This is a genomic window from Bradyrhizobium betae, assembly GCF_004123905.1.
Lineage (GTDB): Bacteria > Pseudomonadota > Alphaproteobacteria > Rhizobiales > Xanthobacteraceae > Bradyrhizobium > Bradyrhizobium betae_A.
The window spans coordinates 171138-286480 of record NZ_MZXW01000004.1 but is presented as its reverse complement, the minus strand read 5'-3'; the positions used below and the strand labels follow the sequence as shown (position 1 = coordinate 286480).

Here is a 115343-nt window from a genome sequence, read left to right as displayed (position 1 = left end):
AGATCACACAACTGCCGGAGAGACCTGTCGACGTCCCGACGGCGCCGCCCATCGAACTGGTGGCCTTCGTGGTGCGATGGAACCGCGGACTGCGGCAATGGAAGACGACGACGCTCGCCGACTTCGCGCGTGTCTCGGTCTCGACCGTGGAGCGCATCGAACGCGGCGAGCGCGTGAGCGACGATGCGCTGGACAGGATTGCTCAGGCGTTCGGCTATGAGGCGGGATATTTCACGGCGCCTCGCCTGCCATTGAGTGCCGGCGAAGCGGCTGCCAGCCTGGTGGACACCTATTCCCATCTTGAAATCGTCCCGGTCGCGCCGATGACAACGCATCGCGCGGTTCGCGACGCCGCGCGATGTGAGGCCGTCCTGATTCATCGTCCCGAGGTGCCCGAAGCCTACGACGATGATATCGCGGGTTTGCAGGAATGGCTCGATCTCGCGTCATTTATCTTGTCGGATATCGCCGAGCCGCCACCGTCCGAGCGGGGACGCCGCGATCTCTATAACGACATCCTCACCTGTGTCGGCAACCTGGAACGACGGGGTCTGACCGTTCTGTCCGGGGTGATGCCGGCTCCGCAAGATCGTTTGCCGGACTGGAAGGTCGCGGTCGTCTCGATCACGCCGCGCCTCACCGACCCCGGCGCGGCGAAGCGGCGGCACCTGATGGTCGATCGCCGCGTCGTGGCGTTACCCTCCGGGCCGACGACTACGTGATGCGCCTGCCTCGCCGGCCGGCGATGATAGCCAGCATGTTCACGACCGACCAGGTGCCCTCGGCGCACAGCGCGGCGGTTCTAAAATCAGCGAACCGCTTGTGCTGCAGCGCGAGCGCCAGACGTACCGCCGCCTTGGCGTGAGCGCGGGCCTCTTCGTTGCTTGAACCTTTCAGCTCCACTTCGAAGATCGCCTCCAGCATCCGCTTGGCGTCGGTATCGCTGGGGGTCTTGTCGTCGATGAGCGGATGCCGGGCGGGATCGTAAACCTCCTGCGCCACGGAGATCAGCACCTCGCGACAGAGAAGGCCGACGGCTTGATATTGCTCCTCGGTCTCGGCGCTATCGAGCCGCAGCCGCATCTCCTGAAGCTGGCGGTCAACTTTCCGCCAACCGGTCGGCTCCTCGAAGACGACCGCGCGGCGGGCCGATTGTGCGACAAAGATCGGTCTGCCGGAAATGGTCTTCCCCGCGACGACCTGATAGCCATCAGGCGCCAGCGCCTCGTTATAGACGCGCACAAGGGTTGATGCTTCATCTTCCTCGGGCCGCACGACCGGGTGCACGGTCTCGCAGAGAAAACGGAGAAATTCCGCATCAGGTCCGTACATCAGATTAAACCGGCGATCGTAGAAGACCCAGTCGCTCTCCCAGTCGCTATTGCGCACGCAATGCTGATAGATGTCGCCAGCGGCGTCCTGGTAGCGATGGTCGAACGACGGCAGCTTCGATAAATCATAGAGCCTTGCCAGAAATTCGTCGTCCTGCAGCCGGCCGGCCCAGCCCACCTTCGCAACGCTAAAATGATCGATAATGGCACGGCGTGTAACCTCCGAGATCTCCTTCGGCGCTTCATCCCCATCGGAGGTCATCGGTGTCTTGTCCATGGTGACTAAGCTGGCGTGAGCACGGCCAGGCGCTCGCAGATGAATTGCGCGATCTGCGCCGGGCTGAACCTGCGCGCGTCGACGTAGCCGTCGGTCTTGAAAACGCCGTCGACGGCGCCGTCATCGGTTCGCACGAACATGATGCGGGCATTGTCGCGCTCCATGATGATCTCCCTGATCGCCCGAAACTCGATGCCGCACCAGTCCTTCCTTTGGTAATCGGACCCCAGGAACACGACGATCAGCTTCGAACGATGCCGGTAGATCTCCTGCAGCAATGTGTCGAGCGACGGCCGTGCCAATTGCGATACGTAGTTGCTGTCGTAAAAATAGGAGTTCGGCCCGATCCTTCCCTCCAACTCGCGCGCCACCTGTTCGACAATCGCCCTCACCTCTCCCGGAAAAGAAAGAGCCACGTCGAAATGATGCTTGGTGATATCGACGGTCTTGGTCGCCTGCCCCGTCCAAGACGGCAGCGTGATGCGCCGCGCGGCGTGTAATTCCTTCGCAAGATTGACGTCCTTGACCGCCCAATGCGTCCGGTTCATTTCCCATTTGCCGATGTCGAGCTCGAAGGTGAGCTGTTCGAGATCGTCGGCGGACAGAAACGGATCGATGGCCTGCAGCTCGTATTCGATCCGAACCTGCCCCTGCCGTTTGGCGATGTCGCGGATCAGGCCGAATTTCGGTGCGAGCTGGTTGAACGCCTCGTAGGCGAAGATGCACGGCAGCCGTTTGAGTTCCGAGACCGCGGCCTCGTCCAGCGTTCCGAACCGCTCGGTGATCGCATTTTCGGTATACTCGCGAACGCAGCGCGAGAACTCGATCTGCCAGGGCTCGCCGTTCCAGGCCTCGGCATTGGAGGAAACAAGAAGATTGTACATCGAGGCGACCGCTGTTGTCGGTTTGGGGATTAGGCGTGGTGCTTAGAAGTGTTGCCGGCGGTTTTATCGGAATTTCTACGCCGGCGCACTGATCCGATCGTCCCAGGTCCGACGAAGATGAGCGGAAATCTCCGCTGAGGCCGTCAGCCAAGGACAAGCGCAGATGGCCAGTGGCCCATTAGGGGTCAAATAACCCATCGAGCCCCGGCCATTCGTTCAGAACCCGCCCGGCTCGTGTCCTGATGACCACCGGAGCGGCCGGCGCTGCCAGCAGCACGACGCCATAGGGCACAAAGAGCATGGAGACCGATCTCCAGCCCTGAGTTTGAAGCATGGCAATGGCGCGCCCATGATCGGTGGGCTCAAGCGGCCAAAGGTGCCGATTGTGAAGGTCGATATAGACCAAGGCATCCAAGCTCGCGCAAGCGGCGGCGCCATACCGCGCGGCTTTCGCCGACAGACGATCGACGACGAGCTGGGCCGCGTCGTCGAACGACATCGGCTGTGACGGCGTGTACGGCTCCAGCACGTCTGCGATATGTTGTGCATTGCGATATCTGTCCTGGCGCCGACGCCACGCCAAGCCGCGCTTGTTATCGCCGACGATGTCCATGATTTGGAAATCGGTAGCTCGAAATCGGACGTCGATCGGCTCGTCCCTGCTCGCGAAGATCTCACCGTCCTCGAAGGTTTCACCGATACAACGAAGGAATGCGCGCACGACCATGCGCTCCCGTTCCGGCTTTTGCGGATTTGAGAAAAGGCGCCGGGCGCGATCGGCGTGTTCGCGCAGTTTGGCGAGGAATGCGTTGTCGGAAAAGGCCATTGTCCCCAGAGATAGCAGTTGGTCACGGAGCCTGCGTGACTTCTTCTTCAAATGGTACGGCGGTCGCGGCAATCGCGTCCCGCAACACTGCAAGATCCCGGTGAATCCCAGCGCAGCGCCTGGTCGCATCACGCACCTGCTGGACGTCAAAGACGTTCGGACCGTGTTCGGCGCGCTCGAATTCGTCGAGATATTCAAGATTCTTTTTCACGAGTCCGACCCTATAGGGCTGGCGCGGTTTGCCCTTGAAGGCGCCTTCCCATGTCTCGCCATGGACCAGAAAATTGCGCACCGGCCGGAGGTCATCCAGCTCCTTGTAAAGGCGTTGTAGCGTCGCCTTGTGTTCATCGGGCACGCCTCCGAAGTCACACCACTTCTTGAAGATCTTGATCTTGTCCGCGCATGTCCGTCCGGAATACTCGTCGAACAGCGCTTCGAGCGGCGCCTCATTGATGAGGTCCATCAACAGGAGCACCCTGAACTCGACGCGGCCCATCTCGGTCAAAAACTCCCCGAGCGCTTGATGCATCGCATCGGACGGCGTTCGTCCCCCAGACCTTAACCGGCGCCGCCATTTCCGTCGCCGTTGAGCTTTTCTTGACTTCCTCGACATGAATATCCCCTAAGCAGGACCGAGGCCCTCTGGTAGGAGCGTGTTCTTTCGCATATCGCTGCCCGTGGCTGGCTCCGGGCCGGCGACGCCATTCAATAGCAGGATGGCGCTGGCCCGTGTAGGGCCAGGCGCGCCGTGGCGAAGGTTGATCACAATGGCTTGGCAAAAGACTCCAGACGGTTCGTTCCTGGATCATAGCGGTAAGGTTCTGTTTTTCAGCAAGGATCGGTTTGTGAACGATATCTGTCTCGGCCGCTGCTGCTTTATCTGCGGCGCACAGCCCGGGTCAAAAGTGTTCAACGACGAGCATGTTATTCCTGAATGGGTGCTGCGGAAATTCAACCTGTTTAACAGGACGATCACATTGCCAAATGGCGGGGCCGTTAAGTACGGACGGTTCAAAGTCCCCTGCTGTCAGGACTGTAACTCTTTGATGGGACGCCAGATCGAAGAGCGGATCAGCAAGGTCGTCAATGCCGGCCCGGAGGCCGTGCAGAAGCACATCGCCGACGGCAACGGATTGGAGTTCTTCGTCTGGTTGGGCCTGATCTTTCTCAAGGTCCATCTCAAGGACAGGGAGTTTCGAATACACCAAGACCTTCGCGAGCCGGATGACAAGATCGGAGACCTGCACGACTGGCAGGCGCTGCATCATATGCACTGCCTTGTGCGGTGCTTTGTAAACGGGGCCACCCTTGAGAAGGAGGTGTTTGGATCGCTAGGGGCATTTGCGGCGAAGACGGAAGGATGGCGTGAGGAATTCGACTATGGCGACATAGTCGACGCGCAGACCATGCTGTTGAGGCTCGGGAATGTTGTGCTGATCACGACGTTCGATGACGCCTGTGGGGCAATAAATGGCGCGATGCCGAGACTCGAAAAGATAGAGGGACCATTGTCGGAGATCCAAGCGCGCGAGGTCATGGTCGACTTCGCCTTTATGAACCTGAGCTTGAAGGAGCGCCCACGTTTTTATACCGAGTGCGACATGGGGAACGAGACGATTACTGAGAAGGCTGTGATGCCCGAACAGTTCGAGCTGGGTGAGCTTGACTTCGCGCTGCGAGGGCGCATGTTGCGCGACTCGCTCGGCGACGGCGTGAAGCAGATACGGGTCGCAGGGAAAACACAGCAAGAGATCGAACAGGCTATCGACGGTGGACGCTTCACTGTTTTGTTCGATGACACTGGCGCGTTCGTCAAGCAGAGCTTTACGTCTGATACACCGTGAATGCCGTGGTGTGACTATCCTCACTAGCTTCTCGTGACGATCTGACTGAACAGCACGGTACGGCGAGAATCCTGCATGAGCCAATCAGACGCCAGGGTATAGAAGGCAAGCCTACCGAAAATCCCGCGTCTTCACCCTGATCTGGTCGAGGCGACGATAAGGATCTTCGATGTCACGCGGCTTCGGCCCTTTGGGCAGGCTGCGGTGATCGAGGCCCGGACTTCCGTGATGGAATTCGTCACCCCGGCCATGCGGCACCGGAAACGCCATGTTCGCGGACACCGACGCTGGCCAGTTCCGGCGACAGATCGGTGAACTGCCGCGCCACGAGATGCGCCACCTAGCCTTCTCGCTGGATTGGGACATTTGCGTCAGGGCCTGGCGTTGTTTCGGCACGGAGCCACGATTCTCCTTACGGTGAGTCGGTCGAACGGCACAAGCAGCAGCCGTCAAGAATGAGCGCGAGAGCCAGACGACGCCCGCTTGATCAGCGGTGTTTCGTCGACGCGCAAGCTCCGGTTAATCTAGGGTTTTGTTGCCGAACCGCGCGAAGGTCGAGTACGGGAAGATCTATCACTTCATAACGCGACATTTACGGAATTAGAGCCCGCACATTTTCGATATCGACATCGATGCTGCCTCATTCGGCCTGTGACAGAATCGATTTCAGGTTGCTCATGACCGCCGCCTCAATCCAGCCGCGGTCCTTTCCAAAGAGATCCGCCATCCCGTCAAGAGTTATCGGGATGTCGCTCGGTCGACTCGGCCTACCGCCGGTTTGGGTAAAAGGCCCGTCGGTTTCCGTGAGGAGGCGATCGAGTGGCACCCCCCTTACGACGGCGCGATGCTTCTCATTGTTGAGCATTTGTGCATTGATCGAAAAATAGCAGCCCAGATCGACGGCGCGGCGGGCTTCCGCCGCCGTTCCCGTGAACCAATGCAATACCACACGTCCACGTGGCGGTGGCATATGCTGCTCGATCATGTCGAGGACGACCTTGGCCGCCCTGACGCTATGCACAGTGAGGATCTTGTTTCGCGCCGCGGCGCAGGCGGTTAGTACGCGGTTAAAGACCTCCTTCTGTTTATCGAAGCTTTTGTAGAAGCGCGGCCCGGCGTCGAGCCCGACCTCTCCCACGTAACGTGTATGTGACAACAATTCTTCCCACAGGACGATTTCTTGCGCACGATCAGCAACCAACTGGGGATGGAGACCGAGTGCGGCCCGCACATGACGTGTGAGCTTCGCGAGTTCGTGATTTCTTGACCACGCCTTCGGCGTAGTGGTCACCGCCAATGTGAAGACGCCATCGCGCTCACAGCGCTCGACCGCTGCAGCGTGATCGGGGTAAAGATCCAGGTGACAGTGAAAATCGACAAGGCCGGAGGAACCCATAGACACCTCTTAAGATGGCGCGGTGCGCACGCCTTGCAACAATCGGCCGACTTCCTGCAATCCGCGGCGATAGACGTCAGCGAGCGCGTCGTGGCGATCGGGATCGTCATAGAGCGGCCCGGGCTTATGAATGAGCGCCTTGGCCAAGTCCGGGCGGTTGGCGAGACGCTCGATGGCGATCTGGAAGGAACGGACCTGTTGTCCTTCAGCTTGCTTCGTATCCAATGTGCCAGCACTCAGATCCGGGAGGCTATAGGTCGTCGAATCGCTACGCCGCAGCGAAGCACGCCGGATGAGGCAAGGCAGGCAATATCCGCAGTGTCCCTGCGGCTTCTTGGTCCATCGTCCCTTCGACGGAGAGGAACATGAAAGCGACAAAGGCGCTAATGTCTTCAGCAGCGCAGGGTTAGCACAAGCGAGCACCATCTCACCCTTCGTCTTGTTCCAATATGGGTTCTCCACCCGGCCCGCGATGCCGAGCGATCGGAGCAGTTCGTTCCACCTCGCTATATAGAAAGGATGCGTTGTCCGTGTGCTCAGCGCACCTAGCCGCAAGCGGTCGAGCGGCACATTGAGCGCGATCAATCCGTTCTCGGGGACCTTGAGGACGAAATCACGCCCGACGGCGGTGCCTGCCGCGATACCCAAAGAGAAAAACAGGAAGGACCGACCGCGTGTCGTCTCCTCCGATGCCACATTTTCCACCAGGCCGCTGTCGAAACTCATCCAGACGCGGAGCCGATTAAATGAGGAGGTTTTATATGCAGCCTTCAATCCGTCGAAACACTGCTCCTGCGATTTGCTGACCAACCCTTCTCCCGCGTGGCTTACCAGGAGCGGCGTTCCGCCAGCCTCGAGCGTGTCGATCGCGCCAATCAAGCTGTCCAATCCGCCCGAGAACAGACTCACGCCGTCGAAGGGCGCGGGAATCAACTGGGGCGCTGCGACCGAAACCAAGGTCGCGAAGCCCTTGGGGCGTTTTCGGAAACCGACAGTCCATTTGTCGCCGGTCAGGAAGTTGAGTGCACGGGTGAGGATGGGTGTGGCCGCGATCCAGCGTACGGGATCGCTGACGGGAATGACCAAACGGATTTCGCGGGTCCAAGCATCCTGCGATTCCGTTGCGCGCGACAGCCGGGTATCCGCGGCGTGGACGTGGGCGGCGACCACGAGCATGTCAGCTCCGATCTCGCTCGGCGTAAGCCCCAAGGCTTTGAGATCGCCCAACGCACGGCCGATGCCGTGATCAATCCGCTTCCCTGCGACAAGTTGCAACGTCGAGAGAACCTCGTCGCGTGCTTTGGGCACGCGGGCCCTATCGCCCGGCCCGAAGCGCCCGATGATGACATGCCGTCTCATCTCGCCGCCTCCCCCTCGCCCATCGTCTGCAAGACTTCGAAAGCCGATTGATAGACTGTAGTCACGAAACCTATGACCGCATTGGGCGTCAGCGACTGAATATTGACGCCGGCGGCATTGATGGCGTCGCTCACGCCGCGCTGAATGAAGTCTCGCAATTGAGCTTGGACGCGCTCTGCCGCGCGTGGGTCCGCCGGTAAGGTGATGAGCTTGGCGCCGACATCGTTGCAGATGCGCGCCTCTATCGCGTGTGTGGCGTAAAGCTCGAACACCGTCTGGATCTGTCCCGGCGTGAGAGCGTCGATGTCCGTGATTCCTGCGCCAGCGAGATCGGCGATGGTTTCGACGAAGGCGTCGCGAGCGATGCCTTCGTCAATCGAGCCGCCTTCGGGACAGATATAGTCGGCGAGACCGGCGAAGACTTCCTCGACCGGGCGCCCCGCCAAACTGTCGAGATTGAGGGTCCGTAACGCCTCGCGCACGCCATTGGTGCCGGCGTCGTTGAGGAAACGGATGAGGCCCGCGGCAGCGCCACGCGATGATCCCATACGCTGCGCCGCTTGACGCGATCCCCCCGCAGACTGGGATACATATTGTGAGACTGCACGGCCGAGGCTCCGACGATCACTTCCGCCGGAACTTGTGAAGCGCGAGAAATTATTACGCGCCGACGTAAAGCGATCCGAAGCGCCCGGCCTCGGTGTCGCCTGGAGCGGAGCTGGCGCAGCGGGAGCCGTCGGCACCCTACCGTCAGCGGGTGCAGGTTGAGCACCAGCGCCTCCATCGGTGCCTGCATTATCACCCTCTCCTCGGAGCCAACTCGGAACGAGCGGTGTCGTACCGCCGGCTCCGCCATAAGCACTTGACGTCCCCATTAGCGCCCGGCTTTCTGGCGGGTGCGGAGCGCCGCGGTTGCCGTCGTCTTGAGGAACGACGACTTAGACGTGGACCAGCCCTCCAACAACTTCTCAAAACGCGCCACGGCATCAGCTTCCTTGATGACGCCTTCCCAGCCACTCGCCGGCCACGGGCCGCATCGATCACGCGGCAAAGCTTCGAGGAGATCGAGAAGATTGGCCTGCAATGTCGGGTGGGCGCGAACCAACACGGCGAGACCGTTCACGCCGGGTGGCGCGGTATCGAAAGCGTCCCCGCCCATGATGCGGCCGCGCAACTCCTCGAACACCTGAGCGGCCTCGGCTGGCACGAGTTGCTTGAGCTCGCCTTCGAAGGCTTGGACCGATAGTTTGGGACCGAGCAGCTTTTCTACCACTGCCGCGAGACGTCCGAGCACCGAGGCGGCGCCGAAATAGTCTTTCCGATCCTTGGTCACGAACAGATACGGCCGCAGATCGACATCGGCCAAGCTCGGAGAAAGCCTCGCCCAGGCGCGTATGGCGTCGGCTGCCTTCCACTCGATCAGGATCGGGCTTTCGTTCGACGCGGAGACGACGACGGGTGGCGTGTCGTCGTCCCGGCCGGTGTTTTTCGATCCATTCCGCTTGCGCTTCGGCGTCTCCTTCTCTTCGGAGACGGCCTCCAGCGCCGCGAGGTCTTCGCATTGGCCATCCGGATGTCGCGCGGCAGCGCTGGCGATCTGATCGAAAAGCCGCGACAGGAAACGCTCCGCCAACATGAGCTTGGCGAGCACGGGCAGTTTGACCTCATCGCCGAAGCCGCGAGCGATTGCGGTCTGATGGCGGAGCAACAAGGTGTTGAGAAAACGTTTGATCTGACGCGGATTGCCCTGCGTTCCGCTGGCGAGGATCGGCCCGATCTGGTCGCTCAACGTCAGGGCATTCTGGACTTGCGGCGCTTTATCGCCGAGTGTGGTCTTGACGGTTTGAGCGTCGAGACCGGCAGCCTTCCACGGACGCTTGAGCAGCTCCCGCGCGACCCCGATCAGTGACGCGTAGGCCGGATCGTCGTCGGCCAACTCGGCGCCGACTAGCAGTAACGTGACATAAATCCGGGTCTCCGTCTCGCCCAGTGCCGGAATGCGAAACGGCACCTGGATGAGTTTTTCGAGATAGTTGCGAGCGTAGTCGCGAGGCCCGGTTGTATCCGGCAGCTCCGGGAAATGCTTACGCACGGCATATTCGATCATTGCCTCGTCAGCTGCCACAATGAAGGCAGTGCGATCCGTGAACACGAACAAGCGTACTGCTTCAAGTGTCTCAATCGCCGTATCAGGAAGGCAGCGGTCCAGGTCGTCGATCAGGACGATGAGTTGCTGGATCCCTGCTTGTTTAAGGAGGTTGTCGAACGCCTTACGGAATGCGTCGATTTCCTTGGGCACATTCTTGGATTCGCCGGGCTTAAGTAAACCTTGAACACCATCGATGGCCTTGTCGTAATTGTCTTGCGTCGCAAGCTTGGCCGGATCGGCGAAGATTCCCTTTAGCGTTTCCACGACGTCGCTGACCTGATCGGGTGTGGGGATCCCGGTGAACGCTGTGAATGCGAGACCACCGCCCTTCCGCGCGACCTTCAGCCAATCAATTCTTGCGAAGATGTCCTTGACCGCGTCTCCCGCTTTGGTGAGCAGCGGCCGATTCTCGACGAGGCCGGTGACGATGCCTTCGATAAGCGCGATTTTTGCGTCTTCGAATCCCTGAAATCGCCAACCGTTGAATTTGATGCAGAGGACGTTCGCGTCGGTCGCGAGGTTGGCCTCGATCATTTCCAGGACGCTGGATTTGCCAGCTCCCCAGTCGCCATGCACGCCGACGGTGACTGGGCGCTCGGGCTTCTCGCGCAGCAATTCGATGATTGTTTTGGCGATCGCCTCATTGTTGAGGAGGTCGATCTTCGTCTCATTGTCGGTAAGTATCACGGCACGCATCCCCCCCGAATGCTTCGAATCGGCCTGCTGTTTTGATTGCCTCAGCGTCGCATGGCGCGGCATACTGCCGGAACGGGTAAAGTTCCGCCACATATTCCCGCATAGGATGAAGCCATTTTCCATCGGGATGCCCGATAATTCCGCTTTCAGGGAGCGGGCTGGCAGGTTCACACCCTAATTTCCTTAGCAGAAAGATGGTGGGGCGACGCCGTCGTTACGATCTCCAAGAGCATCGTGGTGCAAAAGTGTCGGATCTGCTGCGACAGCCGTGACCGGTCCTCACGAAGGATCCAGAATGGATGCCATTGCATCGATATGCCCATCGATATGCTCAAGGACCGATGCCGGGACGACGTCTCTCTCTGACAAGTCAAACCATTTGTCGTGTATCGATGTAGCGGTCTCAGCGACAGCCGTCGCTACGGCGCCTTCCGGAAGGCGGCTGCGGTTAGCAAAATTACGCCACCTGTCGGGAGTGAGGCTCTTGAATGATTTTGCGCCAGCCAAGCTGAGCGCCATCTCGTCCTTCGGAAGGTAGGGTACCGTCGAAAGGACATCGTAGACCGGCGCCAACGCGGGGCTCCGTCCGTCGCCGGGATATAAAAGCGACCAGTTTTTGAGATGCATATCGCCGTTGCCTGTCATCGCGGTGAACGCCAGTCGTCGAACGAACTCGATGGCAGCGTCGTATGACAGGGCAGTGTTCAGCACGATAGCGATGTTGTGATATCCGGCGCCAGTATACTTTTCCGCCGGATATCGTCCGAAGACCTGTGCAAAGTCTTCCATATGAATGCGGGCGCCATCTGGACCGCGGTCAAATCGTCGAACCAGCAGCACCTTGCCGGTCGATAGCGTATTGAACTCTTCGGGAATGCCGTCGAAGTCCGTCTTTTCCACCAGCTCGCGCGCGGGCACTTCCATGCCCAATGCTTCCGCCAGCGCTAGGATAGCGAATTCATTCTCCGAGAGCCCGATGTGCGTGAGCGAAGGAAATTTCGCGATGTATTGCCCTTGTCCGTCATCGACGGCGAGCGTGACGCCCCCCTCTTTCCCAGCATTCTTCATCACCGAGAGCTTCATTTGCACGCCAGCCAACGAAAAGCGCGCTTTGCCTTTACCCGGCAGCGCCGCCCCAGCAGGAGCCGCGCTTCCGTCGCTCGGTAGCGCACGTACCGCCCCCGGCAGATTGGTACCTAAGGCGGCAAGCAGATCGAAATCATTGCCTGGCCTCACAAATCCTGCATGATGCTTTTCCATGGCTTCGCGCAGTTTGTCCTCGGGCAGCAAGTTGGCGAAGAACGGCGGAAGCGCGCCGCGTACTGGTTTGGGATCCTTACGGAGTCCACCGCCCTCCGCGCGAAGCGACAGGCTGAAGACAGGCGGATCTTTCATGGCCCGGTAGCTGGCCGAAAGATTGAAAGCGTTGTAGTCGCCGGGTGTCCGGACCAAGGTCCCGACCGCTAAACCGTTCAGCGATATGTCGAGCGACTGGACGCGCTCAGCGGCCGCTTTAGGATTCATGGCGTTCGTCCTCTTCGACGTCTGAAGTGAAGGCGGGCCGATCTTCCACATCGTCCGTTGGGCGCAACATGGATTGCACGGCGGGCACCATCGCTTGCGGGATCAACATCATCTCCATCCCGAGCGCGCGGGCGATGTTGACAAGCGTGGTTGTGCGCGCCGCCGCGGCCCCGGTCTCAATATCCCGGTAGCGAGGTCGGCTGATATTGGCCCGATCGGCCGTTTGCTCCTGAGTCAGACCAGCGGCCTCCCGGGCCCTGCGAAATTGCAGCCCGAGCTCCTTGAGAAACTCGCTTTCGGCCATTTTGAGATACCTTTACGTATCATATCGATCCATAAAGATATGTATACGTATCAAGCAGAAGTCAAGGCTATGAATCTTAAACATATCATCCTACGATAAATGATCTCTAAACATATCTTCCTAAGGGGGGATCTCTGAAGGGATCGCGCAAGAACAGTGGCGTCCATAGCGTGTGCCTCAAATAAGCTTCAATTTTCAATAGAAAGAGGCCAAATTGGGAAAAAAATAAGGCGCAGTTGAATCTGTTCTTCTTATGTTCTATGGTGGATGGATGTCATTTCTCAGCGATACTGACCTGGAAAGCCTGCGGATCGAGCAGAGCGTTTTCCACATTGTTGGCCCCGGCGAAGAGTATTTTCAGCTTCTGACGGCCTTCGATGCGGGGCGGCACGCGCCTTTCTTTCTGGGTCGCGTCAAGTCCGTGAACGGCGGCAACCGGTACGAGTTCCTGCAAGACGCACCGGTTCGGAAGCAACTCGCGCGCATCAGCCGCGACAAGACAACCTTCCAGGAAGAGAGCGAGAAACTGGCCACCGCTTTCAACGGGGCTCACGGAGGCAGTACGGCAGTCGGAGCCTTCCTGATCTTTGTGCTCTCCTGCACGAGCGGCCGGTTGTTCGCGCTGCTAAAATTCGAGGACGAGAAAGTCCTGAGCTACGACTACGAGGTCGGCGGCCGCTCGGGAAAGCCCAAACCGACCTTCGGCGAGATCGAACGGACCTTCGTGCAGAATCGCAACGCCCTGCAGAAGGCTGCACTTATCCGTCTTGGCAAGGAGCGCGACGAAATCTGCGTTGTCGATCGCCAAAACCCCCAGCGGCCAGCCGCCTATTTCGAGCAGTTCCTGCTGGCCAGGCGGCAGCGAACGGAAGAAGAGCTGACAAAAACGATTATCGATGTCACGCGCAACGTCGCGCAGAAGCACAAGGCGATGTTGCCGCCGGAAGCGATGAAGAACCTTGCGCAACGGCTATATGACGCCAGCCAGTCTGGCGGATCAGTCGATGGTGAGAACGCGGAGAACTGGCTGAAAAGCATTTTCGGACCGTTGCCGGATGACAGCCCGGTGGTGAAAGATTTCAAAGCCGGTTTGAAGCGTGAGGGAATGACCGGGGAATCGTTCGTTCTCCAGAAGAACGCCATCCAGGCGCCGAAAAATCGGCGCGTCGAGACCGCCAGCGGGATCAAACTGACTATCCCCGTAGGTCTCACATCTTCAGTCGTTTTGGTGAATCGCGACAAGGGCGAGATTATCATCAAGGACCAGATCACACTCGATGACTACGAACTCAACACATCTGGTCGATCGCGTTCGTGAACTCATTGCGACCGGCACCCAGGTAGACGAACGCATCGATACGCTGGTGCTGCGCGGAGCGTTGCCGTCTGCCGAGGCGCAGGCGGATTGGATTGCGTTCGTCGATAACGTCCCTGCGCCCTTCACCTCGTTGCAGGTTTACAATGCCGCCTTCGGCGGCGATTTAGTCATCGGTGAGACGTTCGATTCCGAGCGTGAGATTATCATTACGCTCGGAAAGCCGGCGATCGACGGCTATGCTTTTTTCATGTTCCAATCGGCTGTCGCGCCCTATCTGGCGCAACGTAGCGTGCTTGCCCGGCTTGCAATTGCCGATCTCAGTCCCGCGCATGCGTTTCGTGCGCGCGGATTGGACGTCGTCCCCTGGAATCTCGCACAATCCGCTGTACCGCCCGAGCCGCCCTTAAGCCCTATCGATCCCACCCGCTATGTCCGCGACTTTGTCCCGGACCGCGAAGTTGTCACCGATCTTGGACCATGGATTTTATTGACGCCCCCGGCCGCGTCTTCGCTGGCCTTTCAGGCCTGGGAAGCGATTGCCGCCCGGCGGCTCCTGGGCGGTCTGGTCTCCCGCGCCTGGCTGGAAGACGGTCAGGTCTGGTTGCAGGCGGCAGGTCCGCCGATATACCGCGTTGAAGCCGACAATGCCGCTTTGCCCGGCGCCCTCCCCCGACTGACCGAAGTCACGAATTGGGTCTTTCTTTCAGGGATGGATATCGAAGCCCGTCATTTGCTGTTTTCGGGTGAATTGGCCAGAGCCAGCCGTCCGCAGCAAGATCTCGTCACCACCCTTGATCGGGCACTGGAGGCCGCCAAGGCGGCGTATGAGGCTCACGTCCAGTCGTCGAGCCGTGAGACGCTGAAGACTCTCGCCGATCTCCGCAAGACCGTCATCGACGAGACCCAGAAGGTTGCTCAACGGGCGCAAGATCTCGCCGCCACGCTTTGGCGCGACCTCGCCGTCTCAGCCGCGCCTTTCGTGCTCAAGATTCTGGGCGATGCCGGCAAGCCACCCAGCCCGCTGATTTCGTCCGTCTTCTACTTCACGGCGGCGGTGTTCGTCGGTCTCTCGTTTGCTCTGCAGTGGCGCATTAACGGGTCATTTTTCAAGAGCCAGCAGTCTTCCCGGCAGAGCTGGATGCAAACCTTGTACAGTTATATCTCGGCGCGCGAGCGCGAAGAGATCGCCGAAGCGCCGATCGAGCAAGCCATGAAGAACTACCGCGAAACCCGCCTCATTCTCACGGTGGTGTACGCATTCCTGGTCGCGGCTCTGATTGCGGCTGGTGTGCACACGCTGAACCATGCGCCTGCCGACCAGACCACAAACCATCCGGCGGCTATGGAAAAGCCGCAACTTCCACAATCAAAATCAACTCCTTCTGACAAGCATTGACCCCGGCTCGACGCAGGCAGCAAGGGACGGCGCCGAGCGGCGACGATCAGAACGTCTCGCTGGCCCATCGTCGGCGAGCCAGCTCCGGTTGCTCAACAGATTTTCAGTTGGAAAGCGGCGGTCGCCCGCGACCGTCTACTACGCTTTTGTCTACGCTAGGATCGCCTGCCGCCGTACTCACCTGAAAAAACAGTTTCGCAAGTTTGGCTTTGCGGCTTTGATGCTCGTGGTTTGACATGCCGATGCAGCATACCGTGCTTGGATGCCTGATGAACACGTTTTTTCTCTTGATGGCGCAATACGGCGGCAAGCCCATCATCCCCGTCGAGGATGTATGTCGCGATTACTTTTTTCATCTCAACGCAACGAAGTTCGTCCAGAAGATATCGACCGGCGAAATAGCAATTCCACTGGTCCGAATTGAAGCAAGCCAAAAAAGTGCCAAGGGTGTTCACCTGGCCGACCTGGCTAAATATCTTGATGCTCGCGTAGAGGCGGCACGAAGGGAAATGATCAGTCTTACAACCTAAACTCGCGCGCAAAGGCTTGCACACGGCTTCCTTTTGCAGGAAGCAGTTTATTGGCCCGCTGCCCGCGCGCTTCAACGAGTGCCGCCAAAGCCGCGCATATTGTCCGGTAGACAGCGAATCCCGTTCGAAATGATCATCTTCTGACAAAATAGTGTGGACGCCACAACGAACGCGATGAGCCTTCGCGAGGTCAACTACCGCATCCTCCTCAGCCTGCGGGTTGCTCCCGACCACTCTTTGCTATGTCTAATCCGGCAATGGTCGCCTGTGCAAACCGCCGGACTTGGTTTTTAGCCGAACAGGTGATCAATCGCAGCGACGCTGCGGGTTACATTGGAAGTAGATCTGAGGCTGTGCACCTTCGATCGTCATCGCGATAAACCGGATGGGGGTCGCTTTGCCGTACGCCACGCAAAGCTTTCCCCCGAATGTTGATGTCCGTCAGTATCACGCGTCCGTTTTCCAGGCAGATCAACGTCGTGTCGCCATTGTCGACCCGGAAATGTAAAGTCTTAGCAGGCACTCCCATCCGCCTGATTCTACAGTCGAAAGCTTGATAATCCTTGGACGTCGCTTGAAGGTCAGATGCTCGCGCTTAATGAGGTATGGAGGCAATTTAGCCACGCAAGATGTGCCACTTACTTGTTTGCAAACCCCTACATATATGAAATCGTTCAAATTCTCAGCATCCGGAACAGCCGTCTGTTCTTGCACTGTTCTATGACGTTCCTTGACGTTGAGCGCCACTATCGCGACGCTGCGGGCCCGGTCCGGATCAAATTCCGGAAGCAGTTCCGCACTGCTCCATTCGCCTGACGCGAGGGAATCATGCCGAAGAATATCGTCGTCTTCTCGGACGGGACCGGCCAGGACGGTGGGGCGCGTCCCGAGCAGCGCATCAGCAACATCTACAAAATGTACCGGGTTTCGCGGGACCACGCCGACACCGCAATCGAACCGGCGCAACAGGTGGTCTTCTACGATGCGGGGCTCGGCACGGATATCGGAACTACCGCCCTCACCGCGCCCGTCCGCTCTGTCCAGAAACTCCTCGGATCGGTAACGGGTGCCGGCATCAAGCGTAACATCGCCGACTGCTACGAATTCATCATCAACCACTACCAGCCCGGCGACAGGGTCTACCTGTTCGGATTCAGCCGGGGCGCCTACACTGTCCGCAGCCTCGCCAACCTGATGATGCTCTGCGGCATCCCAACGAAGACGTCCGCCGGTCCCGTGACGCGGTTCCGCAAGGCTGTACGCGACATCGCCTGGGAGGCCGTCGATACCGTACTTGAGCATGGCGCCGGCCACCCGCGCGCGGAGTTCGAGGACGAGCGCTTGGAACTCGCCCGCCGCTTCCAAGTGAAATACGGGTCCGGCGACGGATCGGACTCCAATGCCGCTCCCTATTTCATCGGGGTGTTCGACACCGTGGCAGCACTCGGCGCCAGCGGTATGCGATATCTCCTCATCCAGGCAGGATTGTCCGCCGGCGTCTCGCTTGCGGCATTCGTCGGCGGCTTCATTCCCGCGGTTGCGATCGCAGCGTTAAGCAGCTGGCTCTTCGGAACGGGATTCATGGTCGTGGGCTTCGTGCTCCAGATCCTCATCCTGGCCGCTGCAAACGCCGTCTTTTGGTATTGGCAGAACAAGGCGACCACCAAGACCATCACGGATTACCCCGAACCGGGTCAATCGCGGTCCCACAAGGCGATGTGGAAAGGCGAGAACTTCGATCGCCTATTAAGCAGACACGTCGCCTTCGCACGAGCCGCCAACGCGATCGACGAGACCCGAAAGGATTTCGATCGAGTGGGCTGGGGTGGCGGCGAGGAAGGAGCGCCGCACTTTCCCGGTCACGCTAGGCTCGTGCAACGTTGGTTTGCTGGCAACCATTCTGACGTCGGTGGATCGTATCCCGAGCCGGAGTCGCGCCTATCCGACATTGCGCTGCGCTGGATGTGCGAACAGGCGATCTCGGTTCCCGACGGATTGAAGACAGGGCCGATATTCGTGGACGGCGTGAAAATGCCAGATACGGGAGATGCAGGCCCTGCCCTCAACATTTCTCCCGCCGCCAACGGTGTGCAGCACTGCGAAGTCGCCGGCATGCGCGATACGCTAGAGGCACTCTCGGAGAAACTGCCCAAATGGCATTGGCTCCAGAGCCGTGTCGCAGGAATGAACTGGGAAACGAAGGTGCGCGACATCACGCATGACGCGCCGGTCGATCCGACTGTCACAACTCGGTTTTCTCTGCCCGATGTCACGCAGTGCGCGAATGTCGGCGCTTACAGACCCGAGGCGTTACGCAAACACGACGATTTCAAACATCTCTATCCAGAAGATCTGACGTCGCCAGCGTCGGCTCCCGCTCCAGAAACCCATTTGATTTCGATTCACCCTCGACAGCCTGAAAACACGATCGCCCCTTCCTGAGCGGAAGCCAACGGTCCCATCAGGTGCCGATCTTCGGGTAGTGTTCGGTTCCGCGGGCACTAATGCTGGCGGCCTCACGGATCCGGCGTCGAAAGATGAATTGATATCGACCGCGATACTTTGGAAATTTACCCGCAAGAACTATGGGGAGAATCACTCTCCGGGACGATGGGGAAGGCAAATGGAAATTAGGAATCAGGGGCGTGGTGTTCATGCCCGCGAGATTCCGGGCCTCGCAAAACTAAGGGGGCTTCCCCACGAATGGTACGCTTTCACCAATTTAGAGCTGTCAATCGGTCCCGGACAGTATCGCGAGATCGACATCGTGATGGTGATCGAGGACCGCGTCCTGCTGGTCGATCTAAAGGACTGGAACGGCCGCATCACCAGTGGCGACGGCCGTTGGTACCTTGGCGATCGAGACATGGGCATCTCTCCGGTCGAGAAAATCCGTGGCAACGCCCGCAAAGTTGCCGAAATATTCAAGACGCATTTACGCAATTCCAAAGAGAGGCACAGTTCCACGCAGCCCAAGCTGCTGCCTCCGCTGTTCCAGGGGATCGTCGTTCAATCCGGGAAAGCGCCGCTCGACGAAATCGCGGGAAACGAGACGAATGGCGCATTCATGCTCGACGAGTTCGTTTCCTTCGTTCGGGATGCGAACCTAAGGAGCAAGCGGCTCAATGTACCGCAATTCATCGACAAAGAGATCCCTCTGACGGGAAACAACAGTCTCTGGCGAACCGTCTTCGAGCGCTTCTTCAATGCTGCAGGCGGACAGTTCAAGCCGGGAAAGCGCCGCTACGGTTCCTATCGCGCGGTCTCGGATCAACCGACGTTCAAGCATTCGTCCGATGCTTACGCGGAATTCGAAGTCGAGGACGAAAATGCCGGAAATGCCAAAGGGCTTCTGCGTCGATGGGATTTCTCAAAGCTGGAAGGACGCTTCCAGACAGAGACCGGCCGAAACGAGATAGCCGGCCGGGAACGCAAGGTCATCGCGTACCTGAACGACCGAAATCCGAACATCGGCACGATGGTCCTTCAGCCGAAAGTGGACGATGTCGAACGAAGCGTGGGATATTGGGAGATATTCGAAACACGAAGGCGACTGAAACGCCTTCCGGATTTCGTCGCGAGCGAAGCCCTCCATTTGTCGAAAACAAACCGCATCGAGCTGGTGCGTCAGTTTCTCGCACGCGTCAAGGCGATCCACGAACAAAGTGCCGCGCACCTCGATCTCGGCCCTCATAGCGTGTGGCTAGAGGCCCCATCGATGGTGAGAATCTCCCACCTGTTGGCGGCGCGCTTCCCCGACGTTGAATCTCTTGGCGAGCATCGCTACAAATTCCTCTCCGCGGCCCGGACTCCCGAAGATGTTGCTGGCCAGACGTCCGATCCCAGATCCAAGGATTGCTTTCTAGCCGGCATCGTCGCGCATCAGCTTTTATTCAACGTTACACCGGCAACTGAGAACGCCGACCATCCTCCGGCATGGGACAGCTCAGTCGACGAGAGCAACACCTTCCCCGCACTTCATGGCTGGTTCGGAAAATCTCTGTCGTGGAATTCTGGCGAGCGTTTCGTCGATGCCGGCGTGATGCTGGACGCGTTCAATTTGGCCTGCACTGAATCTCCATCATCCGGTGAGGTGCTTGCCAGACTCGAGAGCTTTCGTAGTTGGAAGACGCAGCGTCAGGTCTTTTCGGACTTGCCGTGCGAGCGAGAAATTTCGGTCGACGACAATCGCGAGATCTGGCTGAGCAAGCATGAGGGCCGACCGGTTCTGGTCAAGATGTGGAAGCGCGCCGCGTGGGGTGATCAGCAGACAGAATTGCCGCGGCTGCTGGATTTTTTGGATAAGGCCGAGACGCTCAGATTGAGCCCTCCTCCCGGGTGCGTCCCAATACGCAAAGTTTGCTGGATGCCCGACGCCATTGTCTTGTTGCGCGACTGGATCGACGTTTCGACGCTCGCGGAAGTCATTGAGGCGAAGACGGGAGCACTCGCGTCTGAAACCGGAAGCGTCCGGCTGCTAAAGCAACTCTCCGAGCTCGTCGTTACTCTGCACAAAAGCGGTATTGCACACGGCGACCTAAAGCCGTCCAACGTACTGGTGTCGACCGATGGCGAAGCCGCTCCGCTGCTGATAGACTACATCGACTTTTCCGCTGGACCCGACGGAGATATTGTCTCGAACGCATACGCCCCAATTGCTGGTGGCGATCGCTTTTGTCGCGACCGGTTCGCCGTTACCAAAATTGCGGAAGAGGTATTCGGCGCATGCGGCATTAAGGGCATGCGCGCCATCGATATCGAGAAGGCAATTCGAAGTTGCCGGATCGGTCCACCGGAAAATGCGACCCTACTTCCCCTCATAGATAGCTTTGAGACAATTCTGGCGCCATCAGCCAATGTCGCAAGGCCGAAGCTGACCCTGTCGATCAAGAATGCGGAGGTCGGACCGCTGCTCTCGGACGAAGGGGTCTTCGGTCTCAGGTTCGCGAAAGGATCCCCTATCTTGTTCATACGGGGAGCGTCCGAAGAGATCGGCATTCGCCTGAATGACCAAGGCCGTCCTACCGTCGCATGGCGAAAATCGCTGGAGCAGAAGCAGATTTCCTCCATCTCGCGTCACGAGTTCGCCCGGATCGAGCTTGACGTGGAAGTCCGTTCATCGACCCACATCGACCTTTCCGAGGCAAACCTAGTACTCGACGACGCCAGGTTTCGCGAGGCTTGGCACGCACGAACCAAGGGCGACGACGCGACGACGGGCGTGGCGGAGGAAGGTGCCGAAGCAGTCGACGCATCGGGAGACTTCGCGGAAGACGCGCTCGCGGAAGCCGTCGAAGGAGAGCATCCGGTGGATGAGGTCGCCGTTCCGGTGCTTTGGCGAGCCCTAATTACGGCGGAAGAGGAATTGACAATAGAAGGGACCACCGCTGGCGACAGCGCCTTCCGTCGCGATCGCGCGCGGCATTTAGCCAGATTTGAACTCGAACAAGGCACGCTGGATTTCAACCGCGAAGACATGGTTTTCGTCGAACGCCTCGGTCGTAAAGGAACGTGGCGGGAGCTTGGATTACTCGACATCGAGCGTTCCACCCCCTCCTTGATTAGTATCGACGCCAGCCGTCGCAATCCCGATGCGCGCGACGGGTTGATCGCGGACGAGACCAGACTTCGCTTTAAGAGTCACTTCGAGACGACGAGCCGCACGCGCCGGGAAGCGGCCACGACCAGGATCCTCTCTCGTCAAAGTGCCGTGCCGGATTTGATCGATCACTTCGATCCGCAGTGCCTGTCTTCGCCGTCAGTGCATCCGAAGATCGTCGAAGCCGATGAGATAAAGTCGCTCTACGGCCTCAATGACACTCAAGCCGAAGCCTTCGAACATCTAACGCGGGTTCAACCCGTCGGGCTCCTTCAGGGGCCGCCCGGAACGGGGAAAACCCGATTCATAGGCGCGCTCGTTCATTTTGCCTTGACCCGGAAGCTGGCCAGGAACGTCCTGGTCGCCAGTCAATCCAATGACGCCGTGAATAATGCTGCGGAAGCCATTCTCGCCCTCTTCGATCCGAATGACGGCCAGCCGTCGATTGTGCGCGTAGGCCAGGAAGGTTCGGTCTCCGAACGCCTCCTGCCGCACCACTCTGGCCGGGTCGAGGCATCATTCAAGCACCGGCTCGAAGCCGATTTGAAGAGCAGAATGAGACTCATCGGCTCGACCCTCGGAATCTCATCCGCTGCATCCGATCAACTAACCTTCGTAAATCATACGGTTCGGCCCGTCGTCGAACGATACCAGGAGCTCTTGCGATCCGGTCTAGGTAGCGAAGATAATCGGCTACGCGGGCTGCGGCAAACGATGGTGCGCATGGGAGCAAAGATCGGGCTTGCCGATCGCGACGTGGAATCCGGTCTTGGAGAAAACCATCTGCTCGAGTCGATGGTCCGACATGTGGCCTTGGAACACTCAATCACCAATTATGACGCGCTTGGACGTTTCGGGTCGGTCACGAAATTGGCGAGGGACTTCTGCGGATCAGTCTCGACACGGGAGCGGAGCTTCGAGACCTTTCTGGCGGGAACACGGCAAATTGTTGCTGGCACATGCGTGGGGTTGGGACGCTCTTCCTTGGGTCTCACGAAGACCCCATTCGATTTGGTTGTCGTTGACGAAGCCGCCCGCTGTACCGCAAGCGAACTAGCCGTGCCGCTACAGTCAGGCCGCTGGATCGTTCTAGTAGGCGACCAGGCGCAACTGGAGCCACAGCACAAGCCGGAAGTCGTTAGGGAGGTAGCTGCGACGACCAACCTTTCCAAGCGCGATATCATGCGCAGCGATTTCGAACGGATGTTTCTATCGGGCTACGGTCGGAAGGCCGGCAGGCAACTAACGCAGCAGTACCGGATGCTCGCCCCTATTGGGCGGATGGTCTCGGCATCCTTCTATTCCCAAGCCCTGACGCACGAACGCTCCAAGCCAATCATCGATCCGTCGGCATATCCTGAGAGCTTGGGCAAGGTCGTCACATGGGTCGCGACTGACAGCGGCCGCGCGCGTTCTTATCAAAAGCCAGATCCGGACGGCGGCTCGAGCCTAATAAACCCGGTCGAGGCCGACGCCATACTCGCCCTTCTGAAACTCTGGGACGCGCACCGCCCGTTCCGAGCCTACCTCGATCGCCAGGACCCCCGCGCACATACTATTGGGATTGTCTGCATGTATGCGGCGCAACGCGATCTGATACGGCATAGGTTGCGAATTGCCGGTCTTAGCGAGCCAATGAGGTCGAACATCGTTGTGGGGACGGTCGACAGTTATCAGGGCAAGCAGAATCCTATCGTTATCCTCTCGCTTGTTCGAAATAACGACGATGGTCAGGTCGAGTTCGGGCGTGCCACCATAAAGCAGGGCTTCATGGCTCGCCCCAATCGAATCAACGTGGCAATAAGCCGAGCCATGGACCGGCTGATCGTGGTCGGCGCCCGCTCAAGATGGCCCACCGGTGGCCCAATGCATCGCGTGGCGGATGCATTCGCACGCGAACTGCAGACGAACCATGCACGTCTCCTCGACGCAGCGAGATTGGGCGGCGATATTTCGTCCCGGCGCGAACATCAACGGAAGCCGGGCCACTCTAAAAAGCGAAAAATGGCAAAACATGACCGCAAGTAGGCCAAAGCTTTCGCTGCCAAAGTACCGGGGGGAAGATGAAACACACGACGCCCTCTTCGACGTCGCGGTATACGATGTGTTGTTGCCATGCAGGCAGTTCGTTGTGCGTCATAAAGTGACCGAAGCCGGTCGTGTCTCAATGACTGCTGAATTTCTGCTTCGGTTGCTACACTCCGCTGACGGCATCGACGAAAAGGATTTTGGCACGTTCTTTGGGTTCGATCTGGGGGAGAGAAGCTACGTCATTCGCGAAGCTGAAGAAGCTGGTTACATAACGAGGCGAAACGGCAGGCTTTGGCTAACGACGATCGGAAGGGGATTGTTCCGGATTGGGACGGACGAACCGCAGATTTACGAAGTCGAGCAGAAAACGGTCACCGCTGGCTTCGATCTATTATCGCTTGCCCCGGCGATATGGGATTCGCTCGGGATATTTGAACTCAACCTCCCAGAGCTAAAGATAGCGGATACCCAGCGGGTTGCCGGCGCCCGTAAGTTGGTGCCAGAATCGTTTCGGAAGTTTTACTTGGAGTTCGCGCCGAAATTCCATAGCGCTCAGTCAAAGCCGCGCTTCCTGTATTCCGTGGACCACGTAGATCCAGGCAATCGCTTTTCTTCTGTGGTGCGTGTCGTAGTAAAATCGCGCATTCGACAGCCCGGATTTCCCGAACCCGATCTTTCAGAATGGAGGACCGGCTATGACCTGGACGACCGCAATGAGGTCGTTGAGCGTTGCGCGGCATTTCTGTCAGGTCTGAACACTCCGCGCCGCCCCACCGACAAGGACGGCTACCGCCTCCTCCGGGAAATTGCGCCAGCATTCACAGCCAACTACGTGCGCGGCACCGAATTAGATCCGGTTATGCTCCTAAAGAGCGCTGTAAAAGCGACCGAAGACATGCATGCGGATACTCCTCCGTCCCCAGTCTATACTGCCGCGATCGCCGGCTCGCTCTTCACCCACGCGAACGCCCACAAGTTGTTCGAGACGCTTAGACATTCGATAGAGCGTCGCAAGGAGCGCCCGCCGGTGTCTATTTGGGTGGTGCCGCAAATTACTGCATGGGGCGCGACGCGCATTCTACCGATGATACTCGAACAGCTTGAGGAGCTATTAGGACCTACGAACGATGAAGGCGCCCTAAACCCATCGCCACGTTCGATCGCGCTTGTCGCCGGAGATCCGCAGCGCTACCTTCGCGAAGCGTTCGACCTGGTTGCTTCCGGGCCGGCCAACGGGGTGGTGCCGCCTACGGTCGAGATATTTATTGTTCCCGGTCACGTTGTCGCGATTACGGTTCACGCCCCGCTCGGTACGACGCAGAGTTTCCCGGTCCCAGTTGGGCTGTTGAGTTTCGACGCGCCCGTCGTTCAACGAGCACAGGAAATACTGTCTGACTATATCAAGTTCTTCTCGCTCGCCACGGGTAAATCAGTTCTGCACGACCACCACGCATTTATTGAACATGCCTTGAGATAGAACCTTTAGCGTTCAGGGATAATCTCCGGCCGTCATCGTAACAATATGCGGGGAGCGATTCTCCTTCATCAATTGTCGACTGAAACTCAGCGCGATCAGCAGGACATCCGTCGCCGAATGGCGCGTTTGAGTGAGCCCCTGGAACGTTGCGTTCACTCTCACGAGCGCAATCTCGCAGATTGGCGCAGTACGCTGCGCTACGCGCGAGTGACCCAATGCACACCAACTTGCGACATCAATCGCCTGCGTACGCCTCAAACCAGACCGGTACTGCATTTGGTACTGCACAGCCGATCGGGACCGCGCTTAAGAGCTGATTGTACTTCGCTTTTCGAGATGTCCCGGTCCAATCCATCATGGGCGCGACACTAAATTTACATTTATTTTCAACCACTTAAATCTCTGTCGGTCCAGTCCTGGGAACACACGGCAACGTATCTATACTGATTTCGCTGGGTTTTTTAGGGATGGTTCGATTATTTAGCCAGTTCTGACCAGCACGTTGCTACAAAATTTGCTTTTGCCGGGGCATCACCGACCGTAATCGGGTCGTCTTCCGGATTCATGGGATGCCCGTCCTTCAGATTGTGAAACGACTTGTATGGCGCTGAAGAGCAAAGACGCAACTGATGCCGAGCTGACGACGGCATTTCAAAAGACCGGCGGGCCATTGTTTCTTAAACGGGCAGGCGCTTGGATACGACATTTAGAACTATCTTCATCTCGATCGTGCACGCAAACCATCGAGGCATCCTCGACCTTCGTTCAACCGGTGGAACCGAAAAAAGCTCGGAAGATGTGAGGCGGCTCACATGATCGGGATGAATTAGAGCCTACTCCATCGTGGCGGATGCCACTCCGGATGGAGATGTCGGATGAAGCGCCTTATGCTTTCGCTCGTCACAGCCCTGGTCGTCATCGGTGCGGCCACCAGCGTGCTCAAATCGCATGCACTTTTTCGCTCTGCACAGAGCGGCATGCCAAACATTCAAGAGCTGCAGACCGGCCGGGCGAGCGCGCTGCCGGAGCAGGAGATCGAGGACCGGTCCGTTCTGTTTGCCAGAGACCGGACGCAATAGAGCAGCATACCGGACCGCCCCTCTTTCAGCTGCGCCCCTTCATTCGGCCGCAGCAGTTGCTGGTTGCGGCCGTTGATCGTTCGGTCCGGTTCGCCCACTCTGCTCGTCGAGCCAGAGGCTGTGATGTTCGCGCGCCCAGTTGAGGTCGACCTCACCTGAGCCCATGGCCTCGAAAGCTCCCTCCATGCCGATCGTGCCGATATAAATATGCGCAATCATTGCGGCCACGAATAGTACGGCCACCACGGAGTGGATGATCTGGGCCATCTGCATACCTTCGATGCCGCTGATGTAGAACGGGAACATCAGCACGTATCCCGTCGCTGCAACGAGGCCACCCCCGATCACGACGATCCAGTAGATCATCTTCTGGCCGGCATTGAAGCGATAGGCCGGCGGATGATCATGGCCGACGATGCCCCCTCCCCGCTTGATCCAGGCAACATCGACCTTGTTAGGGATATTTCCCGCGATCCACATCAGGAAGATCAGGATGACGCCGATGGTGAACGGGAAGCTCAGATAGTTGTGGGCATACTTCGCCCATTGCGACCACTCCGAGAAGGCTTCAAAGCCGATCAGTGGCAATAGCAGCGGCCGCCCGAAGGTAATGTTCAGTCCCGAGATGGCGAGGATGATGAAGCAGGTAGCTGTCATCCAATGCACGAAGCGCTCAAACACGGTGAAGCGCACGATGGTGCGACCGGATCGTCCGCTTTCCAGGCGGACCATGCCGCGCGTCAAATAGAAGACCAGGAGAACCGCCAGCATGCCGAGGATGGCGCCGCCGCCAATCCAGCGTAGCGCGACGTTGCGGAATTCACGCCACTCGCGGCCGGCCGGTTGCAAGAGCACGCTGGAGCGCTGGTCGGGAATGCTGACACGCCCCTGGATCCGGTCCATCTCCTGGAGCAACTGTCGCTCGTTGACCGAGCTCGCTGTCGGATTGATCTGCTGGGCCAATGACGGTGACGGTGCCGCCATGATCAGCAGAAGCAATACCCACGCGCGGATGGTTACTCGAATGAACCTTCCAAGTGACGGCATCACTTTCTCCTCGGCATCTATGCAGCGTGGCCCTGACCTGCATCAGGACTCGATCGTCTCGCGATAGGCGGTCTTCCAGCCCCATGCGCCTGAGCCGTAGCCGCGCTTCAACACACGTTCCTTGTAGATCTGGGCGATGATCTCGCCGTCGCCGGCAAGCAGCGACTTGGTCGAGCACATTTCGGCGCACAAGGGCAGCTTGCCTTCGGCGAGGCGGTTTGCACCGTACTTCTCGTATTCCTCCTTGCTGCCATCGGCCTCGGGACCGCCGGCGCAGTAGGTGCATTTGTCCATCTTGCCGCGCGAACCGAAGTTTCCGACCTTGGGATATTGCGGCGCGCCGAAGGGGCAGGCGTAGAAGCAGTAGCCGCAGCCGATGCAGAGATCCTTGGAGTGCAGAACCACGCCGTCGGCGGTGGTGTAGAAGCAGTTCACCGGGCACACCGCCGCGCAGGGCGCTTCCGTGCAGTGCATGCAGGCCATCGAGACGGAGCGTTCGCCCGGCTTGCCGTCATTGATGGTGACGACGCGGCGCCGGTTGATGCCCCAAGGGACCTCGTGCTCATTCTTGCAGGCCGTCACGCAGGCGTTGCACTCGATGCAACGGTCGGCGTCGCAGAGAAATTTCATACGTGCCATCGTCGTTGCTCCTTACGCCGCCGCGATCTGGCAGAGAGTGACCTTAGTCTCCTGCATGTTCGTCGCCGGATCGTATCCGTAGGTGGTGATCGTGTTCGCGCTTTCGCCGAGGACGATCGGATCGGTGCCCTTCGGGTAGTTGCTGCGAAGATCCTTGCCTGCGAGCCAACCACCGAAGTGGAATGGCATCCAGGCAACACCCTTGCCGACACGCTCGGTGACAAGCGCCTTCATCCTCGCCCTGGAATTGTTCTCGGCACCCGTGACCCAGACCCAGCCGCCGTCCCTGACACCACGCTCGGCGGCATCGGCAGGATTGATCTCGATGAACATATCCTGCTGCAATTCGGCGAGCCAGGGATTGGTCCGCGTCTCCTCGCCGCCGCCCTCATATTCGACCAGACGGCCGGATGACAGGATGAGCGGAAATTGCTTGGCGATCCCCTTCTCCACCGCCGCCTTTTGAACCGAGAAGCCGATATTGGGCACGCGGAACTGCTTGGCGTCAGGCAGCGTCGGATATTTGGCCACCAGATCGACGCGTGGCGTGTAGATCGGCTCGCGGTGAACCGGAATGGGATCGGGTAGACCGAACGCATGCATGCGCGCCTTGCCGTTGCCATAGGGCACACAACCATGCATCAGCGCGACGCGCTGGATACCGCCCGAAAGGTCGAGCGACCACGACACGGTGTCAGGATTGGCGGGATTGATCTTGTTGATGACAGTCATTTCGGCTTCGGTGAGCTCCGTGTCCCAACCGAGCTTCTTCAGGCTCGCCAGCGTGAATTCCGGATAGCCGTCCTCGATCGCCGACCCCTTGGAGTACGAGCCGTCCGCGAGCAGGCTGACCTTGCGCGTAGTGCCGTCCGGCAGCTTCTCCTCGCGCTCCAAACCAAAACGCGGCCGGAACGTGCCGCCACCATCCATCACGTGCAGATTGGTGTTATAGAGGAGCGGCGTTCCCGGATGCTTGACCTCCGGTGTCCCCCAGCACGGCCAGGGCAGACCGTAATAGTCGCCACCGACCTCCGGATCGTCCTTGGGCGCCCGCATCGTCAACATATCGAATTTCGCCTGGTTCTTCATGTGCGCCTTCAGGCGCTCGGGCGATTGCCCGCAATAGCCAGTCGACCAGCTGCCGCGGTTCATCTCGCGCAACACATCCTCCGCTTCGGGCAGATTGCTCTCGACCTTGATTTTCTTGAACATCTGGTCGGCGAAGCCGAGCTTCCTGGCCATCAGATAGATGACCTCGAGATCGTCCTTCGATTCGAAGATCGGTTTGACGATCTGCTCGCCCCATTGCAGCGAGCGGTTCGAGGCGACGCGCGATCCCTTGCACTCGAATTGCGTGGCCACCGGAAGAATGTAGACACCATCCTTGCGCCCGGCCTCGACCGCAAGCGATGCCCAGGTCGTTGGATGGGGATCGGCTATGACGAGCAGGTCCAGCGCCTTCAGGCCTTTGAGAGACTCCGGAATGCGCGTGATGCTGTTGCTGGCGTGTCCCTGAACGAACACTGCTCGCACATTGTCCTTCTGAGCGACCTGATCCTTCGGCAGCGTCACCGCCTCGAACCAGCGGGTGAGCGGAATGCCGGGCGTTTCCATGATCTGCTTGGAATCGAAGCGCGACTTCAAGAACTCGTAGTCGACGTCCCAGACCCGCGACCAATGCTTCCACGCTCCCTCGGCGAGACCGTAGTAGAATGGCAGTGTCACAATATCGAGCCCGACATCGGTCGCGCCCTGCACATTGTCGTGGCCGCGGAAGATGTTGGCGCCCATGCCCGGTCCGCCGACGTTGCCCGTCAGGAGCAGCAGGATGCAGCTCGCCCGCACGTTCGCGGTGCCGACGGTCTTCTGGGTCTGGCCCATGGCCCAGATCAATGTCGACGGCTTCTCGGTGGCGAACACCTTGGCGACCCGCTTGAGCTGTTCGGTGGGAATGCCGGTGACGCGCTCGACCTCTTCCGGATTCCATTTCTCCACTTCCTTGCGGAGATCGTCGAAGCCGTAGACGCGCTGCCTGATGAATTCCTTGTCCTCCCAGCCGTTTTGGAGGATGTGCCACATGATGCCGTAGAGCACCGGAATGTCGGTGCCCGGACGCATCCGCACGTATTCCGTCGCGTGCGCCGCTGTGCGCGTCATGCGCGGGTCGATGACGATGAAGTTGGCCTTTTGCAGTTCCTTACCCTCAAGCAGATGCTGCAACGAAACCGGATGCGCCTCAGCCGGATTGCCGCCCATGATCATCTGGGTCTTGGCATTGCGAATATCGTTGTAGCTGTTGGTCATCGCGCCGTAGCCCCAGGTATTGGCGACGCCGGTGACGGTGGTCGAATGGCAGATGCGTGCCTGATGGTCGGTGTTGTTGGTGCCCCAAAACGCCCCGAGCTTGCGGAACAGATAAGCGCCTTCATTGGTCATCTTGGCCGAGCCGAGCCAATAAACGGAATCGGGTCCCGATTTTTCGCGAACCTCGAGGATCTTGTCGCCGATCTCGTTGATCGCCGTGTCCCAGGAGACCCGCGTCCATTGGCCGTTCACGAGTTTCATCGGATAGCGCAAGCGCCGCTCGCTGTGCACGAGCTCGCGTACGGAAGCCCCCTTCGCGCAATGAGATCCGCGATTGATGGGGGAATCCCAGCTCGGCTCCTGGCCGATCCAGACCCCATTCAACACTTCCGCAGTCACCGTGCATCCGACCGAACAATGCGTACAGATGCTTTTCTTGACGGTCGCGCCTGCAGCCAGCGGACCGGCCATAGCCGCTTCCGCCTTACGCACGCCGTAAACCGGCATGGTGCCGAGTGCCGCGAGCGCGCCACCCGCAAGGCCGGACCGGCGCAGGAAAGTGCGGCGATCGAGACCGCTGGTCTGGCTTGCCAGGGCGTCCGCGACTGAACCGCGGCGGTCGGATCCTGAATGCTGATCTGTTCGCTTGATAAGCACGGTAGCCTCCCTCAGGCGGGATAGCGGTTGACGCGGTAATAGGCCTTCACGTGATCGGATTCCTTGTAGCGCGCCTTGCGCTTCTCATCGTTGTTCTCGCTATCGGCTTGCGCGGAACCGACGAGTGGCGTCGCCAGTGTGGCACCGGCAGCCACCGTGCCGATGCCAACCTTGTGGAGGAAGTCGCGCCGTCCGACTGTCGCCTTCTTTTCATCGCTCATCGCATCTCTCCCAGACCAGCCTGTGCTGGTCACTTAGCAGCGAGTCACTTGGCGGCAAGTCACTTGGCGGCAAGTCACTTGGCGAACGAGAATCCCTGTCTCTCGATCTCGATAAACAAGCGGCCGAGCGCGCCAACCGCACGATAGAACTTTGCGCTTGCCGCCTGCTCCATGTCGGCGAACAGACGACCCATCCAGGACAGGACATGTTTTTCGAATAGAGCGCGCTGCGCGACGGACGGCACTTCCAAGCGGCCGTCAGCCATTCCTGACATGATCTCGCAAAGGACGGCGGCATGATCCTCGGGCTCGGAATTGTTCTCGGCGCGCTCAATGCCGAGTACCGCGAGATCGGCCCGCAGGCGTGACAGCGGGCGTTCGTTGAGGAAGCCGGTCAGATAGTAGGAGGCGTAGGGCAGCAACTCACCGCGGCCGAGACCAACGAACAGGTCAAAATATTCGCGCTCGAGCTGACCTGCGTTCGCACGCGAAGCAGCGTCCGCCAAGGCTGCGTGGGCCTGACCGAGCGGGGTCCCATCTCCGCTCAAACCCGCGAGGCGATCGAGCAACCTCTTGGACGGCGCAGCAGCGAGCAAGGAGGCGAGAAGGGCGTATTCCTGCGCTCGCGCGACATCGACCGGATCGATGCTGTCTCGCGATATCGTACGCTCGTGCTGGAGATTGGGATAGAGATCAGGCCGCAGCTCCGCGCGGGGAACACCGGTTGCCGCCTCCACCGCAACCACACGCTGAGCGGGTATCTTGCTCCAGTTCGAAATCGAGGGCTGGCTGATGCCGATTTTGCGCGCAAGCAGGGCTACGCCGCCTGCGGCGTCAATGGCACGATCTAGCCCGGCGTCACGCACATGGACCTCCGTTGCCTGAGACCCGAGTGACTGATCTTGCTTACGTAACAAAGCGCTAGCAAGCGTAGACCTGGTTCCGCAGAGGGTCAATCGCCGTCGCATAGGTCGAGGCTATAGCCTTTGGTCGAAAGACTACCGAGGCAGGGCACCGCCATGTGTGCGCCGCCGAACGGTATCGGCTTCCGTGGCCGGTTGCGATGCGATGGGAGCTGCGATCTCCGCGGGGACCGCTTCATCCGGCTCCTCTTTGAGCACAGCAGAGTGCAGAACGACCGCATCCGGAACATTCGAGCGCGCTTGCGGCTGCATCGACGTGTCAGTCGTTGCATCTGCGGCGTTACGCAGGCCTCCGACGATCCGGTCGACCCAGGCGGCCACCTCGGCCTGCGAGCAATCGAGCGGTCCGAACCCCGGCATGGCGTTCGGATCGTTAAAGTCCCAGGCGTTCTCGGCAAGCCCCACGAAATCGCGGATTGCCGGATCGGCCGACCAGGCATGGCGCAGAGCCGCGCGCATCAATTCCTGCGGAACACCTTTGCGCAGGAACGCGGTGATGTCGGTCCCAGCTGTGATCGAATCGATCGACGGCAAACTGCCGAGATCCACTTCCAGTTCGGCCTCGGCCGCCCGGGATGGCACCGGAGCCGCACCGGCAGGCCTGGCTGTTTCCGCCAGCGGAGCATTCGGTTTTGACTCGCGCTTCCGGCGCGACCAACGTGCGAGGAACTCTTCCTCGGTCATTCTTGCCCGCCCTCATGCTGCCGACGCGACAAGGCCTCGGGATCGGCGCGCCGTCGCTCGCGTTTGACGAACTCCCTCTCGACGTGGTGTTCGGCGACGAAGCTTTCAATCACCTCGCGCATCACCGCGGGCATCGGTACGGCTTCAACCAGATTGTCCGCTGCCTCGGTAAACCCCTCTCCTTCCGCAGGATCAGCGGTCGCGGCGGCGATCGCATAGGGCCAGGGGCCCTCGGATGGGCTCAAGACCACCCAGATGCTCGGCGTGCCGGAAGCAACATTGTCGCGGTAACGCGCGGTTTCCGACACGTACAGATCAACATTTGCGCTGCCGGCATAAAACAAGGTGTTGCGCTCCCGCTCCCGCAAGATTGTCCAGGGCTTCGTATCCGGTTCGTCCGGCAACACGGCGGCGGTCCGCCAGATAAAATCTGCCCAGGGCGACTCCGCCTTGCGCCGTTCGACGACGATGCCGACGGGGATACGCAGGAGTGGCAGGACCGCGCTCATGAGATGGCTTCCAGGCGCCTGATCGGGAGTCCCGTCAACAGATTCTGTGGTTTCATGCGCAGCTTCTGATCGGCTGTCGTCGCCAGGATCAGATAGACCGGCTCGCCCCGCAAGGTCTCCATGGCGAGGCCAGGATCCGCAAAGGTCAGGCGAAACAGCGAAAGGACTTGCCCTGCGCTGTGCTCGTCAGGCTCATCGCCTTGCCAAAGCCGATCGCCGATTTTGGTGGCTTCAGCGTCCAACCCGATATACCAGGTCAGGCTCACCTCGCGTGGTTCCGTGAGAGGTTCAATGGCAACATCGATCCCGAGCAGATGGCAAACCCAACGTGTCATCGCCTTGGCCAGCGCGCGAGACCCTCGCCCGCCCGCGCTGAGATCGAGGGCCATATCGAACCGGTCGCTGCGCTTCCAATAGCTCTCGGCGTTTTCCGCGCTCAACACATCGAGCTGGGCGTCCGTCTTGGTCCCCAGCATCGAGATCAGCGACAAGATAGGCGTCGGGCTGCGACCGCCGACGACTTCATCATCGCCAAGCAGCAAGGCCTGTTCATGCGGAAGGATCCGCTGCGGCCGGAAGAACAGCTCGGCAGCACGCAGCACGAACGGATCGTCGTCGCCATCAAGAGCGTTGCGCAGGATCACATGCACAAGCTGATTGATGAACAGCGGCGGCAGATCGTTTGACCGCGAGCGCAGGGCTGAGAGATACGCAGCCTCGAGCGTTGAGTGCCGCAACATGAGATCGCGAAACCCCAGCACGAAGCGCCAGTTCTCGCGCGCATCCTCATCGGCGATCGCGGTGACGTCGTCCGCTCCGACCGCCCGGCGCGGATCGGCGAGCATATCGCGATGCAGTCTTCGTTCGACCGGGCACGCGTCCCTCGGCGGCATCAGCTCGGGACGGGCAAAATAAGCCTTCAAGAATTCGTCAGTGACACAAAGTCCGCCGCTCTCGTCGCGATCGAGCAGATGATGGCCGCATGCGATCCAAAAATCATTCATCCTCAACTTCCATGAACGAGAATGCCTTGCCATGCCCCTGCCCTTCCCGCAGTTGCAGCTTGCGGAAGGCCTCGTGGACTTCGCCGTCGCGCGCCGAACGGTGGACCGCAATGAGCGAGCTGATCGGATGCGTGCAGAGCGACTGCGCAAAGGCGACTTCCTCTTCCGCGGCGGTCCTCGCAATGGCGATGTCCGGTGCGCCGAACCGATCAACGAGTTGCCTGGCGAGGAGTTCTATCAGCGCCTGGCAATCGTCCTCGGTCGCCGGAACAATCTGCGCCAGCGTCGACCATCCCCAGGATCGCACGCCGAGAAAGCCGCTGCGGAAGGCGGCGCGCGCCTTTCCGCTCAGCTTCGCCGGATCCTGATCGCAGAAGCGGAAGGCGCCGGAGACGACCCATTCGCCTGATACTGCCGGCAGGTCAAACACGAAGGTGTCAGAGGCATCGAGCGCGATGGTGCGTAGAAGTTTCACCGCCTTTTTCACGACCCTGGCCCTCCGAGATCAGGATCGAGCCAGGATGGCGTGGCGAGCGCCTTAACAAGGTCGGCCCGCTCGGTCGTGTCACTGCCGATGCGGCGTGTGAGCAGATCGCCGCGATTATCGATTTGACGGACCGTTTGCCGCTCGTGGGAGATGCGACCGAGATATTCGCACGCGACGCTGTCAAATCCATCGACCTTCCAGCAGTCGATCGCCCGCATCAGGTGCCGCGCAAAGCTCTCCGTCACCTGCACCGCGCCGGCCTCGCCAAACCCTTCCTCGTCTAGGGCGGAGGCGAGCGGGTGAACACCGGGATCATGATCGTTCATCATGACTGTCCGGACCATGGCCCCGAATACGAGCCAGCCCGGCGGCTCATCCTCGTCCGCGGATGCGGGCCAGCCCAGTCGTCCCCCTCCGATCAGCCCTCCATCAACCCTCACCGCGTCGGGCCAACCGATCGCAACTTCCTTGGCCGGCGGTGCATAGGCGCGCAGGGCGTCCGTCAGGGCAACCATGCCGGCGTAAAAGGCGCGGCGTGCGGTGGTCAGCGGCTCGGCCGGCTCCAGCACCACCGCGAACTCGGCGAGGTCGAACCGTCCGACATAGACCAGCGTGCCGGCGCCGCTTTCGGGTGCAATGCGGCATGCATGGGCAAATGCGTCTCCGCGCTCGCGCAACCGGACCAAGCTAAAGGGTGGCGGCAATTGGATGGGTTCCGCCCTGGAAGCGTGGCTGGTTGGAATCGACCGCAGGCCGTCCTCCGCTTTCTCCTTTTTCCCGATTGACAATATCTATACGAGGCAAAGGATCGGCGCGAGCCCGTTCTTCGTCGCCATCTCGGGAGGGATGAACCTGGAGCAGCCAGCGAGGACCATCCTGATTTGCTCGTGTGAAGACACGATGCGGCTTGATGCGGCCGCGATCAGGCGCGGATGCGGCAACAGCGAAATCAAGTGCTTTCGTCACCTGTGCGGCGCGGAGCTCGACCACTTTCGTGCGGCCGCAACGGCTGAGGGCCCGCTGACCGTCGCCTGCACGTATCAGCAATCCTTGTTTGCGGAGGAAGCGAGCGAGCGTTCCGCGCCCGTCGCTTTCGTAAACGTTCGCGAGACGGCAGGCTGGTCGACCGAAGGCGCGCAAGCGGGCCCCAAAATGGCGGCGCTGCTCGCAGCGAGCGCCGTGCAGGCGCCCGATTATCCGCTGGTCACGCTTGCGAGCGACGGGGTCATCCTGATCTATGGCCGGGACGAGGCAACGATCGAAGCCGGGCGGCTGCTTTCGGATCACCTCGATGTGACGGTAATGCTGAGGGAGCCCGGCGAGACCATATCGCCTTTGGCAACGCCCTTCCCGGTCGTGAAGGGAACCATTCGTAACGCCAGAGGACACTTTGGTGGTTTCGAGCTCACGATCGACGACTACGCTCGCCCCCATCCCTCCTCGCGCGATCACTACGCCTTTGAACCTCCACGCAACGGCGCCACCTCCCGTTGCGACATCGTCCTTGACCTATCAGGAGACAGACCGCTGTTTTCAGCGCATGATCTGCGCGACGGTTACCTGCGGGCCGACCCAAAGGACCCGGGCGCCATGCTCCGCGCCGTCCTTAGTGCGCGCGATCTCGTCGGACACTTCGATAAGCCAAAATACATCGAGTTCACGCCCGACCTTTGCGCCCATTCGCGCTCCAATCTGACCGGCTGCCGGCGCTGTCTCGATCTATGTCCCACGAGCGCGATCACTCCGGCCGGCAATCACGTCGCCATCGATGCCGAGATTTGCGCCGGCTGCGGCCAATGCGCCGCCGCCTGTCCGACGGGCGCGGCGTCCTACGCGTTGCCGCCCGCGGACACCCAGCTTCAGACCATCCGCGCCATGCTGCTCGCCTATCATCAGGCCGGCGGATCGAACCCGGTCCTGTTGCTGCACGAGGGCCAGCATGGCACGCCTTTGATCGACGCGCTTGCGCGGCACGGCGATGGCCTGCCTGCGCAAGTCATCCCTCTTGCCGTCAACGAGGTGACGCAGGTCGGGCTCGAGGCCGTCATCGGCGCCTTTGCCTATGGGGCATCCGCGTTCCGGTTTTTGCTCCGCGGCAAGCCGCGGCATGATGTGACCGGTCTCACGCAGACGATCAACATGGCAGAGGCCATCCTCGCGGGCCTCGGATTTGAAGGGCGCCGGGTCGCGGCGATCGAAACGGATGATCCCGATGCACTGCTGGAGCGACTGAGGGGCGTCGGGCACTTTGCTGCGGTGAAGACGCCTGCGACATTCAGGACCGTCGGCAAGCGGCGCGACCTGCTTCGCTTTGCCCTGAGCGAACTGCATCGCCTCGCGCCGAAGCCGGTCGATGTCATTGTGCTACCCCGGGGGGCGCCGATCGGTGCGGTGAGCGTCAATACCGACGGATGTACGCTGTGTCTCTCCTGCGTTTCTGCCTGCCCGACCGGCGCGCTTCGCGACGATCCCGAACGCCCGGTGCTCAAACTCGTCGAAGATGCCTGCGTGCAATGCGGCCTCTGCCAGAGCACCTGTCCCGAGAAGGTCATCACGCTCAAGCCCCAGATCGATTTCCGCGCCGGCCGCGCGTCCGCTGTTGTGATCAAGGAGGAAGAGCCTGCGCTGTGCATCCGCTGCGGCACGGCGTTCGGCGTGAAAAGCACGATTGATCGGATCGCAACGAAGCTGGAGGGCCGGCATTGGATGTATCCGGCCGGCAACAAGCGTCTCGACGCCATCAGGATGTGCGCGGATTGTCGCGTGATCGTGATGAGCGAGCAGCAGTTCGATCCGTTCGAGGGCGTGCCGGAGCGCGCGCCGCCCCGAACCACCGAGGATTATTTGCGCCGGCCGGACAGCAAGAGCTAGGCGCGACCATTCCCCATCCGCATGGCCTCACCTATTGCGAGGTCGCTCGGGCCAGGAAGTCGGTCAATGCGCGGCGGTCTTCGGCCGATCCGATGCGCTGCTCCGGCATCTTCGTTCCCGGCGTGTAGGCGTTGGGTCCCACTTCAAACAGCTTTGCGACGGTCTCGGGGGTCCAGACGATATCCATCGTCTTGAGGGCCTCGGAAAACCGATAGCCGGGGAGCGAGGCGATTTTCCGGCCGAACAATCCGGCAAGCGTCGGCCCCGCACGTTGCGGCTCCTTCGCCGACAGCGTGTGGCAGGCAACGCAGGCGCGAAAGACATCGGCGCCATGATCGCCCGCATAGGCGGCCAGCGGATCCGCTGATGACCCAAACAGATTCGAACCGATAGGCTCACCGCTCTGCACATCCCAGCGCCGGATCTTTCCATCGGCACCTCCGGTCACGAGCGTCGCTGCATCATGCAGGAACACGACCGACCAGACGGGGAAACCGGGCCCCACCAGCGTCCGCAACACCCTCCGCGACTTGCGCTCGACAATGGCAACAGTGCCGCCGATGCCTGCGGCGGCGATCAGTGCCCCGTCGTCGGAAAGCGCCAACGCGACAATCGGTGACGCGCCTGCGGCCATCTCGCCCGCCGGCTTTCCGTCAGTGGTCAGCATGCGCAGCTTGCCATCCGCCCCTGCCGCGACGATCTCCCCATCGGGGGCGATGGCGACGGCGTTCAATGGCGCCGGCAATGCCACCGTTTCAGGCCCGCCCTCCGGCAAGCGCCAGATGCGCAGTGCAAGGTCGTAGCCGACGCTCACGAGCGACATCCCGTCCGGAGCGAAGGCGACGCCATTCGCATTCTGGGCGTGACCTTCGAACGCACGGGACGCGCCGTCGGCCAGGGACCAGAGCCGCACGGTGTGGTCCCATGAGGCAGAGGCGAGCTTCGATCCGTCCGGCGAGACGGCAAGTGCGACGACAGGACCGGTATGGGCCTCCAGGACCTGGTCGGGCCGCTGCCGGCCCGCCGTCCACACTGCAATGCGGGCGTCGGCACCGGCGGTGATCATGCGGCCGTCTTTCAGGAAAGCGACCGCGTTCACAGCATCCGCATGATACCGCAACACCTCATGCGCCGCGTCGGTCTTCAGCGACCAGCGGATGGCGACCGCGTCGAAGCTGCCTGACAACAGACTGTCACCGTCAGGTGAAACGGCGAGCGCCCGGACGGGGCCGCCGTGACCTGCCATCTGCGCGTGCACGGCTGACGCAGCGACAAGGGTCACGAGCGCTGCCGCGGCCCGGGCGCGGGAAACCCACCCCATCAGTCTTTGCCGGCCATGGTCACGTTCCACGCCTTCAACAGTGCTCGACCCGACAGATGTCCGTGACGACACCACACCTACTTCTTCGGCGCCACCACCGTCTTGGACGACCCCTCGGGCGCCGCCTGCATCCCGGGCGGGCTCTGTCCCTGCGGACTTTCGGCAGGCGCGCCGCCCGAACCCGTATTGATCGGACCCGTCCAGCCCTGTGGCTGCAGCTGGCCCTTATCTTCGGGACGGGTCTGTGCGGCAGGTGACCCCGTCTGTCCGGATTGGGCGAGTGCACTATCGAACGCTGCGAGCACTACCAGGCATAGGATGGATATCAGAGCCTTCACGTGAGATCCTCCTTTGGAGCCCAACCTTCAACGATGAAGGATCGATATCCGTTCCTCGACCCGCACTGCGTCAGTTCGCCCGTCATCGGCATTCTTCCCTTGAATGGCGGCGGCGCGAGTCCTAGCTTTGGTTCGTCATATCTTTGCTCGTCATGTCAAGGAAGAAGGCATGCAGGGGCAATCGAGACCGTTGCTGCGGGTGATCTCATGGCTCCGCGCCGTGCGCGTGCTCTTGATTGCCCCAGATCCAGCGCCACGAGAGGCCTCGCCTCTCCTCATCCTCATGGTCGTCGTGCTCGCGCTGCTCCTCGCAATATTGGAAGTGGAATTGCACAGCGCCGACCTTCAATCGTTGGGGTTGATGGGCGATGCATTTTCGATCGACCCGGTTTTTAAGAGCCCTTAGAGCCGGCAGGAACGGCGGGCGACCTTTAGATCGTCCGTCACAGTTGCTCACAGCAAGCGGCGTCGTAGGATACGTACGGCTTACAAGTGATGGAGTTTGCGCATGAAGGCTTTTCTGCTCGGCTGCGCTGCGGCGATTGTCATCGCATTTGCCGCAATGGCAATCCTGGATCAGGTGCAGGAGCCCGTGGCCCAGGCGTTTGCGACAACCGGTGTGCGCCTGTAAGACGCCGGCCGCAAGAGGCGCCGGAGCGGCCCCCTCGATGCTCGGCTGCTATCTCTACAGGAGGGGCGCGTGCTCGGGTGACCGCGCGACAACGCATCCATTTCGACGTCAGGCCAATTGCGGCACTGCATTCGCATCTACGTCAGCATTGGAGATGATCATGCGCAGCATAGCACTGGTTATTGCATTCGTGATCTCGTCGACCGTCCCGGCTTTGGCTCAGAAGGCCGAAATTGAAGCGACAAACGCCAAATGGATTGAAATGTTCAACAAGGGCGACTTCTCCGGGATCGGATCACTCTACAGCACGGATGCGACCGCATTCCCGCCCGGCTCCGCGATGGTACAGGGCCGGGCAGCCATCGAGACAATGTGGAAAGGCATGGCCGAGCAAGTTGGCGATCCGAAGCTTACCACCGTTGACGTCAAGTCGCTTGGCCCTTCCGCGGCACGCGAGATCGGCACGTTCGTGCTGAAGACCAAGGGAGCGACACCGCAGGAAGTAACTGGAAAATATGTGGTGATTTGGGAGAAGGTCGGAAATGACTGGAAACTCGCCACCGACATCTGGAACGAGGGCAAGTAGCATCATCCGCAGGCCCCTCTTCGCGTCAAAAACCGTCGATCCTCAAGCCTGCTTCATGGGCATGAAAGCGGATCATCGTGGGCCCACGTCTTTCGCAAAGTGAACGACCGCGTCTGATACTTGGCGGCCCCATGATGACGCTAGTCCTCATAGTGGCGCTTGTCGCGGCGCTGAGTACAACTCGCGTATGCGCCGCTGACATTGGTTATCTGACCTCTCCAGGAATCCCTGCCAAGGATTTTCTCCCAACTCGGCGCCCGGTTGCGCCGATCGCCAGCCCAAGCCGCGCCGCCGAGGAGCACCGCGACTTCCTGAATGAGGTCGGCGAGGTCGCACGTCTTCTTGAGCTGAAACCAGGAATGACGGTCGGCGATATTGGTGCAAGCAGCGGCTACTACACGGTCCGCCTCTCAAACATCGTCGGTCCAAAAGGTTTCGTCATCGCCCAGGACATCATGCGGGACTATCTCATCGAACTCGACCGGCGAACAGAACGGCTGGGACTGACAAACATCATATTCGCGTTGGGCGAACCACACGACCCACGCCTGCCCGCTTCCTCGCTGGATGTCGCCATCCTCGCCCGCATGTATCATGAGATAACCCAACCCTATGCATTCCTCTATAATCTCGCACCGGCCTTGAAGCCGGGCGCGCGGATCGGAGTTGTCGACTTCGAGCGCCCGACCTCAAGGCATGGCACGCCGATTGATCTGTTGCGTTGCGAACTGACCGCCGTTGACTACGGCGAGATCGCCACGTATCGGCTCGCAGGTGATGGCGGGTACTTGGCGGTGTTCGCTCCACCGCAGGCCGCAGGTCGAAAATCTCCTCGCGACATCGTTGCATGTATGGATCGCACCGGCTCTCGCTGATCATAATTATTGGAGGCAGGCGCACATCCCAGGCGATGTCGTGAATCAGCGATGGCGCGGTTTGAGACTCGTCTAACTTGCCGCTAATGGATTTTTCTGGATCTCCCGGTGCACACCTCGTGCACACGCCGCCACCTAACCATTTGAAAACCTTTAACTCTCGTTCCAATCCATCATGAGCAAGCTTGAGCTTGCTTCATCCAAACAGCTGCAATCCCAGCAAACTTCGGGAAACCACCGAATGATCCGCCGCTCATAACGGTCCGGTTGCAGGTTCGAGTCCTGCCACGCTCCGAGGAAGCATCGGCATCGCGGCAAGCAGTCGCTTCGTATATTCATTCTGTGGCCTGGCATAAATGGCTTCCGCCGCACCTTGCTCCACGATCCGTCCACGGCGCATGATCACGACACGGTCACAGAGATGCCGGACAACCGACAGGTCGTGGCTGATGAAGATAAGCGACAGATCGAGCTCGGATCGCAGCCGGATCAGCAGATTGATAATCTGCGCCTGGATGGAGACATCGAGCGAGGCAACCGGTTCGTCGCAGACGACGACGTCCGGCTGCATCGCGAGCGCCCGCGCAATAGCGATACGCTGCCGTTGGCCACCGGAGAATTGGTGAGGAAAGCGGTTGGCATAACCCGGATCGAGGCCCACGGCCGCGAGCCATTGCCTGACGTAATTTGGGGCCTCGCCGCGGCTGATCAGGCGATGCGCCAGCGGACCTTCGGACAGGATCTCCCCGATGCGCATGCGGCCATTCAGCGAGGCGAAGGGATCCTGAAAAATCGTCTGTATGCGTGTGGTGACCTTGCGCGGCATGGTGCCGGAGCTCATCACCGGCTGGCCGGCGAGCCGCACGCTACCTGACGTCGGCGCGATGATGCCCGCTGCCATCCGTCCGAGGGTGGATTTTCCCGATCCCGATTCACCCACGACACCGAGAACTTCGCCCCTGTTCAGGACGATATCGACTCCATCGACGGCGTTGGATGCCGACGGTGGCTTCGCGCCGGCGAGCCCAAACTGCAGTCTTGCAAACAGACCGGCCGGCTTTGCGAATGTCTTGACGACATTGTTTATGACAAGATAGGGGCTGCCGAGCGCAACAACGTCATCGGGGACCTCCTTCCGCGCCGGCGGCGCCGCATCGGGAACGCCGGCACTGCGCAGCAGCAGCTCACCGGGGCTGGCGCGCGAGGGCAGAGCATTCAGCAGGGTCTTGGTATAGTCGTGCTGTGGCCTGGTCAGGACGGCAAGGGCGGGTCCGCTTTCGACGACATGACCCGACCGCATCACGGCGACGCGGTCGGCGATGGAGGCGACGGTTGCGAGATCGTGGCTGATCCAGATCAGCGCCGTGCCCAGATCGGAGACCAGCGCCTTCATCTCGCTCAGGATTTCAGCCTGAATCGAAACGTCGAGCGCCGTCGTGGGTTCGTCGCAGATGACGAGCTTCGGCCGATGCAGAAGCGCGATCGCGATGGCGACCCGCTGCCGCATGCCGCCGGAAAACTGATGCGGAAAGAAATCGATTTTTCGTTCGGGTTCACTGATGCGCACCTGGGCCAGAGCGGCGATCGCCCTTTCGCGGACTTCCTTTGGGCCAATCCGTTCATGGGCTTCCAGTGCGAGCCTGATCTGCGTGCCGATGCTCAGCACCGGATTGAGGGCGGCCATGGGGTCTTGGAAGACCATGGAGATGATCCTGCCCCGGATTTTCCGCAACTCTTCCTGCGGCAAGCCGATCAATTCGCGGCCTTCGAGCTTGATCGCCCCTTCCACGATGCGGCCAGGTTCATCGATCAGCCCAATGATCGAAAAGCCGGTGACCGACTTGCCGGAACCGGACTCTCCGACGATGCCGAGCACTTCGCCCGGCGAGACCGAGAAGGACACGCCGTCCACCGCCCTCACCTCGCCCCGGTCACCCGGAAACCAGGTCTTCAGATTACTGACGTCCAGCAGCGCGGATCTTGTTTCGCTGAATGGCGGGGCGGTCACCGATGGAGCCTCGGATTGAGCTGGTCGCGGATCTGGTCGCCGACCAGATTGAGCGACACGATGAACAGGATCAGCGCCAGGCCGGGATAGATCGAGATCCAGTAGCGCCCCGACAGCAGATACTGGAAACCGTTGGCGATCAGCATACCGAGCGACGGCTCCGACGGCGGAAGACCGACACCGAGGAAGGAGAGCGTTGCTTCGAGAGAGATGGCGCTGGCAATCTGCACCGTCGCCACGACGATCAGCGGCGGAAGCGAGTTCGGCAACATGTGTTTGAAAACGACGCGCCAGGGCGAGAGCGGAATCGAAAGCGCAGCCTCGACGTAATCCTTCTGCCGTTCCGCGGCCGCCGCACCATGGGCGGTGCGGGCGAAATAGGCATATTGCGCAAAGATCAGCGCCAGGATCAGCTGGGAGCGCCCCTGGCCGAATAGTGCAGCCATCACGAAAGCAAGCAGGATCGCCGGAAAGGAAAGCTGCAAATCGACGAGCCGCATCGCGAGGCTCTCCACTCGTCCGCCGACGTAAGCCGCCGCACAGCCGACCAGCGCACCGAGGGCAAAGGCGACGGCGCCGGCGATCACACCCATTTGCAGCGAAATGCGAAGGCCGTAGATGATGGCCGACAGGAGATCGCGACCTTGCGAATCCGTACCGAGCCAATGCGTATAGCCGGCGCTTCCGACATAGCCCGGCGGCCGCCGCGCATCGCGAAGCACCAGATGGGCGAGATCATAGGGGTTCTGCGGCGTCACCAAGGGGGCAATGACGGCCAGGACGACGATCAAGGCAACGACGATCGCCGCGCCGGTGGCGACCTTGTTCTTCCTGAAGTCGCCGAGGAAGCGGGAAAAGGGAGTGTCGCTCATCACGCCCGCCCTTTCCGAAGACGCGGATCGAGCAAGGCATAAGTGAGATCGACCACGAGATTGATGAGGGTGAACAGCAGGGCGATCAACATGAGATAGGCGACCATGACAGGCCGGTCGAGCGAGGTGATACTGTCGATGATGAGCTTGCCGAGCCCGGGCCATGAGAAGATCGTTTCGGTCACCACGGCAAAGGCAAGAGTGGAGCCGAACTCGAGACCGAAGACCGTGACGAGTGGAATGGAGATCAGCCTCAGGACGTGGCGGCGCAGGATGGTGAATTCCGATATGCCGGCGGCGCGCGCAAATTTCACGGTGTCGCTCAGCATCAGTTCGCGCGTGCCTGCGCGGGCGAGACGGATCATCAGCGAGAACTTGAACAGCGCCAGATTGAGAGCGGGCAGGACGAGATGCGAAAGACCGTCGGCGGTGAGGAAACTGAATTCCGTGCCGAACAGGCTGACGGTCTCGCCGCGGCCACCGGCCGGCATGCAGCCACACTGGACCGCGAAGATCATGATCAACATCAGACCGAACCAGAATGTCGGAACGGAGAAGCCGAGGATCGACAAGGCCATAATGGCGCGCGATACAAAACTATGCGGCCGATAGCCGGCATACATGCCGATCGGCACCCCGACGAGGCTGGCAAACAGCACAGCGGCCAAAGTCAGTTCCAGGGTCGCTGGCAGGCGCGAGAGGATGAGCTCGCTGACCGGCATGTTGTAAACGAAGGACCGACCGAAATCGCTATGGATCAGGCGGCCGACGAAACCAAGATACTGCCGCCACAACGGCTGATCGAAACCGTATTGGGCGATGACGGAAGCGCGAATGTCCTGCGTCGCATCAGGCGAGATCAACACGTCCACCGGATTGCCGACGGCATGGACACCGCAGAAGACCAGCACCGACATGGCGACGACCACGATGCAGGCCTGCCAGGCTCTTTGTAGGAGGAAGCCAAACATATCACGTCCGCTCTTTGGCTTTCGCCTGCACGTTCAGTGCCAATCGCTTTCCAGCAAACCTCTCGTCTCGTCGACCGCAACTGCCCAGATGGCATGCATATCGTCATCCGCTCGCTGATAGAGGCCGTGGAAATTGCCGTCGCCCAACAATTCGCGCTTTTTTGCCGCACCGACGCGCGCAAGAGCGGCAAAATCGATCTGCGTCTTGGCGGATTGCGGCTGAGCGGGATCGTTGGTGCGCGTCCAGGGAAAGTTTTCCATCCAAGAGGCATGCGATGCCGCGGGATCGAGCTCCATCACCTTGGCCCAGGTGCGCGGCGCGCGCCACCAGTCATGGAATTTGACCGAAGCGTCGGGATGGAGGTTCAACCATTCGGAGATGATCGTCGTGGCCGGCGCGTTGCCGCCGTGGCCGTTGACCACAAGGATGCGGCGAAAGCCGGACCGGTAAAGACTGTCCATGAGATCGCGGATGACGCCGAGATAAGTCGAAAGCGAGAGACTGAGCGTGCCGGGATAGGCTTCGAAGGAAGACGCCAGACCATAAGCCAGCACCGGAAAGACCGGGATGCCGAGACCGGCGGCTGCATCGATCGCGACCTTTTCGGCAAGAACCATGTCGGTGGCGAGACTGAGATAGGCATGCTGCTCGACGCTGCCGATCGGAAGGATGCAGCGATCGTCTTTTTTCACCTGCTGCTCGAGCTGCAGCCAATTCATGTCCTGAATCTTCAAACAGTCCTCCTGTTCTAAAGCTGCTTCAATCGGCGCATCGATTTTGCGCGATGTCGCCGAGGCAGCGTTCCCATGCTCAAACCGACCAATTCCTCCCTGCCGAACGTTCCAAACGGAACAGAAAAAAGAAGTTGACTGCCAAATATTCCATAGTCAAGTTCCATACGGAACTAATTCTACCTGAGATGAAAGACCGCCGGCGTGACCTCGGTGTCCGATTTTGCTTTGGAAGAGCTACTGCGTGAAGGGGGAAAGCGCGCCGCCGGCGATCAGCCGGTGGACGGTCTGGTGGCGATCAAGCTGTGGCAAAATCCATGCTGGCTGTCGTTTCGCATCAATTTCCTGGCCCTCCAGTTCAATGAGCCGATCTACCGGCTCCTGGAGAAGGAACATGGCGTGAGCCGCCCGGAAGTAGTGGTCATCTATGCGCTCGGCCTCTCCGACGGTTTGACGGCAAGCGCGATTTGCAGCTCTTCGGGCTTTCCCAAGAATACGATCAGCCGCGCCATCCAGCGCCTAATTGATAAGAACATCATTCGCCGCGAAGTCGATCCGGCGGACTTGAGAAGCTTCGTCCTCTACATCACCAACGAAGGCAAAAGCATCGTCGATCAAGCCATGCTGCCCATGATCGAACGGGAGAGAGTCATGACGTCAGGACTGACCCCGGCGGAACGGCTGATGCTTTCCGAACTGCTGGCGAAGGTCGTCGTGGATTCCCCCAATTGGCCCCCAATCGCTGCCGAGGAGCATGAAGAATGAGATGGTTTCGAAGTGCGCGCATCGTTGCGCTTGCGCCCATATTGTTGAGCGGCGTCTCCGGTGTTGCCACGGCAGCCGATCTGACGATCGGCGTGCGCGCCGGGCCGCTGTCCATCGACCCCAACTTCACTTCGGCCGGAACCCATGCCGAGGCGATGAAACACATCTACGACACGCTGATAAAATCGGGCAGCGATCTCGAACTGCAGCCGGGACTTGCGACGAACTGGTCGCCGATCGACGCGACGACCTGGGAGTTCAAGCTCCGTGAGGGCGTCAAGTTTCACGACGGCTCCGATTTCTCCGCGGACGACGTCAAATTCTCGATCGAACGTATTCCGCGTGTCACGGGTCCCAATCCGACGACGATCTATGTCCGCCGCGTCAAGAGCGTGGAGGTCGTCGATGCCCATACGGTCCGTGTCAAGACCGATGGCCCGGCGCCGACCCTGCCGAATGATTTCGTTCGCCTGTTCGTCGTCTCGCATGTCGCTGCCAGGGATTATTCCGACACGCCGGAAAAGGCGGCGGAGGGGTTCAATTCCGGCAAGGCGGCAATCGGCACCGGGCCTTACAAATTCGTATCCTGGACTCCCAAGGAGCAATTGGTGCTGCAACGCTTCGACGGCTATTGGGGCGGAAAGGAACCCTGGGACAAGGTCGTTCGCAAGGAGATTCCCAACGATGCCGCGCGCGTCGCGCAGCTCAAGGCCGGCCAGGTCGATTTGATCGCCCGCATTCCGGCCTCCGACGTGCCAACCCTGGAAGCCGATTCCAAGCTGAGAATCGTGCGGCAAAACAGCGTCTACTCCTTCAACGTCTCGTTCGATTTCCGTGAGAAGCCGCCGCAGATCAAGGCGAAGGACGGCTCCCCGCTGCCGAAAAACCCCTTCCAGGATCCGCGCGTCCGCGAAGCCTTCGATCTGGCGATCGATCGCAAGGTAATCACCGACATTGCGATGGAAGGCATGGGTGCGCCGCAGTCGCAATTGGTGACGCCGAATATTTTTGGCTACAATACCAATCTCAAGATCACGGTCGCCGACCCCGGACGGGCCAAGAAGCTTCTCGCCGAAGCTGGTTATCCCGATGGCTTCAAGGTCGTTTTCACCTTCACCAACGACCGCCTGCCGGGCGACAAGGAGGCAGGCACCGCGATCGCCCAGATGCTGACCGCCATCGGTATCGACGTGCAGGTGAATGCACAGCCGGGCGCGGTGTTCTTCCCGGCGAACACCCGCGGCGACTATTCGCTGACGATGTCGGGCTGGGGAACGCTGACAGGCGAATCCAACTATACCCTCTCCTCACTCGTCCATTCGAATGCACCGGACAAGAAACTCGGCGCATACAACGTCCGCAACTATGCCAATCCTCAGCTCGATGCACTGATTCAAAGCGCCGGCATCGAAATGGACGACGACAAGCGCAGGAACGATCTAGAGGAAGCGAATGCGCTGGTCGCGAGCGATCGGCCGAATCTTGCGATAGCCTCGATCGTTTCGGCCTGGGGCATGAGGAAAGGATTGAACATCAAGCCACGCTCGGACGAAGATACGCTCGCTACCGATATTCGGCCTGCCAAGTGAGCATCGATAGGCAGACCGGAGGGTGGACGGGCCGCAGATTGTATCAGAAGGAGCCGCGCCAGCTCGATCGCGCTAGGTCGGCTCTTGCCGCTTTGCACGCCCGCTACCAGCTCTCGCCGAAGGGTCGAATTTCAACATTGAACGACCATGCGCTGCGGTCCTGGTGGGCGAGGTGCCAGATCTCGCTGGCGATCGCCTGCGGCTTGATGAAGAAGTCGTCCGGCCGCTCCGGCCACCGCTTTCGCGTCCATTCGAGATCGATGACGGCATCGATCACGACATAGGCAACGTGGACTCCCTGCGGCCCCAGATCCCGGGCCATGGACTCCGCCAAAATCCGCTGGGCCGCCTTGGTCGGCGCAAAGCCGGCGAAGCCGGCTTTGCCGCGTAGCGCCGAGGTGTTGCCGGTCGCAATGATAGCTCCCGTACCGGCTGCGATCATCGCTGGGGTAAATCGCCGGGCCAGGTACAAAAGTCCCATCGTGTTGACCTGAAAATTGCGATTGAGGATAGCCGGGTCAATCTCCCGGAAGGTGCCGAAGGCACCGCCGACGGCGTTGTGGATGACGACGGCGGGATGCCCGAGATCACGCTCCACAGCGGATGCCACTGCATCCACCTGCGCTGGATCCGATACGTCACAGCGAAATCCCTTCGCGCCAGGCAATTGCGCTTCGAGCGTCGCAAGACGCTCCTCGTTCCGCGCGAGCAGTGCTACCCTATAGCCCCCCTCTGCAAACTTCCTGGCAAGGGCCGAGCCCGTACCGGGGCCGACACCTGAGATCAGGCAAACTGGCGCGGTCATGTGGGCAGACCTCCTTCGTACAGCCGGCGGCCTTCACGCCGCAGCCCTGGACAACAGCTTCTCGACATATGGCCCTAGATCAGGACGGAAGTGCTCATGCGCGACGAGCCGGTCAAAATGAGCGAACGCCAGAGGGTACTCACTCCGAACACCGGCGTGCATGATCTTGCCGAGGCTCAGTCTGTTCAACTGTTCAACCCGCGCGTGCTCGTTCATGAACAGCGCAAGTTCGGCGGCAAAGCAGATGTCAGCCAACGTGATCCCGTGCCCTACCAGCGCATCCCGCCGCGGCGACAAGGCCTGTTCGATCCCCGACGCATAGATCGCGAACGCCTCCTTCGCGCGGGCGTGAATGGTCGCATCGACCGTGCCGGCCGACAGCGCAAGAAGATAGATCTGCGCATCCCTCGCAAAGACCAGGCTCACATCGAGAAAGCCGTCTATCCTGGACGCTTCATAGGCGTCCCTTCCGTAGAGCTGGTACGTCGCTTCGCCAAGGCGCGCCACAGCACGCATAATGCTGTTGGATTCGAAGATTCCGACCTTGCCGGCGGGCCCGAAGGCGGCTGGCACGTTGCCGAACGGCTGCGCCGCCAAGAAAGCATCGGTCTTGAACAGCTGCGCGCCGGTCAGCCCGACCCGCCCCGTTCGTGCGAGAGATGACAGCGACTGGCGTTCCTCTTCAACCAGAGGACGCGCATCAAAATCCCACAGCCAGCCTTTGAGCTCCCTGGCGGGCGCCCCTCTGACCTCGACATCCACACCGCAGAACCGTGCGGCAATGGTCGCCTTCCAGACACGCGGGTTCGGCAGATAGGAGAATATGCGCAAGTCGGCCATCGTGGATTTCTCCTGATGAACTTCGTCCTCACGGCCTAAGCGTCGGAGCAGCCGGATGCTCTACTCCGAGCTTGCGTCGAGAATGTCGCCGAACGTCTCCCAGCGGGAACCGGTCCAGCGCTGAAGCTGAAGCTGTGTCCAGATCATGTTGTTGCTCGCGCTGGTATTGATCCTGACGCCGGGCAAGGCGGTCGGCAAAACAAAGTCCTTCAGCGACTTTGCCTGCTTGATGATGTTGTCGCGCGAAAGATCGTCGCCGCATTGCCTGAGGATCTGCTCGAGCACCATGCCTTGCTGGTACCCGGTCAGATAGCTGGTGTTGGTGATGTCGGAGCCAGCCAGGTATCGCTCGAAGAAGGTGCGATAGGCCTTGACCGCCTCATCGTCAGACCATTTCTGGTCGTTCGGATCCTTGTTCGGGGTCCCGACAATGACACCGATCGAATTTTCCAGCCCTGCGGGCCTCAGCGTGCCCGCGACCGAAGACGAAGGGAAGTTGATCAGGATCGTCGCCTTCCACCCGGTCTCGGCTACGCGACGAATCGCCTGTGCCGCGAATTTCGGCGTCCCGGCCACGAACAGTGCCTGCGCGCCGGAACTCTTGAGTGCGACGACCTGCGAGTCGACCGTCGGCTCCGTGACCTCGTAGCTGGCGGTGACCACGCGCTTGTCGAAATCCGCGCCCAGCACCGCCTTGAAGGCGTTGACGTAGTCGCGACCGAGATCATCATTCTGGTAGAGGATTGCGTATTTCGCCCCGGGCAGCGCCCGCGTCAGATATTTTGCGTAGATCTTGCCTTCGGTGTCATAGCTGACGAGGCCTGTGGTCGTCAGCGGATAGCCCTCGACGTTGGTGAACTTGCTCGCACCGGTGACGATCGCGATGGTCGGCACTCTCTTCGCGGCGAGATATTTGGCCACCGCCGAGTTGCCCGCCGTACCGAGCTGGCTGAACATGAACGCGACCTCGTCGCTCTCCACCAGCCTTCGCGCGTGCTCGAAGGCCTTGGGTGGGCTGTACGCGTCATCCATCATGACGTAGTCGATCTTGCGGCCGTTGATGCCGCCGCGATCGTTGATCGATTGCACATAGGCCTGCACGCCCTGTCCGACCTGACCGATCGAGGATGCCGGTCCGCTCAAGGGAAATATACCGCCGATCTTGATCTTTGTCGTTGTGACACCCGGCGCATCCTCCGCCCAGCAAGGCGTGGACATCGCAATCACGAGTGCGCAGGCCAGTCGCATGCCCCAGGACATCGCAGATTCCCTCCACTGTTGATTTACGCACGTGGTGCTTGCCGCAAAGGCGTGACAGACATTCAGCGGCCGCGTCAGGCCGCCAGCTTGAGTATCTTGACGATGTCGCCGGGCTCACGGATCGGCTGCGGATTGGCCGCCGTGAAGATCGACAACATTGCGTTCTTGCCAATGAGCTCGAAACGGTCCTCGGCTACGCCGACGTCGGCGAGCCGCCGCGGCAGACCGAGCTCTGCGATGAAGGCTGCAAAGGCTTCGCCTGCATCGCGACCGGGCGCGCCGAATACGGCGGCGACCGATCTCTGCGCCGTTTGCGTGGCCGGCAGGTTGTACCGCAGCACGCTCGGCATCATCACCGCCGTACAGAAATAATGCGGAACATCGCAGGTCCCGCCGAGGACATGGCCGATGGCATGGCTGGCGCCCATCGGAACGCGCGACTGCAAGCCGAAGGCTGACATCCAGGACCCCAACTGACAGCTCAGCCGCGCCGCCTCGTCGTTTGGATTGTCCTTGGTGCGCCGAAGCCCGTCGTACAGATAGCGCAATCCCTGCTGGCATACGGCATCGACGAGCACATTGGGACGGCTGGAGCAGATCGCCTCGATGCCATGGTCCATCGCGCGTGTGCCGGAACCCAACCAGAGCTTCTCCGGCGTATATTTGGTAATCGCCGGATCAAGGATGATGCTTCGCGGCATCATCATCGGATGATTGAATATTTGCTTCAGCTTGCGGCTGGTGTCGGTGACCAGCGCCCCCGAATTGTATTCGCCGCCGGAGAGCGTGCTCGGGATCGCGATCATCCGCACCTTCGGGGTTCGGAATGGCCCGAAGCGGCGGTCCGGCGTGGTCTCGAACCCATCGAGTCCCATCGGCTCAAAAATCTCGTGCTCCATGCACATCAGCACGATCTTTGCCGCATCGACCACGGAGCCGCCGCCGACAGCGACGACCAGGTCGGCCCGGACATCCTTGGCCTGCCGGGCAATCTGCGTCACCACGCCCCGGGTCGTATGCTGCGGCACGCCGTCAAAGGTTGCCGCATGGCGTTCACCGAGCGCCGTCCGGATATTCTCGATTTCGTCGGTCGTGGTGTTGAGCGTGCGGCTCGCGATCAGATAGACGCGCTTGGCGCCCAGCCGTTCGGCCTCCTCCCGCAGCGCCTCGGCCGCCGGCTTGCCGTAGATCACGGATTCCATGGTGGGATATTGATGGCTACCAACGACGGGCATGCTCTTCCTCCCTGGTTTACCTCTCTCCGCTCCGCCGCGGCGTCAGCAGCCCCACGCCGCCAGCTATCCCCGGTCTTGGCGTGCTCTTCGCCGCTCGTCAGGCGACCGCGCGCGCCCGCTGTGTCTCGATCTCGCCGTCAAGGAAGCCGGTCAACCGCTGGCGGATGATCCCTTCGGCCTCCGCCATGATGCGATCGATCAGCTCCTTGACCGTCGGAATGTCATGGATCAGCCCGACCACCATGCCGCAGCTCCACGCACCCGCGTCCATCTGGCCGTCGACCATCACCTTGGGATAGACGCCGGCCACCTGGTCGAGGATGTCGTCGATCTTCAGGCTTGCGCCTTTCTCACGTTCGATCTCAAGCAGCTCGTTGACGCCCTTGTTCCTGAGCACGCGCTCGGTGTTGCGCAGGGCGCGCATCACCAGCACGGTGTCGAGCTCGGTCGCTTTTACCAGCGCCTGCTTCACATTGTCATGGACCGGGGCTTCCTTGGTGGCGACGAAGCGGGTGCCCATGTTCATGCCGGAGGCGCCCATCGCGAGCGCCCCGACGAGGCTTCGTCCATCCGCCATGCCGCCGGAAGCCACGAAGGGGATCTTCAGCTCATCCGCCGCCCGCGGCAGCAGGATCATGTTCGGGATGTCGTCCTCACCGGGATGGCCGCCGCACTCGAAACCGTCGACGCTGACGGCGTCGCAACCGATCTTCTCTGCTTTGAGCGAATGCCGCACCGAGGTGCATTTGTGGATCACCTTGATGCCGGCCGCCTTCAGCGCCGGCATGTACGCCTCCGGGCTGCGACCCGCGGTCTCGACTGCCTTGATCCCGCCCTCGCGAATGGCTGCGATGTATTCCGGATAGGGCGGCGCCGACAGTGTCGGCAGGAAGGTCAGGTTCACGCCGAACGGCCGGTCCGTCATGTCGCGGCAGCGCGCGATCTCCTTGGCGAGAAGCTCCGGCGTTTTCTGCGTCAGGCCGGTGATGATGCCGAGGCCGCCGGCATTGGACACCGCCGCCGCCATCTCGGCGAAGCCGACATAATGCATGCCGCCCTGGATGATCGGATGCTGGATGCCGAACAGTTCAGTGATTGCTGTTTTCACGCCAAAACTCCGTTTCCGATCAGTGGACGATTTCAAACAGGCCCGCGGCACCCATGCCGCCGCCGATGCACATGGTCACCACGCCGTATTTCGCCTTGCGCCGCCGGCCCTCGATCAGGAGGTGGCCGGTCAGCCGCGAACCCGTCATGCCATAGGGATGGCCGATCGCGATCGAGCCACCGTTGACGTTGAGCTTGTTGGGGTCGATGCCGAGCTTGTCGCGGCAGTAGATCACCTGCACCGCATAGGCTTCGTTGAGCTCCCAGAGATCGATGTCGTCGATCTTGAGATTGTGGCGCTTGAGGAGCCTCGGGATCGCCGCGACCGGGCCGACACCCATCTCGTCGGGCTCGACGCCAGCAGCGACGAAGCCGCGGAAGATGCCCAGCGGGTTCAAGCCCTTCTGCGCCGCGATCTTGTCGCTCATGATCACGCAGGCCGAAGCGCCATCCGAAAGCTGGCTGGCGTTGCCGGCGCTGATGGTTTTGCCCTCGAACACCGGCTTGATCTTGGCAAGTCCCTCCGCCGTGGTATCCGGCCGCGGGCCTTCATCCCGGCTCAGCGTCACCTGCTGATAGCTGACCTGCTTGGTGTCCTTGTCGACCACCGCCATCCTGGTCGTGATCGGCACGATCTCATCGTTGAAGCGGCCACCCTGCAGGGCCGCTCCGACCCGGCGCTGGCATTCGAGGCTGTATTCGTCCTGCTGGTCGCGGCCGATCTTGTAACGCCCGGCGACCACTTCGGCAGTCTCCAGCATCGACATATACATCTCCGGCTTCATCGCCATCAACTCATTGTCGACGGCGTGGAAGCGGTTCATGTGGTCGTTCTGCACGAGGCTGATCGACTCGATGCCGCCACCGATCGCGATCTCGACGCCGTCGAGCATGACCGAGCGGGCGGCCACCGCGATTGCCTGGAGGCCGGACGCACACTGCCGGTCGATTGTGGTGCCGGCCACCGTGACCGGCAGGCCGGCCCGGACCGCGCCCTTGCGGGCGACGTTCATCACCATGGTACCCTGCTGCATCGCGCAGCCCATCACCACGTCCTCGACCTCGCCGGGCGCGATGCCGGCGCGCTTCACGGCCTCGGCCATCACATGGCCGGCCAGCGTCGGACCATCGGTGTCGTTGAGCGCGCCTCGATAGGCCTTGCCGACCCCGGTGCGCGCGGTGGAAACGATCACTGCTTCAGTCGTCATGTCTGCCTCTCTGCTAGGCGGCCGCGTCGAGCTGCGCGTAGCGCAACACGTGAAAGGCGGGATCGCCGAACTGGATGTTGATGGAGGAAATCCGCTTGAAATAATGTCCGACGTTCAATTCGTCGGTCATGCCCATGCCGCCATGCAGCTGCACCGCCTGATCCGCGATGAACTTGCCGGCATAGCCGATCTTCGACTTGGCCCCGGACGCAAGACGCGAAACGCCTGCTTCGTCGTTGCTTAGGCTAAGATTGAGATGCTGCATCAGGGACAGTGCTTCCTGATGAGCGATGAACATGTCGACCATCCGATGCTGCAGCACCTGGAAGCTGCCGATCGTGACACCGAACTGCTTGCGCGTTTTGGAGTACTCCAAGGTCGCTGCGTTGAGCTCCGCCATCCCGCCAACCGCCTCGGCACAGAGCGCACCGATAGCACGATCGCGGCAGGCTTCCAGCGCGGTGACGCCCTCGCCTCCCTTGCCGAGCAACTCGCCTTTGACATCACGAAGATTGATCTCGGCGGCGCGGCGGCCGTCGATGGTCTTGAAGCTACGCAGCTCGATACCGGCGGCGCGGCGATCGACCACAAACAGGCTGACGCCGCCACGATCGCGGCGTTGCCCCGAAGTCCGGGCCGAGACGATCAGATAGTCCGCCCAGGGCGCGGCGATCACGGCGGTCTTCTCGCCGGTCAGGATGTAATCCTGGCCGTCGCGCCGTGCAATGGTCGCGACATTGGCAAGATCAAAGCGCGAGGCCTTTTCGGTCCAGGCCAGCGCCCAAATCGTCTTGCCGGCGATGATATCGGGAATGAAGCATTGCTTCTGCTCCTCGGAGCCTGCCCGCTCGAGCAGGCCGCCGGCGAGCATCACCGTCTCGACGAACGGTTCGACGACGAGATGACGACCGAACTCCTGCATGATGATCATGGTCGACAGAAGCCCACCACCGAGACCACCCGCCTCCTCGGAGATTGGCGCAGCCAGCAGACCGAGCTCCGCGAACGATTCCCATTGCTTGCGGCTGAAGCCCTCTTCGCTCGCAACGATCTTGCGGCGTGCATCGAAATCGTATTGGTCGCGCAGCAGGCGTTGGACGCTGGACCGGAGCAGCTCCTGCTCTTCTGTGAACTGGATATCCATCCGATTCCTCCCGTGCTGCCGTTCGCTAGAGACCGAGCACGGCCTTGGCGATGATGTTGCGCTGGATCTCGTTTGACCCGCCGTAGATGGAGAGCTTGCGCGAGTTCAGGTATTTCTCCGATGCGGTGTGGCCGTAATCCGGCCCCGGCATGAAGCGATTGGCGCTGGCCGGGTGCTCGCGGATGGCCAATCCGTAATTGCCGATCGCGCGATGGATCAGCTCCGTGATGTCCTGGAAAATCTCGGTACCGCGGATTTTGAACAAGGATGCCGCCGGTCCCGGATCGATACCGCGGGCCAACTGGCCGACGACCCGAAGCTCAGTTGCTTCGAGCGCCAGCACGTCGAGCTCGACGCGGGCGATGTCCCGGATAAACTCCAGATGTGCCGGATCGTCCTCGGGGAGCTCGGCCTTCACGATCTTCTTCAGCTTCTCGATGTAGCGCGTCGAGCGGCCGATGCCGGCCATGCTGGTGCGCTCATTGCCGAGCAGGAATTTGGCGTAGGTCCAGCCCTTGTTCTCCTCGCCGATCAGGTTTTCGACGGGCACGCGGACGTTTTCGAGGAAGACGTCATTGACCTCGTGGGAGCCGTCGATGGTGATGATCGGGCGCACGGTGACGCCCGGCGATTTCATGTCGATCAGCAGGAACGAAATGCCGGATTGCGGCTTCGCGGCCGGATCGGTCCGCACCAGGCAGAAGATCCAGTCGGCGTGCTGCGCCAACGTAGTCCAGGTCTTGTGACCGTTGACGATGTAATGGTCACCGTCGCGCACCGCCTTGGTGCGAACGGTGGCAAGGTCCGAGCCCGAGCCGGGCTCGGAATAGCCCTGGCACCACCAGTCCTCGCCCGACAAGATGCGCGGCAGAAACTTCTGCCTCTGCGTCTCGTTGCCAAACGTGTAGATCACCGGACCTACCATGGTGACACTGAACGCCAGGGGCGGCATCGTGCCGGCGCGCGTGGTCTCCCGCTCGAATATGAAGCGCCGGGTAATTGACCAGCCGGGCCCGCCGTGCTCCTTGGGCCAGAGCGGCGCGATCCAGCCCTTCTCGTGAAGGATACGATGCCACAGCAGCATCTGCTCCTTGGAAAGGTCGGTCTCCGGATTGGGGACGCGCATTTCGGCCGGATAATTGTCCTTGATGAATGCGCGGACATCGTCGCGAAACGCGGCGTCTTCCGGGGATAGCGCGAGCTCCATCGTATGCGCTCCCTACCATTTCTCGCCGAAGGGACGGATCTCGAGCTCAAACGTCCAGGCGCTCTTCGGCTGCTGGTAGAGCTGCCAATAGGACGTCGCCACCGATTCAGGCGGCATCAACAGATCGGGATCGTCGAGCGCGTTGGGACCCAATGCTTCGAGCCGGCGCTGCCGCACCCATTCGGTATCGACTCCGGAATCGATGATGAGATGCGCGACATGGATGTTCTTCGGCCCGAGTTCGCGCGCCATCGCCTGCGCCACCGCCCGCAGACCGAACTTGGCGCTGGCGAAGGCGGCATAGCCGGAGCCACCGCGCAAGCTCGCGGTCGCGCCGGTGAAGAAGATGTTGCCGCCTCCGCGCGGCAGCATCAGCCGGGCGGCCTCGCGGCCGGCGAGAAAGCCGGAGTAGCAGGCCATCTCCCAGACCTTTCGGAACACCCGCTCGGTGGTCTCTAGGATCGGAAAGTTGACGTTGGCGCCGATGTTGAAGATGCAGACCTCGAGCGGCGCGAGCTTGTCGGCGTCGTTCAGGAAGGAGATGATCTCCTCCTCCTTGCGCGCATCGAGCGAGCGGGCGTGGATCTCGCCACCGGCGGCCTCGATATCCTTGACCAGGGGCGCGAGCTTGTCGCCATTGCGGCGACCAGCAAAGATCGTGAAGCCCTCGGAGGCGAATTTCTTGGCGATCTCGCCGCCGATGAAGTCACCGGCGCCGATCACCGCAACCGTCTTGTTTCTCTTCTGCATGGGACTTCTCCAGCCTTGTAAGATGTTGAGGCGATATCACCCGCTTCAGCTGCGCAGCGATTCCGCCAGCTTGTGCTTCAGGAGCTTACCGGTCGACGTCGCCGGCAGCGCGTCCATGAGGATGATCTCGGACGGCCGCTTGTAGGAGGTGAGCTCCGGCGCGACATGCGCCATCACATCCTGCGCGGTGGCCGAGGAGCCTTTGAGGAGCTGGACGAAGGCCACGATCTCTTCATTGCCCGGGACCTGCCGCCCGACCACAGCGCATTGCACCACGTCCGGATGAGTGCTGAGCACCGCTTCGATCTCGGCCGGATAGACGTTGAAGCCAGAACGAATGATCATCTCCTTGGTACGGCCAACGATGAACAGCGCATCGCCCTCGAAGCGCGCAAGGTCGCCGGTGTTGAACCACCCGTCCGGGTCGACGGCTTTGGCCGTGAGGTCGGGCGCGCGATAGTAGCCGCGCATCACGTTCGGTCCGCGGACATGCAGTTCGCCGATGTCGCCGTTGGTCACGATAGTACCGTCGCGAGCCACGATCCGGGCCTCGATACCCGGCACGAGGATGCCGACCGAATTGTCGCTGCGCGGCGCCTCGGGCCGCACGCCGGAAATTCCGGGCGAGCATTCGGTGATGCCAAAGGCGTTGCCGAGCGGAAGACCGAGCTCCTTCTCGACCCGAGCCTTGAGCTCAAGATCGAGTGGGGCTCCGGCGACGCTCATCAGGCGCAGCGCACCGCGTTCCAGCTTCGGCAAGCCCGCCATCTGCTTGTATTCCAGAAGCCGTTGATAGGTGGCGGGCACGCCGTTCAGAAGCGTGATGCCTTCCTCGGCCAGCGCCTTGGCCAATGCCGCGGGATTGTATTTCGTGACCAGCCGGGTGAGGCCACCGACCATCAGCGTCATCGTCAGCAGCGAGATGCCGACGATATGCGAGATCGGCAGCACACAATACTGCACATCGTCCGCCGTCATGCTGCGCAAATTCGCCGTGGTCCTGGCCGAGAACAGCAGGTTCCGATGCGTGAGCATGACGCCCTTCGGCGTTCCCGTCGTACCGGAGGTGTAGATGAGGACCGCCACCTGCCGCGCGCCGTTCGCCTCAACCGGCTCGGCCTGCGTATCCCGATTCAAGGCCGACACGCCAATGCCGTGGAGCGGCCCGACATCCTGCACCGCAGCGTCGCAACGCGTCGCGTGCGCGGCCGCCTCTTCGGAGACCTTTGCCGTGAAGAACGTGCGCCGGGCGCCGCTGTGATCCCTGATCTGATCCAGCTCACGCGGCGACAGCCGCGGGTTGGCGACGATCGCCCAGGCATCGAGGCGGCTTGCGGCGAACAGGAGGCAGGCGAGCGCGATCGCATTCTCGCTGACAATCATCATGCGATCGCCGGCGCGGATGCCAAGCGCGCGGAGCGCATCGGCCGTCGCACCGACCGCCCGGTCGAGCTCGCGATAGGTCAGGCTGGCATTGTCTTCGATCAGCGCCGTCCGGTCGGGTGTGGCGGCAACATAGGGGTCCATCACCTCATGGATGCGCTGCGGCAACGCATTCGTGATTTCGGCTGCATCCTGCTGCCAGTTCTCCAATGACACCTCCCGTTGAAAGGCCCTTAGCGGGCTCGGTTCTTCTGGATGGCTCCGCGCAGTCAGGCGCTCTTGCGCCGCGCTGCGGCCGATTGCGCAAGGATTTCGTCCTCGACATCGCGCAGGCTATCTTTGCCAAAGTAGATCTCGCTGCCGACGAAGAACGTTGGCGAGCCGAACGTGCCGCGCGCCACGGCGCTGCCTGTGTTCTCGATCAGCTTCTTCTTGACGTCGTCCTGCTGGGCGCGGGCGATGATGCGATCGATGTCCAGCCCGGATGAGAGGAACGCATCGCGAAAAACCTGCGCATCGTCCATCTTCTTGGGCTCCACCCACATGTGGTGATAGGCCGCGCGGAAATAGGGTTCGAACATCCCCTCGAACTCCGCCGCAACGGCGCCGCGCATCAAGGCGAGCGTGTTAACTGGGAAGAACGGGTTCATCCTGAACTTCGTGATATTGTGACGGCGCAGGAAGCGCTCGGTCTCGAGCGCATTGTATTCCGGCTTGTTCTTGATCCCGCGCAGTGACTCCGCGGGCGACATGTTGCCGGTCGCCTTGTAGACGCCGCCGAGCAGCACCGGCACGTAGTCGAACTTGACTCCGGTTCGCTGCTCGATGGCGGGCAGCGCAAGCTCGGCGAGGTAGGCGTTGGGACTGCCGAAATCGAAGTGAAATTCGACCTTGAGCGGAGCTGCCACGGAACGCCCTTCCCTTGGATGGCGACGGTCATTCGCCACCTGATTGATCGTTGCCGGAATCCTAAAGTTCTATTTTAGAACTGTCAATATGATCATCATCATTCAATGCCCGCAAATATGGCGGAAAATGCGGCATCCTATTGAAATGTAGCGAGTTCTGATTTAGAATTTATTTTTGTAGATGCCGCAGATCGACTGGAGATGTTGATGAAATGGGATGCTCTCGAAGAGGAGCCGTGCTCGCTGGCCCGCACCGTGGCGGTCATCGGTGACCGCTGGAGCCTGCTCATCCTGCGCGAATGTTTTCTCCGAATCCGCAGATTCGACGATTTTCAATCGTCGCTTGGCGTGACCCGGCACCTGCTAGCCGACCGGCTGAAGAAACTCGTCCGCTTCGGGGTGCTTCGCAAAATTCCCTATCAGGATGCACCCAAGCGCTACGAATATATCCTGACGCAGAAGGGTCTCGACCTCTATCCGATCATCATGTCGATCGTGCACTGGGGCAACATCCACATGGTCGATTCGCGCGGACGACCGCTTCTGCACGAACACAAGAATTGCCACAAGATGTTTGACCCCGTCATGGTCTGCTCCGAATGCGGCGAGCCGCTGACGGCAAAGGCAGTCCACGTTCATCCGGGCCCCGGCGCGCGCAGAACGATCGCCTGATGCCCAACCGAGATCAGCGAACACCTTGAGTGTTCCCATACGCCTCGGCGGCAAGGTTCTTGCCCACCTTGGAGTCAGTTATTTCATGTCGGCAATGCCGAAAACGAAGGCGATAGCATCTGAGCCGTTCCAAACAGGCGCCGGGCCATCAACATACTCTTCGACCATCAGCCAGCTCAGGGCGCGACCAATTTCTTGCGGATAGCATAGCGAACAAGCTCTGCGGTCGACGACATCCCAAGCTTGCGCATGGCTGCGGCACGATGGGTCTCAACAGTTTTTACGCTCAGCTTCAAGATGGCGCTGATCATTCTGTTTGTATGTCCCTCGGCGATGAGCTGAACCACGCTCTGTTCGCGAGAGGTGAGCAGAACGTCCGACCTGTTCTGCTTATTGATTTGATAGTCATGCAACAGCTTCTCCAGCAGTACACTGGTGAAGTAAGGCCTACCGTCGAGCAAGGCCTCGATTGCGGAAATCAAATGCTTCCTGGCATCCGACTTGAAGAGGAAGCCGCGGATGCCGGCCAGAACGGCCTCGGTCAGGAGCTCCTCGCTTTCGTGCATCGTGAGGATTAGCACTTCAGTACGCAGATGCAGCAATCTGAGGCGGCGACCAACTTCGATTCCGTTCATGAGCGGCATCGAATAGTCGACGATTACGATGTCTGGACGCGTTTCCAACGCCAAAGCCACAGCCTGCTCACCGTTGGTTGCCTCTCCACTGACGATCCAATCGGAGCGCGTGTCGACGATCGCGCGAAGCCCAGAACGCACAACTTCATGATCATCGGCAATCACGATGCGCTTCACGGCGTCGTTCCCGCATGTCGGCCCAGAACTTATCGGGCAATCGACGGAGATGACCGGCAGCCAAGTGACGCCGATCCTAACAGCCATCCTCAAGAGAGTTATTCTACAAAACCCTGATGTTCAGCGGCAAATGTACCGACATTTGCACTCTCCATCACGCATCAATCAGTCTTGCTCGCACGGCGTACCGGACCAGACCGGCGGTCGAGTTCACGTCGAGCTTTCGCATCGCGGCCGCGCGGTGAGCCTCCGTCGTCTTCACACTGAGGTTCAGGATGGCGCTAATGCCCTTGTTGCTATAGCCCTCAGCGACCAGCTTGACGACAAGCCGCTCGCGTGGCGTAAGACCCTGGTGCACGTTCGCGGCGTCAGCCAGTTCGCGACCGAACTCGTTCGACCCGTTCTTGACACAGAATGGCCTGTGAATCAGCAGAGACTCGACAGCCGCCAGCAGCAGCTTGTTCGCGTCGGACTTCACCAGGAACGCCCGCGCGCCGGCCTGATAGGCCTGCTGGGCCAACAGACTAGAGTTGTGAACGGTAAAGATCAGAACCTCGGTCAATAGCGGGTACTGCTTGATCCGACGGGCAACCTCCACCCCTGTCATGCGCGGCATCGAAAAATCGACGATCGCGACATGCGGCTGGCTCTCGATCGCGGCGGCGACCGCCTTGCTGCCGTCGCTCGCCTCCGCGACCACCTCCCAGTCGGCACGTTGCGCGAGCACCGCGCGGAGGCCCGAACGGACGGCTTCGTGATCGTCGGCGATAAGGATTCGCTTCATGGCAGGGACTCCCGATCATCAACTCCGTGCTCAGCTTTCGAGTGCCGGAGGCCGGCGGCGGAAGCCGCCTGCAACCGGCGACCCGTGATCATCTTTACCGGGTGCCCGCGCTGGCACTCATGATTGCAACGGCGATCGCCGCTTTCGCCGCTTCGCTTCGACGCGATGCGGGAAAATCGCGCACAACGTTGTGCCGGAGTGCGGCGGCTCCGGATTGGACCGGATCTCAAGCGTGCCGCCAAGCTGCTTAAGTCTCGCCCTCATGGCCGGAATACCGACCCCCATCGACATCGCGCTGTTTCCGTCGGTCGCCCGGCGGACTGGAAAGCCGCGCCCATTGTCGCAGATCGTCAACCGCAACTGCCCGTTAGTCGCGTCGACTACAATTTTGACGTCCGTCGCCTTCGCATGGCGGAATATGTTGGTGAGCCCTTCCTGGACGACGCGTAGCAACGAACGCTGGCTCTCGTAAGAGAGCTGATCGACAGAGGCGTCGATGTCGATGCCGACGCGCAACGACGTACGTGCGGCAAAGCCGTAAGCGTAGCACTCGATCGTCGCCTTCAGTCCCTGCGCCATCAGGTTCTGCGGATGTAGCAGATAGGTGAGAGCGCGGATCTCCCTCACGGCCTGGTCAATCGATTCATCGACATCGTCGCAAATGCGATCGAGCCCATCGGCCGTGCCAAGGCAGGTGCGGATACGCATCATACCGAGGCTCGCGGCAATCAGGTGCTGGCAGGTCGAATCATGAAGCTCGGACGCTATCCGTTGCTGGATATCTTCCTGAATGGAAGCCAAGCCGACGCTGCTGCGAGGGTTGAGGGCCTCGTCGGCTCCGCCTTCGGGAAACTCCTTAGAGAGAATCCGGTGACGACCGATGAATCGGACAACGACACCCGCCATAGGATCGAGGATCGGAACAACGATTGTTTCGACGTCCCGCCGGAAACCACCGAGAGTCAGGCTGTGGTGGATTCGAACCTCAGTTCGCTCTGCAAGACATGCCTCGAGGCCCTCACAGACAGACTCAGAATCGTCGCTTCCCATACAATCGAAGATGTCCAGGCCCGACACTTCGCGCGATGACATTCCAAGGACTACTTCGAAAGCGTGATTGATCCCCTCATATGCGAAACCGCCACGCAGCGGGTACACCGCAAAAAGAAGGTCTTCACAGTCGGTCCCGTCTAACCGACCGCCGATCGCTTCCGAGACAATCAGCTGCTCCGTGATGCTGGGCCGCGTCAGCGAGTTGGCATTGCACGGTTTCACGGTACGCACCCGACTTCCCAGACCATTCCCGAAAACGACTCTCAACGGCGATTTCAAGAACTATCCGCCTAGTGGCCTCGGCAGCGGCGACTCGAGCTGCACGCGCCACCCCTAAGGGAATGACGCAGAGCATACACCCATGTTTTGCGCACAACCACTGGGTAGTATTTCCTATGGACTGAAACCTCGCATGGCTGACATGTATTTCCGCATATTACTGTGCAGTTTGTGCCAGTTCATCGCGGCCCGTGGGCGCTCAAGCGCAACAATAGTGACTAAAACTTTCGTTAATCAGCGATCCAGACCCGGCGACTGTGACCACGTTTACCGGGTCCAACCGATGTCACGCCAGGTCTCGGGAAATGGACGATGTATGTTGACGCCGCGCGTCCCCCGCACGTCAGACCGAGCGAAGATCCGCTATCGATTGCTGCCGTTGCTTGCGCTCGACTTCTTTCGCTTGGGGATCGGAGCGGGCTGTGGTGCAGGTGCAATCACCAGGGGATGAGACGGCCCCCGGAGACGATTTTGCGCAACGTCGTCCCTCAGCGCATTGGTATCCAGGCGCTGGCTTCGTTCGACGGAATCACGCGGATCCGCCGCTGCGGCGGTCGCGGCCGTCATTCCGAGAACCGTCCACAGCAATACAAACAGGCGTCTCACAAGCATTTAAGGCACTCTCTCAAAAGGCGAAGTCGAGCCGCGGACCGATCCGAAGATCCCTGTAATGGCGAAGCGGAACGTTCGACGTACGGGCCTCGTACAGCACGGTGGTCGTCAGCGACAGGTTACTGGCAAAATTATACTTCAGACCGATATCAGCGGAATAGAGCTGGTCCTCCCGGCCGGAATTCAATCCGCCGGTAAACCAATAGGCTTCGAATAGCGGCGCGCTCACGATCGACCATTTTGAATCGAGTTTGACCTCAATGCCGAGAACGGCGTCAAAGCGCCAACGGCGAGCTTCCGCCAGATCAGAAAACCGATAGGTCAACAGCAACAACGGCGACAGCGTGACATTGTTGACCTGGAAGTCACGAGCCACGGAACCCATCACGTCGTGCGAGATAAATGCGAGATCACGGTAGACGCCATCGAAATCGTAGCGGTTCTCGTAGATGGCGGAGAACCGCCAGCCGTTCCAGTTCTCGGTCAGGCGCCCACCCAAGCGCGCGATCGCGGCATTTCCGTCCTTCTCCGTCGCAAACGCCTCATACTGCGCGCGGGCATAGAGTCGATAGGACAGGTCGTTTGTCAAATAACCGTCCAACCTGACGCTCACGTCAGGCTCGTAGTAGGCGTCCGACTTGCGGCCGTCACGGCTGAACAGCGCATTGTCGGTAAAAGTCGGCGAGACCGAGCCGACGACGCTCCAGGATGGCACCGGAACGGTGCTCGTCCTCATCTCCGCGCGGTCAAGTTCTGCCGCCCAGGCGCTGCCTGCGCTGAACACTGCGAGCACCGGCAATACGGAAAATGAGCGTCGCATGGCCATCCCATCGCTCTGCGAACACCACGAATTGTCCCAGGGTGAGCGATAATTGTGGCGTGTTAATGTTGTTGGTTTACATCTTTGGTTGCGCTCGCCAGGGGGAGCCGTACTGGACCTGCCACACGCGGCGGTTACTGGCAATCTGGTCGATCCACCTAGGAATCCACGGCGTCTCTGATGATCGGGCACGTCATGCAATGACCGCCGCCGCGGCCACGCCCGAGCTCCGCCCCAACAATCGTGATCACTTCGATGCCTTCCTTCCGCAGCAAGGTGTTGGTGTAGGTGTTGCGATCATAGGCGAACACGACGCCCGGAGAGACACAAACAAGGTTGGCACCGCTGTCCCATTGAGTGCGTTCGCGCATATAGGCGTTGCCGCCAGTCTCGACGACGCGCAGCTTCTTCAGGCCAAGGGCTTCGGCCACGACATCCACAAATGCCTTCTCATCCTTGCGCAGCTCGACCCCGGCGGAATTATTCGCAGGGCGGTAGGAAAACGCCGTGATGCTGTTGACAATATCGGGATAAAGCAGCACGCAATCACGGTCGGCGAAGGTGAACACGGTATCCAAATGCATCGCCGCGCGCAGCTTCGGCATGGCCGCCACGATCACGCGTTCGGCCACCTTCTTCTCGAACAGGGCCGCGGCAACCTGGCTGATGGCCTGCCGCGAGGTACGTTCGCTCAAGCCAACGAGGACATTGCCCTTGCCGATCGGCATCACGTCGCCGCCTTCGAAGGTGGCAAGGCCGTGGTCCTTGGTTGGATCGCCCCACCAGACGTTGACCTTGCCGGCGAAATCCGGATGGAACTTGTAAATGGCAGCAGCAAGGATTGGCTCTTCATGCCGCGCCGGCCAAAAGAGCGAGTTCAAGGTGACGCCGCCATAAATCCAACAGGTCGTGTCCCGCGTGTACAGCGTATTGGGAAGTGGCGGCAGCAGGTATTCGGTCATGCCCGCCGCTTCGCGGACCAGCTTGAGCGCTTCCCCGCCATGGGCGTCCGGGAAGTCATAGGTCGACACGCCACCGATCAGGGTTTCCGCCAGATCGCTCGGTTTGAGGCTCTCGAGAAAGGAACGCAGTTCGTCGATGAGACCGAGACCGACCTGGTCGGGAACCACCTGATGGTCGAGGATCCACTTCCTCGCCTCGGGAATGGCGACGGTTTCGGCAAGCAGATTGTGCATTTCGACGACATCAACGCCGCGGTCGCGCATTTTCTGCACGAAATCGAAATGATCGCGCTTGGCGTTGTCCACCCACAGCACGTCGTCGAACAACAGCGTATCGCAGTTGGACGGCGTGAGCCGTTGATGGGCGCGGCCAGGGGAGCAGACCATCACCTTCCTCAACTGGCCGACCTCTGAATGGACCCCAAAAGGAACCGAGGTGTCCGATGTCTGCTTCGCCATGGGAGTTCTCCCGGGAGTTGCCCTGCCTAGATCGTGATGTAGCCGGTAGCCAATCCGTGGATCCCGACAGCCGCGGCGGCGACGACTGCGATGAAGATACCCCACTCAACCGCAGTAAAGACCTTCGCCTTCTGTTCGAAGCGAGCCCAGAAATACAGCACCGTGCCGGGCGCGTAGAGAATGGCCGCCAAGAGCAGGTATTTCATTCCGGCCGCATTGATCAGAAACAGCGTGTAGATGACAGCGATGCCCGTAAAGATCAGGTCGCGTCTGCGCTGGTCCGGACGCTTCTCATAAGTCTCGCCCCGCTTGACCAGCAAGAGCCCGTAGGCGGCAACCAGGAAAAACGGAATGAGATTCATGACACTCGTCAGATTTAGCATCAGGGCAAAAGCGTCCCGGGACCAATAGGTGCTGATGACGAAGAGCTGAACGATGACATTCGTCAGCCACAGCGCCGCAGCGGGGACCTTGTTCGCATTCTCGGTGCCGAATAGGGCCGGCATGTCCCTGGTCCGGCCGGCCGCCGAGAGCACCTCGGCGCAGATCAGGGACCAGGCAAGATAAGCCCCGAGCACTGAGACCAGAAGCCCGATGCTGACGAAGACGGCGCCCCAATGGCCGACCACCGCTTCAAGCACCGTCGCCATGGACGGCTGCCGCATGTCGGCGATTTCCGCGCGGGGAAGCACCGCATAGGGCAGCATGGTGACGAGCACCATGAGACTGGTGACGATCACAAAACCCAAAATCGTCGCAGCGCCAACGTGGGATCGCTCCTTTGCGTAGCGTGAATAGACGCTAGCGCCCTCGATCCCGAGAAACACGAACACCGTGACCAGCATGGTGGCGCGGATCTGGTCGAAAAGACCCTTCTCCGGCATGCCCTCGCCGCCCCAGAAATTGGCGCGGAACACGTCGGCTCTGAACGCAAAGATGAGAATGGCGATGAAGATCAAAATCGGCACGATCTTGGCGATGGTGACGATAGTGTTGATCGCCGCAGCCTGCTGCACACCGCGCAGGATCATGAAGTGAAATAGCCAGATCCCGACGGACGCGACGATGATCGCGATGATCGTATTGCCGTCACCAAACACGGGAAAGAACGCGCCCAGCGTCGACTTGATCAGGACCCAATAGGATACGTTGCCTATGCAGCTTCCCGTCCAATAGCCAAGCGCAGACAGGAAACCGGGATAGTCGCCAAATCCGTCCTTCGCATAGGCATAGACACCTGCGTCGAGATCAGGCCTCCGTTCGGCCAACGTCTGGAAAACGCGGGCCATTGTGTACATGCCACCACCGGCGATACACCAAGCGAAGATGGCGCCGAACGGGCCGGTGGCGATGCCGAAGGTCCGGGGCAGCGAGAAGATGCCCGAGCCCACCATCGAGCCGACCACCATCGCGGTCAGGGCGAACAGCGAGAGCTTCTGGACTGATGGCGTCCCAGTCATATGAGGACCTCAAGCCGCAGGCGATGCGCAATATCCTCGCCGGGTGGCACTCTTTGAGCCGACACCATGCGCCTCGGATAGGAGGCGCCCCATCGGGTGGACTACCGAGGCGGTCGCGAGGAATCCCCCGCGAACAGCAACTAAGAGGGGCGCGATTCCGCTGAACGCTGCCCTTTTCCATCGCGACCAAACCAGGCCACATACAATGTCGGGAGGAAGACCAGGGTCAGAACCGTCGCAACCAGCAGGCCGCCCATGATCGCAAACGCCATCGGCCCCCAAAACACCGTTGGCGCGATCGGGATCATCCCAAGGACGGTCGATACGGCCGTCAACATGATTGGCCGGAACCGGGAGCTGCTGGCGTCGACCGCGGCGTCCCAAGGCGTCTTACCCAGGGCGCGTTCCGCGTCGATCTGACCGATCAGGATGACCGCGTTCTTGCTGATCATACCGAGGAGCGCGAGGACCCCCAGAATGGCGACGAAGCCAAGCGGTCTCCCGGACAGCATCAAGGCTGCGACCACCCCGATCAGCCCGAGCGGCGCCACGCTCAAGACCATGAACAGTCGAGGGAAACTTTGGAGCTGCACCATCAGGACCGTGAACATGACGAAAAGCATCACCGGCACAACGGCCAGCACCGATGCCTGCGCCTTCTGGCTCTCCTCCACCGTCCCGCCCACGACCACGCTGTACGACGGCGGAAGCGTCTTTCTGAACGTCTCGATCGCCGGCAACAGCGAGGCGACCACGCTTTCCGGCAATTTGTCGCCGACGATCGCAGCCTGGACCGTCAAGGTCGGAACGCGGTCGCGCCTCCAGATGAGTGGAAACTCCTGGTCATACTCGAAGGACGCAAACTGGCCGAGAGGAACGGTCTGTCCGCCCGGCAGCCCCACTTGCAGATTGCGCAAACTGTCCAGCGAGACCCTCTGCTCGTCGGTCGCGCGCGCCACCACGTTGACCAGATAGATATCGTCGCGGACCTGCGTGATGGGCGTGCCCGTGATGACAGCGTTCAGGACGGTCGCGATCGCCTGCGAACTGAGGCCGAGTTGGCGTGCCTCGTTCTGGTCGACGCGGATGCGCACCTGCCGGTCGGGCTCCATCCAGTCGAAATTGACCTGCTTGGTGTCCCGACTTGACGCGACGATCTGTCCGACCCTGAGCGCGATCTCTCGTACCCGTTCCACGTCAGTCCCATCGACCCGATACTGGATCGGCCATCCGACCGGCGGCCCGAGTTCGAGCGGCGAAACGAATGCGGTGGCCTTGGGGAATTCTTCGGCCAGCAGTTTTTCGAGCCTGGCATGCAGGCGATCACGCGCTGCGACATCTTTTGCGATGACCACCGTCTGCGTGAAGAAGTCGTTCGGGAGCTGGACATTGAGAGGCAAGTAAAAGCGGATGGCGCCGCGTCCGACATAGGTGCTCCATCGCGCCACATCGGGGTCCGCCGCGAGCGCCGCATCCAGGCGCTTCGCCGCAGCTTCGCTCGCGTAGATCGAAGCGTTTTGGGGCAGGCTGACATCGACCAGCAGTTCCGGACGATCCGACGACGGAAAGAACTGCCGGGGGATCAACGGTATCGCAAGGACCGAGCCGACAAAGAGCGCCACCGAGATCGCAATGGTCAGCCATTTCGCGCGCATCGCCGATGTCAGGAAGCTCCGGTACATCCGGAAAATCCTGCCCGGATCGGCCGAGTTGCCTTGCCTGGGCGGAACGAGGATCGCGGCGCCAAGCAGCGGCGTGAAAATGACGGCGACCATCCATGAGACCAGCAGTGCGATCGTGACCACGGCGAACAGCGAAAACGTGTACTCGCCCGCCGAGCTCGCCGCAAAGCCCACCGGAATGAAGCCGGCGATCGTCACAAGCGTGCCGGCGAGCATCGCCATCGCGTGGGTCCGGTAGGCGAAAGTTGCCGCCTCGACCTTGCTGGCCCCCTCCGCCAGTTTGGTGAGCGTCGCGTCGGTCGTCGTCATCGCATCGTCGACCAGCAAGGCGAGCGCGATAATCAGCGCGCCCAGCGATATTCGCTGCATGTCGATGCTCAGCAGACCCATGATCGGCAAGACGATCGCCAGCGTGAACGGTATGGCAAGCGCGATGATCAGGCCGGGTCGCACGCCGAGGCTGATGAAACTCACCACCATGATGATGGCGATCGCCTGCAGCAGCGAGACCATGAACTCCCGAATGGCGTGATCGACCACGACGGGCTGGTCCGCGACCAGGCTCGGCTCGATCCCGATCGGGAGCTCCGCGGTAATCTGCGTCATCGCTTTTGTGATGTTGGCCCCCAGCGCAAGAATATCCCCGCCATCCCGCATGGCGATTGCGAGTCCTATGGCTGGCTTTCCGTTGACCCGAAACATCGGATGGGGCGGGTCGGTGTAACCGCGCCGCACCCGTGCGATGTCGCTCAAGCGAAGCATGCGCCCGCCCGCCGAAAAATTGATGTTGGCGATGTCCTGTTCGGACTGGAAGCCGCCTGACACACGAATCGAAATGCTTTCGGAGCTGGTCTGTATCGTTCCCGCCGGCCGTACGATGTTCTGCGACTGGAGCGCTGCAATAAGGGCGGACCGATCAACTCCGAGCGCCGCAAGCTCCTTCGTGGAAAACTCGACGAAGATCACCTCGTCCTGCTCGCCCAAAAGCTCGATCTTCGACACGTCAGGCACGAGCAGCAGTTTCGAGCGGATATCCTCGACTCGGTCGCGCAGCTCACGCTGGCTGAAGCCATCGCTGGTGAAGCCGTAGATGATCCCGAACGTATCCCCGAATTCGTCATTAAACCCGGGCCCGACCACACCGGCGGGCAGCGTATGGCGCATGTCGCCAATCGACTTGCGCACATGGTACCAGGTGTCGGCGACCTCCTTCGCGCTGGCGCTCCCCTTCAGGTTCACGAAGACGGTCGAAACCCCTGCTCTCGTGAAACTGCGCAGGAAGTCGAGATGCGGCGTTTCCTGCAGGCGGCGTTCGAGGCGCTCCGTCACCTGTTTCATCGTCTCCTCCACGGATGCGCCAGGCCAGGCTGCCTGAACGACCATGGTCTTGATGATGAAGGCAGGATCTTCGTTGCGACCCAAGCGAAAATAGAACAGCCCACCCGCAACCACCGCAATGATCATCATATAGACGACCAGCGAGCGATGTTTCAGCGCCCAATCGGAAAGATTGATTCCGCTCATTGCCCTGATCCGAGAACCCGGACCTTCTGACCCGGATGAAGCGCCTGGACGCCGGCGGTAACGACGACCTCGCCGGTGTCCAGTCCCTGCGAAATCACCGCCTGGGCTTCATCGAACCGAAGGACGTCCACATTGCGCACCGAGACTGTACCGGCGGTCGGATCGACGACCCACACGGCGGGGCGCTGGTTCATCCTGGTCAGGGCGGAGGACGGAATATCGATCATCGGCCCCGCGCTCGTGCTCACCCGTCCGACGACCGTCGCGCCAAGGCGCATCGCCGGCGGAGGATCGGTCAGACCGACCCTCACCTCGAACGTCCTGGTCACGGCACTCGCCTGCGCGGCAACTTCGCGAATGCGCCCTTTGGCCATGATAGTAGGATCATCGGCCAGGCTGACCTCGACCTCCGGATCGGCCGAAGCAGATCTGACCATTTGAGAGGGGACGTCGAAGACCGCATCGCGGCCGTCTTGCCGAGCGATCCTCGCGATCATCTGCCCGGCCTGGACCACCTCGCCGGCTCCTGGACCGGTGGCGGTGATCACTCCAGGAGCATCGGCCTTCAGTTCAGTGAAACCGACGAGGTCATGCGCGGCGCTCAGTGCCGCTTCGGCTGCATCAACCTGCGATCGCGCCGTTTGCTGCGCCTGGGTCGCAGCATCGTAATTGACGCGCGTGGTCCAGCCTTGCGCCAAAAGCGTCTCCTGACGGTCGAAGTGATTGCGGGCCTGCGTCAACTGCCCCTGGGCCGCGGCGAGAGATGCCTGGGCCTGCCGCAGTGCGTTCAGCTCGTTCTGGGACTCCAATCGTGCCAGCACCTGGCCGGCCTTGACCCGATCGCCGATCTTGGTGTCGTTGTTCGACAGCCGCCCGGATATCCGGAATGCCACATTCACTTCGTCTTCAGCTTCGACCCGGCCGGAAAATGTCAGGGGCGTGGTGATTTTGCGTTTTTCAACGGTCGCCGTACGTACGATCCGCGGCACGGGCGTGTCATTCGTTGCCGCTTCTCTGCCGCAGCCTGCGACAATCGGCGAGAACGCAGCGAGGAAAGTCAGTGTGACGATGCGTCGAGGCGTAGATCGGCAGCCGCGCGTGAACATGAGCTCTTCCGTTCCGGAGTGAAATGTTGCCGGGCAGATCGGCCTTTCCGAGGTTGAGTTGGTTCGGTGTCGTGGTTGGCATGTTTGCTGATGGGGCCCGCTGCCGACATCGGTAAATCTACTCGACGCAACCGGATGTAATCGTGGTTCACCGTGGCTTGTGCCTTGGGAGATTCCCGAGCCCCGATCAGGCAATCACCCAATACCGCCAGCTTCGCTGACACGACATGATGCAACGGTCAGGTGAAGCAAACGCTTGAAGAACGACGCTTGAACGTAGCTCCCACCGAACCGACGGATCAGGAGGATTTCAAATGCGAAAATTTATCTTGGTTGCCATCGCCATCCTGGGGACACTGGCGATCACGCCCGTCGCATCACAGGCGCAAGCTCAGCAGAATCAATGGTGCTCCAAGTTCAAGGGAATGACCCATTGCAGGTATTCCACCGAGGAGCAGTGCCGCGCGTCCAGGAGCGGAAGGGGCGGCACCTGCTTCGCTAGGCAGGCGTCGCGCTAGTTGCGCGGCAGGGTCGCGAGATCCTATCCAAGACGATGGCGCCGTACGATCCGCTCGTGGGCGCCATCGGAGCCGTTCTGGATGATTATGTATCGCTACGCCGGCTTGCGGCTCAGTGCATTAAATGATCTGCCGAGGAAGGCGCCGCCAGCGAACCCGCCTCCTGAAGGTGCTGTCGAATCTGGCGACGCAAATCCGAAGCAACCGAGGAAGCCGACATGACAGGGTCCTCCCGTGATCGAGACGGGCGCGCGGCCATCAGGGGTGGACAATTGTGGCGGATCGCGATGTTCAGGGCAGCATCGTTCCTCTGCCTCTGGCTCGTTCTCGCCGGAGCCAATCCAGGAGATTTTCCTGCCGCTGCGGTTGCGATCGCCACGGCAACCTGGACCAGCCTGCACCTGCTCGAACCCAGCAGCTCGCGGCGTTCGCTCGTGGCCATCGCCCGATTGGCGCTGCTTTTCCTCTATCACTCCATCGTCGCCGGCATAGACGTCGCGGGACGCGCACTGCATCCCCGATTGCCGCTGCATCCGGGATTCGTCGCCTATCCGTCCCGGCTATCACGCGGCGTACGGCAGAACGTGTTCACGACACTCACCAGCCTGCTGCCCGGGACGGTGCCGGCCGGCGAGGAGAACGGGCACATCGTCTATCATTGCCTCGACGTCACACAACCAGTCCTCGACGATCTCGCCGCCGAGGAAGCGGCGCTGGTCCGGGCCCTCTACAATGACTGAATTCCTGACCGCTGCCGTCGGCTTGATCCTCGCGCTTCTGGCCCTCGGCCTGGTGTCGATCTTGCGCGGTCCGGGCGACGCCGACCGGATGATGGCTGCGCAGCTGATCGGTACCGCGGGCATCGCGGTGCTGCTGTTGCTCGGCACCGTGACAGGCGTCCCGGCAGCAGTCGACGTGGCCTTGATCCTGGCGCTGCTCGCCACCTTCGCATCCATCGCGTTCGTCAAGAAGGGGCTGTCCCGCCTCGAAAGCGACGGGGTCGGTTCGGCGGAGGACAAATGAACTTCGCGCGGGACATCATGACTCTCGCGTGCGTCTCGACGGGCGCGTTCTTCTTCCTGGCCGGCACAGTCGGCCTCCTTCGCTTCCCCGACACCCTGACCCGCCTCCACGCGCTGACCAAGGCCGACAATCTCGGCCTCGGATTCGTCGTGCTCGGGTTGCTTCCCCAGGCAGGAGACCTGCGCGACGGGCTGAAGCTGATGAGCATCTGGATGTTCGCACTTCTTGCCGGCGCCACGGTCTCGCAATTGATCGCGCGCACGGTGCGCCGAAGCGGGGCCAGATGAGCATCGCAACGGTCTTCGAGGTCGCACTCGCCGCCGTGGTGCTGGGCCTCGCCATCTGGACCATCGCCGTCCCCGAGACGTATTCGGCAACGGTGGGCTTCGTCGCCTACGGTCTCCTGGTCGCGCTGATCTGGGTCCGTCTCGACGCGGTCGATGTCGCACTGACGGAGGCGGCCATTGGCGGAGGACTGGGTGGCGTCGTGCTGTTGGGAGCCGCTGCCCGGTTGCGCGATGCCGAGGCCACGGCAGCCGAACGACCCGACCGCTTTACGCATTTGATCGCAGCCATCCTGTCGGCATCGGTCGCGGCGGCGCTAGGTGTCGCGATCCTGCTACTGCCAGATCCGGCACCAACGCTGGCACCGGCCGTCGCCGCGAATGCCGGGGCGACCGGAATGGCCAATCCGGTCACCAATGTCCTCATGGCATTTCGCGGGATGGACACCATGCTCGAGAAGGTCGTGCTCCTCCTGGCCATCGTCGGTGTCTGGTCGCTCGCGCCGGACCGCGCCTGGGGCGGTCGTCCGGGACCACGCCACGAAGCCGATCCAAATGGCGTTCTCGCCTTTCTCGCGCGCCTCTTACCGCCCGCGGGCATTGTTGTCGGCATTTACATGCTGTGGACAGGCGCCGATCACCCCGGCGGAGCCTTTCAGGGCGGCGCAGTTCTGGCATCCATGTGGCTGCTCGTCACCATGGCCGGATTGGCGGATACGCCACCCGTGAGCAGCCGACGGCTACGGCTTATCCTGGTTGCCGGGCCGGGCCTGTTTCTGGTCGTTGGCCTCGGTGGGCTTTGTTTCGGAGCGGCCTTCCTCGCCTATCCGGTTGCGTTCGCCAAACCGCTCATTCTCGGCATCGAGGTCGCGATGATCCTGACAATCGCTGCGACGCTCGCCCTCCTCCTCGCTGGCGCGCCTGAAAGGAATGCATCGCGATGAGCAGCGTATCGGTGTTCGGATTGTGTGCCGCCGCCGCGGTCGGACTTGGGCTTTACGGCCTGATCACCAACCCGCAACCGTTACGCAAGATCGTCGCATTCAATCTGCTCGGCAGCGGAGTGTTTCTCCTGTTCGGGATCGTCGGGCGACGGGGAGCTGCGGCGGGTGTTGGCAACGATCCGGTGCCCCAGGCGCTGGTGATCACGGGAGTCGTGGTCGCGTTTTCCGCGACGGCCTTGGCAATTGCCTTGTTGCTTCGGTTGTTCCACGCCTCCGGCTCTACGTCGCTCAGCAGTCGCGCGCCGACGAACCCGCGCTCCGATCCGTCTGGTGGCTGATGCTGGCCCCTGCCTCTCCCCTGACGACGACCGCGGCCGGCGTCCTGCTGGTGCTGTCGATCGCCGTACCGGTCGTAGGCGTCCTGCTGGCGTTCGCTCTCGGCGACCGCTACGTTCGGCGGGTTGCCTTCATGGTCATGCCGGTCGGGTTGACGATTGCCGCGGCTGTTCTCCTGGCCTTGCCGGGGAACGACGGCCTCCTCGTCTACCTGCTCGGTGCCTGGCCGCCACCATTGGGGGTGGCCCTTCGCGCGGACGGCTTGTCGGCAGTCATGCTCGCGACCACGGCGATCGTGATCTGCGCGGTCGCCGTTTTTGCCGCAACAGATTTTCGCCCTAGAGCAGCGAACGCGCGCGCACCATTCGCATTCTGGGTTCTGCTGCTGGCAATCTGGGCGGCGCTAAACACAGTCTTCGTCGGCGGAGACCTCTTCACCCTTTATGTTGCCCTGGAATTGCTGACGTTCGCCGCGGTGCCGCTGGTCTCCCTCGAGGGCCGAGCGGATACCCTTCAGGCAGCGTTGCGCTATCTTCTTTTCGCGTTGCTCGGCTCGGTTCTCTACCTGCTGGGCACGGCCCTTCTCTATGGGCTCTACGGTACGCTCGATATCGTGCTGCTGTCGCATCGCGTCGCCGTCGAGCCCGGAGCCCTTATTGCGGCGACATTGATGACGACCGGCCTCCTCGCCAAGACTGCGCTCTTTCCGTTGCACCTCTGGCTGCCGCCCGCCCACGCCGGCGCACCGGCGGCCGCGAGCGCGATTCTATCCGGCCTGGTCGTGAAGGGATCCTTCTTCATCCTCCTGCGACTCTGGTTCAACGTCCTTCCCGGCCTGCCCGGCTTTGCTGCAGCACAATTTCTGGGAGCGCTAGGAGCCAGCGCGATCATGGTCGGAAGCATCGTCGCTCTGCGGCAGGAGCGCCTCAAGCTGCTCATCGCATATTCGACATTGGCTCAGATCGGGTACCTGTTCCTGATGTTCCCGCTCGCCTTCAGTGCCTCGAGTCAACTCGAGAATGGGCCAGCCCTTGCGGGCGGATTGCTTCAGGCGGTCTCCCACGCCACCGCGAAGGCGGCGATGTTCCTGGCAGTCGGATCGATCTACGCCGGGCTGGGCCATGACCGCATCACCGGGCTGCAGGGCGTTGCACACGTCCTGCCCTTGAGCGTCTTGGCATTCGCAATAGGCGGCTTCGCGCTGATGGGCGTTCAACCGGGCGGAGCGGCGCTTGCGAAGGAGTTGTTGCTCCAGGAGACGACGAAAACGGGACAATGGTGGTGGGCCGTCGTGCTCCAGGCCGGCGGAATGTTCACGAGCGCCTATGTCGTGCTGGTTCTGGCTCATGCGCTCGGGCCTACGGATCGGCCGATCGTCCTCACCGGTTCGACGCGGCGCAGCTGCGAGGTGGCGGCGCTTGTCCTGGCGCTCTGTTCCTTATTGCTTGGCCTGCTGCCATGGGAGCCGTATTTGCCGATCCCGTATGCCGCGGCATTGAAACTGTTCGGCGTCGAAGCACTCGTCAAATTGCTCGTAACCGTGCTCGGAGGTGCGGCACTCGCGATCCTGCTCAGTCCCTGGCCGCATCCTATGGCTTTTTCGGCACCCTGGAAGACGCTGATGGGCCTGATAGGCCCCTTCCGGCGCGCCTGTATCGGATTCGGCAGCCTCGTTGAAAGGAGTGACGACGTTCTTCGCCAATGGTCGGCGGCCGGCATATCCCTCCTGCTCGTCGCATTGATGCTCACCGCGTTGATGTTCGCCGGCAACTAAATGCCCAGGGCACTGGGGCGGAACGAGATGATCGAAGGTTTCGCTCCCTGACAGGTCCGGAACATTCTTCGCGCGCCTGAGGGTTTCCTCGGATGCCAGGCCAGCGGCCCACCGTCTAGTCTTGGTCCCGCACCGCGCAGTCGGGATCCGTCCTCCTGAGTGGTGGCGCCCCAACAGAAAGCCTCAGGAGGTCTCCATGTCTGATCTGATCGCGATCGTGTACCCGAATGAGGCGAAGGCCGAGGACGTCCGCCAACGGCTGCTCAAGTTGCAAAAGGAGTATCTGATCGCCATCGGCGATGCCGTCATCGCTGTGAAGACCGAGACCGGCAGCGTCAAGCTCAACCAGCTCGTCAACACCACGGCGACGGGCGCGATCACCGGGAGCTTCTGGGGGCTTCTGATCGGCGTACTCTTCCTCAACCCGATCATCGGTGTGGCGCTCGGGGCCGCGTCCGGGGCGCTGGGAGGCGCCTTGTCCGATTTCGGCATCAACGACTCGTTCGTGAAGGAGCTTTCGGCATCGCTCCACCCCGGCAACGCAGCGCTTTTCGTCCTGATCAAGCACATGACAGCCGACAAGGTCCTCAAGGAGATCAAGGACGCCGGCGGGGTCGTGCTGAAAACGTCCCTGGACGAGACCAAGGAGAAGATCTTGCGCGACGCGCTCGCCAGCACAGCGGAGCAACCGGCGGCTGAGCCGCCTAACGTCGACCGCCCAACAGGCGCAGCAGCATCAAGAACAGATTGAGGAAATTGAGGTAGAGCGACAGCGCCGCGATCACGGACTTGCGACCTGCCGTGGTCTCGTCGTCCCTGCCGTCATACATCGCCTTGATGCGCTGCGTGTCGTAGGCCGTGAGTCCTGCAAAGACACCCACCCCGATAATCGAGATCAACCAATCGAGTCCCGTCGACCTCAAGAAGAGGTTGACCAGGCTTGCAACGATGATGCCGATCAGGCCCATGAACAGGAATCTGCCGACCCCGGACAGATCGCGCCCGGTGGAGTAGCCGAAGACGCTGAGTGCCCCGAACATTGCCGACGCGATAAAGAAGACGCGCGTGATCGAGGCACTGGTGTAGATGTGCAGCAGCGTCGAGAGCGAGACGCCGACCAACGCGGCATAGACAAAGAACAACAGCCGCGCCGTTTCCGCTGACAAAGTATTGATGCGCGCCCCAATGAAAAACACCAGCCCGAGCGGTGCCAGAATGAATACCCACATCAGTGGGCTCTGAAGCAACGCGGGACCCATCAGCTGATAGGTCAGCCAGGCAACAACGGCCGTCAGGCCGACGCCCGCAGCCATATAGTTGTAAATGCGCAGCATGTATGTGCGCAATCCCGCGTCTATCGCCAGCGAGTTGCCAACGGTTTCTGGGACGGTCGCGTTCGGATCATAGTTCGACATTGCCTGCCTCCTCGCGTTCGTTCGCAGGAAGAAGGCAAGCTAGTGATCCGGCTCTGGCGGGAACATCGGATGATCACCCGAGTGCAGGAGGATACGTTACCCTATCTCGCGCGACGCGGACCCTCGGCTTGCTGAAACCCGATGCGGGAGTCGACCGGCGCTCCTTATCCCTTTTGCTTAGATTCTTACACGCTTGTCACTGGAAGCCGGCAGCGCACCGGCCTACTCCGTCCGCATGCGCTACTTCTTTCATATCGTCGACAAATACGGCCTCTGTCGGGACGGGATGGGATATGATTACGCGAACCAGGAAGCTGCCGTCCTGCACGCCAAGCGTATCGCGGTGGAACTCGCAAAGGCCGGCGAGCTCTGCCGAACAAGCTTCGTATTGATCGCGTACGCCGCGGCGCCCGAACCGGCAAATCGCCATAAGGACGCGCAGCCTCCGTCCCACTGACGTCAGGCAGGCGCCGTAGACGCCGGTCGGCCGATTTCCTGCCTTGCCCTCTACAGAGAAACCCTGATGTCCCGAGGGGAAAGCCGCCTCTAGTGTCGCGCGAGGGGTGGCCGTCCTATCCCGCTCAAATTCAACCGCCGCGGCCGCCTCATCTCCGGTTGGAAAGCCATTCTCGTCATGGCTCCTTCGTCGAACGAGGTCGACCAGAAGCTTTCGCGCAGCGCGCTCGTCTCGCTCGTGGTCGGATCGATGGTTGGTTCCGGCATCTTCGCGTTGCCTGCATCGTTCGGACGCGTCACCGGGGTGCTCGGAACGTTGATCGCTTGGATTATCGCGGGCACCGGCATGCTTATGCTTGCCTTCGTTTTCCAGACGCTGTCTCATCGTAGGCCGGACCTGGATACGGGCATCTACGCCTACGCCAAGGCAGGGTTCGGAGACTATATCGGCTTTGCTTCGGCGGCCGGCTATTGGATCGGATGTTGCCTCGCCGATGTAGCCTGCCTCATTCTGATCAAGGCGACAATCGGACAGTTCTTTCCCGTCTTCGGCGACGGCACGACGCCGGCGGCCATCGCATCGGCATCCCTCCTGCTCTGGGGCGTTCATTTCCTGGTGCTGCGAGGCATCAAGGGAGCCGCCACCCTCAATACGATTGCGACCTACGCCAAGATCATCCCGATTCTGCTTTTCATCGGCGTGGCATTCGTCGTCCTCGATCCCGACCTGATCTCCCGGAATTTCTGGGGAACGGAGCAGCCGAGCGCGGCAGCGATATCCGGGCAGGTCCGGAGCACCATGCTGCTCACCGTCTTCGTCTTCGTCGGAATTGAGGGGGCGAGCGTGTACTCGCGCGACGCCAGGGACCGCTCCCATATCGGGTTCGCGACCGTTGCCGGCTTCCTGTCGGTTCTCTGCCTTCTTGTTCTGGTGACGCTGTTGTCCTACGGCGTCCTTACGCGACAGGAGCTCTCGGGCCTCCCAACACCGTCGATGGCCGGTGTCATGGAAGCGATGGTCGGGCGTTGGGGTGGCATCTTCATCAGCGTGGCGCTGCTGATCTCGATTCTTGGCAACTACCTGTCATGGTCGCTGCTGGCGGCCGAGGTTCTACACTCCGCCGCGGTCAACCGCACGATGCCATCCTTTCTCGCGCGGGTTAACGCCCACCAGGTTCCCGTCGGCGCGCTCTGGCTCACCAACTGGGTTATCCAGGCGTTCCTTCTCGTCACCTGGTTCGCCGAGTATGCATTCACGCTCGCCTTGAAGATGACAAGCGCGATGACGCTGATTCCGTACTTCCTGGTCGCAGCCTACGGCCTCAAGCTGGCTTATCTCGGCAACTCATATCACGCCGGCGAACGCGCCCGTAGCGTCGACGGGATCCGCTCGGCGATCGCAACGTTCTACGCCTTGGCCATGATCTACGCGGGGGGCCCCACGTTCCTTCTGCTGTCGTCGATCCTTTACGCACCGGGAACGTTTCTGTTTTTCCTCGCCAAGCGCGAACGCAAGGAGACCGTCTTCAAGCCGTTCGAGGCGATCATCTTCACCGTGATCGCGCTCGCAGCTTGTACCGGCGTCTATGCGCTGGCCGTCGGTGCTATCTCGATTTGAATCCTTATTGGTCGAATGGAGGCGAACATGAATATCCGTATCGTTTGCGGCGCTCTGGTTCTAGCCGCGTCGATCGCGACTGCGCAACCAACCTCCTCCCAAACGCAGTCGACCGATCCGGCCACATCCGCGCCAAAACCTGCCGCTGCAACACCTGCGACCGATGCCGCTAAACCAAATACCAATACGAACCCGACCAAGCATCGCTACTGGCGCCATCGCGGCGGCTCGCATCCTCACTTTGGCAGCCGCCGCGTTCGTACCTAGGCCCGGACTCGACGGCTTCTTGCAATTCCCGAGTTAACCGATGAGCGAAGTGAGCACAGGACAACAGCAAATTCGCGAGAACGCGATCAGCGAAGCTCCAGCCGTGGCCTACGGGCCTCGCGGCTTTCTCGCAACGGGCCTTGCCTTGCTCGTCATATGCGTTGCCCTCTTTCTGGTGTGGCAAACGATATCGAGCCTCCTGATCATCTTCGCGGGCGTGCTGTTTGCGGCTTTTCTGGATGCCGCGGCGAGGGCGATGGCGCCCGTCGTTCGCCTCAATCGCGTGTGGCGGCTGACATTCGTGCTGCTGCTGCTCACTGCCGCGGTCGGACTTGGTCTCGTCTGGGGAGCCGGCAAGCTTCCGGAGCAAACGCGCCTCTTGCTGAAAGTCATGGACGCCCAGTTCGATATCCTGCAGCAGCATCTTCTGAGTTACGGCGTCGATCTGCTCGGTCCAGAATGGGGCCGGGATTTTGCACAATGGCTGGTCTCTGACCAAGGCCGCTTCTTCAGCCACGCTCAGCTCGTCCTTGGCGGAGCGTCCAGCTTTCTGGCCGGCATGCTGGTGATCGTATTCCTCGGTATCCTCTTTGCCTTTGATCCCTCGAGCCACCGAGACAGCCTCGTCATGCTCGCCAGACCAACATATCGCGCTCGGACACGCGGGGTGATGGACGAGATGGGGGGCGTGCTGCGGCTGTGGTTCGTGGGACAACTGATCCGCATCATCCTGATGACGCTGTGCGTCTGGGTCGCGCTCTATTTAATCGGGCTACCTGGTCCCTTCGTGCTTGGTTTGCAGGCGGGTCTGTCGAACTTCGTCCCGTATCTTGGGCCGATCCTTGCCGCAATCCCGATCGCACTCGTCGCGATGCCACTGGGCGGATCGCTGCTGATCTGGGCCGTCGTCGTCTACACGATCATTCAATCGATCGAGGGCTATGTGATCGGTCCGCTGATCCAGCGCCAGGCGGTCGAAATTCCTCCCGCATGGACGTTGGTCGCGATCGTGCTCTTGGGCGCGATGTTCGGCGTGATGGGCATCGCGCTCGCTATGCCACTGGTCGCCGTCGGCCGGGTCGCCATCATCAGATTCTACGTCGAGGATTATCTCGGCGATGACCGCGGGCGGGTGTTCAACAAGGAACCGTCGCAAATGGGTGTGCCATGAGCGAGATTGGAGCCGAACGGAACGATGGAATGGAGCCATCCCCTGCGCATTCGGGGATGACACATTTTCTGTGGCAGCAACTTCCCTACATCATTGCACTGGTGCTTGCTGTCGCGGGCGTCGCCTATACCAACGCCTCGCACCAGCCTCTCGTTGGCTATTGGGAGTTTCTCGCGCTCGCCATTGGCGTCGTCTGCGTCATCAACAAGTGGCCGGAACTCGATGGCAGAGAGGCCCGGTGGCGACTGATCTGGACCCAGGCGCTGCACTGGGTTGCCGTCCTTGTCGCGATGAACATCATGCTGGTGTCAGGCGTTCAGCAATTGTTGCCGACGCCGGCAACCAGCCTTGTTCTTCTCACATTGCTTGCGCTCGGCACCGTCCTCGCAGGCGTCAGTCTTCTGTCGCCGCAAATTGCGTTCCTCGGCCTTGCGATGGGCGTCACGGTTCCGGCGATATCCTGGTTGCAGCAATCCATCATCTTCTTCCTGTTGGGCGCCGTCCTGCTGATCGGCCTCTGCATCACGTTCTGGCTCCGCCAGGACCGCAGTCCAAAGAGTTCGCCCGCCAACACCGGAAGCCAAACGGAGGTCTGAATGCGCAACCTGCTTCTCGCGATCATCTGCGGATCTGCTTTGATATGCGCCGACACCCTGCCCGCACGTGCCGAGGCGTTCAGAGTCGGCCGACTGATATGCGCCAGTACGCCACGCGTTGGGCTGGTGCTTGGCTCCGCACAGGAGCTTCGTTGCGTATTCACGACGACGCGCCCGACCCGGCGGTACGTCTACGAGGGGCGGATCAGACGCGTTGGTCTCGATATCGGCGTGACCAGTGCAGGAAGCCTCTCATGGGCCGTCTTCGCCAGGAACTCGCGCGTCGGCCCCGGCACGCTGCGCGGAAGCTACGTGGGCGCAAGCGGTAACGTCGCGTTCGGGCCCGGGCTCGGCGCGAATGTGCTGATCGGAGGCTCTCGCCGGACGATTGCGCTCCAGCCCCTGTCGATTGAGCGATCGATCGGATTGAACCTTGCAGCAGGGATTACGAACCTGACACTCGGCGCGCGCGGACGGAGATAACGGCTTGTCCCGAGCCCTGGAGCAAGGAGCGGACGATGAACCTTGCGGAATTCTCGATCAGGATTCTGGCGGCGGGTGTGATGACACTCATCGCGGGCGGTACGAGCTGGACACAGCCAGCCGCCGGTCCGCCTGCGGTCGGTATCGTCGAAGCGATCAAGCGGCCGATCACCGAGAGCAGCGAATTTCTTGGGCGGATCGAGGCGGTCAATCGCGTCAACGTCGTGGCTCGCGTCACCGCGTTTCTGGAAGAGAGGTTGTTCGTCGACGGTGCCGAGCTCACAAAAGGCGCCCCGCTTTACCGGCTCGAGCGCGGTCCGTTCGAGGCCGATCTCGCGTCGAAGCGGGCGCAGGTGGCCCAGCTCCAGGCGACGCTCGAGAACGCCAAGCTGACGGCCGAGCGCGCACGTACGCTGCTCGGTGGGCCAGCCGGTCAGCAATCGACCTATGACGCGGCGATCGCCAACCAACGCAGCCTTGAAGCCCAGGTTCAGGCCGCCCAGGCACAAGTCGAGGCGTCCCAGATCAACCTCGACTACACCATGATCAGCGCGCCGATCGACGGCAAGATCGGCCGCACGGCCGTGACTGAAGGCAACGTCGTCGGTCCAGGCTCGGGCGTACTGACCACGATCGTGAGCCAGGATCCGATGTACGTCACCTTCCCGGTGCCGCTGCGCCAGGCGCTCGAACTGCGCGAACGTTATGGACCCCAAGGGGGTCTGGAAGCCGTGGTGATCCGGCTGCGGCTGCCCAATGGCCGCATGTATGGCAAGTCCGGCAAGCTGAACTTTGTCGACAACACGATCGCCCAGAACACCGATACGATCACCGTGCGCGGCGAGATCGCTAACCCAATCCTGCGCGCGCCGTCCACCGCAGGCGTGACCGTCCACGAGCTGACCGACGGCGAATTCGTCACGGTCGTGCTGGAAGGTATCCAGCCCATCGAGGTGTTGGCCATCCCGCGTTCGGCGGTGCTGTCCGACCAGCAGGGCGACTACGTCCTCACCGTTGGTGCCGACGACAAGGCCGAACAACGCCGCATCCAGCTCGGGCAATCGAAGCCCACTATCGCCTCCGTCATCAGTGGCCTCGCCGCCGGCGACAAGGTCATTGTCGAAGGCCTGCAAAGGGTCCGTCCGGGGCAGTCGGTTTCACCTGGTCCGGCCAGTGCGTTGATTCTGTCGAGCATGAAGGCCGGGGCAAGTGATGCACCCTCACAGCCGGACCACAGCGGCACGACTGATACGCGGCTGGAGGACAAAAGACCATGATGTCCGCCGTATTCATCGATCGCCCGCGACTTGCAATGGTCGTCGCCTTCATCATCACCATTGCAGGTGCGCTCGCGCTGACACGGATCCCGGTGGCGCAATTTCCGGACATCGTGCCACCGCAGGTCACGGTTGCCGGAACCTTTCCGGGCGCATCTGCCGAGGTCGTGGAGACCAGCGTCGCTCAGCCGCTCGAAGCGCAAGTGATCGGGGTCGATCGTGCGCTCTACATGAAATCGACCAGCGCCAACGACGGGAGCTACAGCCTGACGGTGTCGTTTGCGCTCGGCACAGATCCCGATATCAACACCGTCAATGTCAACAATCGGGTGCAGAGCGCGCTGTCGCAACTACCAACCGAAGTGCAGCAACAGGGCGTGACGGTGCAAAAGAAATCGTCGGCGATCCTGCAATTCCTGGTGCTCTACAGTGCCGACGGCCTGCAAGACCCGCTGTTCATCACCAATTATGCGATCATCAACGTGCTCGACGCGATCTCCAGCACACCCGGCGTCGGCCAGGCTCACCTGTTCGCCAAGATGAATTACTCGATGCGGATCTGGTTCGATACGCAGCGGCTGACCAGCCTCAATCTCACGCCCTCGGACGTGATCGCGGCAATTCGAACGCAGAGCGTCCAGGCGCCGGTCGGCCGCATCGGCGCGCGTCCCATCAGCGACGACCAGCAATTCCAGTTCAACGTGCAGACCCTGGGGAGGCTCGCGACGGTCGATCAGTTCGCCAGTATCGTGCTGCGCGCCAACCCGGATGGGTCGACGTTGCTCGTCAAGGACGTCGCCCGGGTCGAGATGGGCGCGCAGAACCTCGACAGCGAAGCGAGGATCGACGGGCGCGCCGCGGTGCCTCTCGCAATCTATCTGGCGCCGGGTGCCAATGCCGTAACGACCGCGCAGGCGGTCGCGGCCACGATGCAGCGGCTGTCCAAGCGATTCCCGACAGGATTGAGCTATCTCGTGCAGTACGATTCCACGAGCTTCGTACGAGATACGATCTCGGAAGTTCTGCGGACGCTGGGTGAGGCCTTTGTCCTTGTCGTGATCGTGGTTTATCTGTTCCTCGGCAACCTTCGCGCCACGGTGATACCCGCGGTTGCCGTGCCCGTCAGCCTGATCGGCACCTTCGCCATGCTGCTGATGCTCGGCTATTCCGCGAATACGGTGTCGCTGCTCGCAATGGTGCTAGCCATCGGTATCGTCGTGGATGACGCCATCGTCGTCGTGGAGAACGTCGAGCGCGTGATGGAGGAACAACCGGAGCTTTCGCCGGCCGAGGCGAGCAAGAAGGCGATGACGCAGATCACCGCGCCGATCATCGCGATCACGCTGGTGCTGCTCTCCGTCTTCGTTCCGATCGCCTTCATTCCCGGCATTTCCGGCACGTTGTTCCGGCAGTTTGCGGTGACGATCAGCGGCGCAATGATGATCTCCGCGTTGAATGCGCTGACCTTGTCGCCCGCTCTGTGCGCGCTGTTCCTGCGGCATACCGGACCCAGGCGCGGAATGATCGGGCGCGTTCTTGACAGCATCGACTGGATCCGCGATCGCTATAGCGGCGGCGTACGACGGCTGCTGCGCGTGGCCAGTCTCTCGCTCATACTCGTCGCCGTGTTCGCGGTCGGCATTTTCGGGATGTCGCACCTGACGCCGACAGGGTTCCTTCCCGAGGAGGACCAGGGCGCTTTCTTCACCTCCGTACAGTTGCCGGACGGTGCGTCCGTCGCGCGGACCAGCGAGGTGACCGGACAGATCGAGGCCATCCTGAAGCAGATGCCGGCGGTCGACCACGTCCTGGCCATTATCGGTTTCTCCCTGCTCGACGGGGCGTCCGAGCCAAACAGTGCGCTGGTGGTGACGCGCCTCAAACCGTTTGCCGATCGCAAGGCGGCCGCGGATTCAGCGCAGGCGTTGATCCGGCAGACCTACGCGGCCGGCGCGCAAATCCGGCAAGCCAACGTGCTTCCGTTCAACATGCCGCCGATCATCGGACTCTCGACTTCAGGCGGCTTCGAATACCAGCTCCAGGCGCTGGAAGGACAGAGCCCCGCCGCGATCTCCAGTGTCACGGGCGCGTTGATCGGAGCGGCCAATGCCGATCCGCGGCTGACGCGCGTGTTCTCGACCTTCACCGCGACCAATCCATCGATCCATCTCGACATCGATCGACGCAAGGCGCAGGCACTTGGCGTGACCATCAGCGATATCTTCACCGCCCTTCAGGCGACGCTAGGCGGCATCTACGTCAACAACTTCAATCTCTATGGACGCACCTGGCAGGTCAACGTGCAGGGCGAGGCGCTCGATCGCGCCGACCTTTCCGATATCTGGCGCATCTATGTGCGCAACAGCACCGGCCAGATGGTTCCGATGCGGGCGCTCGCCGGCATCAAGATCGTAACCGGGCCCCAGGTCATTACCCGCTACAACAATTATCGCTCGGTGACGGTGAACGGCAGCCCGGCGCCAGGCGTCTCGTCGGGCACCGCGATAGCGGCGATGGCGGAGATCTCCAACGCCGTACTGCCTGCAGGCTACAGTTTCGAGTGGACCGGCACCGCCTATCAGGAGCAACAGGCAGCGGGACAAACCGGCGTCGTGCTCGCGCTCGCCGTGCTATTCGCCTATCTGTTCCTGGTGGCGCTCTATGAGAGCACGGTGATCCCGATCCCGGTGCTGCTGTCCGTCGTGGTCGGCGTGCTGGGCTCCTATGTTGGCATTAAGATCGCCGGCCTCAATCTAGATCTTTATGGCCAGATTGGCCTCGTGGTGCTGATTGCGCTCGCCGCCAAGAATGGCATCCTGATCGTGGAGTTCGCGAAGGAACGGCGAGAAGCTGGGACTGAGCTTGCGGAAGCCGCGATTCAAGGTGCGCATATGCGATTTCGCGCGGTCATGATGACCTCGGTTGCCTTCATTCTCGGGCTCGTGCCGCTCGTGCTCGCAACCGGCGCCGCCGAACTGAGCCGCAGGGCGGTCGGGACCGCCGTCTTTGCCGGCATGCTCGGCGCAAGCTCGATCGGAATCTTCATGGTGCCGATGCTCTATGTGACGTTCCAGCGCCTCCGCGAACGCATGAAGGCACGACCGCTTCCGGCGCGAACCACCTGACCCGCCCGTCCAGGACGCCGGGAAGCACTTCCGGAAAGGCTTCGGAACACCCGCGAATATTCCCGCCGGCACATTCAGGGTTTCATCGGATGTCAGGGTTGCGCGGCCGCGACTAGCGTTTTCGTAGCGCTAACCGAATGGGTCGCCGGAATGTGGGAGGATGGAGTGGCCACCTTTGACAGCGGCCCTCACGTAGAGACCTTTAGTCCTCCTTCCCGGTGGACGTGCGCGCTCCTTGGCGTCGTGATGATCGCGGCCGGCGTCCTGGCGCTGGGCGACGTCGTGTTCGCAACGATCATCAGCGTCAAGCTGATCGGGCTTACCGCAATCCTTGCCGGTGCATTCGAAATCATCCACGCGTTTTGGACGAAGGGATGGGGCGGATTCCTGTGGCAGATCCTGCTCGGCGCGCTCTATCTTGCGTTCGGGTTGCTGCTGCTCGCGCAGCCAGTGGCCGGTGCCCTCCTCCTGACCTCCCTCCTTGGCGCTGTCCTGTTGGCATCGGGAATTATCCGGTGCGTGCTGAGCTTTGCGCATTGGCAACAAGGTGGCTGGCTGATGCTGGTTTCCGGCGTTATTGGGCTGGTCGCCGGGTTCCTGATCGTGTTCGGCTTCCCAGCCATCAGCGTCTGGGCGCTCGGATTCCTGCTTGGAGTCGATCTGATTTCGCACGGGCTGGCTTGGCTGCTCTACGCGCTCCAATCGGTGCGGAGAGCCAGCCGTGTCACACGAAGAGGAGCGCAACAATGAACGCTACGAGCCGCCGTGATTTCCTTGGTCTGGCCCAGAATGCTGTTGCCGCTGCCGCGATGGGTGCAATCGCCGTTCATTTCGTTGAAGGCGCGGAGGCGATGCCAGTGGCGCCTGATCCAAGAAATGCCGGAAAGCGGTCCGATCTCGTGACAGAAGCGCAATGGGGTCCCGGTTGGGGGCCTCCGCCACGCCGGCGGCGCCGACGATGGGTTTGCTGGTGGCGTCGCGGCCGCCGTGTTTGCGGCTGGCGATGGGTTTAGATGACCGTGAATGCCTTCCTCTGCTGACAGGCTGCAAATGCGGGCTCAGGCCTCATCGGGCATGATGGGAATTGCGCTCAGCAAAGCCGCCCCATCCCTTTCGCGTTGGCGATCGACTGCTCGACGAGATCGAACCCGGCATCAATCAGCGCCGCCGGCAGATAGGATGCGCGCGCGTTCCAGGCCTGGTTGAGGTCGAGGCGGATGCTGGCCCTGTCGGCAAGCGCGCGCTTGATGGCGGCGACATGCGCGATGCTGCGATGCGGATCGCGGTGTCCGACAAGTGACGGAGAGGAGATCTCCAGGCGAGAGTTGCCTGATCCTGATTTTGCCTCTATCCTGTCGCTGCACTTGATTGATGGCTCGATCAGCACCGAGACGCTCCTGAAAAAACTCGATCTTGAATCTCGGTCAGTTGACCAGAACAGAGATCTGATCGCCCCTCACGATGAGACAGGCGGCATGGAAGCTCAATCAACGACTTCCCCGCCTGCTGACCCCCGCATATCCAGTGGAAGCGATGACAGTCGTCCGGCTATGATGGGCAGCGAAGCAGCCGTACATCGAAGGGATGATGAGATCGCCTCGGATCCGCCTGCTTTCTTGATCCGCAAATTCGGCTCCGGGCTGCGAGACGCATCTCCAGGGTTCAATATCCTGAGCAAGCTAGCGCAACGCATGCAGAAAGCCGTTGGCGCTTGGCGCCGCCATCTCGAGCAGGACCAACTGCCGAAAGAGACCGGGCGCCCAGGTGCAAATATCGAGCGCGTACTGCTCGCGCTGCTGAGCCTGCTCGTAGTCGTGAGCTGCGCTGGCGCGATAGCCGCCCTCATGCAACTCAAATCCATCAAATCCGAACTAACCGCCCTGCAACGCGAACTGCTTCCGCTCAAAGAACGCGTAGCCAGGCTCGATCAGATCGAAAAGAGCAAGGAAGCACAAGACAAGGTGAGCGACCAAAAAACTCAATCGTCGCGAGAAAGCCGCGCTGAAGAGGCCCCACTTCTTTTCTCTCGCGAAGAGATTCAGCTTATTCGCGATTATATCAAGCCGGCTCCCGTTGCCGGCCCTCCCATGGCAACCATCGGCGTCGGCGATCCAGTCAGCGGCCCGACGATCCCCTTCCCGTCCCCTGTTACGGAAAAACTGTCCAAATTGATCGGCGCGACGTTTACGATCAGAAACGGCGCGATCATCATCCTCAAAAAGGACAGTCGTCGGGCTGACGCTGTGCTTGGACCGAACTAGGACGCGATCAGGGCTGGTTGTTCGGTGGCCTCTCGATAAACCTGCGGCTGCCGTTCAGCAACTCGAGATTATTGGCAATGACCGGATTGCCGGGATCGAGCGAATAAGCCTTCTCAAACTTTCGCCGCGCCGCGCTCAGATTGCCGCGCAGCATGTACGAGTACCCCTGATCATTCAGGATCTGAACCGTCTCGCCTCCAAGTCGGATCGCACGAGCGTAGGCCTGGTCAGCCAGGTCAAAACGACGCAACCGATCATAGCTCGCTGCGAGCCCGATCCAGGCCGTCACATCCTTCGGCGATTTCTCGACGGCGTCCTTGAAATAGCGCTGCGAAATCCCGTAACTGCCGCGGTTGAAATGCTCCAGCCCCAGCCGAACGGGTTCGTCCGACGGGTAATATTTGACGTCGGTCGGCTCCTGCACGGGATCTCCGCCCGGTGGATCCACGGGAGCCACGATTGCGGCCTCCCGCAATGTCTGCTCGCACCCAGCAAGGGCTGTCCCCAAACAGCAATAGATCAGCATTAAGATGATGCGCCGCATAACCCTCGTCCCCGCCTAGCCCGGCGCACTCGTTGGAATATCCTGGTTGAGTTGTCCAAGCTAAGCCCCTTTGGCTCCTTCACCTGGTTCCTACCCCGCCGCCGCCGACCGGCACCGATACGCCGGCAGACGATCCGGGCGGCAATCCGTCGATGTTGACGTTCTGGGTGACCGGAGGCTGCTGGCCCAAGAGTTTGGTCGCAGGCGAGATATCAGGAAGCTGATCCACCGGCTGTTGCGTCTTGCCGTAGCGCGTAACGGCGGCACCCACGCGCCGAGCGTCGTATGCAATCCTGCGATCACCGACGTTTCGCGGCCAGGGATGGATGGTGTGGGTGACGGCGTTGACCTGCTTGGCATCGCCGGCGGTCATCGTGATGGTGTCCGAGCGCTGGAAGTAGCGGTCCATCTCGTCATGGCCGGCGAGGCCGTAACATCCACCGAGCAGGAGGGGCGCGAACAGAACAAGATACTTTGTGGCCATCTCTCGCTCCGCTAGTTGAGGGTCTTTACGACCGGCTGGTCGGTAACGACGGCGGCCGGCGCGGGAACGGGAGCCCTGAGCTCAGGGGCGATGATATGGCCGTACGGGCCCTTCACGTCGCCGCCCGAGTTGACGTAGTCATTGTAACGCTTGCGGACTTCCATCTGGCCATTGAGGAAGAAATCGACGTCGTTGGCCGGAAGGCGCGAGTCGAGCGGAGACGCCAATTGCTGACCTGGCGCCGCCGGCGCAACCAGGCGCGGCGTGACGATGATGACAAGGTCCGTTTCCTGCTGCTGGTACGACTTGCTGCTGAACAAGCTTCCGATAACGGGCACCGAGCCGATCCAGGGCAGCTGCGAAACGTCCTGCCGGTTGCGAGTCTGGAGCAAGCCGGCGATGGCAAAGCTCTGGCCGTCGCGCAGCTCGACCGTAGTGCGCGCGTCGCGGCGGCTCAACGCCGGAATGACCGTTCCCGCAATCTGCACCGCATTGGAGAAATCAAGCTCGCTGACCGACGGCTCGACCCGAAGGTTGATCACGCCGCGCGACAACACGGTCGGAACGAACGCCAGCTCGACGCCGAATTTCTTGAATTCGATGGTCACCGTCGGAACCAATCCTGCGGTCCCCGCCGTAGACGCCACCGGCACCGGAAATTCACCGCCAGCCAGGAAACGCGCCGCATCGCCGGACAGCGTGGTCAGGTTCGGCTCGGCGAGCCGGCGAGCCAATCCTTTGGTTTCCAACGCAGAGATCAGCAGGTCGACCGAACCACCGTTGGATGTCCGAATGATGCTAGTCAACAAGCTTCCGAACGGCGTAGGTGACACACCACCTGCGGTGCCGACGAGCGTCCCGATCGTTCCGAGGACCGGAAGGCTGCCGGTCGGAGGAGAGCCGACCGCGCCATTGACGCCACCGATTGGCTGTCGACTTGCCGTCGCAGCGCCCAGGCCTGTATTCCCGACATTTGTACCATTGGCATTCGCCGCATAAAGGTTAACGCCCAGATTGCGACCGGCATCCCGGTTCACCTCGAGAAAGCGCACCTCCAGCATCACCTGTTGCGGCGCTGCGACGCTCATGGCGTTGACGACGACGCCCCCCTTCGCAACGGTGCTGGTGGCGATGGCCATGGCCCGCTCGGCCACCACGGCGTCGGCGGCGGTTCCGCTGAGCACCACCTGCCCCTCGGAGGCCGAGACGCGAATACCCTGCCCGCCGGTGCTGGACCGGATGTTCTGCTGCAGGTTTCCGGTATCGATCACGACCTCGACGTCGAGGATCCCGATCTGCTTCATCGAACTGTCGAACAGAATGACGTTCGTGGTGCCGGTCTGCTTGCCCTGGACATAGATCATGTGATCGCTCAGCGATTTCACATCGACGATGTCAGGCGAGCCCGCGACGATCGTTGCAAAAGGCGTGTCGACCTTGAAGGTGCGTGACTTATTGACGACGACCTTGACCCGCTGGACGTCGTTCATCTCGCTGACGAAGACGCCGCCGGAGGAGCCCCGCCGGTCTGCGGCCTCCGCGCTGTCAGCGGACCCGCACAAGGCCAGCGCCGCGCCAAAACCCATCGCGCCGAATGCGAGCAGGCTTCCTACCCTTTTACCTGAAATGCGACCGCCACCCATTCGAGTCCCCCTGCTGCGATCCGCGGCCTGCCCGCAAATCTACGCACTCGATGTTCCCCTAAGCATCCCCTCTGCGCACCACGTCGCAGAGCTTACATTCCGTCCCACTACAAATCGTTACTTGGTGTTTCCGAGATCATCATCCTTCATCCTGCCTCCTTGCAAGTAGAGACGTTTATCGCACTGCGGCAAGAGCGAGAGAAAACTTTGCAATGTTGCCAGTGAGCACCACTTTCCCCCACCTGCTCTGAACTATCCTGCATTGAAGCCGCGCACGAGTTCCCGCCGGCACTCCGCTTTGGCAAGTTCCCTATCGGTTTTCGGAAATTCTCTGTTCGGGTAACCGGCACTTGCTCTCCCCCGCTCACGGAAATCCAGACGCATGCTGGGATGGTTGCCCATTACCACTAAAAGGGAATCGTTGTGGACGCGCTCGGCGCGTTCAATGTTGTGCCCCATATCGGCATCAGCATCTTGAAGCTCGGATCAGATGCCGTGACCGTGAGCGCAGAGGCTCCCCCAGTCGTGCTCAGCGTAGGCGTGAGCCCGCCGGCGAACAGCATTGGGGCAACGGCTTGTTTGGCCGCATCGGATGGCAAGGGATCACCGGTACAGGTTGGTGTGGTTCTGCTGAGCGCGCTATTGACGTAGCAGTCGTTGATCATCCAGGTCCGAGCACCGGCATTCGCGAGCGCCCGCAAGGACTGCATGGTGATTGCGTATCGCCCCAGATCGAAGATGGTGAACATCAAGAGGAAAAGCGGCAGAGCAACGAGGCAGAATTCCATCGCCCCGATGCCGCGCTGATCGAGTTTTCTCATCACTGCACCAACTGGACATACTGGCTTTTAGGCAGCTTCGTTTGCGATGGGCACCCTGTGGTGTCAAACGTCGCATTGCCGTTGAACGAGATCGAGGCGGCGATCAACTGGCCACAACCGCCGGCTGTGCCGCCGACGGCAATCGTCGGATTGCCCTGAAACGTCACATCTGCCGTCGGCGCGTAGATGTTTCCTGTGAGGGTGATGTTACTATTGCCACCAAAGGTCATAGGCGGCGCTGGCGTCACTGGGGCAACGTACATGGCCATATACTGGAACAATCCAGCGCTGGACTGAAGGGCCGCGGGAAGCGACGAGTTGCTCGGGGCGGTTGCCGGTCCCGCGAGGGTGAGCGTGCCGCCCCCCTTCGTGTCAATGGTCGCCCCTGGCAACAGGATGAAGGTCACTCCCGCCGAACCGTTGATCGAGGAGCCGCCGGTGAGGGTCAGAGTACCAGATATGAAGTACACCCCCCCTGCTGCCAACGTCAGGGCGTCGGTCCCCTTCGTCTTGAAACCATCGTTCGTGCACGGCTTGGCAGCCGTGTAGGGAGTGAGCGCAGTTGCGGGGGTGCATTTTGCTAGACCGCATTTGGCAGGGAGCGAGGGGCTCGCTCCGCACAACGTGGTGAGGGCGCCATCAAGATCGGCGAAGGGATTCTTGGTCGGGGCGGGCAAATAGGTCAGCGCCGAGCTACAGAACGACGCGGCGCCCGTGCAGCCGCCGACAGTCGACAGCGAGCCGAGGTTCATGCTCATCCCGCCGCCGGTAAAGTTTATTGCGTCCTTGGCGGGATCGTTCGAGGCCATGCCGCAATTCGGCGCATTGATATTCGGACTGCCCTGGAAACTGATAGAGCCCGTCAATGACAGAACGCAGGGCGGGAACAGCACGCTTTTTACCGAGGCCACGGCTGTCGCGGGAATAGTGACAGTGGTCAGCCCGAGCACTTGCGCCAGGTATGCGGGCTGTTGCTGACTAACCGTGGCCTGAACGTAAGTACCGGCCGCCCCGTTCCATGAAGTGAGCGAGGCGATCTGGACGGACTGCGAGATTCCCGCTGGAAGGCTAGCGCCACACTGTGAGCCGGGATAGGCGGTGCCGCCCGCGTTGCAAAACGCGTTCGCTGCCGCGGCTTGCTTGGCGCGATAGTCCACTGTTTGGGTCACCGCGCAGGGTGCGTTCGACAGGCATAGTTGCTGCATGGCCCCCGAAACGGCTGCCGCATCGGCGGCATTCTGCGCGTGCTGCTTGGTGACGTACCACGATCCCGCCTCGCCCCCGAGTGCGACCACTCCGATCAGCGGCATTAGGGCAATAACGGTTGCGAAGGCGGCGGCGCCACGACGAGAGCGAAGCAAGCTACGCATCGACCACTCCTATTGAAACCGTTGCGCGTACGACAGCGTGTATGAACAGGGATTGGCGTTACCGCTCGCACACAACACCGTTGTCAGGATGATGGGCGACATGGTGACGGTCGTCGTGTACGAGTAGTGTTTGGGCGAACCAGAGTTGGCTGCGGAGCAGGCAGCCATGGTGTCACCGCAAAGGACCTGGAGATTGTTGATGGGATAACCGGCGACCGACGTCGGGAGCGCCGACTTCCAGGCCGCCCAGTTGGTCACGTCCTCTGGCGGGTCGTACTGGATCCGTTGTCCGAAGGCACGCACGGCCTCCCACGCGGATACGAACTGAAAGCCGGCGGCCGCAACATCGGCGAGCGGCAGAAGCAGGCTTACGCCAAGGAAACCGAAAACGATCAGCATTTCAAACGCAGCGGCGCCGCGCTGATCCCTGATGAAAGACTTTCGACGGTGCACGCGCCCGCCTCGACGGGCACTTACCACGTCCGGATGCCGACTCCGACCACAAGCAATTTGAACGATGTCCATGACAATTCGGCCACGCATGGCCGCTCACCAAACATAAGGGACCAATCTCCAACGCGACACTTCGTAACTGGAATACTCCGGGCAGGTGCGCCGAAGCAGGTCTTCCTCGTAGAGAATTCGGCAGACCTGAACGCCGATATGCAGGACCAGCACGACCACCGTGAGCGGCGTCAGATACTGCAGCACCACGCCCACGATCACGATCTCTTCCGCGAAATAGAGCGGATGCTTGATCCATCGATAGGGACCGGTTTGCACGACTGTACGCGCCTGCGGCACCAGGCTGAACGACCGCCCCAGGTGTCGGATGGTGACGAGCATCATGATCATGCCGATCAGCACGCAGGCGGTGGACAGCAAGTTCGGCAACGCCTGGTCCGTTTTGCCGAAGAAAGTGATCGTCCACGGCAAGTAGGAGCCGACGAACGCAGCGATCCGGGGCAGCAGCCCATCCGCATGCGCCTTGGCCGGTGACCTCGTCATTATCAATGCGGCCAGGAGGACGTAAAAGACGGCAAGGCAAACACTCGACAGGAGCGATGGCCAGGGCTCGGCAAATGACCCGATTCTGATGGCGACGCAAAATGCCAGCAGCATGAACCACAGGCTTCCGAGCACCTGCATCATCATCTCGTAAGGCCGGCTTTTCGACAGGGCTACTGTGCTCATGAGCTACTTCATGCCTATGTTGGAGAATGTACGCACGAGGTGCAGAAACGGACTTCCACCCAATATGATGAACATGGCCGGCAGCATGAACAACACCATCGGAATGGTCAGCTTCGCGCCCAGCTTGTGCGCGCGTTCTTCGAGCTTGGTGATACGTTCTCGCCGGAGGTCGGCCGCGATCGCGCGCAGAGCCTGCCCCAGTGGCGTTCCGTATTGCAGGCTTTGGCTGACCATGGTGCCGAACCGGCGAAGTCCTTCCGACGTGGATCCCAATTTCTCGAATGCCTCGCTGCGATTTGGCAATATCCGGAGATCATCGAGAAGGCCGTACAACACCCGGGCCATGGCGGGATCAGTCTGCTTCATTTCTTCCGCGACGCGTTCGAGCGCGCTCTCCAAACCCATTCCCGCCTCGCTGCAGACAACCAGCAAGTCGATCATGTCCGGCGTGCCTCGCCGAATGCCGGCATTGAAACGCCGTGTCAGAACCAACAGGACCAGCCGCGGCCCCATGATTCCGAGCACCACGCCGATGAGACTGAAGATCAACACATCGGTCAGTGGCTTCCCAAAAAGCTGCGCAACGAACAAGGCAATGATCGGAAACAAGAACATGCTGACAGTCTTGATGCCGATCCAGATCGAAACGGTCCGGTGAGGATTCAACCCCGACGATTGGACGATGGCTCGGAGCTGATCCAGATTTTCCGCGGAGTAGAACCGTCGATACCGCGTACCGAGCGACGAAAGCCAGCCGATCATGTCCTGGAGTGGCGCTGACCGGGTGGGAACGCCCATCACGGCGTTGGCCACCCGGATGTTCAACGCACGAATGTGGATCTCGTGGATGATCAACACGAAGGTCGCGGTCGCAAGTGCAACAGCGAGGGCAACCAAACTAAGACCAACAGTCATAGCGCTGTTTCCCTTCTGACCATCCAACGTATCACAAGGGACCCGATGATCACCGAGGCTGCGGCGTAAGCCAGAAGCCTGTTTCCGGTCGGATCATAGAGCAGCAGATCGACCGTTTCCGGATTGATCGCATAGAGCAGCCCACCGACTATGACGGGCGACACCGACAGCGCGCGTGAGGAAAAGATCACCTCTCCAGCCAGAGCCTTCGCGCGAGCAGCGAGCGCAACACGCTGCCTCACGGTATCTCCCAGTGTTTGCAACGTTTCGGTCAAGCTGCCACCTGCCTTCAACTGGACTGCAAGCGTGACCGCAAAGATCCCGTACTCCGTCACCTGGGTTCGCCGATAGACCGCTTCCACCGCCTCCTCCGGAGGTCTCCCCATGCTCACCTCGGTGCACACGATGGCGAACTGCCCAGCCGTCGGCTGCGGCATCTCGCGAGCAATGGTGCGAAAGGCTTCGGTCACGGGCAGCCCGGATCGAACGGTGCTTGTGACCAGTTGAATCGTGTCGGGGAGCTGTCGAAACAGTTGGCTGGCGAGACGGTGCCGCTGCCATCCAAACAGGCCTCGCACCACCATGATCGCTACGATCGCAGCCACCGGATAGGCGTAGAAGTTGGAGAACTTCAGCACGCTATTGGCATAAAGGATTGCGACTGCCGCGGTCAGACCGGAAAATAGCACATAGGCAGGGTGCCAGGCGTAAGCTATCCCATCCTTGTAACTGACCATACGGAAGAGAAGCTGCCAGCGGGACCCGGTCTCCAACCGACGAATGGAGGGCAGGTTCGCCGGATCTGAAACCGGCAGAGCTTGCGCGACCTGACGATCGATGCGTCGTTGCCGTGCGTCGAGCCACAGCGTCACGACTGCTGCGCCTAGCAGGAGCACAAGGTCAATGGTGGTCAAAAACTGCGGCATTATAGCTGCCTCATAGCCTCGGCCCAGGCCCGATCGAGCCCATAATAGGTAAGACGGCTCTTGAATTTCGGGACCGCCGGGGTGGACCTGTAGGTGCCCGATATCCGCCCGTGTGCATCTTCGTGTTCGTACTCGAACGCCGCGATGTCATTAGTGGTGATCACCTCGCCTTCCAGCCCGATCACCTCTGCGATCTGGATAACGCGGCGCTGTCCATCACGCATGCGTTCGACTTGCACGATAATGTCCAGCGCCGCGACGATCTGAGATCGGATCGCCCGCAGCGGCAGATTTGGCTGTCCCATCTGCACCATGTTCTCAATACGGGTCATTGCGTCGCGTGCGCTGTTCGCATGCACCGTGGAGATCGAGCCATCATGGCCGGTATTCATCGCTTGGAGCATGTCGAACGCTTCGGCGCCGCGCACCTCGCCTACGACGATCCGGTCAGGACGCATCCGCAGCGCATTCCACACCAGATCGCGTTGCGTCACCTGCCCGGTGCCTTCCAGGCTGGGAGGCCGGGTCTCGAGGCTGATCACGTGGGGTTGTTGAAGCTGCAGCTCGGCCGCATCCTCGATGGTGACAATGCGTTCGCTGTGATCGATGAATTGGCTCAGGGCGTTGAGCAGCGTCGTCTTGCCGGACCCGGTACCGCCTGAGACCAGAACATTGAGCCGGGATCGGGCGGCGATCTCCAGCAATTGTCCAATAGCCGCGGTCATTGAGCCGTTTGCGATCATGCCGGCCGTATCCAAGCGGCGGCTCGGAAATTTTCGGATCGAAATGCAGGGACTATGAATCGCCAGCGGCGGGAAGATGATGTTGACCCGGCTGCCGTCCGGCAAGCGGCAGTCCACCATTGGGCTGGATTCGTCAATTCGACGCCCGACCTGTGCTGCAATTTTCTGCGCCACCGATGCGATATGATCATTGTCGCGGAATCGTACCGCGATCCGTTCGAGCTTGCCGTTCCGCTCGACATAGATGTTGCTCGGTCCATTGACCATGATATCGTTGATCGATTGATCCAGCAGAAGCGGACGGAGCGGTCCGTAGCCGGTCATGTCGTCCGCAATCTCATCCGCCAGCTGAAGCTGCTCGCGGCCCGACAGCTCGAGCCGCTGCTCGTTGGCGATTCCGTGGATGATTTCCTCGATCTGCCGCCGAAGGACTTCGCGCGAAACAGTCGCGGCCACCGACGGCTCAATCTGCTCGATGACCCTTTCACGCAGCGAAGCCGGCATCACCGGCCGCTGGATCGGGGATTCGTCGTGCCTTGCAGATGCAGGCAGGCTTGGCGTCGATGCCGGCAAGCTCGGCGTCAATGCAGGCAAACGAGCTGGCGTGTCGTCTTCGCGCCGACCAAACTTTTTCATAGCCCGAGCAGCCTCCTCAACCGTCCCTTCCGCTCGGCTCCGACCCCGGTGATCTCCCGGACGATCGGAGCGAGGTGTCGCCGCAGCCCCGATACGTGCTTGAGAGCTGGAATTCCGAGATTGACCGCTTGGGTCATCCCCTTCCCGAGATCGGGAATCACCATGTCCGGCTCTGCGCCCAAAGCCCTGACGATCGTGGCCCTGGGAAGCCCCCCGGGACGACCGGCGCGGTTGAGCAAGGTAAAGACTCGATCCTTGCCGGCGATGTTGGTGACGGCGTTGCGGAGTGCATGGGCGTTGCGAAGTCCGGTGACCTCCGCTTCCAGCAACACCAGCACGTGACGGGAGAGAGTGATCACCGGATGGATCGATGGCGGGAACGGGACTGGCACATCGACAACGATGTAGTTGAACCTTTGACGGAGCAGACCCAACACGTGCCGCACCCCGGCCTCCGTGATGTTCAGTTGCGCATCCAGGTCCTCATCGGCGGAGATCAGGCAAACCCGCTCGTTGACATCAATCGCCGCGCGTTCGAGGAACAACGTGTCCGCCCGCATCGGATTTTCCAGCGCGATGCGCAGCCCCGGCCCGGGCTGGACCCCCAGCATCACCGACGTTTCGCCGCCTTGCAGATGAAGGTCGAGCAGCGCGACCTTGGCCTTGGTGGTCTCGGCCAGTTGCAGTGCGAGATTGATGGCGATGCTCGTTGCTCCGGCGCCTCCCTGTGCCCCGCAGATCGAGACCACATGCCCGCCACGATCGTTTTGAGCGGAAGCCACATCGCCAAGCAGCTTCGGGCGGAGCTGATCCAGCACGATATCGCGCGTCAGCGGTCTCGGCAGATACTCCGTCAAGCCGATTTCCATGAGCTCGCGGTAGAAAGTGATCTCCCTGCTCTCACCGATCAGGGCCACCCGGACGTCGGGCGGGCAGACGCCGGCCAACCTCTCCAGTTCGGTAAATGGATCATCGATCCCGCTGATGTCCGTCACCAACGCAAATAGTTCGGTGTCGGTTTCGAGCATCCGTATGGCATTGCGGATCGTGCCACGCCGGATCGACAAGTTGCTACCCTCGAGCCCTTTGCGCAGAGCCGCTGCACTAAGCTCGTCATTGACGAAACAGACGATTCGGTTACGCGTTACAACAGACGCTGCTTCTTCAGGCGGACTGACTACTGCTATGTTAGCGACCACCACTGCCTCCCCTACTGACGCGACGATACGGCCGAAGCGACCGACGTTGATGTTGATGGAGCAATTGCCGGCGACGCATCGCCAATCACCGCCGTGCGCGTATTCCCCGCATCGTCTTTCCTTACCGAGTATTTCGTGCTGTTATTGCGGGCATAAATCACGACCGTCGCGTCCGTCTCCCCCACGTCCTGCCGATCGACCGCTGAGCGCACGGCCAGGGAGAGCTTTCCGAGCTGCGCTGCGATGATGACTTTCTTGACCTGCTCGGGCGCAAGCTGCAACGATACGGTGCGCGCGACCTTGCCGGCCGTGGAGTTGCTGGCCGAGCCGCCCTGCACAATCTCCTGGTCAATCGCGACAATTCGAACGTTGTGAGCGACGGTTTCGCTCAGCGCGCCATGCTGGTGATCCGGATCCTGCTTCTCGCCATTTGGCGTCGATGGCTGCTGGGTCAATACGACATCCACATAGTCGCCCGGCCAGATCAGGCCCGAGACACCGGAGGCGGCATCAACGTTGATGCTGACGGCGCGGCTATCCGGTGCCAGGACGCTGGCGAGAAAACCCCGTTCGCGCGGGCGCAATATGTCTTTTGATGTGACAGGACTGCCAGTGTCGAGGAAGTTGCGAACCAGAGATCCGCGAAGTCCGATCCTGGCGTCGGGGGTGTCGATGATTGCGCCTGCAGGCACTCCATCCGATGACGGCACGGAGCGTACTGTGAAATCTTCATCGCGGGCCAGCGTCCCTCTCGGGAGTGGGTGTACCGCGACAAAATACCCGACAGGGGGAGGCGCCGGAACGCTCTCCGTGACCTGGGCGACCGGGATCTGTTCTTTCGGCAGGTTCATGTTGTAGCCGATGAGCCCGAGCGCAACGGTCGCGAACAAGAACACCATGATGATCGAGAGACGCAAAGCGGATGACATGTCAAAGTCCTCTGCTGAAAACGGTCCAGATACCACCGGACGCTATGGCAACCCCGTAAGGTAGCGGCGCGTGTCGCAAATGACGCCACCGCTCGACCGCGTAGACGCGGCGTGCGAACGACGATCCGTCGGGCGCTAGTCTGGGATATGGCAGGAGGCGCATCATCAGATGCACCAGGGCAAGAACACCGCCGGCCAGCGCGGTTACGGTCAATAGCTGAATGACACCCGTCAGCGGGAGACCGATCGACAAGGCAACCAGCAACTTGACGTCGCCGCCACCAATCCATCCCTGCTGATAAATCATGAACAGCAGCAGGAACAGGATCGCCGCGGCGATCAGGGATTCGACGAGTTGCATCGGGCTGCCCAATTGAGCGGCGATCCCGAGGAGCGCCAGCACCAGGCAGATGTCATTTCGGATCAAGCGCGTCGCAACATCGATTGTTGCGACATACAGCAGCAACAGGATTTCGAGATACGAGGTTATGGGAACGATCCAACTCACGGAATGCAGCCTCAAGAAAAGCGAGCGCACATCAATAAGCTTTAAGTGGGTCACGTGAGAGAAGAAGCGGAGGGGCATATGTCGATGCCCCCTCCGGCGTCAGATGGTTGTACTACACGGCTCCAGTGAAGGCGGCGGTGATAGTGCCGATCCCACTCGTCAGCGCCGTCCCGATGGCACCGGTCGCTCCCGTACCGAACGCCGCAGACACTGCGCCGATGATACAGGCCGCGACGATGATGTACTCGAACGACACCACGCCGTCCTGATCCGTGCGAAGGTTCTTCAAGGCTTCGATGGCCTTGACATGATAGTTCAACATACGAAGCACTCCTTCTTGCAAGATGACCCACCACTGCTGGGAGGCACATTCTGATGCCTCCCTTCAAGTCAGGTAGCCGTATTACACGGCCGCAGTGAACTTGGTGGTGATAGCGGTGATCCCGCCAGACAGAGCCGTCCCGATAGCACCGGTAGCGCCGGTACCGAACGCTGCGGACACTGCGCCGATGATGCAGGCCGCGACGATGATGTACTCGAACGACACCACGCCGTCCTGGTCCGTGCGCAGACGCTTCAAGGCTTCGGTGGTCTTGATGTAATAACGCAGCATAGGAGAAACCCCTTCTTTTAAGGTGAAAAACGGTTGCAACGCTCGTTGGCGAGAAAGTCCCTGCCGCCAACCAGGTTGCATTTATAATGTCCTGCCCGGAGGTTTCGCGTGCTACGTAGAGTGGTAGTGCGGATCAAAAGGGGTAATCCTCCCCGCGTTAACCATCCGCTGAAGGGCCGGCGTTCGATCGCGGGCGACAGCCGCGCTTGGCGTTTCCCGAGAGCTCAGCCATCGCGGGTTTAACCCTGCAAATCCCGGCGGATCGGTTCAGCAATCGCAATCCCCTCTCACGCCGCCAGCTTCGCCTCGTGAGCGAAATCCCAATACAGCTTTCGTGCACGCGCATAAAAGCGTCCGGGCAAGAGTTGCCGGCCGTCGATCCGGATCACGGGCGCGACCTTGGCGAAATTGCCGGTCGAAAAAATCTCGTCAGCGCTGACGAAATCGGCATAGCGCAGCGTTGCCTCCAGCACCGTGATGCCGTCACTGCGCAAAAGTTCGATCACGCGCTGCCGCGTGATTCCGTTCAGGAAGGTGCCATTCGGGACCGGCGTATAGACAACGCCCGCCTTCGCCATGAACACGTTGGAATTGCCGAACTCCGCGACATTACCGAGCATGTCCAGCATCAGGCAATTCTGGAAGCCGCGCGAGGCGGCCTCCTTGAGCGCGCGGGAACTGTTCGGGTAAAGACAGGAGGCCTTGACATCGGCCGGCGCGCATTCGGCAGTCGGTCTGCGGAACGGCGACAGCGTAATCGCGCTGCCGACAGGCTCCGGGATCGGTGATTCGTAGATGCAGAGGCACCAGTCCGTCGTTTCCGGATCAAAGAGCACGCCGCCGCCGACGCCGTTCTGCGGCCAGTACATCGGACGGATGTAGAGCTCGGAATTGGCCGGGAAACGGGCCATACCTTCACGCACCAGTCCGAGCCACGTGCCGAGATCGACGACCGGTTTGAGCCCGAAGTTGACCGCAGATTGATTGACGCGGGCGCAATGACGAGCGAGGTCGGGCGTGACGCCTTCGAAGGCGCGCGCGCCATCGAAGATAGTCGAGGCGAGCCAGAGCCCATGGGTGCGCGGCCCCATGATCGGCACATTGCCCTCGTGCCACTCGCCTCGGAAGAATGTCCAGGTCCGAGAATGGCTGACGGAGTTGATGCCGGGAATCATGACGAACCTCCATTCTGGGGCGTTGGGTTATGGCCCGTAGATCACGAGTTCGGAATCCGACAGATCGGCCAGCCGGGGGCAATGCGGGCCCTTGAAGTATTTGCGGCCGAGCGGCTCCCTGTAGATGCCGACGAGGTTGGGTATGGGACCATTGGCGTCGAGTGCGATCGATATTCGGCCACGCCGGAGCAAGAAGCGGCCGATAGCACCGGCGCACGCGATATAGTCCGCCACGTCGGGGCAATAGATCATCTGCATCGCCGGCAGCCTGATGCGACCGATGCGCATCGACTGCAGGACGAACGGAAAGGCACGGCCGTCGATCGCGCGGCATACTAGGCTGAGGCAGCCGTAGGCCGCGTGACGTGCAAGCAGCACGACGTCGGCTTCGGACACCCCTTCGACCGCCTGCGCGTCCTGCCGGACCACCTCGACACGCATGGCCTTGACCGGACGCGACACTCCCGGAAAAGAGAAGAATAAGCCGCCGCAATAGGGGCGGAATCCCTGCGCTTCGATGGCTTGCCAAGTCCATTGCGCCGGACTGATATTGACGTAGGTGACGTCCTTGTGGCGCTGCGCGACCTTGGTCAGCATCGGCGCGTAGCTGCGAAACGCAAGCTCCACGTACCAGCTGGAGAGATTGCAGCGGATGGAGGTACATCCGCCGTCGTTCCGTGCGGTGTGGATCAACAGCAGGACGCCAACCGGCGTTCGGTCATGCTCGAGCATGTAGCCGAAGCGCGGGAAACTATCGGGCGTCTCGCGCACAGACAGGCGCCGGAGTCCGTTGATCCAGTAGTTGCGCGAGCGGATCGGAAAGCCGCGTGTCAGAAGGTCGGCGATGGCGTCAAGATCAGCTATTCCTATCTCGCGGCATCGGATCATGGTCCGACCTCTCACTCGCAATATCCGAGCCGCCTCCTGGTCACCGGATTTGGCGACCGCGCCAGGCGAGCGGATCGAGCAGCAGGCACTTTGCGCCCATGGCGATGTGCCGGCGCTCCGGCCGCAGAGAAAGCCGCTTCGCGCATGCCCAACGGTTTTGAGCGTCCAGCTCGCTGCGATACCATGTACAGCAGCCAATTGCGGTACATGCGCTTGGCCGGCTCATGCCAGACGTTGGTCAGGTCCTTGGCCACTTGATCGGCTGGAAAGTCGGCGAAGAGCTCCGGGTGTCGGTCGGAAAGAGCTTTCTGTCGGAAGGCGATTTGCACCTCTTCCGCCTCATCGCCGAAATAGCCCCTCGGTATCGTCGGACAGATGTCGTTCTCTCCCCGGAGGAAGCGACCCATATCTCTCCTATATTCGCCCAGCAGGCTCTGGGTTTCGTATTCGGGGTGGCCCTGGAAATGAACGAAAAGGCTCTTCTTCTGCTGCTTGACGAAGCAGTCGGCCCCGGTCTCGGCCGACCAGGTGAGAACTGAATATCCGCAGCGCGCCAGATCCCCCTCCTCCACCTCGTTCCACCGGGCGTGCGGTATTCTGAAGGTCTTCGGCACATCGTGCAGCAAGGGATGATGTCCCGTCTTTGTTTGCGCGAAGACACCGAAACACTTGCCAGGCAACTTGTGACGCGCAACGCCGTCCATATGCAGGACGGCTCCGTGGACGGCCAGGCAGGAAAACACCGACGACACGGTATTCTCCGCGGCCCAGTCGGCGATCTCTGCGAAAGTCGTCCAGTATGGCTCTTCCGTCAGGTTGGCGGCCCTGGGTTCGGCACCGGTCACGATCACGCCATCCAGCCGCCTGTTCAGCAGATCGTCGATGCCGCGGTAATATCGACGCACGTAGTCGCGCCCCCATTCGGATCGGGGCGTCGCCGCCATCGCATAGAAATGCAGCCTGACGAGGAGTCGTCCTGACGCTGCATTGATAAGATCGAACAGCTGGCGCTCGGTCGACATCAAGGCAGCATCCGACATGTTGTTGATGAGTCCTATGTCGAGGCACTCCACCCGGTTTCCCGATGACGCCATCCTATTGGCGCCTGCGCTCGGCGCTCTCGAAAACAGGTGGTGTTCGTGCGAATCTATGTCGATCAAGACAGTCATCTGCATGCCTTCATGGTTCACGAAACATCAATTCGCCGCCCAGAGAGCCTGATCGAGATCCGCGATGATGTCGTCGATGTGCTCGATTCCGACGCTCAGCCTGATCATCTCGGGCCGCACGCCCGCCTTGTCCTGTTCTTCGGCCGACATTTGCCGGTGCGTTGTCGATGCAGGGTGGCAAGCGAGTGTTTTCGCGTCGCCGATATTGACCAGCCGCTTGCAGAGCTTCAGCGCGTCGTAGAACCGCTTGCCCGCCTCGAAACCTCCAGCCACGCCAAAGGTCAGCAGCGAACACGCCCGGCCACCCAGATATTTCTGCGCCAGCGCGTAATAGGGGCTGTCGTCAAAGCCCGCATAGTTCACCCATTCGACGCGGCGGTCACTGCGCAGAAACCGCGCGACCTTCCCGCCGTTCTCGACGTGCCGCTCGATCCGTAGGGCTACGGTCTCGATGCCCTGGAGCAGCAGGAAGGCATTCAGCGGCGCCAGAATGGAGCCGGTGTTTCTCATGGAGACCGCACGGCATCGCGCGATGTAGGCGGCCGCCCCGTAGCGCTCGGTAAAGACCAGTCCGTGATAGGATTTCTCCGGCTCGCTCATCATCGCGAAACGTCGGCCTTGCTCCGCCCACGGGAATTTGCCGCCATCGACGATGATTCCGCCGAGCGTGGTGCCGTGCCCGCCCATGAACTTCGTCAGCGATTCCACGACGATGTCGGCGCCGTATTCGATTGGTCTCAACAGGATCGGTGTCGGCACCGTGTTGTCGACGATCAACGGGACGCCGTGCTTGTGCGCGACCTCGGCCATCGCTTCGATGTCACAGACGTTTCCGGCCGGATTTCCGACGCTCTCGCAGAACACCGCCCGCGTATCCTCGTCGATGAGTCTTTCTATGCTCGCAGGCTGGTCGTCTTCCGAAAACCGGACCGTAATGCCCTGCCTCGGCAGAATGTGCGCGAAGAGCGTATGCGTGGTGCCGTAGAGCTGCGGAACCGAGACGATGTTAGTGCCCATCTCCGCGATGTTGACCACCGCATAGTTTACCGCGGCCTGACCGCAGGCCACGCTGAGGGCCTCGATTCCTCCCTCCAGGGCGGCGACGCGCTTCTCCAGCACGGCGTTGGTGGGATTGCCGATCCGGGTGTATCGGAAGCCGTCCGCTTCGAGGTTGAAGAGCGCGGCTCCATGGTCGGCGCTGTCGAATGCATACGAAGCCGTCTGGTAGATCGGCACGGCAACGGCTTTCGTTGCCGGATCGCTGTCGAAGCCGCCGTGGACGGCAAGAGTCTCTCTCCTCATGGAGGCTGGCCCTTCGGCTCGCCGATCCCGGGCTAGCTCCCGACTTCCTTGGCGCATGGAAACTCCTCGAATATTGACGGCGTCCAGCGATCGGCCGGCGGAAAGCCCAGCAGCTCGCGCACAGCAATCGGCCACCGGGCGACGTCTTTGCCATGGGTATGGAACATCGCGACGGCGAGACGGTCCATTCCGAAGGCCACGCAGGCGGTGTGGGCCGGCTCGGAGGCCGCATCGACGATGCCCCAGGCGGCACCGAAATGATCGCGGTGGTAGTTGAAACTCATGCAGGCGGTCGGCCGCTCCTCGGAGCGCAGAGGAACCAGCAGCTCGAACTTCAGCGATTGCTGCTTTTGGCTCATCGCCATCATCTGACCGACCCGGCCGAAGAACGGGTCGTTGGCATAGTCGACCCTGAACGTCAGCCCGAGATCCCGGGCAATCTTCTGGGCGCGCATGATCCAGCGCTCCCGGAACGCCGAGACGTGATCGGGGCTACCGATGCAAACGAATTCGCGCATCCTGAAGGACTGCAGCCGGTCGAGATGGCGCGAGGGCTCGCGACGGAAACAATCGGCGGCCACGTCGAAGCTCCATCCGCCGGCCGGCACGGGACCTCGGCTCGCCGCGATCGGATAGACCGGATAGCAGGCGGCCGGCGACAGAACGAGATCGGCCACCGACAGCGAGCCGGTCCAGTCGCCGCCGGCATCGAAGCGGCTGACGGCCGCGTCGATCTCGCTTTCCGTGCCGTGCAGGCCACAGACGCAGCCCAGGAGGTTGGGAAAGCTCTTCAGATAGCCCGACCGCTCGAGCTGAGCGCGGTTCATGACGGGCGGGAAGCGCATCACCTCGGTATTCGGTTCGCGATGCCGCGAGATCACCGCCGCAATTCGCTCCACGACGTCCTCGTACAGCGCAGTGCGGCCATAGACACCGGGAGAGCCCATCTCATGGAACAGCGCGTCGGCAAGATGATCCAACGGATCGGCCGGAGGCGGAGTGGAGTCCGCCGGTGCTTGAGCAATAGCCACCTTCATCGGGCATATTCCTTTTGGGGAGAAATCAATCGCGCAGGGACTCCGGGACGGTGCTCATCAGCGTGGCGGTACCGATGCTGGCGAGGATGCGGTCGTTGTTAATCATGATCGGAGCGGAGAGCACGTCGCGCAGGTGGCGGCCGATACTTACGTCGGTGTCGTTGCGGTAACCGGACAGGCCGCAGGCGCGCATCGCGTGCATAACGGCCGCGACGGCGAGCTCAGAGGCTTCCACCTTGAGGAGATTGATCGAGGACTGGAAGTCCACAGACGACAGCGCGCGCTCGTCCCGTTCGCGAGCTTCATAGAACTGGAGATTCGCGGCGATGACGGCGCGCAGTTTCGTCAGCGTCATTTTGGCGGTAGTGAAATGCGCCGCCCCGGGAGGCATATTGCCTCCCGACCCGCGGGCGGCCTTGCGGATGAAGAGCTGTGCTCGGTCTACCGCCGCAGCCGCGATCCCAGCCCAGACCGAGGACCAGCACAGGTGGGCGACGGGTGTCATCGTCTGCGCATGAATCCTTTCGTATGGCACCGGGAATATCTGGTCTGCCGCGCCTCTGAAATTCAGCTTGAACCCGGCGCTGCAGGTTCCACGCATGCCAAGCGTCTCCCACGCGAGAGTGGGCTCCAGCGTATAATCGTCGCGGGTGATGGCCAGCAGCACCTGATCGGATCCGGCGGAAGAGTCGGAGCGGCGGGCGACCGTGACAATGCCATCCGCCTCCGCCCCGTACGAAATCACCGTCGCGTCGCGCACGAGCGAAATCTCGGTATCAGCGCGCTCCACTGCGGCCGAGCTGAAGCGTATGTTTCCGCCGTTCTGACCTTCCGTGGTCGACGATGCCAGCAACAGCTGTTCGGCAGCCACGCGGCGCATGAGAGCCTCGTGCCACCCGCTGCCTGCGCCGTGGCGGACCAGACACGCGATCTTGGTCTGATGCATCGCGAAGATCATCCCGGACGAGGCGCACGCGCGGCCAAGCGCGTAACACATATCGGCCACCTCGGAGACAGACGCACCGCCTCCGCCGAACTCGATCGGAATCTGAGCGCCCAGAAGTTTCTCCCTGCGCGCCGCGTCGATCGCCTTCCGCGGAAAGCGCGCCTCGCGATCGACCGCCTCGGCCTCCGTCGCAGCGACCTCCGCGACACTTGCCATCCGCTGCTGGAACGACGAACCGTCGGGAGAGAACGCTGCTCGGCCGACTTCCGTAGCGAAATTGCGGAGCTTGACCTCCTGCACACTCATGCGCCAAAGCCTCCCGTTTCATCATTGGACGACGCGAACCAGCTCGAAATAAATTCCGTTCAAAATTAACAGCTAGCCCACTTCCCTTGCTGCGTCGTTGGCGCAGAAGTGGGTGTCAAGGAGCTACCACTCCCGGGCGAGGTACCTCCGAAGCGGAGCTTTTGACCGGAGGAGCAGTTGAGTATCGTCGTCCCGATTGTGACCACGCCCGGCCACGTCAAGGGGCCAGTGATATGCACGACTTTGTCGTCAACGTTCAGACCCGTGTTCTATCCGTCGTCAGAAGCGTCCTCCAACAGAACGCGATCAGCGCCGATGTCCAACCGGAGTCACGGCTGGTGGATATCGGACTAAACTCGATCGGCATGGTCGAGCTGATGCTCAAGGTTGAAGCCGAGTTTGATCTCATCCTTCCGCAGCTCGAAATCACGCCTGCAAACTTTCAATCGGTGAAAGCGATGGAGCGGATGATCCTCAACCAGCTCGGATCCGGGTCGGAATGAAGCCAGTTGAAGAGAGATTCTGCTTCGACAACCAAGCGAGCCTCATCGACGATGATTGCAAGGTCGCGCCGGCCGCGGCCTTGCCGGCCAGCGAGCAGGCGCGCGCGGACGCCGACTACGCCCAGCCGAATGATCACGTCGCGAAAACGGCCATGACCCAGCAAGCGACCGGACGCAGCGCTCCGCAGCGCAAACGCTCCGCCGCCCAAACCTGGCTGCAAGCTATCACACTGACCGCGCGGCTCGAAGCCCGACCGCATCGGTTGTTCGCCGACATCGTGGAGGAATGGGCACGGCGTCAGCCCGGACGACCTGCCCTGCTCTCGCACGGCCAATCGTTCACCTATGGAGAACTCAGCGCGCGGATCAACCAGTATGCGCGCTGGGCGCGCGGCCTCGGCCTCCATGCCGGCCGCACCGTCTGTCTGCTGATGACGAACCGGCCGGACTACCTCGCCTGCTGGCTCGGTATCAGCAGGGTCGGCGGGACGGTGGCACTGATCAATACCAGGCTTGTCGGCCGATCCCTCGCCCACTGCATCGACGTCGCGCATGCAGATCACCTCATCCTCGCTGCCGATTGCGTGGATGCATTTGAGAGCGCACGGCCGCATCTGCACCGCGTGCCGCGGAGTTGGACCCTCGGCACTGGCGACGCGAGTGGTGATCTGGATTCGGCGCTCGCCGCGTTCGACCCATGCCCGCTGTCTCCAGCCGAACGTGGCGACGTCACGATCGATGGACGCGCGCTCCTTATCTACACCTCGGGCACCACTGGACTACCGAAGGCAGCGAACGTCAGTCATCGCCGCATTCTCACCTGGGGCGGATGGTTTGCCGGGCTGACGGACGCGTCCACGGACGATCGTCTCTACGATTGTCTGCCGCTCCATCACTCCGTGGGCGGCGTCGCGGCCCCCTGCAGCATGCTCTGCGCGGGCGCTTCGGTCGCGATTGCGGAGAAATTCTCCGCTGGCGACTTCTGGGACGACGTCGTGCGTTTCGACTGCACCGTCTTCCAATATATTGGCGAGCTCTGCCGCTATTTGCTGAAGGCGCCGTCGTCCGAACGAGCGGCGCAACACAGGCTACGGCTGGCCGTCGGCAACGGATTGCGCGGCGACATCTGGGAGGTGTTTGCCAGCCGGTTCGCGATTCCGCAGATCCTCGAGTTCTATGCCGCAACGGAAGGCAATTTTTCGCTGTTCAACGTCGAAGGAAAGCCCGGCGCGATTGGCCGGATCCCGCCCGTGCTGGCGCATCGCTTTCCCGCCTCGATCGTCAAGGTCGATGCCGACAGCGGCATCCCACTCCGCAGCGATGCCGGGTTCTGCATCGCTTGCGTCCCCGGCGAGACGGGCGAGGCTGTCGGGCGCATCGGCAGCGCCGATCGCGACGGCGTACCTTTCGAGGGTTACACGGATCCGGCCGAGACCGAGAAAAAGATTCTGCACGACGTCTTTACCAAGGGCGATGCTTGGTTCCGCACCGGTGATTTGATGCTGCGCGACGAGCAGGGCTACCTGCACTTCGTCGACCGCGTCGGCGACACCTTCCGCTGGAAGGGAGAGAACGTCGCGACAAGCGAAGTAAACGATGCAATCAGGGACTGCCCCGGCGTTCTCGACGCCTCGACCTATGGTGTTGCCGTTTCCGGGACCGATGGCCGCGTCGGCATGGCGGCCCTGGTGGTGGACCGAGCGTTCGATTTCGGGATATTCAGCGAACACCTTTCGTATCGGCTTCCACGCTATGCAGTTCCAGCCTTCCTCAGATTGTGCCGGGCGCTCGAGGCGACCGACACTTTTAAGCAGAAGAAGCAGCGACTGATCTCCGAGGGATTTGATCCTTCGGTGGTGGACGATCCGCTGTTCCTGCGCGATCCGGTGACAGGCGACTATCGTTCGATCGACCGGGCGGTCTACGCGCGCATCGTTGCGGGCGAAATCAGGCTCTAACATCGGCTCGGAATGCCGAGATATGAGGTGTACCATGTCGATCAAGTCGAAGATTTTCTCCGCGATGAAACAGATTGCCGAGGAACAGAAGGTCACGCTTCCGCCGCTTGAGGACGATCTATCACTGAACGAGACCGGGTTCGATTCGCTGGCATTCGCAATCCTGGTTGCGCGGCTCGAAGACGAACTCGGTGTCGATCCCTTCACTGTCGCCGAAGACGCAGCCTTCCCGTCAACTCTCGGCGAGTTTGTCAGAGCCTACGAGAATGTCCCAGCCTGACGTAGTCGCGCTGCGCCAATATCTCGGCCCGGAGCTGAAGGAGCGCACGATTTCCGACGCCCGGCACAGCGTATCGTTGACCGACATTGTCCAGCACAGCTGCCTGACTGGCAGATCCTGCGAGCTGTCCGGCCGCTCGGTGCTGCTTGCGACGTCTGGACAGCTGCTGTCCGCACTGGCAATGATCGAGCTCGACGGCGTCGCCCGCCGCCTGCTTCTATGCCCGCCCGACATCGATTGGGATCGCCTGCAGGTCCTGCTCGAGCAGGCCGATATCGACACCATCGTCACCGATCGACCGTTACACCGATGTACTGCTGGCAAGTACATCGTTATCGGCGTCGACCTGCCGGAACGGAGGGCCATGGGATCGGAGGTCGATCGCGCGACCGAGTGGCTGATGCTGACCTCGGGGACATCGGGGCTGCCGAAGATTGTCCGACATACGCTCGATGGACTCGCTGGCGCGATCATCGCCGACGGGCCCGTACGCTACCGGAACGCAACCTGGGCGACGTTCTACGACATCCGCCGCTACGGCGGCCTGCAAATTTTCCTGCGGGCCGTAATCGGCGGCGGATCGATGGTGCTGTCGGAGCCCGGGGAAGCCGTCGCTGCCCATGTGGCACGGCTGCGCGCGGGCGGTGTCACCCACATCTCCGGGACGCCGTCGCACTGGCGCAAGCTCCTGATGAGCGGCGCATCCGCCGACTTCGCGCCGGACTATGTCCGCCTATCGGGCGAAATCGCGGACCAGGCGGTGCTCGACGGTCTGGCCAGGGCATTTCCGCGTGCGTCAATCGGGCACGCCTATGCCTCGACCGAAGCCGGCGTCGGCTTCAGCGTGGACGATGGGCGCGAGGGGTTTCCTGCCCACCTGATCGGGCAGAATCACGCCGGCGTTGAGATGAAGGTGGTCGACGACTCGCTGCGGATCCGTTCCCGCCGCACCGCACGCGCCTATGTCGGCGCCGCCGCGCCGCCTCTCACCGACGCCGAGGGGTTCGTCGATACCGGCGATATGGTCGAGCGGCGCGGCGAACGATACCACTTCGTTGGCCGGCGAGGCGGCATCATCAACATCGGCGGATTGAAGGTGCATCCGGAGGAGGTGGAGGCAGTAATCAACCGGCATGTCTCCGTCCAGATGTCGCGCGCGCGATCGCGCAGGAGCCCGATCACAGGCGCCATTGTGGTCGCCGACGTCATCCTCGCCGACGGCACCGATGCGGCGCGCCACGAGACGGTCCGCGCCGAGATTCTCAGCCAGTGCAGAGATTGCCTGCCAGTATGGAAGGTGCCCGCGGTGATCCGCTTCGTCGAGCGGCTCGACGTCACCGCAGCGGGGAAACTGGCGCGCACCGATGCGTAACGTCCTCGTCACCGGCGGCAGCCGCGGTATCGGTCTTGCCATTGCACGCAGGCTCGCCGCATCCGGCGACTACAATGTGGTCGCGGTAGCGCGCCGCGAGAGCGAACAGCTTGCGGCTGCAGTCGCCGAAGCACAACGGCGTCTGCATTTCCGCACCTGCGACCTTGGGGTCATTGAAACGATCCCGGTCTTCGCAAAATCAGTGCGCGACGAATTCGGCGCGATCTACGGCCTCGTCAACAATGCCGGGATCGGTACCGATGGGCTGCTGGCCACAATGCACAATTCCGAAATTGAGGCCTTGGTCCGCCTGAACGTACTGTCTCCGATCATCCTGACCAAATACGTGGCGCGCCATATGATGGCCGACGGCGCGGGGCGGATCGTCAACATTTCCTCAATCGCCGCCTCGACAGGCTACAGCGGCCTATCCGTGTATGCCGCGTCCAAAGCCGCCGTTGCCGGCTTCACCCGTTCGCTGGCCCGAGAAGTCGGCAGGGTCGGCATCACCGTGAATGCGATCGCGCCCGGCTTCATCGACACGGAACTGCCCAAGTCCTTAGACCAGGAAGGCCGTCGACGCATCGCTCGCCGCAGCGCATTGCGCCGCCTCCCCGAAGCCAACGACGTCGCCTCCCTGGTAGAATATCTTCTCAGCGAGGGTAGCCGGAACATCACCGGCACCGTGCTGACGGTCGACGCCGGTAGCACCGCCTGACCGCTGAGAATTGTGTGGCAACCGCCGCCGCCGGCGCCCTCTCCCATCGCTCAAAAGTGCTCGAAATGTCGACCTATCCTGACTGCAACCAGGCCGCTTCATTTCGCCGACAGCTCCCTCAGATTCTCGAGCATGGTGTTGCAGGCCCTCTCTGCATCCGCGAAGGTTGCGAACGCCGAACCGCCAATCTTGATCGCGCCGTTGCCTCGATAAAGCCGCCGCCACGACGCCACATAGCCGGCACGTCCATGAAAGCCCGCACCAGCAGGGGTCTCATACGTGACCACAAAGGAAAAGCCGTCGCCGGCCGCGCTCCAAATTTCCATGTCCTCGACGGCTCGGTGAAACTCAAGGGACATCAGGATTGGTTCCGCGCGCTCGCTTTCAGCTCAACCCCACAGTTTCCGTCCTGTTGGCAGGCCGACTACGGAGCAACGGCCCTGACCGCTTGGGGGGCGGGGCAGGATGGGCCAGGGCCGCCACTCCAGATGTACCGATATCCAGTCAGCACATCTCTACACCTCTGCGGTCGCATCTGGAGCCGATCTGTTGCCCGAGACTTCGTTTTACCTGACAACGGACAAGCAGCGATCGACCCAGAGCTGCAGACGACGAATAATTACACGTCCCTCCCGCCACTTGGCTGCGATTTTGGATCGACCGTCAGTCCTGACGGACTACCCCATTCGGCTTCACCGACATCGATCTCGCCAATGAGGCGGCGCTTGAGGTTGCTTGTCCAAGCTGGTCCGCAGCGGTGCCGAGGCGTCGCCGCGGCAGACGTACTTGCAACACGGGCGGCGCCAATGCTGATCCGAACTCCCCGCACGCAGGCACAAGCACACGCCAAACCGACAGGTCGCCCGGATAGTCGTGCCGCGTGCCCCCACCGCGCGGCAGAGCCAGAGCCTTTCCGGCCGGCGCGGCGCTTCCACTAGAGGCCGCCGGCCCATCGCAGTGTCGACGAAGAATGGTGATGCGTGATGATATTCTCAGGGCTCGCCGCTTGTCGGACTCAAGCCGGGATGCGCCTTCTCCCGCGGGGAGTTCGCGCGATCATGTTGCGAGATGGCGAGAGCCGCAAGCACCGTCCGATTGCTGATTTCAAGCTTTTGAAAGATATTGTGGAGATGCACTTTGATGGTGCCGTCGGTAATATTCAACCGACGCCCGATTTCCTTGTTCGACAGTCCTTCGGAGACCAGACGCATGATCTGACGCTCGCGTTCCGTCAGCGCTGTCAGCCCGTTCTCCGAACTCGCGCCCTGCTCCTGCGACACGATCGACTCGGATGGGGCCGACGGCAGCACATTGTGACCATTGACGATGTGCCGCAACGACTGCACCAGCGCCTCGGGATCGGTGTCTCTCAGGATGATGCTACAGGTTACGGGCGTCGCCGCGAGCACCAGTTCGCAATCTTCACTGGCGACGAAAAATACCAAATGCGTCGAACGATTTTCTGAATTGACGGCCGCAAGAATTCTCGC

Annotated in this window: 110 protein-coding genes (2 of these 110 cut by a window edge); 42 read left to right on the top strand and 68 right to left on the bottom strand. The window is 61.1% G+C overall.

Going from position 1 to position 115343, the window contains the following annotated elements:
• Positions 1-722, top strand: partial view of a helix-turn-helix domain-containing protein gene (locus B5V03_RS01465; protein WP_164987713.1) — the 3' portion only. It extends 25 nt beyond the left edge of the window; 722 of the gene's 747 nt are visible here — the last part of the coding sequence; its start codon lies off the left edge, out of view; the stop codon is at positions 720-722.
• Here B5V03_RS01465 and B5V03_RS01460 read toward each other — a convergent pair.
• The 4 genes from B5V03_RS01460 to B5V03_RS01445 all read right to left on the bottom strand — a co-directional run bounded on the left by B5V03_RS01460 (position 715) and on the right by B5V03_RS01445 (position 3847).
• Positions 715-1608, bottom strand: a complete 894-nt coding sequence (locus tag B5V03_RS01460) for a hypothetical protein (RefSeq protein ID WP_129267496.1) — start codon at positions 1606-1608, stop codon at positions 715-717. The two genes, B5V03_RS01465 and B5V03_RS01460, sit on opposite strands and share 8 nt — an antisense overlap.
• Before the next feature lie 5 nt (positions 1609-1613).
• Positions 1614-2492: a toll/interleukin-1 receptor domain-containing protein gene (locus tag B5V03_RS01455; protein ID WP_129267495.1), complete on the bottom strand. Its 879-nt coding sequence runs from the start codon at positions 2490-2492 to the stop codon at positions 1614-1616.
• 178 nt (positions 2493-2670) lie between these two features.
• Complete coding sequence (locus B5V03_RS01450) at positions 2671-3318, bottom strand: DUF1780 domain-containing protein (protein ID WP_164987712.1); 648 nt, start codon at positions 3316-3318, stop codon at positions 2671-2673.
• 22 nt (positions 3319-3340) lie between these two features.
• Positions 3341-3847, bottom strand: coding sequence for a hypothetical protein (locus B5V03_RS01445; protein WP_164987711.1), 507 nt, complete (start codon positions 3845-3847; stop codon positions 3341-3343).
• A 187-nt stretch (positions 3848-4034) separates the two neighbouring features.
• Between B5V03_RS01445 and B5V03_RS01440 the strand changes: the two genes are divergently transcribed.
• Positions 4035-5162, top strand: coding sequence for a hypothetical protein (locus B5V03_RS01440; RefSeq protein WP_129267492.1), 1128 nt, complete (start codon positions 4035-4037; stop codon positions 5160-5162).
• A 640-nt stretch (positions 5163-5802) separates the two neighbouring features.
• Here B5V03_RS01440 and qatD read toward each other — a convergent pair.
• The 6 genes from qatD to B5V03_RS01405 form a co-directional block, all read right to left on the bottom strand.
• The gene (gene qatD / locus B5V03_RS01430) at positions 5803-6558 is read right to left on the bottom strand and encodes a Qat anti-phage system TatD family nuclease QatD (RefSeq protein WP_129267491.1); all 756 of its coding nucleotides are present in this window, start codon (positions 6556-6558) and stop codon (positions 5803-5805) included.
• Between the two features lie 9 nt (positions 6559-6567).
• Positions 6568-7917, bottom strand: a complete 1350-nt coding sequence (gene qatC, locus B5V03_RS01425; protein ID WP_129267490.1) for a Qat anti-phage system QueC-like protein QatC — start codon at positions 7915-7917, stop codon at positions 6568-6570.
• A complete protein-coding gene (qatB, locus tag B5V03_RS42885; protein ID WP_129267489.1) occupies positions 7914-8792 on the bottom strand; it encodes a Qat anti-phage system associated protein QatB in 879 nt (292 codons plus the stop codon). Before qatB ends, qatC begins: the two co-directional genes overlap by 4 nt.
• Entirely contained in the window at positions 8792-10933 is a 2142-nt protein-coding gene (qatA, locus tag B5V03_RS01415; RefSeq protein WP_245502136.1) for a Qat anti-phage system ATPase QatA, read from the bottom strand. The genes qatB and qatA overlap by 1 nt, the downstream gene beginning before the upstream one ends.
• Before the next feature lie 108 nt (positions 10934-11041).
• Positions 11042-12286 (bottom strand): type II toxin-antitoxin system HipA family toxin, encoded by a 1245-nt coding sequence (locus tag B5V03_RS01410; protein WP_129267488.1) that lies wholly within the window; start codon positions 12284-12286, stop codon positions 11042-11044.
• Positions 12276-12590 carry a helix-turn-helix domain-containing protein gene (locus B5V03_RS01405; protein WP_129267487.1) on the bottom strand — a complete coding sequence of 105 codons (315 nt, stop codon included), beginning with the start codon at positions 12588-12590 and terminating at the stop codon, positions 12276-12278. Before B5V03_RS01405 ends, B5V03_RS01410 begins: the two co-directional genes overlap by 11 nt.
• A 271-nt stretch (positions 12591-12861) precedes the next feature.
• Between B5V03_RS01405 and B5V03_RS01400 the strand changes: the two genes are divergently transcribed.
• The 7 genes from B5V03_RS01400 (at position 12862) to B5V03_RS01365 (ending at position 26020) form a co-directional block, all read left to right on the top strand.
• Entirely contained in the window at positions 12862-13908 is a 1047-nt protein-coding gene (locus tag B5V03_RS01400) for a nucleoid-associated protein (protein WP_129267486.1), read from the top strand.
• Positions 13868-15304, top strand: a complete 1437-nt coding sequence (locus B5V03_RS01395; protein WP_129267485.1) for a hypothetical protein — start codon at positions 13868-13870, stop codon at positions 15302-15304. Before B5V03_RS01400 ends, B5V03_RS01395 begins: the two co-directional genes overlap by 41 nt.
• A 269-nt stretch (positions 15305-15573) precedes the next feature.
• Positions 15574-15834, top strand: coding sequence for a pyocin activator PrtN family protein (locus B5V03_RS01390; RefSeq protein ID WP_129267484.1), 261 nt, complete (start codon positions 15574-15576; stop codon positions 15832-15834).
• Between the two features lie 828 nt (positions 15835-16662).
• A complete protein-coding gene (locus tag B5V03_RS01380) occupies positions 16663-18276 on the top strand; it encodes a DUF2235 domain-containing protein (protein WP_129267482.1) in 1614 nt (537 codons plus the stop codon).
• A 181-nt stretch (positions 18277-18457) separates the two neighbouring features.
• The gene (locus tag B5V03_RS01375; protein WP_129267481.1) at positions 18458-23461 is read left to right on the top strand and encodes an AAA domain-containing protein; all 5004 of its coding nucleotides are present in this window, start codon (positions 18458-18460) and stop codon (positions 23459-23461) included.
• On the top strand, positions 23346-24941 hold the full coding sequence (locus B5V03_RS01370) for a hypothetical protein (protein WP_129267480.1): 1596 nt from the start codon (positions 23346-23348) through the stop codon (positions 24939-24941). The genes B5V03_RS01375 and B5V03_RS01370 overlap by 116 nt, the downstream gene beginning before the upstream one ends.
• 875 nt (positions 24942-25816) lie before the next feature.
• Positions 25817-26020, top strand: a complete 204-nt coding sequence (locus B5V03_RS01365) for a hypothetical protein (protein WP_129267479.1) — start codon at positions 25817-25819, stop codon at positions 26018-26020.
• A 39-nt stretch (positions 26021-26059) separates the two neighbouring features.
• Here the strand turns inward: B5V03_RS01365 and B5V03_RS01360 are convergent, their stop codons facing one another.
• The 10 genes from B5V03_RS01360 to B5V03_RS01310 all read right to left on the bottom strand — a co-directional run bounded on the left by B5V03_RS01360 (position 26060) and on the right by B5V03_RS01310 (position 35172).
• Positions 26060-27067: a formate dehydrogenase subunit gamma gene (locus B5V03_RS01360; RefSeq protein WP_129267478.1), complete on the bottom strand. Its 1008-nt coding sequence runs from the start codon at positions 27065-27067 to the stop codon at positions 26060-26062.
• 42 nt (positions 27068-27109) lie between these two features.
• Positions 27110-27706 (bottom strand): formate dehydrogenase FDH3 subunit beta, encoded by a 597-nt coding sequence (gene fdh3B / locus B5V03_RS01355; RefSeq protein ID WP_129267477.1) that lies wholly within the window; start codon positions 27704-27706, stop codon positions 27110-27112.
• 12 nt (positions 27707-27718) lie between these two features.
• A complete protein-coding gene (locus B5V03_RS41265; protein ID WP_164987710.1) occupies positions 27719-30667 on the bottom strand; it encodes a formate dehydrogenase subunit alpha in 2949 nt (982 codons plus the stop codon).
• Positions 30668-30678: 11 nt separating this feature from the next.
• Positions 30679-30888, bottom strand: a complete 210-nt coding sequence (locus B5V03_RS01340) for a twin-arginine translocation signal domain-containing protein (protein ID WP_129267475.1) — start codon at positions 30886-30888, stop codon at positions 30679-30681.
• Between the two features lie 74 nt (positions 30889-30962).
• Positions 30963-31754 carry a molecular chaperone TorD family protein gene (locus B5V03_RS01335; protein WP_129267676.1) on the bottom strand — a complete coding sequence of 264 codons (792 nt, stop codon included), beginning with the start codon at positions 31752-31754 and terminating at the stop codon, positions 30963-30965.
• A gap of 132 nt (positions 31755-31886) precedes the next feature.
• Positions 31887-32495 carry a DUF3306 domain-containing protein gene (locus tag B5V03_RS01330; protein ID WP_129267474.1) on the bottom strand — a complete coding sequence of 203 codons (609 nt, stop codon included), beginning with the start codon at positions 32493-32495 and terminating at the stop codon, positions 31887-31889.
• A complete protein-coding gene (locus B5V03_RS01325; protein WP_129267473.1) occupies positions 32492-33004 on the bottom strand; it encodes a DUF3305 domain-containing protein in 513 nt (170 codons plus the stop codon). Before B5V03_RS01325 ends, B5V03_RS01330 begins: the two co-directional genes overlap by 4 nt.
• A complete protein-coding gene (locus tag B5V03_RS01320; protein WP_129267675.1) occupies positions 33001-34008 on the bottom strand; it encodes a DUF6352 family protein in 1008 nt (335 codons plus the stop codon). The genes B5V03_RS01325 and B5V03_RS01320 overlap by 4 nt, the downstream gene beginning before the upstream one ends.
• The gene (locus B5V03_RS01315) at positions 34001-34483 is read right to left on the bottom strand and encodes a DUF6505 family protein (RefSeq protein ID WP_129267472.1); all 483 of its coding nucleotides are present in this window, start codon (positions 34481-34483) and stop codon (positions 34001-34003) included. The genes B5V03_RS01320 and B5V03_RS01315 overlap by 8 nt, the downstream gene beginning before the upstream one ends.
• Positions 34484-34491: 8 nt before the next feature.
• Positions 34492-35172 (bottom strand): biotin/lipoate--protein ligase family protein, encoded by a 681-nt coding sequence (locus tag B5V03_RS01310; protein ID WP_245502135.1) that lies wholly within the window; start codon positions 35170-35172, stop codon positions 34492-34494.
• A 223-nt stretch (positions 35173-35395) separates the two neighbouring features.
• Here B5V03_RS01310 and B5V03_RS01305 point away from each other — a divergent pair, with 223 nt between their 5' ends.
• Entirely contained in the window at positions 35396-37366 is a 1971-nt protein-coding gene (locus B5V03_RS01305; protein WP_129267471.1) for a 4Fe-4S binding protein, read from the top strand.
• Positions 37367-37397: 31 nt separating this feature from the next.
• Here the strand turns inward: B5V03_RS01305 and B5V03_RS01300 are convergent, their stop codons facing one another.
• A complete protein-coding gene (locus B5V03_RS01300; protein WP_129267470.1) occupies positions 37398-38687 on the bottom strand; it encodes a c-type cytochrome in 1290 nt (429 codons plus the stop codon).
• 465 nt (positions 38688-39152) lie between these two features.
• On the opposite strand from B5V03_RS01300, the gene B5V03_RS01295 reads away from it, so the two are divergent.
• The 4 genes from B5V03_RS01295 (at position 39153) to B5V03_RS01285 (ending at position 41117) form a co-directional block, all read left to right on the top strand.
• The gene (locus B5V03_RS01295) at positions 39153-39431 is read left to right on the top strand and encodes a hypothetical protein (protein WP_245502134.1); all 279 of its coding nucleotides are present in this window, start codon (positions 39153-39155) and stop codon (positions 39429-39431) included.
• 102 nt (positions 39432-39533) lie between these two features.
• Positions 39534-39656 (top strand): hypothetical protein, encoded by a 123-nt coding sequence (locus B5V03_RS42700; RefSeq protein WP_283811521.1) that lies wholly within the window; start codon positions 39534-39536, stop codon positions 39654-39656.
• Positions 39657-39816: 160 nt separating this feature from the next.
• On the top strand, positions 39817-40242 hold the full coding sequence (locus tag B5V03_RS01290) for a YybH family protein (RefSeq protein WP_129267469.1): 426 nt from the start codon (positions 39817-39819) through the stop codon (positions 40240-40242).
• A 131-nt stretch (positions 40243-40373) separates the two neighbouring features.
• Positions 40374-41117, top strand: coding sequence for a methyltransferase domain-containing protein (locus B5V03_RS01285; RefSeq protein WP_129267468.1), 744 nt, complete (start codon positions 40374-40376; stop codon positions 41115-41117).
• A gap of 253 nt (positions 41118-41370) precedes the next feature.
• On the opposite strand, the gene B5V03_RS01280 is transcribed toward B5V03_RS01285, so the two are convergent.
• The 4 genes from B5V03_RS01280 to B5V03_RS01265 all read right to left on the bottom strand — a co-directional run bounded on the left by B5V03_RS01280 (position 41371) and on the right by B5V03_RS01265 (position 45703).
• The gene (locus B5V03_RS01280; RefSeq protein ID WP_283811522.1) at positions 41371-43038 is read right to left on the bottom strand and encodes a dipeptide ABC transporter ATP-binding protein; all 1668 of its coding nucleotides are present in this window, start codon (positions 43036-43038) and stop codon (positions 41371-41373) included.
• An 83-nt stretch (positions 43039-43121) separates the two neighbouring features.
• Entirely contained in the window at positions 43122-43997 is an 876-nt protein-coding gene (locus B5V03_RS01275) for an ABC transporter permease (protein ID WP_129267466.1), read from the bottom strand.
• Positions 43997-44968 carry an ABC transporter permease gene (locus B5V03_RS01270; RefSeq protein WP_129267465.1) on the bottom strand — a complete coding sequence of 324 codons (972 nt, stop codon included), beginning with the start codon at positions 44966-44968 and terminating at the stop codon, positions 43997-43999. Before B5V03_RS01270 ends, B5V03_RS01275 begins: the two co-directional genes overlap by 1 nt.
• 33 nt (positions 44969-45001) lie before the next feature.
• Complete coding sequence (locus tag B5V03_RS01265; protein WP_129267464.1) at positions 45002-45703, bottom strand: creatininase family protein; 702 nt, start codon at positions 45701-45703, stop codon at positions 45002-45004.
• A gap of 201 nt (positions 45704-45904) precedes the next feature.
• Here B5V03_RS01265 and B5V03_RS01260 point away from each other — a divergent pair, with 201 nt between their 5' ends.
• Positions 45905-46465 carry a MarR family winged helix-turn-helix transcriptional regulator gene (locus B5V03_RS01260; protein ID WP_245502132.1) on the top strand — a complete coding sequence of 187 codons (561 nt, stop codon included), beginning with the start codon at positions 45905-45907 and terminating at the stop codon, positions 46463-46465.
• Positions 46462-48054 (top strand): ABC transporter substrate-binding protein, encoded by a 1593-nt coding sequence (locus tag B5V03_RS01255; RefSeq protein WP_129267463.1) that lies wholly within the window; start codon positions 46462-46464, stop codon positions 48052-48054. Before B5V03_RS01260 ends, B5V03_RS01255 begins: the two co-directional genes overlap by 4 nt.
• A 103-nt stretch (positions 48055-48157) precedes the next feature.
• Here B5V03_RS01255 and B5V03_RS01250 read toward each other — a convergent pair whose 3' ends face one another.
• From B5V03_RS01250 to B5V03_RS01200, 11 genes are all read right to left on the bottom strand, one after another.
• A complete protein-coding gene (locus tag B5V03_RS01250; RefSeq protein WP_129267462.1) occupies positions 48158-48859 on the bottom strand; it encodes an SDR family NAD(P)-dependent oxidoreductase in 702 nt (233 codons plus the stop codon).
• Positions 48860-48892: 33 nt separating this feature from the next.
• Positions 48893-49699, bottom strand: coding sequence for a glutathione S-transferase (locus tag B5V03_RS01245; protein ID WP_129267461.1), 807 nt, complete (start codon positions 49697-49699; stop codon positions 48893-48895).
• 60 nt (positions 49700-49759) lie between these two features.
• Positions 49760-50959 (bottom strand): ABC transporter substrate-binding protein, encoded by a 1200-nt coding sequence (locus B5V03_RS01240; RefSeq protein ID WP_129267460.1) that lies wholly within the window; start codon positions 50957-50959, stop codon positions 49760-49762.
• Positions 50960-51033: 74 nt separating this feature from the next.
• Positions 51034-52194: an iron-containing alcohol dehydrogenase gene (locus tag B5V03_RS01235; RefSeq protein ID WP_129267459.1), complete on the bottom strand. Its 1161-nt coding sequence runs from the start codon at positions 52192-52194 to the stop codon at positions 51034-51036.
• A gap of 97 nt (positions 52195-52291) precedes the next feature.
• Positions 52292-53302 (bottom strand): NAD(P)H-dependent flavin oxidoreductase, encoded by a 1011-nt coding sequence (locus B5V03_RS01230; RefSeq protein WP_129267458.1) that lies wholly within the window; start codon positions 53300-53302, stop codon positions 52292-52294.
• Between the two features lie 19 nt (positions 53303-53321).
• A complete protein-coding gene (locus B5V03_RS01225; RefSeq protein WP_129267457.1) occupies positions 53322-54509 on the bottom strand; it encodes an acetyl-CoA C-acyltransferase in 1188 nt (395 codons plus the stop codon).
• Positions 54510-54522: 13 nt separating this feature from the next.
• Positions 54523-55653, bottom strand: coding sequence for an acyl-CoA dehydrogenase family protein (locus tag B5V03_RS01220; protein ID WP_129267456.1), 1131 nt, complete (start codon positions 55651-55653; stop codon positions 54523-54525).
• Positions 55654-55678: 25 nt separating this feature from the next.
• The gene (locus B5V03_RS01215) at positions 55679-56860 is read right to left on the bottom strand and encodes an acyl-CoA dehydrogenase family protein (RefSeq protein ID WP_129267455.1); all 1182 of its coding nucleotides are present in this window, start codon (positions 56858-56860) and stop codon (positions 55679-55681) included.
• A gap of 12 nt (positions 56861-56872) precedes the next feature.
• The gene (locus tag B5V03_RS01210; protein ID WP_129267454.1) at positions 56873-57610 is read right to left on the bottom strand and encodes an SDR family oxidoreductase; all 738 of its coding nucleotides are present in this window, start codon (positions 57608-57610) and stop codon (positions 56873-56875) included.
• Between the two features lie 45 nt (positions 57611-57655).
• The gene (locus B5V03_RS01205; protein WP_349643380.1) at positions 57656-59203 is read right to left on the bottom strand and encodes a class I adenylate-forming enzyme family protein; all 1548 of its coding nucleotides are present in this window, start codon (positions 59201-59203) and stop codon (positions 57656-57658) included.
• Between the two features lie 59 nt (positions 59204-59262).
• Positions 59263-59901: a 2-hydroxychromene-2-carboxylate isomerase gene (locus tag B5V03_RS01200; protein WP_129267453.1), complete on the bottom strand. Its 639-nt coding sequence runs from the start codon at positions 59899-59901 to the stop codon at positions 59263-59265.
• Between the two features lie 207 nt (positions 59902-60108).
• Between B5V03_RS01200 and B5V03_RS01195 the strand changes: the two genes are divergently transcribed.
• Positions 60109-60573, top strand: coding sequence for a winged helix-turn-helix transcriptional regulator (locus B5V03_RS01195; protein ID WP_129267452.1), 465 nt, complete (start codon positions 60109-60111; stop codon positions 60571-60573).
• Between the two features lie 176 nt (positions 60574-60749).
• Here B5V03_RS01195 and B5V03_RS01190 read toward each other — a convergent pair whose 3' ends face one another.
• The 8 genes from B5V03_RS01190 to B5V03_RS01155 all read right to left on the bottom strand — a co-directional run bounded on the left by B5V03_RS01190 (position 60750) and on the right by B5V03_RS01155 (position 72126).
• On the bottom strand, positions 60750-61385 hold the full coding sequence (locus B5V03_RS01190; protein WP_129267451.1) for a response regulator: 636 nt from the start codon (positions 61383-61385) through the stop codon (positions 60750-60752).
• Positions 61386-61539: 154 nt separating this feature from the next.
• Entirely contained in the window at positions 61540-62169 is a 630-nt protein-coding gene (locus tag B5V03_RS01185; RefSeq protein ID WP_129267450.1) for a response regulator, read from the bottom strand.
• 117 nt (positions 62170-62286) lie between these two features.
• Positions 62287-63453 carry a sensor histidine kinase gene (locus B5V03_RS01180; RefSeq protein WP_129267449.1) on the bottom strand — a complete coding sequence of 389 codons (1167 nt, stop codon included), beginning with the start codon at positions 63451-63453 and terminating at the stop codon, positions 62287-62289.
• Positions 63454-64126: 673 nt separating this feature from the next.
• Positions 64127-64933 carry an outer membrane beta-barrel protein gene (locus tag B5V03_RS01175; protein WP_129267670.1) on the bottom strand — a complete coding sequence of 269 codons (807 nt, stop codon included), beginning with the start codon at positions 64931-64933 and terminating at the stop codon, positions 64127-64129.
• A 158-nt stretch (positions 64934-65091) separates the two neighbouring features.
• Positions 65092-66354 carry an arginine deiminase gene (gene arcA, locus B5V03_RS01170; protein ID WP_129267448.1) on the bottom strand — a complete coding sequence of 421 codons (1263 nt, stop codon included), beginning with the start codon at positions 66352-66354 and terminating at the stop codon, positions 65092-65094.
• Between the two features lie 26 nt (positions 66355-66380).
• Positions 66381-67814 (bottom strand): basic amino acid/polyamine antiporter, encoded by a 1434-nt coding sequence (locus B5V03_RS01165; RefSeq protein WP_129267447.1) that lies wholly within the window; start codon positions 67812-67814, stop codon positions 66381-66383.
• A 140-nt stretch (positions 67815-67954) separates the two neighbouring features.
• Positions 67955-71020 (bottom strand): efflux RND transporter permease subunit, encoded by a 3066-nt coding sequence (locus tag B5V03_RS01160; protein WP_129267446.1) that lies wholly within the window; start codon positions 71018-71020, stop codon positions 67955-67957.
• Positions 71017-72126 (bottom strand): efflux RND transporter periplasmic adaptor subunit, encoded by a 1110-nt coding sequence (locus B5V03_RS01155; RefSeq protein ID WP_129267445.1) that lies wholly within the window; start codon positions 72124-72126, stop codon positions 71017-71019. Before B5V03_RS01155 ends, B5V03_RS01160 begins: the two co-directional genes overlap by 4 nt.
• 314 nt (positions 72127-72440) lie before the next feature.
• On the opposite strand from B5V03_RS01155, the gene B5V03_RS01150 reads away from it, so the two are divergent.
• The 8 genes from B5V03_RS01150 to B5V03_RS01115 all read left to right on the top strand — a co-directional run bounded on the left by B5V03_RS01150 (position 72441) and on the right by B5V03_RS01115 (position 77756).
• Complete coding sequence (locus B5V03_RS01150; RefSeq protein ID WP_129267444.1) at positions 72441-72644, top strand: DUF3551 domain-containing protein; 204 nt, start codon at positions 72441-72443, stop codon at positions 72642-72644.
• A 218-nt stretch (positions 72645-72862) separates the two neighbouring features.
• Positions 72863-73384 (top strand): Na+/H+ antiporter subunit E, encoded by a 522-nt coding sequence (locus tag B5V03_RS01145; protein ID WP_129267443.1) that lies wholly within the window; start codon positions 72863-72865, stop codon positions 73382-73384.
• Complete coding sequence (locus B5V03_RS01140) at positions 73377-73667, top strand: monovalent cation/H+ antiporter complex subunit F (protein ID WP_129267442.1); 291 nt, start codon at positions 73377-73379, stop codon at positions 73665-73667. The genes B5V03_RS01145 and B5V03_RS01140 overlap by 8 nt, the downstream gene beginning before the upstream one ends.
• Entirely contained in the window at positions 73664-73954 is a 291-nt protein-coding gene (locus B5V03_RS01135) for a cation:proton antiporter (RefSeq protein WP_129267441.1), read from the top strand. Before B5V03_RS01140 ends, B5V03_RS01135 begins: the two co-directional genes overlap by 4 nt.
• Entirely contained in the window at positions 73951-74895 is a 945-nt protein-coding gene (locus tag B5V03_RS01130; RefSeq protein ID WP_129267440.1) for an MnhB domain-containing protein, read from the top strand. Before B5V03_RS01135 ends, B5V03_RS01130 begins: the two co-directional genes overlap by 4 nt.
• Positions 74892-75233: an NADH-quinone oxidoreductase subunit K gene (locus B5V03_RS01125; RefSeq protein WP_129267439.1), complete on the top strand. Its 342-nt coding sequence runs from the start codon at positions 74892-74894 to the stop codon at positions 75231-75233. Before B5V03_RS01130 ends, B5V03_RS01125 begins: the two co-directional genes overlap by 4 nt.
• Positions 75233-77005, top strand: a complete 1773-nt coding sequence (locus B5V03_RS01120) for a complex I subunit 5 family protein (RefSeq protein WP_129267438.1) — start codon at positions 75233-75235, stop codon at positions 77003-77005. The genes B5V03_RS01125 and B5V03_RS01120 overlap by 1 nt, the downstream gene beginning before the upstream one ends.
• 196 nt (positions 77006-77201) lie before the next feature.
• The gene (locus B5V03_RS01115; protein WP_129267437.1) at positions 77202-77756 is read left to right on the top strand and encodes a DUF1269 domain-containing protein; all 555 of its coding nucleotides are present in this window, start codon (positions 77202-77204) and stop codon (positions 77754-77756) included.
• On the opposite strand, the gene B5V03_RS01110 is transcribed toward B5V03_RS01115, so the two are convergent.
• A complete protein-coding gene (locus tag B5V03_RS01110) occupies positions 77710-78420 on the bottom strand; it encodes a Bax inhibitor-1/YccA family protein (RefSeq protein WP_129267436.1) in 711 nt (236 codons plus the stop codon). The two genes, B5V03_RS01115 and B5V03_RS01110, sit on opposite strands and share 47 nt — an antisense overlap.
• Positions 78421-78613: 193 nt before the next feature.
• Here B5V03_RS01110 and B5V03_RS01105 point away from each other — a divergent pair, with 193 nt between their 5' ends.
• From B5V03_RS01105 to B5V03_RS42155, 12 genes are all read left to right on the top strand, one after another.
• The gene (locus B5V03_RS01105) at positions 78614-78877 is read left to right on the top strand and encodes a DUF6894 family protein (RefSeq protein WP_245502131.1); all 264 of its coding nucleotides are present in this window, start codon (positions 78614-78616) and stop codon (positions 78875-78877) included.
• A 177-nt stretch (positions 78878-79054) separates the two neighbouring features.
• A complete protein-coding gene (locus tag B5V03_RS01100; RefSeq protein ID WP_129267435.1) occupies positions 79055-80494 on the top strand; it encodes a basic amino acid/polyamine antiporter in 1440 nt (479 codons plus the stop codon).
• 27 nt (positions 80495-80521) lie between these two features.
• Entirely contained in the window at positions 80522-80761 is a 240-nt protein-coding gene (locus B5V03_RS01095) for a hypothetical protein (RefSeq protein ID WP_129267434.1), read from the top strand.
• A gap of 40 nt (positions 80762-80801) precedes the next feature.
• Positions 80802-81932, top strand: a complete 1131-nt coding sequence (locus tag B5V03_RS01090) for an AI-2E family transporter (RefSeq protein WP_129267433.1) — start codon at positions 80802-80804, stop codon at positions 81930-81932.
• Positions 81929-82528: a hypothetical protein gene (locus B5V03_RS01085; RefSeq protein WP_129267432.1), complete on the top strand. Its 600-nt coding sequence runs from the start codon at positions 81929-81931 to the stop codon at positions 82526-82528. The genes B5V03_RS01090 and B5V03_RS01085 overlap by 4 nt, the downstream gene beginning before the upstream one ends.
• A complete protein-coding gene (locus B5V03_RS01080; protein WP_129267431.1) occupies positions 82529-83011 on the top strand; it encodes a DUF992 domain-containing protein in 483 nt (160 codons plus the stop codon).
• A gap of 35 nt (positions 83012-83046) precedes the next feature.
• On the top strand, positions 83047-84288 hold the full coding sequence (locus B5V03_RS01075; protein ID WP_129267430.1) for an efflux RND transporter periplasmic adaptor subunit: 1242 nt from the start codon (positions 83047-83049) through the stop codon (positions 84286-84288).
• Positions 84285-87413 carry an efflux RND transporter permease subunit gene (locus B5V03_RS01070; protein ID WP_129267429.1) on the top strand — a complete coding sequence of 1043 codons (3129 nt, stop codon included), beginning with the start codon at positions 84285-84287 and terminating at the stop codon, positions 87411-87413. The genes B5V03_RS01075 and B5V03_RS01070 overlap by 4 nt, the downstream gene beginning before the upstream one ends.
• A gap of 165 nt (positions 87414-87578) precedes the next feature.
• A complete protein-coding gene (locus B5V03_RS01065; RefSeq protein ID WP_245502130.1) occupies positions 87579-88163 on the top strand; it encodes an HdeD family acid-resistance protein in 585 nt (194 codons plus the stop codon).
• Positions 88160-88426 carry a twin-arginine translocation signal domain-containing protein gene (locus B5V03_RS42975; protein ID WP_129267668.1) on the top strand — a complete coding sequence of 89 codons (267 nt, stop codon included), beginning with the start codon at positions 88160-88162 and terminating at the stop codon, positions 88424-88426. The genes B5V03_RS01065 and B5V03_RS42975 overlap by 4 nt, the downstream gene beginning before the upstream one ends.
• 71 nt (positions 88427-88497) lie before the next feature.
• Complete coding sequence (locus B5V03_RS01055) at positions 88498-88713, top strand: hypothetical protein (RefSeq protein WP_129267427.1); 216 nt, start codon at positions 88498-88500, stop codon at positions 88711-88713.
• Between the two features lie 25 nt (positions 88714-88738).
• Entirely contained in the window at positions 88739-89674 is a 936-nt protein-coding gene (locus tag B5V03_RS42155; RefSeq protein ID WP_245502129.1) for a hypothetical protein, read from the top strand.
• 7 nt (positions 89675-89681) lie between these two features.
• Here the strand turns inward: B5V03_RS42155 and B5V03_RS01045 are convergent, their stop codons facing one another.
• The 21 genes from B5V03_RS01045 to B5V03_RS00945 form a co-directional block, all read right to left on the bottom strand.
• The gene (locus B5V03_RS01045) at positions 89682-90218 is read right to left on the bottom strand and encodes a tetratricopeptide repeat protein (protein WP_129267426.1); all 537 of its coding nucleotides are present in this window, start codon (positions 90216-90218) and stop codon (positions 89682-89684) included.
• 79 nt (positions 90219-90297) lie between these two features.
• Entirely contained in the window at positions 90298-90702 is a 405-nt protein-coding gene (locus B5V03_RS01040) for a hypothetical protein (RefSeq protein ID WP_129267425.1), read from the bottom strand.
• Positions 90703-90713: 11 nt separating this feature from the next.
• Complete coding sequence (locus tag B5V03_RS01035; protein WP_129267424.1) at positions 90714-92345, bottom strand: type II and III secretion system protein family protein; 1632 nt, start codon at positions 92343-92345, stop codon at positions 90714-90716.
• A gap of 407 nt (positions 92346-92752) precedes the next feature.
• Positions 92753-93166: a TadE family protein gene (locus B5V03_RS01030; protein WP_245502128.1), complete on the bottom strand. Its 414-nt coding sequence runs from the start codon at positions 93164-93166 to the stop codon at positions 92753-92755.
• A complete protein-coding gene (locus tag B5V03_RS01025; protein WP_129267422.1) occupies positions 93166-94536 on the bottom strand; it encodes a pilus assembly protein TadG-related protein in 1371 nt (456 codons plus the stop codon). The genes B5V03_RS01030 and B5V03_RS01025 overlap by 1 nt, the downstream gene beginning before the upstream one ends.
• A 9-nt stretch (positions 94537-94545) precedes the next feature.
• Positions 94546-95061, bottom strand: a complete 516-nt coding sequence (locus tag B5V03_RS01020) for a hypothetical protein (RefSeq protein ID WP_245502127.1) — start codon at positions 95059-95061, stop codon at positions 94546-94548.
• A 24-nt stretch (positions 95062-95085) separates the two neighbouring features.
• A complete protein-coding gene (locus B5V03_RS01015) occupies positions 95086-95730 on the bottom strand; it encodes a methyltransferase family protein (protein WP_129267421.1) in 645 nt (214 codons plus the stop codon).
• Positions 95731-95733: 3 nt separating this feature from the next.
• The gene (locus B5V03_RS01010) at positions 95734-96645 is read right to left on the bottom strand and encodes a type II secretion system F family protein (RefSeq protein WP_129267420.1); all 912 of its coding nucleotides are present in this window, start codon (positions 96643-96645) and stop codon (positions 95734-95736) included.
• Positions 96642-97571: a type II secretion system F family protein gene (locus B5V03_RS01005; protein ID WP_129267419.1), complete on the bottom strand. Its 930-nt coding sequence runs from the start codon at positions 97569-97571 to the stop codon at positions 96642-96644. Before B5V03_RS01005 ends, B5V03_RS01010 begins: the two co-directional genes overlap by 4 nt.
• Positions 97571-98950 carry a CpaF family protein gene (locus tag B5V03_RS01000; RefSeq protein WP_129267418.1) on the bottom strand — a complete coding sequence of 460 codons (1380 nt, stop codon included), beginning with the start codon at positions 98948-98950 and terminating at the stop codon, positions 97571-97573. The genes B5V03_RS01005 and B5V03_RS01000 overlap by 1 nt, the downstream gene beginning before the upstream one ends.
• Complete coding sequence (locus tag B5V03_RS00995; protein WP_245502126.1) at positions 98947-100017, bottom strand: AAA family ATPase; 1071 nt, start codon at positions 100015-100017, stop codon at positions 98947-98949. The genes B5V03_RS01000 and B5V03_RS00995 overlap by 4 nt, the downstream gene beginning before the upstream one ends.
• 143 nt (positions 100018-100160) lie before the next feature.
• A complete protein-coding gene (gene cpaB / locus B5V03_RS00990) occupies positions 100161-101078 on the bottom strand; it encodes a Flp pilus assembly protein CpaB (protein WP_129267416.1) in 918 nt (305 codons plus the stop codon).
• 1 nt (position 101079) lies between these two features.
• The gene (locus B5V03_RS00985) at positions 101080-101595 is read right to left on the bottom strand and encodes an A24 family peptidase (protein ID WP_129267665.1); all 516 of its coding nucleotides are present in this window, start codon (positions 101593-101595) and stop codon (positions 101080-101082) included.
• A gap of 103 nt (positions 101596-101698) precedes the next feature.
• Positions 101699-101908, bottom strand: a complete 210-nt coding sequence (locus tag B5V03_RS00980) for a hypothetical protein (RefSeq protein ID WP_129267415.1) — start codon at positions 101906-101908, stop codon at positions 101699-101701.
• Between the two features lie 81 nt (positions 101909-101989).
• A complete protein-coding gene (locus B5V03_RS00975) occupies positions 101990-102199 on the bottom strand; it encodes a Flp family type IVb pilin (RefSeq protein WP_129267414.1) in 210 nt (69 codons plus the stop codon).
• A gap of 287 nt (positions 102200-102486) precedes the next feature.
• On the bottom strand, positions 102487-103374 hold the full coding sequence (locus B5V03_RS00970; RefSeq protein ID WP_129267413.1) for a branched-chain amino acid aminotransferase: 888 nt from the start codon (positions 103372-103374) through the stop codon (positions 102487-102489).
• Between the two features lie 27 nt (positions 103375-103401).
• Entirely contained in the window at positions 103402-104262 is an 861-nt protein-coding gene (locus B5V03_RS00965) for an acyl-CoA acyltransferase (protein ID WP_164987708.1), read from the bottom strand.
• An 11-nt stretch (positions 104263-104273) separates the two neighbouring features.
• Positions 104274-105431 (bottom strand): homoserine O-succinyltransferase MetA, encoded by a 1158-nt coding sequence (gene metA, locus B5V03_RS00960; RefSeq protein ID WP_129267411.1) that lies wholly within the window; start codon positions 105429-105431, stop codon positions 104274-104276.
• 27 nt (positions 105432-105458) lie between these two features.
• Positions 105459-106733 carry an O-acetylhomoserine aminocarboxypropyltransferase/cysteine synthase family protein gene (locus tag B5V03_RS00955; protein WP_129267664.1) on the bottom strand — a complete coding sequence of 425 codons (1275 nt, stop codon included), beginning with the start codon at positions 106731-106733 and terminating at the stop codon, positions 105459-105461.
• 32 nt (positions 106734-106765) lie between these two features.
• Positions 106766-107770 carry an amino acid--[acyl-carrier-protein] ligase gene (locus B5V03_RS00950; RefSeq protein WP_129267410.1) on the bottom strand — a complete coding sequence of 335 codons (1005 nt, stop codon included), beginning with the start codon at positions 107768-107770 and terminating at the stop codon, positions 106766-106768.
• Positions 107771-107795: 25 nt separating this feature from the next.
• On the bottom strand, positions 107796-109022 hold the full coding sequence (locus B5V03_RS00945; protein ID WP_129267409.1) for an acyl-CoA dehydrogenase family protein: 1227 nt from the start codon (positions 109020-109022) through the stop codon (positions 107796-107798).
• Positions 109023-109255: 233 nt separating this feature from the next.
• On the opposite strand from B5V03_RS00945, the gene B5V03_RS00940 reads away from it, so the two are divergent.
• From B5V03_RS00940 to B5V03_RS00920, 5 genes are all read left to right on the top strand, one after another.
• The gene (locus tag B5V03_RS00940) at positions 109256-109525 is read left to right on the top strand and encodes an acyl carrier protein (RefSeq protein WP_129267408.1); all 270 of its coding nucleotides are present in this window, start codon (positions 109256-109258) and stop codon (positions 109523-109525) included.
• A 152-nt stretch (positions 109526-109677) separates the two neighbouring features.
• On the top strand, positions 109678-111483 hold the full coding sequence (locus B5V03_RS00935; RefSeq protein ID WP_164987732.1) for a long-chain-acyl-CoA synthetase: 1806 nt from the start codon (positions 109678-109680) through the stop codon (positions 111481-111483).
• Between the two features lie 34 nt (positions 111484-111517).
• A complete protein-coding gene (locus tag B5V03_RS00930) occupies positions 111518-111763 on the top strand; it encodes an acyl carrier protein (protein WP_164987707.1) in 246 nt (81 codons plus the stop codon).
• Positions 111750-113135: an AMP-binding protein gene (locus B5V03_RS00925; RefSeq protein ID WP_129267405.1), complete on the top strand. Its 1386-nt coding sequence runs from the start codon at positions 111750-111752 to the stop codon at positions 113133-113135. Before B5V03_RS00930 ends, B5V03_RS00925 begins: the two co-directional genes overlap by 14 nt.
• Entirely contained in the window at positions 113128-113853 is a 726-nt protein-coding gene (locus tag B5V03_RS00920) for an SDR family NAD(P)-dependent oxidoreductase (RefSeq protein WP_129267404.1), read from the top strand. The genes B5V03_RS00925 and B5V03_RS00920 overlap by 8 nt, the downstream gene beginning before the upstream one ends.
• A gap of 98 nt (positions 113854-113951) precedes the next feature.
• On the opposite strand, the gene B5V03_RS00915 is transcribed toward B5V03_RS00920, so the two are convergent.
• The gene (locus B5V03_RS00915) at positions 113952-114212 is read right to left on the bottom strand and encodes a hypothetical protein (protein ID WP_129267403.1); all 261 of its coding nucleotides are present in this window, start codon (positions 114210-114212) and stop codon (positions 113952-113954) included.
• A gap of 633 nt (positions 114213-114845) precedes the next feature.
• A protein-coding gene (locus B5V03_RS00910; protein WP_129267402.1) for a LuxR C-terminal-related transcriptional regulator crosses the window boundary here: on the bottom strand, positions 114846-115343 show its 3' portion. It continues 192 nt past the right edge of the window; 498 of the gene's 690 nt are visible here — the last part of the coding sequence; the start codon falls outside the window, past its right edge; the stop codon is at positions 114846-114848.

Excerpts from the sequence above, each read along its gene's own strand:
- B5V03_RS01130 (WP_129267440.1), top strand. The coding sequence starts at position 73,951 with ATGAGCATCGCAACGGTCTTCGAGGTCGCACTCGCCGCCGTGGTGCTG.
- B5V03_RS01140 (WP_129267442.1), top strand. The coding sequence starts at position 73,377 with ATGACTGAATTCCTGACCGCTGCCGTCGGCTTGATCCTCGCGCTTCTG.
- B5V03_RS00975 (WP_129267414.1), bottom strand. The coding sequence starts at position 102,199 with ATGCTGCGTTATTACATCAAGACCACCGAAGCCTTGAAGCGTCTGCGC.
- B5V03_RS01300 (WP_129267470.1), bottom strand. The coding sequence starts at position 38,687 with ATGGGGTGGGTTTCCCGCGCCCGGGCCGCGGCAGCGCTCGTGACCCTT.
- B5V03_RS01400 (WP_129267486.1), top strand. The coding sequence starts at position 12,862 with ATGTCATTTCTCAGCGATACTGACCTGGAAAGCCTGCGGATCGAGCAG.
- B5V03_RS00920 (WP_129267404.1), top strand. The coding sequence starts at position 113,128 with ATGCGTAACGTCCTCGTCACCGGCGGCAGCCGCGGTATCGGTCTTGCC.
- B5V03_RS01395 (WP_129267485.1), top strand. The coding sequence starts at position 13,868 with ATGACTACGAACTCAACACATCTGGTCGATCGCGTTCGTGAACTCATT.
- B5V03_RS01015 (WP_129267421.1), bottom strand. The coding sequence starts at position 95,730 with ATGAGCACAGTAGCCCTGTCGAAAAGCCGGCCTTACGAGATGATGATG.
- B5V03_RS01320 (WP_129267675.1), bottom strand. The coding sequence starts at position 34,008 with ATGAATGATTTTTGGATCGCATGCGGCCATCATCTGCTCGATCGCGAC.
- B5V03_RS01215 (WP_129267455.1), bottom strand. The coding sequence starts at position 56,860 with ATGGAGCTCGCGCTATCCCCGGAAGACGCCGCGTTTCGCGACGATGTC.
- B5V03_RS01110 (WP_129267436.1), bottom strand. The coding sequence starts at position 78,420 with ATGTCGAACTATGATCCGAACGCGACCGTCCCAGAAACCGTTGGCAAC.
- B5V03_RS00955 (WP_129267664.1), bottom strand. The coding sequence starts at position 106,733 with ATGAGGAGAGAGACTCTTGCCGTCCACGGCGGCTTCGACAGCGATCCG.
- B5V03_RS01460 (WP_129267496.1), bottom strand. The coding sequence starts at position 1,608 with ATGGACAAGACACCGATGACCTCCGATGGGGATGAAGCGCCGAAGGAG.
- B5V03_RS00965 (WP_164987708.1), bottom strand. The coding sequence starts at position 104,262 with ATGATCCGATGCCGCGAGATAGGAATAGCTGATCTTGACGCCATCGCC.
- B5V03_RS00915 (WP_129267403.1), bottom strand. The coding sequence starts at position 114,212 with ATGTCCCTTGAGTTTCACCGAGCCGTCGAGGACATGGAAATTTGGAGC.
- metA (WP_129267411.1), bottom strand. The coding sequence starts at position 105,431 with ATGACTGTCTTGATCGACATAGATTCGCACGAACACCACCTGTTTTCG.
- B5V03_RS01175 (WP_129267670.1), bottom strand. The coding sequence starts at position 64,933 with ATGCGACGCTCATTTTCCGTATTGCCGGTGCTCGCAGTGTTCAGCGCA.
- B5V03_RS01270 (WP_129267465.1), bottom strand. The coding sequence starts at position 44,968 with ATGTTTGGCTTCCTCCTACAAAGAGCCTGGCAGGCCTGCATCGTGGTC.
- B5V03_RS00930 (WP_164987707.1), top strand. The coding sequence starts at position 111,518 with ATGTCGATCAAGTCGAAGATTTTCTCCGCGATGAAACAGATTGCCGAG.
- B5V03_RS01160 (WP_129267446.1), bottom strand. The coding sequence starts at position 71,020 with ATGAGCGGAATCAATCTTTCCGATTGGGCGCTGAAACATCGCTCGCTG.
- B5V03_RS01445 (WP_164987711.1), bottom strand. The coding sequence starts at position 3,847 with ATGCATCAAGCGCTCGGGGAGTTTTTGACCGAGATGGGCCGCGTCGAG.
- B5V03_RS01325 (WP_129267473.1), bottom strand. The coding sequence starts at position 33,004 with ATGAGCGCGGTCCTGCCACTCCTGCGTATCCCCGTCGGCATCGTCGTC.
- B5V03_RS00925 (WP_129267405.1), top strand. The coding sequence starts at position 111,750 with ATGTCCCAGCCTGACGTAGTCGCGCTGCGCCAATATCTCGGCCCGGAG.
- B5V03_RS01450 (WP_164987712.1), bottom strand. The coding sequence starts at position 3,318 with ATGGCCTTTTCCGACAACGCATTCCTCGCCAAACTGCGCGAACACGCC.
- B5V03_RS01245 (WP_129267461.1), bottom strand. The coding sequence starts at position 49,699 with ATGGCCGACTTGCGCATATTCTCCTATCTGCCGAACCCGCGTGTCTGG.
- B5V03_RS01275 (WP_129267466.1), bottom strand. The coding sequence starts at position 43,997 with ATGAGCGACACTCCCTTTTCCCGCTTCCTCGGCGACTTCAGGAAGAAC.
- B5V03_RS01135 (WP_129267441.1), top strand. The coding sequence starts at position 73,664 with ATGAACTTCGCGCGGGACATCATGACTCTCGCGTGCGTCTCGACGGGC.
- B5V03_RS01150 (WP_129267444.1), top strand. The coding sequence starts at position 72,441 with ATGCGAAAATTTATCTTGGTTGCCATCGCCATCCTGGGGACACTGGCG.
- B5V03_RS01365 (WP_129267479.1), top strand. The coding sequence starts at position 25,817 with ATGAAGCGCCTTATGCTTTCGCTCGTCACAGCCCTGGTCGTCATCGGT.
- B5V03_RS01340 (WP_129267475.1), bottom strand. The coding sequence starts at position 30,888 with ATGAGCGATGAAAAGAAGGCGACAGTCGGACGGCGCGACTTCCTCCAC.
- qatC (WP_129267490.1), bottom strand. The coding sequence starts at position 7,917 with ATGAGACGGCATGTCATCATCGGGCGCTTCGGGCCGGGCGATAGGGCC.
- B5V03_RS01440 (WP_129267492.1), top strand. The coding sequence starts at position 4,035 with ATGGCGCTGGCCCGTGTAGGGCCAGGCGCGCCGTGGCGAAGGTTGATC.
- B5V03_RS01070 (WP_129267429.1), top strand. The coding sequence starts at position 84,285 with ATGATGTCCGCCGTATTCATCGATCGCCCGCGACTTGCAATGGTCGTC.
- B5V03_RS01380 (WP_129267482.1), top strand. The coding sequence starts at position 16,663 with ATGCCGAAGAATATCGTCGTCTTCTCGGACGGGACCGGCCAGGACGGT.
- cpaB (WP_129267416.1), bottom strand. The coding sequence starts at position 101,078 with ATGTCATCCGCTTTGCGTCTCTCGATCATCATGGTGTTCTTGTTCGCG.
- B5V03_RS01210 (WP_129267454.1), bottom strand. The coding sequence starts at position 57,610 with ATGCAGAAGAGAAACAAGACGGTTGCGGTGATCGGCGCCGGTGACTTC.
- B5V03_RS01080 (WP_129267431.1), top strand. The coding sequence starts at position 82,529 with ATGCGCAACCTGCTTCTCGCGATCATCTGCGGATCTGCTTTGATATGC.
- B5V03_RS01125 (WP_129267439.1), top strand. The coding sequence starts at position 74,892 with ATGAGCAGCGTATCGGTGTTCGGATTGTGTGCCGCCGCCGCGGTCGGA.
- B5V03_RS01250 (WP_129267462.1), bottom strand. The coding sequence starts at position 48,859 with ATGACCGCGCCAGTTTGCCTGATCTCAGGTGTCGGCCCCGGTACGGGC.
- B5V03_RS00950 (WP_129267410.1), bottom strand. The coding sequence starts at position 107,770 with ATGAAGGTGGCTATTGCTCAAGCACCGGCGGACTCCACTCCGCCTCCG.
- B5V03_RS01220 (WP_129267456.1), bottom strand. The coding sequence starts at position 55,653 with ATGGATATCCAGTTCACAGAAGAGCAGGAGCTGCTCCGGTCCAGCGTC.
- B5V03_RS01020 (WP_245502127.1), bottom strand. The coding sequence starts at position 95,061 with ATGGACATCGTTCAAATTGCTTGTGGTCGGAGTCGGCATCCGGACGTG.
- B5V03_RS01100 (WP_129267435.1), top strand. The coding sequence starts at position 79,055 with ATGGCTCCTTCGTCGAACGAGGTCGACCAGAAGCTTTCGCGCAGCGCG.
- B5V03_RS01240 (WP_129267460.1), bottom strand. The coding sequence starts at position 50,959 with ATGTCCTGGGGCATGCGACTGGCCTGCGCACTCGTGATTGCGATGTCC.
- B5V03_RS01455 (WP_129267495.1), bottom strand. The coding sequence starts at position 2,492 with ATGTACAATCTTCTTGTTTCCTCCAATGCCGAGGCCTGGAACGGCGAG.
- B5V03_RS01030 (WP_245502128.1), bottom strand. The coding sequence starts at position 93,166 with ATGAGAAAACTCGATCAGCGCGGCATCGGGGCGATGGAATTCTGCCTC.
- B5V03_RS01405 (WP_129267487.1), bottom strand. The coding sequence starts at position 12,590 with ATGGCCGAAAGCGAGTTTCTCAAGGAGCTCGGGCTGCAATTTCGCAGG.
- arcA (WP_129267448.1), bottom strand. The coding sequence starts at position 66,354 with ATGGCGAAGCAGACATCGGACACCTCGGTTCCTTTTGGGGTCCATTCA.
- B5V03_RS01010 (WP_129267420.1), bottom strand. The coding sequence starts at position 96,645 with ATGACTGTTGGTCTTAGTTTGGTTGCCCTCGCTGTTGCACTTGCGACC.
- B5V03_RS01370 (WP_129267480.1), top strand. The coding sequence starts at position 23,346 with ATGCACGTCTCCTCGACGCAGCGAGATTGGGCGGCGATATTTCGTCCC.
- B5V03_RS01195 (WP_129267452.1), top strand. The coding sequence starts at position 60,109 with ATGAAATGGGATGCTCTCGAAGAGGAGCCGTGCTCGCTGGCCCGCACC.
- B5V03_RS01090 (WP_129267433.1), top strand. The coding sequence starts at position 80,802 with ATGAGCGAAGTGAGCACAGGACAACAGCAAATTCGCGAGAACGCGATC.
- B5V03_RS00940 (WP_129267408.1), top strand. The coding sequence starts at position 109,256 with ATGCACGACTTTGTCGTCAACGTTCAGACCCGTGTTCTATCCGTCGTC.
- B5V03_RS01045 (WP_129267426.1), bottom strand. The coding sequence starts at position 90,218 with ATGCGGCGCATCATCTTAATGCTGATCTATTGCTGTTTGGGGACAGCC.
- B5V03_RS01075 (WP_129267430.1), top strand. The coding sequence starts at position 83,047 with ATGAACCTTGCGGAATTCTCGATCAGGATTCTGGCGGCGGGTGTGATG.
- B5V03_RS00980 (WP_129267415.1), bottom strand. The coding sequence starts at position 101,908 with ATGTTGAACTATCATGTCAAGGCCATCGAAGCCTTGAAGAACCTTCGC.
- B5V03_RS01410 (WP_129267488.1), bottom strand. The coding sequence starts at position 12,286 with ATGAATCCTAAAGCGGCCGCTGAGCGCGTCCAGTCGCTCGACATATCG.
- B5V03_RS01255 (WP_129267463.1), top strand. The coding sequence starts at position 46,462 with ATGAGATGGTTTCGAAGTGCGCGCATCGTTGCGCTTGCGCCCATATTG.
- B5V03_RS01360 (WP_129267478.1), bottom strand. The coding sequence starts at position 27,067 with ATGCCGTCACTTGGAAGGTTCATTCGAGTAACCATCCGCGCGTGGGTA.
- B5V03_RS01225 (WP_129267457.1), bottom strand. The coding sequence starts at position 54,509 with ATGACGACTGAAGCAGTGATCGTTTCCACCGCGCGCACCGGGGTCGGC.
- B5V03_RS01000 (WP_129267418.1), bottom strand. The coding sequence starts at position 98,950 with ATGAAAAAGTTTGGTCGGCGCGAAGACGACACGCCAGCTCGTTTGCCT.
- B5V03_RS01145 (WP_129267443.1), top strand. The coding sequence starts at position 72,863 with ATGACAGGGTCCTCCCGTGATCGAGACGGGCGCGCGGCCATCAGGGGT.
- B5V03_RS01005 (WP_129267419.1), bottom strand. The coding sequence starts at position 97,571 with ATGCCGCAGTTTTTGACCACCATTGACCTTGTGCTCCTGCTAGGCGCA.
- B5V03_RS01235 (WP_129267459.1), bottom strand. The coding sequence starts at position 52,194 with ATGCCCGTCGTTGGTAGCCATCAATATCCCACCATGGAATCCGTGATC.
- B5V03_RS42975 (WP_129267668.1), top strand. The coding sequence starts at position 88,160 with ATGAACGCTACGAGCCGCCGTGATTTCCTTGGTCTGGCCCAGAATGCT.
- qatB (WP_129267489.1), bottom strand. The coding sequence starts at position 8,792 with ATGGGGACGTCAAGTGCTTATGGCGGAGCCGGCGGTACGACACCGCTC.
- B5V03_RS01085 (WP_129267432.1), top strand. The coding sequence starts at position 81,929 with ATGAGCGAGATTGGAGCCGAACGGAACGATGGAATGGAGCCATCCCCT.
- qatD (WP_129267491.1), bottom strand. The coding sequence starts at position 6,558 with ATGGGTTCCTCCGGCCTTGTCGATTTTCACTGTCACCTGGATCTTTAC.
- B5V03_RS01155 (WP_129267445.1), bottom strand. The coding sequence starts at position 72,126 with ATGTTCACGCGCGGCTGCCGATCTACGCCTCGACGCATCGTCACACTG.
- B5V03_RS01285 (WP_129267468.1), top strand. The coding sequence starts at position 40,374 with ATGATGACGCTAGTCCTCATAGTGGCGCTTGTCGCGGCGCTGAGTACA.
- B5V03_RS00970 (WP_129267413.1), bottom strand. The coding sequence starts at position 103,374 with ATGATTCCCGGCATCAACTCCGTCAGCCATTCTCGGACCTGGACATTC.
- B5V03_RS42700 (WP_283811521.1), top strand. The coding sequence starts at position 39,534 with ATGAAGGCTTTTCTGCTCGGCTGCGCTGCGGCGATTGTCATCGCATTT.
- B5V03_RS00935 (WP_164987732.1), top strand. The coding sequence starts at position 109,678 with ATGACCCAGCAAGCGACCGGACGCAGCGCTCCGCAGCGCAAACGCTCC.
- B5V03_RS01120 (WP_129267438.1), top strand. The coding sequence starts at position 75,233 with ATGCTGGCCCCTGCCTCTCCCCTGACGACGACCGCGGCCGGCGTCCTG.
- B5V03_RS01290 (WP_129267469.1), top strand. The coding sequence starts at position 39,817 with ATGCGCAGCATAGCACTGGTTATTGCATTCGTGATCTCGTCGACCGTC.
- B5V03_RS01390 (WP_129267484.1), top strand. The coding sequence starts at position 15,574 with ATGAACACGTTTTTTCTCTTGATGGCGCAATACGGCGGCAAGCCCATC.
- B5V03_RS01035 (WP_129267424.1), bottom strand. The coding sequence starts at position 92,345 with ATGGGTGGCGGTCGCATTTCAGGTAAAAGGGTAGGAAGCCTGCTCGCA.
- B5V03_RS01305 (WP_129267471.1), top strand. The coding sequence starts at position 35,396 with ATGCGGCTTGATGCGGCCGCGATCAGGCGCGGATGCGGCAACAGCGAA.
- fdh3B (WP_129267477.1), bottom strand. The coding sequence starts at position 27,706 with ATGGCACGTATGAAATTTCTCTGCGACGCCGACCGTTGCATCGAGTGC.
- B5V03_RS01330 (WP_129267474.1), bottom strand. The coding sequence starts at position 32,495 with ATGACCGAGGAAGAGTTCCTCGCACGTTGGTCGCGCCGGAAGCGCGAG.
- B5V03_RS01025 (WP_129267422.1), bottom strand. The coding sequence starts at position 94,536 with ATGCGTAGCTTGCTTCGCTCTCGTCGTGGCGCCGCCGCCTTCGCAACC.
- B5V03_RS01165 (WP_129267447.1), bottom strand. The coding sequence starts at position 67,814 with ATGACTGGGACGCCATCAGTCCAGAAGCTCTCGCTGTTCGCCCTGACC.
- B5V03_RS01040 (WP_129267425.1), bottom strand. The coding sequence starts at position 90,702 with ATGGCCACAAAGTATCTTGTTCTGTTCGCGCCCCTCCTGCTCGGTGGA.
- B5V03_RS01115 (WP_129267437.1), top strand. The coding sequence starts at position 77,202 with ATGTCTGATCTGATCGCGATCGTGTACCCGAATGAGGCGAAGGCCGAG.
- B5V03_RS01375 (WP_129267481.1), top strand. The coding sequence starts at position 18,458 with ATGGAAATTAGGAATCAGGGGCGTGGTGTTCATGCCCGCGAGATTCCG.
- B5V03_RS01095 (WP_129267434.1), top strand. The coding sequence starts at position 80,522 with ATGAATATCCGTATCGTTTGCGGCGCTCTGGTTCTAGCCGCGTCGATC.
- B5V03_RS00945 (WP_129267409.1), bottom strand. The coding sequence starts at position 109,022 with ATGAGTGTGCAGGAGGTCAAGCTCCGCAATTTCGCTACGGAAGTCGGC.
- B5V03_RS01185 (WP_129267450.1), bottom strand. The coding sequence starts at position 62,169 with ATGAAGCGAATCCTTATCGCCGACGATCACGAAGCCGTCCGTTCGGGC.